The sequence below is a fragment of the Bradyrhizobium diazoefficiens genome, assembly GCF_016612535.1.
GTDB lineage: Bacteria > Pseudomonadota > Alphaproteobacteria > Rhizobiales > Xanthobacteraceae > Bradyrhizobium > Bradyrhizobium diazoefficiens_C.
This window is the reverse complement of record NZ_JAENXS010000002.1, coordinates 2,830,484-2,945,826: the sequence shown is the minus strand read 5'-3', so window position 1 is coordinate 2,945,826 and position 115,343 is coordinate 2,830,484. Positions and strand designations below refer to the sequence as shown.

General features: G+C 62.4%; 92 protein-coding genes, 1 tRNA gene and 4 pseudogenes. 61 read left to right on the top strand and 36 right to left on the bottom strand.

Annotation, left to right across the window (positions count from 1 at the left end; translation table 11 throughout):
• Positions 1–50: 50 nt before the first annotated feature.
• The 3 genes from JJE66_RS30575 to JJE66_RS30565 all read left to right on the top strand — a co-directional run bounded on the left by JJE66_RS30575 (position 51) and on the right by JJE66_RS30565 (position 2,953).
• Complete coding sequence (locus JJE66_RS30575) at positions 51–722, top strand: 4-carboxy-4-hydroxy-2-oxoadipate aldolase/oxaloacetate decarboxylase (RefSeq protein ID WP_200518275.1); 672 nt, start codon at positions 51–53, stop codon at positions 720–722.
• 664 nt (positions 723–1,386) lie between these two features.
• A complete protein-coding gene (locus JJE66_RS30570; RefSeq protein WP_200518274.1) occupies positions 1,387–1,977 on the top strand; it encodes a DUF6088 family protein in 591 nt (196 codons plus the stop codon).
• Positions 1,970–2,953: a nucleotidyl transferase AbiEii/AbiGii toxin family protein gene (locus tag JJE66_RS30565; protein WP_200518273.1), complete on the top strand. Its 984-nt coding sequence runs from the start codon at positions 1,970–1,972 to the stop codon at positions 2,951–2,953. The genes JJE66_RS30570 and JJE66_RS30565 overlap by 8 nt, the downstream gene beginning before the upstream one ends.
• 493 nt (positions 2,954–3,446) lie before the next feature.
• Here JJE66_RS30565 and JJE66_RS30560 read toward each other — a convergent pair whose 3' ends face one another.
• Positions 3,447–3,962 (bottom strand): IclR family transcriptional regulator, encoded by a 516-nt coding sequence (locus tag JJE66_RS30560; RefSeq protein ID WP_311979977.1) that lies wholly within the window; start codon positions 3,960–3,962, stop codon positions 3,447–3,449.
• Between the two features lie 419 nt (positions 3,963–4,381).
• On the opposite strand from JJE66_RS30560, the pseudogene JJE66_RS30555 reads away from it, so the two are divergent.
• The 7 genes and pseudogenes from JJE66_RS30555 to JJE66_RS30520 form a co-directional block, all read left to right on the top strand.
• Positions 4,382–4,798, top strand: a pseudogene (locus tag JJE66_RS30555) (transposase); the annotation flags it as partial.
• Between the two features lie 456 nt (positions 4,799–5,254).
• Positions 5,255–6,664: a group II intron reverse transcriptase/maturase gene (gene ltrA / locus JJE66_RS30550; protein ID WP_200518271.1), complete on the top strand. Its 1,410-nt coding sequence runs from the start codon at positions 5,255–5,257 to the stop codon at positions 6,662–6,664.
• Positions 6,665–7,211: 547 nt separating this feature from the next.
• A complete protein-coding gene (locus tag JJE66_RS30545) occupies positions 7,212–8,225 on the top strand; it encodes a hypothetical protein (RefSeq protein ID WP_200518270.1) in 1,014 nt (337 codons plus the stop codon).
• 103 nt (positions 8,226–8,328) lie between these two features.
• Entirely contained in the window at positions 8,329–8,904 is a 576-nt protein-coding gene (locus JJE66_RS30540) for a M12 family metallopeptidase (protein ID WP_246756594.1), read from the top strand.
• A 53-nt stretch (positions 8,905–8,957) separates the two neighbouring features.
• The gene (locus JJE66_RS38265; RefSeq protein ID WP_311977715.1) at positions 8,958–10,079 is read left to right on the top strand and encodes a serine protease; all 1,122 of its coding nucleotides are present in this window, start codon (positions 8,958–8,960) and stop codon (positions 10,077–10,079) included.
• 6 nt (positions 10,080–10,085) lie between these two features.
• Positions 10,086–11,423: an alpha/beta hydrolase gene (locus JJE66_RS30525; protein ID WP_246756593.1), complete on the top strand. Its 1,338-nt coding sequence runs from the start codon at positions 10,086–10,088 to the stop codon at positions 11,421–11,423.
• Between the two features lie 149 nt (positions 11,424–11,572).
• Complete coding sequence (locus JJE66_RS30520) at positions 11,573–15,115, top strand: metallophosphoesterase (protein ID WP_200518262.1); 3,543 nt, start codon at positions 11,573–11,575, stop codon at positions 15,113–15,115.
• A gap of 665 nt (positions 15,116–15,780) precedes the next feature.
• Here the strand turns inward: JJE66_RS30520 and JJE66_RS39015 are convergent.
• Both JJE66_RS39015 and JJE66_RS30510 read right to left on the bottom strand, forming a co-directional pair.
• Entirely contained in the window at positions 15,781–16,251 is a 471-nt protein-coding gene (locus JJE66_RS39015; RefSeq protein ID WP_409362854.1) for a Mov34/MPN/PAD-1 family protein, read from the bottom strand.
• A gap of 23 nt (positions 16,252–16,274) precedes the next feature.
• A complete protein-coding gene (locus JJE66_RS30510) occupies positions 16,275–17,942 on the bottom strand; it encodes a ThiF family adenylyltransferase (protein WP_200518254.1) in 1,668 nt (555 codons plus the stop codon).
• Between the two features lie 187 nt (positions 17,943–18,129).
• Here JJE66_RS30510 and JJE66_RS30505 point away from each other — a divergent pair, with 187 nt between their 5' ends.
• Positions 18,130–18,660: an ImmA/IrrE family metallo-endopeptidase gene (locus tag JJE66_RS30505; RefSeq protein WP_200518252.1), complete on the top strand. Its 531-nt coding sequence runs from the start codon at positions 18,130–18,132 to the stop codon at positions 18,658–18,660.
• 236 nt (positions 18,661–18,896) lie between these two features.
• On the opposite strand, the gene JJE66_RS39010 is transcribed toward JJE66_RS30505, so the two are convergent.
• On the bottom strand, positions 18,897–19,532 hold the full coding sequence (locus JJE66_RS39010; protein WP_246756714.1) for a hypothetical protein: 636 nt from the start codon (positions 19,530–19,532) through the stop codon (positions 18,897–18,899).
• Positions 19,533–19,596: 64 nt separating this feature from the next.
• Positions 19,597–19,905 (bottom strand): annotated as a pseudogene (locus JJE66_RS39005) (IS630 transposase-related protein); the annotation flags it as partial.
• Positions 19,906–20,549: 644 nt separating this feature from the next.
• Here JJE66_RS39005 and JJE66_RS30490 point away from each other — a divergent pair.
• Positions 20,550–21,518, top strand: a complete 969-nt coding sequence (locus tag JJE66_RS30490; RefSeq protein WP_200518250.1) for a hypothetical protein — start codon at positions 20,550–20,552, stop codon at positions 21,516–21,518.
• Positions 21,519–21,557: 39 nt separating this feature from the next.
• Here the strand turns inward: JJE66_RS30490 and JJE66_RS30485 are convergent, their stop codons facing one another.
• Positions 21,558–22,400: a hypothetical protein gene (locus JJE66_RS30485; RefSeq protein WP_200518249.1), complete on the bottom strand. Its 843-nt coding sequence runs from the start codon at positions 22,398–22,400 to the stop codon at positions 21,558–21,560.
• A gap of 12 nt (positions 22,401–22,412) precedes the next feature.
• Positions 22,413–23,762, bottom strand: a complete 1,350-nt coding sequence (locus JJE66_RS30480; RefSeq protein WP_200518248.1) for a hypothetical protein — start codon at positions 23,760–23,762, stop codon at positions 22,413–22,415.
• 779 nt (positions 23,763–24,541) lie between these two features.
• Between JJE66_RS30480 and rpmD the strand changes: the two are divergent.
• Both rpmD and JJE66_RS30470 read left to right on the top strand, forming a co-directional pair.
• Positions 24,542–24,718 (top strand): annotated as a pseudogene (rpmD, locus tag JJE66_RS38250) (50S ribosomal protein L30); the annotation flags it as partial.
• A gap of 984 nt (positions 24,719–25,702) precedes the next feature.
• Positions 25,703–26,035, top strand: coding sequence for a hypothetical protein (locus JJE66_RS30470; protein WP_200518246.1), 333 nt, complete (start codon positions 25,703–25,705; stop codon positions 26,033–26,035).
• A 90-nt stretch (positions 26,036–26,125) separates the two neighbouring features.
• Here the strand turns inward: JJE66_RS30470 and JJE66_RS30465 are convergent, their stop codons facing one another.
• Positions 26,126–26,899, bottom strand: a complete 774-nt coding sequence (locus JJE66_RS30465) for a GIY-YIG nuclease family protein (RefSeq protein WP_200518245.1) — start codon at positions 26,897–26,899, stop codon at positions 26,126–26,128.
• Between the two features lie 551 nt (positions 26,900–27,450).
• Here JJE66_RS30465 and JJE66_RS30460 point away from each other — a divergent pair.
• Positions 27,451–27,690 (top strand): hypothetical protein, encoded by a 240-nt coding sequence (locus tag JJE66_RS30460; RefSeq protein ID WP_200518243.1) that lies wholly within the window; start codon positions 27,451–27,453, stop codon positions 27,688–27,690.
• Here JJE66_RS30460 and JJE66_RS30455 read toward each other — a convergent pair.
• Together JJE66_RS30455 and JJE66_RS30450 are read right to left on the bottom strand one after the other, a co-directional pair.
• Positions 27,674–28,612, bottom strand: coding sequence for a hypothetical protein (locus JJE66_RS30455; protein ID WP_200518242.1), 939 nt, complete (start codon positions 28,610–28,612; stop codon positions 27,674–27,676). The genes JJE66_RS30460 and JJE66_RS30455 overlap by 17 nt on opposite strands.
• A 128-nt stretch (positions 28,613–28,740) precedes the next feature.
• Positions 28,741–28,980 (bottom strand): hypothetical protein, encoded by a 240-nt coding sequence (locus JJE66_RS30450; protein ID WP_200518241.1) that lies wholly within the window; start codon positions 28,978–28,980, stop codon positions 28,741–28,743.
• A gap of 290 nt (positions 28,981–29,270) precedes the next feature.
• Between JJE66_RS30450 and JJE66_RS30445 the strand changes: the two genes are divergently transcribed.
• The 3 genes from JJE66_RS30445 (at position 29,271) to JJE66_RS30435 (ending at position 34,064) form a co-directional block, all read left to right on the top strand.
• A complete protein-coding gene (locus JJE66_RS30445) occupies positions 29,271–30,173 on the top strand; it encodes a DUF4238 domain-containing protein (RefSeq protein ID WP_200518240.1) in 903 nt (300 codons plus the stop codon).
• A gap of 433 nt (positions 30,174–30,606) precedes the next feature.
• On the top strand, positions 30,607–31,590 hold the full coding sequence (locus tag JJE66_RS30440; protein ID WP_200518239.1) for an AAA family ATPase: 984 nt from the start codon (positions 30,607–30,609) through the stop codon (positions 31,588–31,590).
• Between the two features lie 14 nt (positions 31,591–31,604).
• Positions 31,605–34,064, top strand: coding sequence for a S8 family peptidase (locus JJE66_RS30435; RefSeq protein WP_200518238.1), 2,460 nt, complete (start codon positions 31,605–31,607; stop codon positions 34,062–34,064).
• 457 nt (positions 34,065–34,521) lie between these two features.
• On the opposite strand, the pseudogene JJE66_RS30430 reads toward JJE66_RS30435, so the two are convergent.
• A pseudogene (locus JJE66_RS30430) lies at positions 34,522–35,165 on the bottom strand (IS5 family transposase); the annotation flags it as partial.
• 198 nt (positions 35,166–35,363) lie between these two features.
• Here JJE66_RS30430 and JJE66_RS30425 point away from each other — a divergent pair.
• Positions 35,364–36,303, top strand: a protein-coding gene (locus tag JJE66_RS30425; protein WP_409362789.1) for an IS630 family transposase whose coding sequence is annotated in 2 segments (ribosomal slippage) — positions 35,364–35,699 and positions 35,701–36,303 — 939 coding nt in all. Because the reading frame shifts where the segments join, the coding sequence is not laid out codon by codon here.
• A gap of 152 nt (positions 36,304–36,455) precedes the next feature.
• On the opposite strand, the gene JJE66_RS30420 is transcribed toward JJE66_RS30425, so the two are convergent.
• From JJE66_RS30420 to JJE66_RS30410, 3 genes are all read right to left on the bottom strand, one after another.
• A tRNA-Val gene (locus tag JJE66_RS30420) sits at positions 36,456–36,530 on the bottom strand.
• Between the two features lie 160 nt (positions 36,531–36,690).
• Positions 36,691–37,989, bottom strand: a complete 1,299-nt coding sequence (locus JJE66_RS30415; protein ID WP_200518237.1) for a hypothetical protein — start codon at positions 37,987–37,989, stop codon at positions 36,691–36,693.
• Positions 37,990–38,106: 117 nt separating this feature from the next.
• A complete protein-coding gene (locus JJE66_RS30410) occupies positions 38,107–38,715 on the bottom strand; it encodes a DUF1134 domain-containing protein (protein ID WP_200518235.1) in 609 nt (202 codons plus the stop codon).
• Between the two features lie 141 nt (positions 38,716–38,856).
• Between JJE66_RS30410 and JJE66_RS30405 the strand changes: the two genes are divergently transcribed.
• A complete protein-coding gene (locus JJE66_RS30405; RefSeq protein ID WP_200518233.1) occupies positions 38,857–39,342 on the top strand; it encodes a YHS domain-containing (seleno)protein in 486 nt (161 codons plus the stop codon).
• On the opposite strand, the gene JJE66_RS30400 is transcribed toward JJE66_RS30405, so the two are convergent.
• Complete coding sequence (locus JJE66_RS30400) at positions 39,336–40,163, bottom strand: 3'(2'),5'-bisphosphate nucleotidase CysQ (protein WP_200518231.1); 828 nt, start codon at positions 40,161–40,163, stop codon at positions 39,336–39,338. The two genes, JJE66_RS30405 and JJE66_RS30400, sit on opposite strands and share 7 nt — an antisense overlap.
• Before the next feature lie 171 nt (positions 40,164–40,334).
• On the opposite strand from JJE66_RS30400, the gene chpT reads away from it, so the two are divergent.
• The 6 genes from chpT to JJE66_RS30370 all read left to right on the top strand — a co-directional run bounded on the left by chpT (position 40,335) and on the right by JJE66_RS30370 (position 47,082).
• Positions 40,335–40,988, top strand: a complete 654-nt coding sequence (gene chpT, locus JJE66_RS30395) for a histidine phosphotransferase ChpT (RefSeq protein ID WP_200518229.1) — start codon at positions 40,335–40,337, stop codon at positions 40,986–40,988.
• 198 nt (positions 40,989–41,186) lie between these two features.
• On the top strand, positions 41,187–44,006 hold the full coding sequence (locus JJE66_RS30390) for a hybrid sensor histidine kinase/response regulator (protein WP_200518228.1): 2,820 nt from the start codon (positions 41,187–41,189) through the stop codon (positions 44,004–44,006).
• 23 nt (positions 44,007–44,029) lie between these two features.
• The gene (locus JJE66_RS30385; protein ID WP_200518227.1) at positions 44,030–44,500 is read left to right on the top strand and encodes a chemotaxis protein CheW; all 471 of its coding nucleotides are present in this window, start codon (positions 44,030–44,032) and stop codon (positions 44,498–44,500) included.
• A 72-nt stretch (positions 44,501–44,572) separates the two neighbouring features.
• Positions 44,573–44,938 carry a PleD family two-component system response regulator gene (locus JJE66_RS30380; protein ID WP_007600538.1) on the top strand — a complete coding sequence of 122 codons (366 nt, stop codon included), beginning with the start codon at positions 44,573–44,575 and terminating at the stop codon, positions 44,936–44,938.
• Positions 44,939–45,013: 75 nt separating this feature from the next.
• A complete protein-coding gene (locus tag JJE66_RS30375; RefSeq protein ID WP_200518226.1) occupies positions 45,014–46,213 on the top strand; it encodes a chemotaxis response regulator protein-glutamate methylesterase in 1,200 nt (399 codons plus the stop codon).
• Positions 46,210–47,082 carry a protein-glutamate O-methyltransferase CheR gene (locus JJE66_RS30370; RefSeq protein ID WP_200518225.1) on the top strand — a complete coding sequence of 291 codons (873 nt, stop codon included), beginning with the start codon at positions 46,210–46,212 and terminating at the stop codon, positions 47,080–47,082. The genes JJE66_RS30375 and JJE66_RS30370 overlap by 4 nt, the downstream gene beginning before the upstream one ends.
• Positions 47,083–47,189: 107 nt before the next feature.
• On the opposite strand, the gene JJE66_RS30365 is transcribed toward JJE66_RS30370, so the two are convergent.
• From JJE66_RS30365 to JJE66_RS30355, 3 genes are read right to left on the bottom strand one after another with little or no spacing between them, the layout of a single operon-like run.
• Positions 47,190–48,347, bottom strand: coding sequence for a glutathionylspermidine synthase family protein (locus JJE66_RS30365; protein ID WP_200518224.1), 1,158 nt, complete (start codon positions 48,345–48,347; stop codon positions 47,190–47,192).
• Between the two features lie 3 nt (positions 48,348–48,350).
• The gene (locus tag JJE66_RS30360; protein WP_200518223.1) at positions 48,351–48,776 is read right to left on the bottom strand and encodes a hypothetical protein; all 426 of its coding nucleotides are present in this window, start codon (positions 48,774–48,776) and stop codon (positions 48,351–48,353) included.
• 1 nt (position 48,777) lies between these two features.
• Complete coding sequence (locus JJE66_RS30355) at positions 48,778–49,182, bottom strand: DUF350 domain-containing protein (RefSeq protein WP_200518221.1); 405 nt, start codon at positions 49,180–49,182, stop codon at positions 48,778–48,780.
• A gap of 274 nt (positions 49,183–49,456) precedes the next feature.
• On the opposite strand from JJE66_RS30355, the gene JJE66_RS30350 reads away from it, so the two are divergent.
• Positions 49,457–51,274, top strand: a complete 1,818-nt coding sequence (locus JJE66_RS30350) for a CHAT domain-containing protein (protein ID WP_200518219.1) — start codon at positions 49,457–49,459, stop codon at positions 51,272–51,274.
• Positions 51,275–51,348: 74 nt separating this feature from the next.
• A complete protein-coding gene (locus JJE66_RS30345) occupies positions 51,349–52,932 on the top strand; it encodes a hypothetical protein (RefSeq protein WP_200518218.1) in 1,584 nt (527 codons plus the stop codon).
• 88 nt (positions 52,933–53,020) lie between these two features.
• On the opposite strand, the gene ctrA is transcribed toward JJE66_RS30345, so the two are convergent.
• Positions 53,021–53,722 carry a response regulator transcription factor CtrA gene (ctrA, locus tag JJE66_RS30340; protein WP_007600544.1) on the bottom strand — a complete coding sequence of 234 codons (702 nt, stop codon included), beginning with the start codon at positions 53,720–53,722 and terminating at the stop codon, positions 53,021–53,023.
• Positions 53,723–54,163: 441 nt separating this feature from the next.
• Here ctrA and fliI point away from each other — a divergent pair, with 441 nt between their 5' ends.
• From fliI to JJE66_RS30315, 5 genes are all read left to right on the top strand, one after another.
• Positions 54,164–55,489: a flagellar protein export ATPase FliI gene (gene fliI, locus JJE66_RS30335; protein ID WP_200518217.1), complete on the top strand. Its 1,326-nt coding sequence runs from the start codon at positions 54,164–54,166 to the stop codon at positions 55,487–55,489.
• Positions 55,490–55,621: 132 nt separating this feature from the next.
• Complete coding sequence (fliJ, locus tag JJE66_RS30330; RefSeq protein ID WP_200518216.1) at positions 55,622–56,041, top strand: flagellar export protein FliJ; 420 nt, start codon at positions 55,622–55,624, stop codon at positions 56,039–56,041.
• Positions 56,042–56,361: 320 nt separating this feature from the next.
• Positions 56,362–56,907: a sigma-70 family RNA polymerase sigma factor gene (locus tag JJE66_RS30325; RefSeq protein WP_200518215.1), complete on the top strand. Its 546-nt coding sequence runs from the start codon at positions 56,362–56,364 to the stop codon at positions 56,905–56,907.
• Between the two features lie 182 nt (positions 56,908–57,089).
• Positions 57,090–58,142 carry an anti-sigma factor domain-containing protein gene (locus JJE66_RS30320; protein WP_200518214.1) on the top strand — a complete coding sequence of 351 codons (1,053 nt, stop codon included), beginning with the start codon at positions 57,090–57,092 and terminating at the stop codon, positions 58,140–58,142.
• 235 nt (positions 58,143–58,377) lie between these two features.
• Complete coding sequence (locus JJE66_RS30315; RefSeq protein WP_200518213.1) at positions 58,378–59,337, top strand: AraC family transcriptional regulator; 960 nt, start codon at positions 58,378–58,380, stop codon at positions 59,335–59,337.
• 1,020 nt (positions 59,338–60,357) lie between these two features.
• Here JJE66_RS30315 and JJE66_RS30310 read toward each other — a convergent pair.
• Entirely contained in the window at positions 60,358–60,558 is a 201-nt protein-coding gene (locus JJE66_RS30310; RefSeq protein ID WP_200518212.1) for a hypothetical protein, read from the bottom strand.
• Between the two features lie 294 nt (positions 60,559–60,852).
• Entirely contained in the window at positions 60,853–62,994 is a 2,142-nt protein-coding gene (gene flhA, locus JJE66_RS30305) for a flagellar biosynthesis protein FlhA (RefSeq protein ID WP_200518210.1), read from the bottom strand.
• Positions 62,995–63,356: 362 nt separating this feature from the next.
• Here flhA and JJE66_RS30300 point away from each other — a divergent pair, with 362 nt between their 5' ends.
• Entirely contained in the window at positions 63,357–64,544 is a 1,188-nt protein-coding gene (locus JJE66_RS30300; RefSeq protein WP_200518208.1) for an MFS transporter, read from the top strand.
• Positions 64,534–65,034, top strand: a complete 501-nt coding sequence (gene lspA / locus JJE66_RS30295) for a signal peptidase II (protein ID WP_283818529.1) — start codon at positions 64,534–64,536, stop codon at positions 65,032–65,034. The genes JJE66_RS30300 and lspA overlap by 11 nt, the downstream gene beginning before the upstream one ends.
• Here lspA and JJE66_RS30290 read toward each other — a convergent pair.
• Both JJE66_RS30290 and JJE66_RS30285 read right to left on the bottom strand, forming a co-directional pair.
• Positions 65,031–65,438, bottom strand: coding sequence for a DUF4864 domain-containing protein (locus JJE66_RS30290; RefSeq protein WP_200518205.1), 408 nt, complete (start codon positions 65,436–65,438; stop codon positions 65,031–65,033). The two genes, lspA and JJE66_RS30290, sit on opposite strands and share 4 nt — an antisense overlap.
• Before the next feature lie 67 nt (positions 65,439–65,505).
• A complete protein-coding gene (locus JJE66_RS30285) occupies positions 65,506–66,144 on the bottom strand; it encodes a TetR/AcrR family transcriptional regulator (RefSeq protein ID WP_200518931.1) in 639 nt (212 codons plus the stop codon).
• A 240-nt stretch (positions 66,145–66,384) separates the two neighbouring features.
• Here JJE66_RS30285 and JJE66_RS30280 point away from each other — a divergent pair, with 240 nt between their 5' ends.
• Genes JJE66_RS30280 through JJE66_RS30270 form a run of 3 tightly spaced genes read left to right on the top strand, consistent with a single transcriptional unit; the run spans position 66,385 to position 70,188 of the window.
• The gene (locus tag JJE66_RS30280) at positions 66,385–66,882 is read left to right on the top strand and encodes a (2Fe-2S)-binding protein (protein ID WP_200518204.1); all 498 of its coding nucleotides are present in this window, start codon (positions 66,385–66,387) and stop codon (positions 66,880–66,882) included.
• On the top strand, positions 66,879–67,934 hold the full coding sequence (locus JJE66_RS30275; RefSeq protein WP_200518203.1) for a xanthine dehydrogenase family protein subunit M: 1,056 nt from the start codon (positions 66,879–66,881) through the stop codon (positions 67,932–67,934). The genes JJE66_RS30280 and JJE66_RS30275 overlap by 4 nt, the downstream gene beginning before the upstream one ends.
• The gene (locus JJE66_RS30270; protein ID WP_200518202.1) at positions 67,927–70,188 is read left to right on the top strand and encodes a xanthine dehydrogenase family protein molybdopterin-binding subunit; all 2,262 of its coding nucleotides are present in this window, start codon (positions 67,927–67,929) and stop codon (positions 70,186–70,188) included. Before JJE66_RS30275 ends, JJE66_RS30270 begins: the two co-directional genes overlap by 8 nt.
• Before the next feature lie 28 nt (positions 70,189–70,216).
• On the opposite strand, the gene JJE66_RS30265 is transcribed toward JJE66_RS30270, so the two are convergent.
• Positions 70,217–70,765 carry a cupin domain-containing protein gene (locus tag JJE66_RS30265; protein WP_200518201.1) on the bottom strand — a complete coding sequence of 183 codons (549 nt, stop codon included), beginning with the start codon at positions 70,763–70,765 and terminating at the stop codon, positions 70,217–70,219.
• Positions 70,766–70,914: 149 nt separating this feature from the next.
• On the opposite strand from JJE66_RS30265, the gene JJE66_RS30260 reads away from it, so the two are divergent.
• Together JJE66_RS30260 and JJE66_RS30255 are read left to right on the top strand one after the other, a co-directional pair.
• On the top strand, positions 70,915–72,243 hold the full coding sequence (locus tag JJE66_RS30260; RefSeq protein ID WP_200518200.1) for an aspartate aminotransferase family protein: 1,329 nt from the start codon (positions 70,915–70,917) through the stop codon (positions 72,241–72,243).
• Between the two features lie 70 nt (positions 72,244–72,313).
• Positions 72,314–73,579 carry a D-amino acid dehydrogenase gene (locus tag JJE66_RS30255; RefSeq protein WP_200518198.1) on the top strand — a complete coding sequence of 422 codons (1,266 nt, stop codon included), beginning with the start codon at positions 72,314–72,316 and terminating at the stop codon, positions 73,577–73,579.
• 134 nt (positions 73,580–73,713) lie between these two features.
• On the opposite strand, the gene JJE66_RS30250 is transcribed toward JJE66_RS30255, so the two are convergent.
• Positions 73,714–74,346, bottom strand: a complete 633-nt coding sequence (locus JJE66_RS30250) for a helix-turn-helix domain-containing protein (RefSeq protein ID WP_200518197.1) — start codon at positions 74,344–74,346, stop codon at positions 73,714–73,716.
• 180 nt (positions 74,347–74,526) lie between these two features.
• Here JJE66_RS30250 and JJE66_RS30245 point away from each other — a divergent pair, with 180 nt between their 5' ends.
• From JJE66_RS30245 to JJE66_RS30230, 4 genes are read left to right on the top strand one after another with little or no spacing between them, the layout of a single operon-like run.
• Complete coding sequence (locus tag JJE66_RS30245) at positions 74,527–75,285, top strand: ABC transporter substrate-binding protein (RefSeq protein WP_200518195.1); 759 nt, start codon at positions 74,527–74,529, stop codon at positions 75,283–75,285.
• 28 nt (positions 75,286–75,313) lie between these two features.
• Entirely contained in the window at positions 75,314–75,967 is a 654-nt protein-coding gene (locus tag JJE66_RS30240; RefSeq protein WP_200518193.1) for an amino acid ABC transporter permease, read from the top strand.
• On the top strand, positions 75,964–76,695 hold the full coding sequence (locus tag JJE66_RS30235; protein WP_200518191.1) for an amino acid ABC transporter ATP-binding protein: 732 nt from the start codon (positions 75,964–75,966) through the stop codon (positions 76,693–76,695). The genes JJE66_RS30240 and JJE66_RS30235 overlap by 4 nt, the downstream gene beginning before the upstream one ends.
• Positions 76,696–76,707: 12 nt before the next feature.
• A complete protein-coding gene (locus JJE66_RS30230) occupies positions 76,708–77,994 on the top strand; it encodes an FAD-binding oxidoreductase (RefSeq protein WP_200518189.1) in 1,287 nt (428 codons plus the stop codon).
• A gap of 2 nt (positions 77,995–77,996) precedes the next feature.
• Here JJE66_RS30230 and JJE66_RS30225 read toward each other — a convergent pair whose 3' ends face one another.
• A complete protein-coding gene (locus JJE66_RS30225) occupies positions 77,997–79,586 on the bottom strand; it encodes a gamma-glutamyltransferase family protein (RefSeq protein ID WP_200518188.1) in 1,590 nt (529 codons plus the stop codon).
• 91 nt (positions 79,587–79,677) lie between these two features.
• Between JJE66_RS30225 and JJE66_RS30220 the strand changes: the two genes are divergently transcribed.
• The gene (locus JJE66_RS30220; protein WP_200518187.1) at positions 79,678–80,451 is read left to right on the top strand and encodes an enoyl-CoA hydratase-related protein; all 774 of its coding nucleotides are present in this window, start codon (positions 79,678–79,680) and stop codon (positions 80,449–80,451) included.
• A gap of 175 nt (positions 80,452–80,626) precedes the next feature.
• Here JJE66_RS30220 and JJE66_RS30215 read toward each other — a convergent pair whose 3' ends face one another.
• Positions 80,627–80,809, bottom strand: coding sequence for a hypothetical protein (locus JJE66_RS30215; RefSeq protein WP_200518186.1), 183 nt, complete (start codon positions 80,807–80,809; stop codon positions 80,627–80,629).
• Between the two features lie 9 nt (positions 80,810–80,818).
• On the bottom strand, positions 80,819–81,052 hold the full coding sequence (locus JJE66_RS30210; protein WP_200518185.1) for a DUF6894 family protein: 234 nt from the start codon (positions 81,050–81,052) through the stop codon (positions 80,819–80,821).
• Positions 81,053–81,258: 206 nt separating this feature from the next.
• Between JJE66_RS30210 and JJE66_RS30205 the strand changes: the two genes are divergently transcribed.
• From JJE66_RS30205 to JJE66_RS30195, 3 genes are all read left to right on the top strand, one after another.
• Positions 81,259–83,331: a PQQ-dependent sugar dehydrogenase gene (locus JJE66_RS30205; protein ID WP_311979976.1), complete on the top strand. Its 2,073-nt coding sequence runs from the start codon at positions 81,259–81,261 to the stop codon at positions 83,329–83,331.
• A complete protein-coding gene (locus tag JJE66_RS30200) occupies positions 83,288–84,229 on the top strand; it encodes an SMP-30/gluconolactonase/LRE family protein (RefSeq protein ID WP_200518183.1) in 942 nt (313 codons plus the stop codon). Before JJE66_RS30205 ends, JJE66_RS30200 begins: the two co-directional genes overlap by 44 nt.
• A gap of 126 nt (positions 84,230–84,355) precedes the next feature.
• Positions 84,356–85,381: a histone deacetylase family protein gene (locus JJE66_RS30195; RefSeq protein ID WP_200518182.1), complete on the top strand. Its 1,026-nt coding sequence runs from the start codon at positions 84,356–84,358 to the stop codon at positions 85,379–85,381.
• 75 nt (positions 85,382–85,456) lie between these two features.
• On the opposite strand, the gene JJE66_RS30190 is transcribed toward JJE66_RS30195, so the two are convergent.
• The 4 genes from JJE66_RS30190 to JJE66_RS30175 all read right to left on the bottom strand — a co-directional run bounded on the left by JJE66_RS30190 (position 85,457) and on the right by JJE66_RS30175 (position 94,135).
• Entirely contained in the window at positions 85,457–86,437 is a 981-nt protein-coding gene (locus JJE66_RS30190; protein WP_200518180.1) for an LLM class flavin-dependent oxidoreductase, read from the bottom strand.
• Complete coding sequence (locus JJE66_RS30185) at positions 86,434–87,165, bottom strand: 4'-phosphopantetheinyl transferase superfamily protein (RefSeq protein WP_200518178.1); 732 nt, start codon at positions 87,163–87,165, stop codon at positions 86,434–86,436. Before JJE66_RS30185 ends, JJE66_RS30190 begins: the two co-directional genes overlap by 4 nt.
• A gap of 231 nt (positions 87,166–87,396) precedes the next feature.
• Positions 87,397–87,561: a hypothetical protein gene (locus JJE66_RS30180; protein WP_200518174.1), complete on the bottom strand. Its 165-nt coding sequence runs from the start codon at positions 87,559–87,561 to the stop codon at positions 87,397–87,399.
• Positions 87,562–87,703: 142 nt separating this feature from the next.
• On the bottom strand, positions 87,704–94,135 hold the full coding sequence (locus tag JJE66_RS30175) for a non-ribosomal peptide synthetase (protein WP_200518167.1): 6,432 nt from the start codon (positions 94,133–94,135) through the stop codon (positions 87,704–87,706).
• 136 nt (positions 94,136–94,271) lie between these two features.
• On the opposite strand from JJE66_RS30175, the gene JJE66_RS30170 reads away from it, so the two are divergent.
• From JJE66_RS30170 to JJE66_RS30160, 3 genes are all read left to right on the top strand, one after another.
• On the top strand, positions 94,272–97,736 hold the full coding sequence (locus JJE66_RS30170) for an AAA family ATPase (protein ID WP_200518165.1): 3,465 nt from the start codon (positions 94,272–94,274) through the stop codon (positions 97,734–97,736).
• The gene (locus tag JJE66_RS30165; protein WP_200518163.1) at positions 97,733–98,527 is read left to right on the top strand and encodes a protein-L-isoaspartate O-methyltransferase; all 795 of its coding nucleotides are present in this window, start codon (positions 97,733–97,735) and stop codon (positions 98,525–98,527) included. Before JJE66_RS30170 ends, JJE66_RS30165 begins: the two co-directional genes overlap by 4 nt.
• A 95-nt stretch (positions 98,528–98,622) precedes the next feature.
• Positions 98,623–99,573 (top strand): DUF6492 family protein, encoded by a 951-nt coding sequence (locus tag JJE66_RS30160; RefSeq protein WP_200518161.1) that lies wholly within the window; start codon positions 98,623–98,625, stop codon positions 99,571–99,573.
• Positions 99,574–99,581: 8 nt separating this feature from the next.
• Here JJE66_RS30160 and JJE66_RS30155 read toward each other — a convergent pair whose 3' ends face one another.
• Together JJE66_RS30155 and JJE66_RS30150 are read right to left on the bottom strand one after the other, a co-directional pair.
• Positions 99,582–100,649 carry an endo-1,4-beta-xylanase gene (locus JJE66_RS30155; RefSeq protein ID WP_200518160.1) on the bottom strand — a complete coding sequence of 356 codons (1,068 nt, stop codon included), beginning with the start codon at positions 100,647–100,649 and terminating at the stop codon, positions 99,582–99,584.
• A gap of 105 nt (positions 100,650–100,754) precedes the next feature.
• Positions 100,755–101,840 (bottom strand): glycosyltransferase, encoded by a 1,086-nt coding sequence (locus tag JJE66_RS30150; protein WP_200518158.1) that lies wholly within the window; start codon positions 101,838–101,840, stop codon positions 100,755–100,757.
• A 272-nt stretch (positions 101,841–102,112) separates the two neighbouring features.
• Here JJE66_RS30150 and JJE66_RS30145 point away from each other — a divergent pair, with 272 nt between their 5' ends.
• On the top strand, positions 102,113–103,549 hold the full coding sequence (locus JJE66_RS30145; RefSeq protein WP_200518156.1) for a lipopolysaccharide biosynthesis protein: 1,437 nt from the start codon (positions 102,113–102,115) through the stop codon (positions 103,547–103,549).
• 9 nt (positions 103,550–103,558) lie between these two features.
• Here the strand turns inward: JJE66_RS30145 and JJE66_RS30140 are convergent, their stop codons facing one another.
• Positions 103,559–104,293, bottom strand: a complete 735-nt coding sequence (locus JJE66_RS30140) for an SDR family NAD(P)-dependent oxidoreductase (RefSeq protein ID WP_200518154.1) — start codon at positions 104,291–104,293, stop codon at positions 103,559–103,561.
• Positions 104,290–105,345 (bottom strand): LacI family DNA-binding transcriptional regulator, encoded by a 1,056-nt coding sequence (locus tag JJE66_RS30135; protein ID WP_200518152.1) that lies wholly within the window; start codon positions 105,343–105,345, stop codon positions 104,290–104,292. The genes JJE66_RS30140 and JJE66_RS30135 overlap by 4 nt, the downstream gene beginning before the upstream one ends.
• Before the next feature lie 192 nt (positions 105,346–105,537).
• Between JJE66_RS30135 and JJE66_RS30130 the strand changes: the two genes are divergently transcribed.
• From JJE66_RS30130 to JJE66_RS30090, 9 genes are all read left to right on the top strand, one after another.
• Positions 105,538–106,839, top strand: a complete 1,302-nt coding sequence (locus tag JJE66_RS30130) for a sugar ABC transporter substrate-binding protein (RefSeq protein WP_200518150.1) — start codon at positions 105,538–105,540, stop codon at positions 106,837–106,839.
• Positions 106,840–106,900: 61 nt separating this feature from the next.
• On the top strand, positions 106,901–107,788 hold the full coding sequence (locus JJE66_RS30125) for a carbohydrate ABC transporter permease (protein WP_200518148.1): 888 nt from the start codon (positions 106,901–106,903) through the stop codon (positions 107,786–107,788).
• A gap of 4 nt (positions 107,789–107,792) precedes the next feature.
• Positions 107,793–108,620: a carbohydrate ABC transporter permease gene (locus JJE66_RS30120; protein WP_200518146.1), complete on the top strand. Its 828-nt coding sequence runs from the start codon at positions 107,793–107,795 to the stop codon at positions 108,618–108,620.
• A 7-nt stretch (positions 108,621–108,627) separates the two neighbouring features.
• Positions 108,628–109,632: a zinc-binding dehydrogenase gene (locus tag JJE66_RS30115; protein ID WP_200518144.1), complete on the top strand. Its 1,005-nt coding sequence runs from the start codon at positions 108,628–108,630 to the stop codon at positions 109,630–109,632.
• A 6-nt stretch (positions 109,633–109,638) separates the two neighbouring features.
• On the top strand, positions 109,639–110,712 hold the full coding sequence (locus tag JJE66_RS30110; RefSeq protein WP_200518142.1) for an ABC transporter ATP-binding protein: 1,074 nt from the start codon (positions 109,639–109,641) through the stop codon (positions 110,710–110,712).
• A complete protein-coding gene (locus JJE66_RS30105; protein WP_200518140.1) occupies positions 110,709–111,668 on the top strand; it encodes a sugar kinase in 960 nt (319 codons plus the stop codon). Before JJE66_RS30110 ends, JJE66_RS30105 begins: the two co-directional genes overlap by 4 nt.
• On the top strand, positions 111,665–112,702 hold the full coding sequence (locus JJE66_RS30100) for a tagatose 1,6-diphosphate aldolase (protein WP_200518138.1): 1,038 nt from the start codon (positions 111,665–111,667) through the stop codon (positions 112,700–112,702). Before JJE66_RS30105 ends, JJE66_RS30100 begins: the two co-directional genes overlap by 4 nt.
• A 48-nt stretch (positions 112,703–112,750) precedes the next feature.
• Positions 112,751–113,875, top strand: coding sequence for a mandelate racemase/muconate lactonizing enzyme family protein (locus JJE66_RS30095; protein ID WP_200518136.1), 1,125 nt, complete (start codon positions 112,751–112,753; stop codon positions 113,873–113,875).
• A gap of 231 nt (positions 113,876–114,106) precedes the next feature.
• Positions 114,107–115,315, top strand: a complete 1,209-nt coding sequence (locus JJE66_RS30090; RefSeq protein WP_200518135.1) for an ABC transporter substrate-binding protein — start codon at positions 114,107–114,109, stop codon at positions 115,313–115,315.
• The last annotated feature ends 28 nt before the right edge of the window (positions 115,316–115,343 follow it).

Below are 115,343 nucleotides of genomic sequence, written 5' to 3'. Positions count from 1 at the left end.
GCAGTTGGTTATGGAGGTGTAACAGAGACCGCGACCGCAAGGAGGTTATCATGGTGCATGTGATCAGGACATTCGATCGGCCCGCCGCCGAGCTTGTCGAGCGCATCAAGAAGTTTCCTCCGTCCACCCTTCACGAGGCGCAGGGGCGATTGGGTGCGCTGATTTCCCGCATCAAGCCGATCTATTCCGGGATGCGCGCCTGCGGACCGGCGCTGACGGTGAGTTGCCATCCAGGGGACAACATGATGTTGATCACGGCGATTTCGCTGGCCAAGCCGGGCGACGTGCTCGTGGTGAGCGCGGGCGATCATCCCGAGCAGGGCGGCTTTGGCGAGGTGCTGGCGACGGCCTGCGTCGCCAAGGGCATCGTCGGGCTGGTCACTGATGCCGGCGTTCGCGATGGCCTTGCGGTGCGCGACACCGGCTTCAGCGTCTTCTCCTACGGCCTCTGCATGAAGGGCACTGTTAAAGAGACGCTTGGCACCATCAATCAGCCAATCGTCATCGGCGGGATTACGGTTCGTCCCGGCGATATCGTCAGTGCCGACGACGACGGTGTGGTGATCGTGCCCAAGGAGAACATTGCCGACGTTTGCGTCAAGTCGGCGGCGCGCGAGGAGAAGGAGGCCGGCATCATGAAGGCACTCAAGGCCGGCGGTAACATCCTCGAACTCTCCGGCATCGGCAAGGTGCTGGAGTCCAAGGGCTGCACCTTCGCCTGAGCGGTCACGCGCCGCAGGCGCGCAATGACGGGAAGACGAAGTGGCAGCCATTCTCGGCTCGGCCGAGCATCGGTACCGCGTCGTCGACAATTGGGCGAAGCTACGGATGGCTGGCAGCTCACCGACGTCGCCTCCGTCGCAGGCGGCAGCAAGGATTGCATCTACGTCTTCATGGGTTCGGTCGATGGTGGAATCGACGATAACAGAGGGATTCCATCGTCTCCCACAAAAAATACGTACGCGTCAAATGTCTTGGCCGTCAAATGGGGCGGGCAGATAAGCGACGGCGTCGACCGCGTTTGCTTGTTTTTGCGTTCTGAACTTGAAGTCGTCGCGGATCGAAAACGGGCAGTCTTCTTGAAGGGGCGATGACCGGCCATCCTGGATGCTTAAGGGGCTTGTCGGGCTCGGGCTTCCGCACGCGTACGACAAACGCTGAAAGGCTGTCAGCGAATGACCCTGGAAAGCGGGTCCGGCGTTGACCCCTCTAGCGGTATCCGAGGTGTGGGAGCAGCCTCGAAAGAGCCCCTTTTGGAAATCCTCAAAAGCACCGAATCGGACCTAATTCGGCAAGTGTTTGAAGCTGCTTTGGAACTTTTTTTAAACCTCACGCTTGTAGGGTGTCAGAAGTTCTCCTATGTTTCTGACAACTGGAGTGAGAGCCATGCCCCCCCTAGGCAACCGGATTTTGGAATTCACCAAAGAACTGCCCGAAGGCGCACCCATTGCTGCCAAGGCCTTTTTGCACCTTGGAAAGCGTGCTGCCGTCGATCAGGCCCTTTCGCGTCTTGCCGAGCGAGGAAAACTCCTGCGCGCGAGGCGAGGGGTATATCTGCGTCCGGTCGAAAGCCGTTTCGGGGTTAGAGCTCCGTCGGTGGAAAAGGTCGTTGAGGAGGCCAATGCACGTAGCGGTGAAACCATCGTCTCCAGCGGCGCGGCGGCGGCCAACCACCTTGGTTTGACAACGCAGGTACCTGTTCGTCAGGTTTATCTGACCTCCGGTCCTTCGCGCGAACTCCACCTCGGCAAGCAAGTTGTCCAGTTCAAGCATGCGCCACGTTGGCAGCTTACCCTGGCCAATCGTCGTGCAGGTGAGGTGGTGCGTGCGCTTGCATGGGTCGGTCCCCAGACGGCAGAACGTGCATTGCGGTCCGTCAGTCAGAAACTGACTCCAACCGAAGTGAGTGAACTTAAGTCCGTGGCTTCTTCGTTGCCGACTTGGCTTGCCAAACCGGTAAGCGAACTGCGTGTCTGACAAGTTCTTAAATCTATCTGACTCCAATTCAGGACGCCCCGCGCACCTTCTTGAGAAAGACGTCTGGGTTGTTTGGTGCTTGAACGCACTTTTTTCGTCTCCACTGGGAGAGCACCTCGTTTTCAAGGGCGGAACGTCCCTTTCCAAAGTGTATGGCGCAATTCGCCGCTTCTCAGAAGACGTCGACCTTACCTACGATATTCGGGCAATAGCCCCTGATCTCGTGAAAACAGGCGAGAGCAACCCCGTCCCCCAGACTCGCAGTCAGGGCAAAAAATGGAGCGACCAGGTCCGAGAGCGACTTCCAGTCTGGGTGAAACAAGAGGCGCTTGCCGTTATCAATCAGAATCTGGAAAACGACAACCTGACTGCAAAGGCGGAAGCCGACGGTGACAAAATCTTCGTCAGATACGCTCCGTTGGAGACAGGCAACGGCTATGTGAGCTCCGCCGTCATGCTTGAATTCGGCGCAAGATCCACAGGTGAGCCGAGCGCGCTTCATGACGTGGTTTGCGACGCCGCCCAGTATCTTGAAACTCTCGATTTTCCTACTGCCAGGCCGAAAACCATGAAAGCGGAGCGCACCTTCTGGGAGAAGGCGACCGCGATCCATGTTTTTTGCGTCCAGGGCAAATTGCGAGGCGAGCGTTTTGCTCGCCACTGGTACGATCTCGTGAGGCTCGATGATGCGGGGATCGCGGACGCTGCATTGAAAGACCGAAAGCTGGCTGAAACCGTGGCAGAGCATAAAACATGGTTCTTCTCCGAAAAGGACCGTGCCGGTACGACGATTGACTATCACAAGGTAGTCAATGGTGCGTTGAGGCTCGTCCCGAAAGGCGAAACGCGAGCCGTTCTGGAACGGGACTATCAACACATGGTCGAAGATGGGCTTTTGCTGGACGAACCACAGACCTTTGGAGCGCTCATGCAACGGTGTGCTGAGATCGAAAGCCGGGCGAACAAACCAGCCTGAATATCTAGAGATGGCCGGAGTTGATGCGCTGACCTCGATCAAATATCGCGCAGATCACCGAATTGGCTTCCACCGGGTGCGAATGCGATCGATGTCAATCAAATTTGCGCGCCCGATATCGCTTTGCATCAGCTGACGCGCGCAGACTCGGTCTATACACTCTAACTACGACGAGACAAACAACATCCGCCGCTTGCATACACGGGCCGCATGAGGCCTCCACGATGCTGCACGATGATAACGACGAAGCTCCCGACCGTCGTCGCTCCCAAAGCTTTGGTTTTAAAACGTGCCGGCCGCGGAGCGGTGTTTCTCCGCTTCCTTCCAAACAGAATGCGCTTGACACCTGCCTTTGGAGGGCGACCCTTGCTCGCGGTCTTCGGTTTCCGGGATTAGAATCCCACCTCGCTGAAGGGCAGATGGCGCAGGGGGTACTTCGGTCGTCATTCTGCGCTCGCAGGCAACAAGCCCACCAAGGCCTTCGCTTCTGACTTCAGAGCATCGACTGGGTCTTACGCGCGTCAGCATCGAATCGCGTTCTGATCGCTGACAGTGAGAGGGCTCCCCTCAGTTTGCCATGCACGTCGACCAAGGGCACGGCTGCAGCAGCAGCCTCTAGATCCCGCTCGCCGATCGAAACGTAAAAGCCGCGATCGCGGATCTTCTTCCCCGCCGGATCACATGACTCGCGGTAGGCGGTGAGAACCCGGCCGGCGGCGCCGCGATCGATAGGCAACCGCTGACCCTCTTCAAGGTGGTGTCGAACCGAACGTGGAGAATTGACGCGGTAAAGACAGATGCGTTCATCGCCATCCGCGACATAGAAGGACGCGGTTTCCCCGGTTGCTTCGACCAGTCGGCGGAGCGCCGGCCGGATCACTTCATCGAGGTCCAGGCCGCCTTTGATAGAGCGCGTCGAGCCGCCACAGCTCCGGTCCGGCCGAAACAACCGGTCCGGGCCCCGAACCAGGAAACCGCCGGCTTCCAGCGAAGCGGCCAGCCGCAGCACCGTGCTCTTATAGAGGTCGGTTGTACTATGCAATGTGCGAGTATCAAGCACGTGGACGGGGTAGCCCGGGCAGTATCCGGTGAAAGAGCGTGCCCCGCTTCGAGTAGGCTTGCCCTCGTCGGGCCGGACGCAAGGCGCTCACGCCCTGCCGCGGAATGAACCAGCATCCAAGCTGCTCGAGGTGCCAATCACTCGGCGCGATCGGCCACTGAGATCGTCTCTCAGCGAGCACCCGGTCGATTTCTCGTATAAGGCCGCCCATCCTTGCGGCCGCCAGTTCAGGTGTCTCGTCGGACAACGACCAGTAGACGCGGCCGTGTCCAATCGAATCGGAGAAGTGTCTCGTGCCTCTTCGATCCGCTTTTCTGTAAGATTTCGATAGGCCCTATGCACGCTTCCCGGAGCATTCCGAAACAGCGCGTCGATGTCGATCAGCCTTCCGGTTCATCTCGACTGGCATTCGCGAGGACGATGCCGAAGCTGCGAAGACGCAGTGGCGCAAGGTCGCCGACCAGATCCGCCTCAAGCTACCCAAGCTTGCCGGCTTCCTCGACGAGGCCGAGACCGATGTGCTGGCCTACATGACGTTCCCGCCGCAGCATCGCACCAAGCTGCACTCGACCAATCCGATCGAGCGTCTCAACGGCGAGATCAAGCGGCGCACTGAGGTGGTCGGCATCTTCCCCAACGAGGATGCCATCGTCCGCCTCATCGGCGCGATCCTGCTCGAGCAGAACGATGAATGGGCGGTACAGCGGGCCCACTACATGACGCTGGAAACCATCGCACCTTTGAGCGATGACCCAACCGTCAGCCTTCCGGCTATCGCCAGCTGACCGACCCGGCTCCTTCCGGTGAAGCAGGTGACACACCAGCTACACCACGCCCCGGGGAGTACGTCATGCCAAGCTGATGAGTGCTTGTGGGTGCAAGTCCCATCCGGCCAAAGCCGCAGCAGGCGAGCCGGGACCGAGTCTTGCGGGCGTCGCGGCAACGCGGGGTCTGAAGTGTAGACAGGAGTCATGCGGGATGCGGGAATGAGCCTCGAAAGGTGGATGTTCGCGGAGGCCGAGTGTGTTCCCTAGTCACGAAGGCAACACGAGCATCGTCGTTATGCGAGACGATGCCGCTCCGTCGGGGTCGATGGCCGGATCACGCATGGAAGGCAATCATCGGAACATGAGAGGCCCGACCGGGTCCGCTGGATTGGTCTCCAGTGGGGGACAGCGGCAAGGCACTGCCAGAGCCGCGGTCCGAGCTGAGGTCGGGAGTCGGACTGGTCCATACTACCTGTGAAGTCGTCGAAGGTAACGAGACGCATGGAGGGAAGGGACCAGCCCGGGGGGAGCCTGCGCGAGAAGGCCAGGGTCCGGACACAGAGCCGGGTCGCCTTGCCGCCGAACCTCAAGCGGGTGAACGCGGCGGCCAGCCAGGCCGCCCAAACCCGGTTCACGGCCCTGCTGCACCATGTCGACGAAGACGCTCTTCTTCGGGCGTTCCGACGACAAAAGCGGCAGGCCAGCGCGGGGGTCGATGGGGTGACAGTGGCGAAGTACGAAGAGGAGCTGACGGATAACCTCCGCGACCTCTGCGCACGGATCCACACTGGTCGCTACCGGCCACAGCCGGTGCGGCGGGTCTACATTCCCAAAGCCGATGGCGGTAAGCGACCTCTCGGTGTGCCGGCGCTAGAGGACAAGATCGTCCAAAGCGCGGTGGCCGAGGTGTTGAGCGCCGTCTACGAGGCCGACTTCCTCGGGTTCTCCTACGGCTTCCGGCCGGGGCGTAATCCGCACATGGCGCTTGATGCTTTGCATACAGCGATCATGAGTCAGCGCGTGAACTGGGTGCTCGATGCCGACATACGCAGCTTCTTCGACTCGGTCGACCACGAGTGGCTGTTGCGGATGCTGGCGCACAGGATCGCCGATCCTCGCATTCTGCGGCTCATCGGGCTGTGGATGCGAGCCGGCGTTCTTGAGAGCGGCGAGTTGCAAGAGACGGACAGAGGCACTCCGCAAGGGGCGGGCATCAGCCCGCTCCTCGCCAACATCTTCCTGCACTACATCCTCGATCTCTGGGTCCACCGATGGCGTCGTCGCCATGCACGCGGTCGCATTGTGATCGTGCGCTACGCCGATGACTTCGTCATGGGCTTTGAGAAGAAGGCGGAGGCAGACGAGATGCTCTTGGCCCTCAAAGCGCGACTGGCCGGCTTCGGCCTGACGCTTCATGAGGACAAGACGCGGCTGATCGAGTTTGGCCGGTTCGCGGCCCTCTCGTGTCAGCGGCGCGGCGAGCGGCGGCCCGAGACCTTCGCCTTCCTCGGCTTCACCCACTACTGTGGGCGGACCCGGGATGGCCGGTTCATCGTGAAGCACAAGACGGAAGGGAAGCGCCTGACGCGTAAGCTGACGGCGTTGCGCCAGGAGGTCTGGCGGTTCATGCACGCGCCACTGGCCATGCAACACGAATGGCTCACCGCCGTTCTGCGTGGACACTACGGCTACTATGGCAGACCGCACAACTACCCAGCGCTCAACGGCTTCTACCGGGAAGTGCGTCGGACCTGGCTGCGCTGTCTGAGACGGCGCAGTCAGAAAAGTCGGCGCATGGGTTGGTCGGAGTTCGAAACCCTGACGGCTCGCTTCCGTCTGCCCGTTCCACGCATCACTCGCACTTGGGCGCAGGCGCGGATATGACGCGGGTTACTCTCGGGAAGAGCCGGGTGCGGGAAAGCCGCATGCCCGGATCTGTGAGGGCGAAAGCCGAATGGCTGAGCTACTCGACCACGATCCATTCGCGATTGGCTCTTGTCGGCGCGCAAGCTCCCGAGCCTTCTCTTTCCATGTATCAAAGGCCGATCTCTCGGCTCGGCTGTCCACAGGCCCAGGCAAAATCTTCGTCCAAATCACTCGATCGATATGTTCCATCGATAGGCGTGTGCCGACATACTTGCAATCGGCTCCACTCATTGCTCACACTGCTTCGTCCATGCCGCACGACCGTGACCCAAGCGGCTTTTCGAGAAGCGCAAGACCGCACAGAAAATCTGCGCCAAACCCGTCCACAACAACGAAAAGCTGCATTGTGGTCAGGATGCTATTGACGAACCCGCGCGGACGCTTTTCAATCTGGGCGGGAGATCCGCGCGTGCTCAGCGACGCGGACGGGGGCGGACGTATGTGGAAATTCAGTCGAGCCACGGCTTGCGTTGGCATCTGCCTCGGTATGGGCGGATGCACCAGCTTGTACTACATTCATGATCCGCAGACAGGCGTAATCACGGCCGGCGAGCTGCCGTATTTCCTCAAGTCGATCCGATGTGAGGTCGTGACATTCTACCAGATCGAACGGGAGAGGCGGAAGGAATACCTCAAAATCTACAAGACCCGGCCTGAAGAGGCGTTCGACAGGTACGCTCATTTCGACATCGACCCGTTCCTGTACGGCACATTCTTCCTGGAGCTAAAGGTGACCGATACGGGCGGGCTCGGATCCGGTTCAGCATTCGATTACAAGCGAATCCTGAGCGCGACGAGCAATGATGTGACCCATGTGGGTCCCACTGCTTCAGCTCAAGATACCTATGACCTGATCTGGTCATTCCTCATGAAGCAGAATGCCCAGCTTGCGTCCGATACGACGGCGGCGGCGGCTGGTCCGGCCACGGATGAACGAGGCTGCTATCGTGGAACCCCTGCCGACCTGATCGAGCTCGAGAGCCTCGCCGAGAACAAGGACCCGGACCGAGCCGCCTATAAGCGCGTCATTGTTGATGCTTCCAAGCCACTGGCAGCCTGGTTGCGGGACAACGCTATTCTTATTGCCGCCAACAATCTTACGCCGGCCATGCCTTCGGAGAGCGCGGAGCCAGCGCAAATGACTTACACATTTTCAATCCAGGTTACCGGCGGCGTAGAGGCAAAGTACTCGCTCACGTCGTCGCGTTGGACGCCCGCTGCGGTCCAGGCTTCTGCCTCCGCTCAGCAGTTCAGTAATCTCGGAATCTACATCAATGGCCCGAATGCGGTCCTTGCCAACGGAGCCAAATCCGGCTCGGCGGGTTATGCGGCGAAGACGCCGCCGCTCGGATCAAAGGATAATCCCATCTACACGGCCCCCTCGCCGGGAGGCGAGAAGTCGCAGGAATTCCCTGGACGGGCCGGAGCGGCCGGCCGGCGTACCGGCGGGCCTCGGACAAATGGTTTCATTGTGGCGCCGGTGCCCGTCTTCCCACCGACCCCGACCCCGACGCAGTAGGAAAATGTCTCGCCTCTGGTTGCCCAGACTCGTCCTGCTGCTCGCGCTTCTGTTCTGCTGGGGTGCGAATGCTCAGCCTGCGCTTCCCTCGGGAGTGTCCGAAATGGAGCTGTTCGGCACGGTCATTCGCGGGTCCAAGTGGGACATCAAGGAAATCCCGGTCTGCTGGGAAAACCTGCGGCCGCAGGACCGCAAATATGCCGACCTCGTGCGAAAAGCCGTGGCGGAGACTTGGGAGACTGCGGCGCAAGGCGGCGTCTGGTTTGCGAAGGACTGGCCGTCCTGTACTGATGGCGCGCCCGGTTTGCACGTGCGGATCGCTGATGAGGGCGCTCACACCGAAGTCGTCGGGAAGTACCTGGACGGCAGGCCCTCTGGCATGATTCTCAATTTCAGTTTCAATCATTGGAGCAAAGGCTGTCGAGACAAACGCGAATTTTGCATTCGCGCAGTTGCAGTCCATGAATTCGGACATGCGCTTGGCTTCACGCACGAACAGAATCGCGATGATGCTCCGGAGCAGTGCCGGAATGAAAAAGCGTCAGGCTCGGTCGGCGACTACAAAGTCACCAAATACGACCCCAACTCCATCATGAACTATTGTAATCCAGCATGGAACGGAAACGGACAATTAAGCCCACTCGATATCGCCGCTGTCAGAACGTTCTATCCCTCCTGACATTCGGCCTGTTTGTACTCATGTGCGCGCCCGCGCGAGCAGACCGCGCGGCAGTGCAGATTGCCGCGCGGTATAACGTCAGGACGGTTCACGTCCAGTTTGTCGGCGTGATGTATAACGGCAAGCAGGAGGTCGGCGGCGGCTCAGGGCTATTGATCGGCGATAGCCTGGTGCTGACCAATAGCCATGTGATCGGACGTGAGGAGAACTACAAGAGCTTCGAGGTCGATGCCCGCCTCGGGTCGCGCAACGCAAACCCGATCAAGGTCACCGCGGTTCACCGCGATGATGCCAGGGACCTGGCACTCCTTGAATTGTCGCAGCCGGCCGGTAACAGTGGTGGCGCCTCACGTTGTCCGATGCCGGTGATCGACGATAACCAGCAAGCTCCAATGGGGACACAACTGTATCTGCTCGGTTATCCCCTCGATCTGGATCTGAGCATATCGAGCGGTCTGATAAGCAACCAGACTAGCCCGAACGGTCGCTGGCAGACCGACACGGTCATGAACGTCGGCAACAGCGGAGGGCCCGCATTCAACGAGTTCGGCGCACTCCTGGGGATCGCGGTCGGCGGCATCGTCAAGTGGAACGAGGCACAGGTTTCTGGCGTCAACTTCATCATTCCCGCCACCGTGATTACCGCAAGCCCTCTGTACAGCATGATTACGGCCATTCCCCAGCCGTCTGTTTGCTGGACGAAGTGGGTCGACACAACGATCTCGTTTGAGAATTGGAGCAAGCTGAATTCCACGCAGGTGCAGACGCAAGCCAATGCCGGCATGAAGATCCCCGAAATTCTCGCCGGAGCGATCCACACGATTCTGCCCGAAGACCGCCGCCTGATCGTGAACGTTCCGGTGTCCCAGCTCGTCGAACCGAAGCAGATCGAGCGCTCGTATACGGTGGACAAAACCAAGGACGATCATCCGGTCGTATTTGCCGAGCATTCGGCGGACTACGCCGAGACTTTCCCTGCTGAGCCCGGCTACCGCATCACAGGGTGCTCATGGCATGTCGAGACCGCCAATGGCGCCGGCAATATCGCTTGCGCGATCAACGATGGCGGAGCGCAGGCTCGCTTCACTTACAGCCTCACCAGCGGTCCTGCTGTCGACAGGTATCGCGGATGGCTGGGCGCTACGGTCAACGTTTCTCAGATCCTTGCGAAGTAGGTGCACATGCTTGCCTTGCCAATTCACGCTTCGAACCGGCTGCATCGGCTCGGCCACGCTTTCCAAAGGGTTCGGACAGTGCTCGTTGTCTTGTTCTGCGCGCTTGCGACCGGTTGTGCCCACCCGGGTCCGGCCCCACAGCCGGCCAAGCCGCCGCACGTACATAAAGCGCTCCAGAAACATGGGAGCGCGTTCAAGAAATACGGCTATCGCTATGGCCCAGGGTACTACCATCATGTCCGGCACTATCATGGCTATCGGCCATGGCGACCGACCACTGGCGAGGCGAGCCAGGAGGCGCCTCCCGACAAGAGCGCCACCGGAGCCGAGGTGGTGGTCAACAAGTCGGCCATAAAGGGTCTGGTGCCAGTCTACTTCGCAACGAATCGTGTGGTGATGGGCGGGCCTGGACTTGAATTAAGCCAAATCTCCTATGCTCGTTCTGCCACCAATACCTTTGGTTACGTGACGGTCAGTATTCCGATCGTTCACAAGATGGGCGAAGTGGAAACGCCCGAGAGTTGGTTCGGGATACCCCAGGCGGAGGACGACCGAAAGCACTTCCGAATTCAGAAGCTGAATCGGCTCTCACGCGAAGAGTTTGCCGCCGCTATAGCTAATCCGGCCGACAGCCTGATGCTTTTTGTGCATGGCTATAACGTTGCTTTTTCCGACGCAGCCTTCAAGGCGGCACAAATTGCCTTTGACGCCAACTATAAAGGCCGTGTCATGATGTACTCTTGGCCGTCCAAGGGCGGATGGAAGGACTACGACTACGACCGCGAAAGTGCTCTGTTCGCGCCGGATGGCCTGTTCGAGCTTCTCCAGCTGATGAAGAAGGAGGGAAAGGTCTCAAGGATCATCGTGGTTGCGCATAGCCTAGGCAGCCAAGTTGTCCTGGGCGCCTTGCAACAAGCCGCCCTGAGCCAGATGACGCTCGGAATTACCGAGTTGATTTTTGCTGCCCCGGACGTGGATCGCGATCTCTATCTGCAGCGGGCTAGCCAGATCAAGGCAGCCGCAGGGGCGGTGACTCTATATGCCTCCTCGACGGATCTGGCATTGCTAGCCTCCATGAAGAAAGCGCAGTCCAAGTCGCGAATGGGGTTCGTGACCAACAGCGGGCCAACCCTGGTCCCTGGTATTGAAACGATCGATGTATCTGCCGTGGGGAGCGAAATGTTTGCTCTAAATCACAGTACATACTCAACCAGCCGCGCGGTTCTCGATGACATAGGTCGGATCATCTCTTCCTCGACGCATATTAACCCCCCGCAGCGGACCCCGACCTTGCGATCGATGCCCGACGATTCCAACACAACTTATTGGATGTATCCATACTGAATGGCTCTCTGGCCGTTTGCGGACGTGTTTGTGGTGGCCAGTAAGAGTGCTAGCAGGTGCGGCCGCGTTCAGTGCGAACAAACGAGCGCGGCGAGCCCGAATATTTGGTTGCTGCGCACGCAGCAGATTTACAAGCGGAGAGCTGGACGATGTTCTCACCAATCAGGGTCTATCGGAGCATTTCGCTACGCCACACTGTCGTAAACTGCTGCGAGTGGTCTCGCTCTGGAGAACTTTTAGCCATCGGCACCCAAACCGGTTCGATTGAGATTTACGCCGCTTCGGGGAAACTTATCCGGAAGATCGAGGCGGGCGATTCGGTGCAGTCGCTCTCTTGGTCGAAAAATGACAGCCACATTGTCTACGCGGCAAGCCCCGAAGACATCGTCATTTCAGCAATAGATGATGAAAATGATGTTCGTCGATACTCGACCCACGCCGGCAGGTCTTGGAGCGTCGCCTATTCTGACAGTGGACGTCACATCGCATCGGCGGGAGAGGACGGCCGGCTCGTTGTCTGGCGTTCTGGGCTACCAGCGGAAGTGTTGGGAACGACAAAGTTCAGCGACCAAGTCAACGCGGTCGTGTGGCTCGACGAAGAGCTCTTGGGTGTGTGTTGTGCCGACGGAAATTTTAGTGTCGTCCCGGCTTTCCAGGAGACCTCAGTTGCCGGTGCGGGTGATGAGGGCAGAAATGCCCCATTGTGCGCAGCAGTCTCTTCCAGCGGGCGGCTGGCGACTGGTTGGAAGAATGGAAATGTGATCGTTGACCGGGGGCCCGAGCGCTTGGTCCTCGAGGGACATACCGGCTGGGTTTGGTCTGTACACTTTGCGGTGGGCGAGGAAGTCATCGTTTCAGACTCGCAGGACGGAACTATTCGATGGTGGTCGGTCCAAAGCGGGGCTTGTTTAGGTACAATTCCGAGCAGCAAGACCGTTTACGGCAATATCGCTGTTGATAGTGGGCGCAATCGCATTGCTATTCCCAATGACGAGCGGCGGTTGCTAGAGCTCGCTACAATCGACACGCAATCGCTGCTCGATCGCATCGCAAAGGAGCAGATCGTACAATATTGCAGTGCGAAGGTTGCGCTCGTCGGTGAGAGTAATGTGGGTAAATCCTGCTTGGCTTTCAGGCTCGCGGAAGGAAAATACGAAGAGACGGGTACGACCCACGGGATGAAATTCTGGCCAGTCGAACCGGCGCGACTCGATCCTACGGCTTCCGTGCCAGTTGACCAGAAGCGTGAGGTGGTCCTGTGGGATATGGGTGGGCAGGACGAGTACCGCCTCATTCATCAATTATTCCTGCACGATACAACACTGGCGCTTGTCTTGCTCGACCCCACGCGCGGACGCACTGCGCTCGAAGAGGCCGAAGGGTGGGCGAAACGACTTGACAAGCAACTTGTCGGCAAGAGCTCAGCGAAATTTCTAGTCGGCACGAAACTGGATGCGGACAATGACCTGGTGGACGTGCGGGGGATAGACAAGCTCGTCAACGAGCATGAGTTCACCGGATACTATCCGACCAGCTCAAAGACCGGTAGGGGAATCGCAGAACTGGCCAAAGCAGTCGCGGCTGAACTTGATTGGGGCAAGCTCGGTAGAACGACGCGACCGCGCCTGTTCCAAACTGTTCGAGACGAGATCGAGGCTGCACGTTCTCGGGGCGAAATAGTCCTTCTCCGAAAAGATCTGGAGCGAAGAGTAAGCAAGCTTGAAGGCGCTTCTTTTGAGTCTTCTGCTGTAGGGACGGTCGTCGCTCAACTCGCTCTTCAAGGGACCATCGCCGTGACCCGCCTGTCGTCCGACGAACAGGCTCTAGTCCTCAATGTGGCTCATATCGAAATCTACGCAGGTTCGATTGTCGTCGCAGCGAAGAACAATCTCCGCGGAGTGCCCGCCATACAAGAAAAAACTCTGATGTCAGATGAAATGAAATTTCCTGGCATCGCAACCGAAGACCGTGTCTCGAGACTTCAGGAGCGCGTCGTTCTCGAGTGCGTCGTGCAGCTCTTGATCGAGCACGGCATCTGTTTCGAACATGAGGGGCTCCTGGTATTTCCGTCTCTCTTCGTGTCTGGCCAGGGCGATGAAAGGGGAGAGCTATCTCACGCAGTTTCGCTCTACTACGACTTCTCTGGAGCCATTGACAACATCTACTCGTCTTTGGTCTCCGCGATCACGATCAGCGAGCAATTTGGTGCGGTGCGGCTATGGGATAATCGGGCCGAGTTTACAAAGTCTGGACAGGGCACGGTTGGTCTGAAGAAAGTGTCCAGGCAACGTGGCTTCGCCCACCTCGACGTTTACGCAAGTGAGGATGCGTCGGACGCTGCGCGCGATCTATTCATAAGTGTCGTCGAGTCGCATCTAGCCCGCCATGGCGTCGACATTTACGAGCACGTAGAGGTGACTTGCACATGTAATCACCAGTTTTCTGAAGAAACGATCCGGCAGCGTATTGCGGAAGGTCATGGAGACATCGGATGTCCGGTCTGCGATCGCCGCGTGAGGATTAGCGAAGGTGCGAAGCAGGCACGCCTTCGCGATCCGGCGATTGAAAAGAGCACATGGGCACTGCGGTCCGAGATCAGAAGGAAGAAGGACGATGCTGTAGCGCGTGCCAAGCGCAATATTTCAAAGAACGTAAAGGTCGATTCGGCTGCGCCACTTCGAATATTGCACCTGAGCGATTTGCATATCTCGGCCCATTCCAAGGTGGACGAACTGCTGGGGCCGCTTTGCGCAGATTTGCGGGACAAACGCGGTGGACTTGCAGTTGAGAAGCTCGATTACCTTGTCCTCTCCGGGGATATTTCAGACCGAGCCCATCAGAGCGAATATGAGACGGCTCGCAAGCTCGTTTCGGGCATCATTTCGGAATTCGGGCTGAATGCGGAGCGATGTATCGTTGTCCCCGGAAATCATGACATCAACTGGGACGTCGACGTCTATGAGTGGACGCCGAAGAGGAAGATGAGCGCCGAAGCGATGAAATCGGACAATTGTATCCAGCAAGGCAATGGTTACCTCATCAGAAACGACCGCTATCCCGACCGACTTCGTGCATTTTCCGAGGATTTTTATCACACGCTGCTACAGGTGCCGTATCCCCTACAGCCAGAACGTCAAGCGCTGAACTTTTACTTCCCCGAAGATCGTCTGCAGTTTATCACGTTGAATTCGAATTGGGAGCTCGACGAGCACTTCCCGGCGCGCTCCAGTATAAACGCCGGCGCCCTGGCGAACGGAATTTGGGAAGCTGATGCGCTGCTTCGAAAGGACCAATTTTCGGCAGCTGACGTATTGCGCATCGGCGTGTGGCACCATCCGGCGACCGGCTCAGAGAAGATCGAGCGAGATGCGTTCCTTGGGCAATTGCAACAAGCCGGCGTTCGACTTGGCTTGCACGGGCACGTTCACGAGGACAGAGCAGATCTAGTCGGATATCTCCATCCCGCCACCAGCATTCATATGGTCGGGGCGGGCTCGTTTGGGGCGGTTAGCCGGGGTCGACCGGAGTCAACGCCCCGCTTGTATAATGTTCTCGAAATCTCGCGCGATCTATCGAGCGTTCGAGTCAAGACGCGATGTCTGAGAAAAGACGGGGGCGCGTGGGAGCCTTGGCCGTTCTGGCCGAGTCAAGATCCCATGGAGAAGCGCGCCTACTATGATATCGCGTTTTAACCTCGATGGTCGGGCCGCACGGCCGCGCTCATGAAGATCACGCCAGCGGATCTTTTGGGATAGTGGCCGCTTGTGGAAATCCGATATAACTTCTCGGTCTGATATGGGAGAGGGATGAATGGCAGACCCTGCAGGGTGGCCCGCCATCATCGGCATGGTGGGCGGCGTCGTCGGGTTGCTGGGCGGCTTAGCGTCGTTCGGGGACCGCTTCTATAAGGGGGGACCGGTAGGCTCCCTAACGACTCAAAACTCGTTCGGGAACAACGTGGTTCTAGTACGCATCAAGAACACGACTAACTATGACGTGGTGATCACTTTCGCAACGGAACGCAAGGGCGTGTACTTCCTGGCGGACCGGAGATCGAGAGCATTGCGCGGGGCCAGCTCGGGAAGGCCGCATTCAGGGCGTTCATGCTCAAGCCCAACGATGAGAAAGAACTGCGGGTCCAAGCGCTTTACAAGGATGGGATAGCTCTCGAGGGTTTGGGCAAGAAGTACGTCGAATTCTGGATACATTGGCGGCGAGGAAACGCGCTCTCGCTGCCCCAGGTACCGTTACTGGTATGCGGAGACACACAGATGATACGCCGGATCGCCGGGGTCGAATGATGTACGAACCCTTCGAGATGTGTCCGGAGTTGAAGGCCAAAGAAATCTGCCTCGGTTCAGGTTATTATCGGGCCGGGCCATCGCGCAGGTGGATCGAAAACGGTAAGCTTCTGCGGTGTTGCGACCAGGCGTCGCCGAAGAAAAGAACGGGCAGTGTGCCCCTTCCAACATCGCGCTGACCAGTCCGTTCCGCTGCCTGCGACGATTAGCATGAGAGGTGCGCTCACTTTCCGAGCTATTCGGAGGAGCGTGGCCGAATCCAGCTTGCTCATTTCGGCTACGCTGTCTGGATGCGAATGCCAATCGCCGAGATAATCAAGATCGCCGCCGCTTGCCTCAAAGGCACGATTGATTTCTGCGTCCTGCCACGAGTGGTCTGGAATGAAACAATGCCGGGCATGGAGCGCTTGAGGTCCAGGGCCGCGTAAGTCCACGATGGTGACGTCCTCGCCTGAGCGCCAGCCGAGGAGGATTCCGCCGTTCTCGAGCGGCGACAAATCTAGGGCGTAACTGCTCATACACTGCATCACCCGCGAGGACAGCCAGACGCTCACCGAAACGCCTCGCCGCATCGTGGGCATTTGGGATGTGGTGGGCACTGGTATTCATCCCAGCGGGGCAGTATGCGCGCTCCTGCCTCGTCCTTGAGTGTTAGTATGGCGATCTCCCATTTCCCAGGATGGCAATCTCCCCCCGAAAGCAGCTCGACGGCGGCGCGCACGATTTCCAGTGAAATCTCCTGCAGATCGAAACCGCCGCCGGTAAACGTTGAGGCGTTGCAGCCGACCGGGATCACGACGCCTGCACTGTCTTCGCGAGGTTCAGGAATTGTGAGCTTATCCTTCCAGTGCTCCTGGAGGCACACATAGCAGCCGTCCGAATCTGGAAGGAAGCGCGCGACTACGCCGCCGGCTACCCCTAGAGTCGCGTAGCCCATAAGATATGGTACGCGAAACTGCCGGCAATAGTGAGATAATGCTAGCTGCACTTCGGTCGACGCCGAAGCGTCGACAACCACATCGGCTGCGCGCATGGCGTCGAATATCGGCGCGAGCACATTACCTTTCAGGTCGTGCGGGACGCGCTCCGGATTGGTTTCTGCCGAGCCCAGTCTGCCGCTGATGGCACTTGCCTTCGTCCATGGGTAGTTTGCGACGACGAAGTTTGCGAGAGCGATCGCCTTCGAGGTTCCCCAAACGGGTCGGCCCAAGGGCCAACGCAGGCTATTGCCAGGTTGAACAATGTCGAAGTCAAAAAAATCTATTTCGCCAACGCACGCGCGAGCAAGTTCGAGACCAGCGAAACTACCGATTGCGCCGCAGCCGACGACAAGAGCTTTCTTTCCGAGCAGAGACCTTGCCACGGGAAGCCTTGAGAAGAGGTCATCTTTGCCCGCGCGTTCTCCAAGGACCAGTTTTGTTTCCTGTTCGCCAGTTGGCCTTTGCCTGGTTGCGAGAAATAACCATCCAGCCCCATCTTTCTGCGAACTGTACTCGGCTTGGTCCGCGAACGCGATCCCAGTGATCGAAAAAGGCCCTTGCGCCGCCTCATTTAGCTTCTGGACACTGCGTGGTTGCAGCACCGCATGCCGCGCAAGTTCTTCCTCAGCTAAGCGCAGTAATTCTGACGGATCCGTGATAGGAGGCGGCGTCAATTTCACCCACCGAGCGGTAACAACCTGAGCGTCTTCCGGCTCATTTGGCAATCCGAACCGTTTACCCAGCGCGGCGCCCTGGAAGTCCTTCAGCTGTCGCAGGACGCCTTCGAAGGCACTGGGATTTCGCCAACTTCCACGAACGACATAGACGATCTCCATCAGACCATGCCGTGCGGAGGGTAGCGGGGCTTGTCCATCAATAAGAATAATCGAGTCATCTTCGGCCAAGCCTGCGAAGTATGGCATCAAAGGGTCGGCAAATTGCTCCTCGAGCTTAGCTGCATCTTCCCAACGACCTTCGTTTCTTGCGGCGAGAGTACGTAGAAGTTGGTCCAGGCGTTCCTGTATGAAGTCCGCCACAAGCTGGTTCGAATCCCATTGCCCGGCTTCTTGGGTGAGCAGGCACAACTCGCGGGTAAGGGGATTTTGGTGCCGCTCGAACTTTTCGCCCGGCGCAGCAACGGCAGGCCGGAAGAAGGGGTGAAGCGGGGAATAGCCGATCCTCAGCTGCATCGTTTCGGACTGGCCTTGGATCGGCCAGTCCGCTTCCAAGATCAGCACCCCATTCCGCTTGAGAATGGTGCGCGGAGCGACCCCGCGACGGGCCAAGAGTGCTCAGAGTTAGTCCAGGCTCCTTGCTACCGAGTACAACTCTGGCGGCAATAGCGCAGGAAGGCGAGCCCGTGCCGGATACAATAAAAGCCCTTCTGGATCGTTTGGAGGAGCCGTCCGCTCAGAGGCGACGACGATGACAGTTCAGCGCGCGCGCTACGCGAAGATTGAGAGGCTCGTCTCTGCGCTCTTGCTGGAGCACCACATCTCGAAACCCGCCGTCGCGATTCAAAAGCTGGTTAGAAAAACGGGGATAGAAATAAAGTATGGAGATCTAGGCGATGTTTCCGGATTGCTGGTGCGTTCGGGAGCTACTGCAACAATAGGCGTGAACATAAACCATCCTCTCGTGCGTCAAAGGTTCACGATAGCCCACGAGTTCGGGCACTATCTGCTGCATCTTGGCATTTCATCTCACTATGATCGCGACTACCGAGTCAATTACCGCTCTCATGAATCTTCGCAGGCGACTGATGTTGAGGAAATCGAAGCGAATTTTTTCGCAGCATCAATTCTGATGCCGAATGAATTCCTGGACGCGGATGACGCAATACAGGCCCTGGACAATGACGCAGCTGTAGAGCGCTTAGCGGCTAGATACAATGTTAGCAGGCATGCGATGAGCCTGCGCCTTGGTAACGTATACGGTCGATACCGACCTTTTTGATTAGTTCGCTCCCAAACCTCCCCAGTTCTCATGAAGTCAACCCGTATGCGATGACTCCGACGTGAGGGCTACCTGCGGTCCTCGCCATCCTTAAGAGCTTCCATGCGGGCAGGATGTTCGCAATTCTGTCTCCGAAGGGATATACATTTTGCCGCTCCGCCGTCGAAATTCTCTGGTGCACGTTGAGGAGGCTCCAACCTTTGAACTCGAGCTTACAGGCGGTTGCGGCCACCGCTTCAAAAAAATGATGCCTCTGAGGCGATGGCAAGCGTGCTTTCGAGGTCCTGGATTGAGCAGAACAGAATGGGCTTGCGATCCTCATCGATAATGTCCGGGTCAATCCGTCCGGCGAGCGCGTGCGCTTCTTGCATCAGTCGATCCAGGTGGTTGGATATCCGGAGCCAAGGATCGAGAGTCAAGACAATGCCCGCGGCGTCGTGCGCGATCACCTTGATCTCGCTTGATCGGCGACAATGCGAATGGAAGCGCCAGATTTGCACCACGCCTTTAATTATTTCGGAAAACGCCTCTCTTGCATCGTCGAGCGGTTTCTCGGAAAATTTCGCAATGATCGACCTCTTTTTGGCTTTGCACTCGATAGCGAGCTTCGCAGCGCCGCTCTCATCGCGAAGAAAGATATCGGGCGAATCGATTGCTCTTCGAAATTTGTACTTGAAGGAGCCGCTGGGCTGCGTTCCTGGTAGTGCTTTGCTTATTAGCTCGATACAGTAGCTTTCGAAACGCGAGCCTATTTCTCGCCAGATCTTTGAGTCGCCGCCGACATGATCGTAATAAAGCCCGGCTGTGACGCGCTGAATGATCAGTGCGGGTAGACGTATCTTCGGCTTCTCGCGATCGACGATGTCGACCACGAGCTTGAAACGGCTGGCGACGCCATGCGCGCCATTGGTATCGATCAGGTGACGCGGGAAGGGGCCATCGAGATCGAAGCCGGTGACATGTCACGCCGCGTCCGGCAAGCTCGGCAACGAGCCCCCGTATGGTGAAATCGCTGTCCTTGATCCGGTGCGACAGCCAGACCGCGTGGTCTCCCGAAACCGCCTTGGCTTGTGACCGCCCATCTGGCCCGGCAGCAACGCTGCCGGTCTCCTCGACCCGCTGCATCCAACCGATTGCCGTGCTGATCTCGACCCCAAACTGCTTGGCTGCCTGATTGCGGGACACGCCGCCCTCAATCGCCGCCACCACGCGCTTGCGAAGATCCAGAGAATAAGGCTTGCCCATCCATGCTGGCCTCCGTCCGGCCGGCATGGTGAATCAGAAACGGACTGATTTGGGAATCCCAAATCGATTCAACCCCAACCCCATCCCGTTGGCGCCAGGGCTTGGTGGGCACGTCATCGCCTTCGATAGCTTCGAAAGGACCAGCTGCTGGGCGCTCGATCCGCCGGTGCGGTGCAAATCCGCCAAGCATGGTCTACTGACTTAGCTGGGACGACGACGCATTGTCCATGGGAAGGAGAGAGGGTGCATGCGGCTGGTTAGGAGTGGGAAGAGTGTGACATTGACGAGCTGCACCGCGACCAGATGATGGAAAGTTTATCGCTCGAATATCAAGATTCCCGAGCTTTAGGAAACATCGACCACCAAGAGCGAGCGATTCAAGGATGTCTCTCCTTCTCTCGGTTATGCTCCGGCGGGTAACGAAATCAAGATGACCGCGCATTCTTATTGTCGGGCTTAGAATTGCGATCCAGAGAGCTGGGCCCGATTGTCTGAACAGAGTCTCTGCGTCGATAAGCGGAGCCTCTGCCGGGGTTCGCCGCGCACAAGAAACTCGTTAATGAGATCGTCGGCAAGATGCCTGAAGCTCACCGAAAACTCCTCGTGTCCTTCGAACGCGGCAACCGGATTGGGATCTCCTAGGAGTGCCTGGCGCCATCCAATCTGCCGGCCGTCAAATGGCGTCAGCAGAACTTGGACAAGCTTTAAGGAAAAAAGGGATCGGCCTGTCGCCGACCTCGAGAAGGCCTCAAATAGCGCGGCAGCGCGGGCCTTCTACCGCCGAAAGGGGACTACAACTGTTGCGGGAGCATGCTAAGCTGGCGCGTTTTTTGGTCTCTTCCTTTCCAGCTATCCAATTATGGACGATGATAACCAAAGTGACGCGCAAGCATCCGGTTTCCAGAAAGATCTACGACAAGCACATTCAACTCTTTCGCTATCTCAATGATGCTTGGATATTTACGCATCTCCTTCGGCCTGAATTAGACAAAAAGGCAGAGGAGCTGCGCGGCAGCAAGTCGAGTGTCAAGAAGGAATACTTGGTACCCAAACGAAACCAAGAGGTCGTGAGCAGACGGCGCGATAGGGATATCGGTGACGTTTTTAAAGCGCAATGCGACCGGGGGATATTCGAAACAAATATCGTCGCGATAGTCTCTCGCGTTGAGGCATTCATTCAAGATTGCCTTAGGATTGCGATCCTCGATAAACCCGAGAAGCTTGTGCTGATCGGCGACAAAAACATTCCTCTCAATCTCTTTCTCGAATTGGAGGACCGCGATGTCCTTCTCGAAGCTGTGATCGAGTCGCGCTGCCAGGAATTGCTATTCGCGAAACCAAAGGACTACTTGGAGAAATTCGCGAAGCTTCTGTCGATCGACATCAAGAGCGAGATCTTTGAAAGCTTCATCGAAATGAAGGCGTCCCGGGATGTGATTGTTCACAACCGGGGTGCGATCAACAAGATCTACGTCGAAAAAGCCGGAAGGAAAGGACGAGGGGCGGCCGGAGAGGAATTGGTCGTGGACGAGCCATATTTCACGGACGTCATTGAAAACGCTAAATTGCTCTCAGGTGCAATTCAGCGCGAAACGGAAAAGAAATACAAGTGAATCCATTTAGATGTGGTCGCGCGGCTGAGGGTGTTGCATTCAATCAGATTGCGGTTGCCGGATATACCAATAGAAGCTTGCCCCGTCGAAGGTGGCATGCCGTGAGCGGCATACGATTAGAAATATCGCGCATTCGACGCTGCCGGCATCCGGCATGAGATCGGCGGCCACATTGCGTCCCATCTCGTGCCACTCTTGCCGGTCGGGCAGTTTTTTTAGCAGATGGATTGCCAAGCCGAATACTTTGCTGCCAATCCGGAACGTGACGTAGGAGATGTCGTCCTCGGGCGAAGGAACTCCGCGCCTGAACCGTCGTATTCTGCGTTCGAGCTCCGCGAGCTGTGGCGGCATTTGATTGAGGATGACGTTGATGATGTCGAACCGGTGACGCTGCCCATCATCGCGATAGAGTTCGCGGACGATCGACTCCCACAACGGCGGCAATAAGATGCCATGAAGTTCGACCACAGTCCTGTCCGCCCGCGACTTTTTCGATCTACGCACCAGCGAGTCAGACGCGAAAAAGACGATGCGCTTACCATCCAGGGCGTCGTGGTTCACCCAAAGTCCGTTTGTTAGGTAGGCCGAGAGTATGTCCTGTTCATCGCCCTCGAAATCGAGAACCTGCTCGAGCGTAGCTCGACGCGTAAGGTAATGGATGAGCGACACCTCACTGTCCAGAAACCGAACGATCATCTGCAGGTCGCCAAGCGACAGTACGGGAGCCCAGGGCGTCTGCTCGGTGACCAAGCCAAGCTCTTTCAAATAGTGACGAGCGCTGGTAAGCGAGGCGAAGTGCTCAATGCAGATACTGAAGGTGAACACCACCTTAGGCTTGTCTAAATTGAGGTTGATCGGCTGTCCCGTAGTCTTGAGCCGCAAACGCGCCCTCTTCTAGCGGGTATCAAGGTAATTCTGCAGGCGGCCCGATTGCACGCCGGGCTGCACGAAGAGTTCACTGAAATTCTTTCGTAGGCTCAGCGAGCCGCCGCGCCGGGCGGCGTCCTTGATTCGGCCTGATTTCGCTTCAAAGACAAAGATGAAATTGCCGACCACCGCGACAACATCGTTCTCCCAAACCTGGCCGGTGTCCGGATCATCCCAGGCAACGCCGCGATAAACGGATGCGCTTGGCATGGCGGTCGTGACAAGATCTGTGATCGCCTCTTCAAGATAGTTTGCGCGCGCGCCTTCATAAGCAACTTCGAGCGTGCGGTGACCCTCCATTAGCGATTCAAGGATTACGAATGGGAAGGAGACTATGAGGTGAGGAAGCGGCGCAAAGAGGCTGCCGTCATTAACCAAAACGTAGGGACGCCGCCAGATAGGATTGTTCAGGTATATGTGCTCGGGATTGATCTCCGAAAGGCTGTTCGGTCTGATTGCTAGGCTGTAAAGCGCGTCGACGATTGGTGCGGGAAAGGCGGCGTCGAGATCTGCTCGAGAAAGTGTGTAGATCCAGGGGTGCGCGAACTCCGACATCTGAAATGCAGCCATCCGGAGATCCTCCAGATCGACCCACCGGTTTGTGCAATTTCCCCATACGCGGCTTGCGAGCGGATACGAGGAACAGAAGAAATCGATACATTCGACAAGCTCGGAGCGTCGCTTTGTATCGAGAAGGTTGTGCAAACGCTCCGTGAAGATCTTAAACCGTTCCTGGACTAAGTCTATGATGCGAATGGCGGCCCGAAACAAATCGGAGAGCCTGTAGCCGAGGGCCGCCTCAGAGGGGCTATCTACTTGCCTCAATATTCCGTTCAGCGCGCGCTCACAGTCTTCCCGTGAAAATATGTTTCGATAGTACCGAGTGAAAAGACGAGCACGGCGGCTCACGAACCTTTCAATGTCAGTCTCATTGCCTGTATTGGGCTGCTTGTTCATAAATCCGCGCAGATGCCGCCGAACAAGGCGCCAGTATCTTCCCAGATTGTTGGGCGAGACCGGATTAGTCGATGGTCGGTGGCGGTTGAGCAGCATCAATATCTGCGTGAGCTCAACTTCGACCTGCTTCGGCATTTCTGGACGCTCGACGCGTGGGTTGATGAGTATAAAGCGCGATGCGGTACGGGCGAGAATCGCAAGGGGATCGCGGATCCTTAAAAACAAGGTCAGTGCTTCGAGGCTGGCTTCAAAATCGGATTGCCACTGGCCAGCGTCCCAATCCTGCGTATCAGCGAGTTCGGGATCGGGCAGCAATTCTAGTCGCTCATAGCCCGGCAAGCCTTGTTCTAAGTCCGTCATTGTACCTCCCGAAACAAGGGAAGGCCAAGTGACGGCAGCGGTCAAGTGCAGCGGCCGCAACGCTTCAGGGCTGGTCCGGCTCTGGAAGGAGATCGGTTGCTCGGACGAAGCGCTGCCGGCGCGACATGCCTTTCAGCTCCGTCCGGCGCCCGCTACGAGGTGACGCGTTTCGGAGGTGTCGAACCCGGCCCGTTCAAGCTGGCGTATGGTCCCAGTCAGAGCGACGATCTGAGCCCGAAGGTGAAGCAGTCTGATCGGCTGCTTTTCTTGACCCTTGATAAACCCGGCCAGCACGGACTTGCGCGCGCAGAGAACGGACCCCAACCGAAAGACCGGAAGTTGCGACGTCTCAGCCAGAGAATACACTTTGCGCCGAAGCTCCCGTGATCCAAACAGGTATTCTGCGATCGCAACAGCGCCCTCAAGGATGTCGTCAGCGTGTAAGTTCAAGCTGGCCGTCTTCGGCTCCATGTGTCCTCCCAGTGTCTGTTGGTTGGTCCTCCGCGGCTACAAGGGACATTCCCGGCGCGACGGTGGGAGTGTTCGCGTGAACCTCGCTGTTTTGGCCTTTGTTCGGCCTGCCAAAATCAGGTAACCCCACTATCCTGGCACGCTCTGAGCTTCGACAAACGGGTCGAGGGAATAGTCTCATTGTCTTTTTATGGTAGGCCTGAAATGCTGCATCGAAAAAGGTTTACAACCATTACGATACTCACATACGCGTGTGTGAACGCGCTTCGCTTAAGCGAGAAATCACTTGGCGCGACCAGGAGCCAGTTATGCCGCCCGCTACAATTACTATAGAACAGACCGGTAGCCCCATTCGCCGACCGGCCTATCAGCACCAAATTCTTAAGGGCCTGCACCTCAATAGAATCGGCCGCATCGTCGAACTTCCTGACACGCCTGCAACGCGCGGACAGCTCACAAGGGTCAAGCACCTCATCCGTGTGCTCTACGCGACATGTGATCTCGACGCCTTCGTCGAAGAGGCTACCGCAGAATACAAGGCTATACTGGTTGGGGCCGGGAGCAGGATTATGCGCGGCACCGTTCTCTGGAGCCAATTCGAGAGCGCCGTTGAAATCTATCATACGAGCCATGGCAAGGACGACAGCCGGCTGATCGAGGTCGTGAACGAAATGGCGGTGGCCAAGGTCCTCGCCAATGATCCGGCGCTTCTCAACGCGCACATTAATTATGAACCCGATATGCTGCCCGACGGCCGCCGGATAGATTTTGTGGTCGATCGCGGAAAGGACAATCTTTATGTCGAGGTGAAGACCGTGCGGCCCCAGACGAAGGCGACCCGCGAGGCGTATCAAAAGTTCGAGCACCGTAAAAGGCATCACCCCAGTAACGTTGAATTCGTCGTCAACCCGCAGAAGCAGGGTGGAGCGATTTACGGCGACGCCTTCGCCTCGCGTTCTCACTTTCTGGAATATACGATGGCTTTCGAAGAGCGGCTTGCAGCGGCTAAGGAGATCCGGCCGGGTCCCGGTATTCTCGTCTTTTGCGGAAGCGGATATGCCTGGAGGAAATCAAGCCTCGAGAACTGGGCCGACTTCTATCATCTCGGCCGCCATCGTGCCGATGATCCGTTTGGACCCATGGAAAAGCACGCGGTCGAAAAAGAGGGCATTCAGCTCAAACGCAATGTCGATCATTTCGCGTGGCTTCAGCGACCCTTCGAACAGGCGCGGATGACCGGGCTCACCTTTCCCATTCGTGGCCCGGAGTTTGGTCGATAGGCTGCCACCTGCCATTGATCACCAAGGATTCCAACTCCTTCCAGTTCAATCCCCAACCCATTCTATCGAGGGAACGCGGCGAGCTCGCCAAACCGGAATCTCCTCAAGCAGGTCGCGTTCGTCGAGCCGTTTGATGCCACCGCCAATCCCGATTTCAAGCCCGAGAAGGACTACAAGGGCCGGATCGTCATGCTCAATCGGGATATCGTGCTCACCGAGCAGACGCCGCAGGAGTTTGCGGCCGACCATGAGCTTCATTTGTTCATCGAGGACAGTGTTGCCGGGCGATGGTGTTCAGGATCGAAAACCTTCGAGCCGACCGAGAGCTTCGAGCCAGCGAAGCCCTACAAGACACGGCTCAAATGGCGGGATCTCACTGGGGGAGAACAGAGCAAGCTTCTCTTGACCGAGGCCGTCATTGCCGAAATCCTCGCCGCCAAGACCGAGATGATCAAGACGGCCAAACGCCCGGGGAAGCGACCTTGTCGAGGATCGCGCCGCATGGAGGCCGCGCAGAGCTAGCTTTGCCTGGCCGCGATCAGCAAACTTTGGCCCCTGTCGGGACAAGCCCGGCAGGGGCTTTCTATTGAGATCAGGATGCCGACAGAATCGTCAGCCGGCTTTCTCCGTGGCGATGAATGCCTTGATCTCGTCCGTCAGCCGAAACCATTCGCGATTGGCTCGTGCTTTCTCGAACCGCGCGTGAAGTTCGCGTTCCAGTGATGGTGTGCCCGGAATCGTCAGGTGAATTGTGGGCTCCACATGCGAGGCCGTGCGCAACGACCTTAGTCTGCCGTCTAGGGAGGTCGTAAATCCAATCTTCACGAATTCCGAATTCTCCGTGCTGATCAGATAGACCACCGGCCCAAAGGCCTTCTCCGTGGCGCTGTAAATCTCATTGATAATGCGCCGGCATTGGCGACGCACATCTTCATCGAAGCAATCGGTGTGGTCCGGCCGTTCCCTTGGGTAACCGAACGCCACGCGAGCGGCTACCGTTTTCTCATGAGCCGCCGGTTGTCCAAAGTCGCTCGGAATATTTGCGTGCGCCTCGCGTGTCGATCTGACCGAGGACACGACATCATCAATCGAATTGACCGCGCGCTGCTTTAGCCGCCTATCGTCAAACTCATCCGTGCCGTCGCAGTTTTCGCAGTCTTCCCAGAGCTCGAGGTCCATTTCTCCAGGGGCAAAACGATTCCATAGCCAGCGACGCGCCGCTTCCTTTTTTGCTTTCGCGAGCAACCGCTTCGCCGTTGTCCGCGGCATGTGCCGTAGGTCGTCATTGTCACAGAGGATGATCCAATCCTCCGGCAATGAAAAAGGGGCGCCGAGGTGTTCCAGCGTGTTGGCCAGTGCCTGAACCGCTTCCTCTTCGTCGATCATTCCCAAGTCCATGTCTGCGAGGCTCGAAAGTGACAGCGAACATGTACAAATAGCCCAATTCGTGCCGCTCGACGACCGGCAATCCCCTGTTTGCTGGGGACAATATCAAGGCGCGTGTGGTGCATCTAGAAATGCAGGTCCCACCAAACCATAACGCGTCGGATATTCTCGAGGCTGGTCAGTGCGTTCAACCGGATGACCGTCCCGGGTTCATAGCCGGAGCGGGTGCCTTCGATGCCGCCCGCGAGATCGCACAGTTCATTCCGCGTCAGGTGGATCAGTTCAGAGATTGAGCTGCATCTTGTCCTCCATCGTTTTCGCCGCGCCAATTGCGGCGTTCGAGGGAGGCCGTTTCGCGCCGGAGGAGGCGGATGCATCGCGCAGCGACCGCAACGCAGTGGAGGAGCACGATCCGTGCTACACTCAGCCGACGAAGGTGCTAAATGGCCGGATGGAGACGCGGTTGGCGCTGCGATGACGATGTTGGACCGGCGGCTTTGAGCAATCGGCTCTGACGTGTTCGTGGGATCGGTGCTCAAATTGGGCTTGAGATGAAAGCCTGGGTGAAGCTAGTCTCGTGTCAGAACGCCGTCGCCAAAGCGATCATTTCACCCGGCAACGAAGGGATGCGCGAAGCGATCCTGTCGGCAGCCAAGAATCTGAAATTCTTCCGCAAGCCCGAAGGAAAGAAATGGTCGTCCTTCTATCCGAAGAAGACGAAGTTCGTCGCATCCGAGGTTTACAACGAGGATGAGGGAGAAATTAGACCCAAGGTCAAAAAGGGTGGTTGACGGCATAGAAGCCGATGCGAGCGAGATATTCGCGACGATCGCCAGGGCGTTTCCAGCGACCGCCTAGCGCGCTGTGAGACGCGTTCGGTCGATGGCGATTGTGGCTAGCCAGCACCCGGATCATCGAGCCCGAAGCGCAGTGGTCCGCCGTCAACACGATCGCGGGGCATCCGGCCACCGCATTCGGCATCCAGCCATGCGCTGACGGCTCTTCGACGAACTCGCGGGCCTCGAGCAGATTCATCAGTTCGTCCTGAGAGAGGTGGGCATTGCGTTTGGACATGCCGTGGCGACCAAATGCACGGTTGTTGGCCCCCATTGTGAGAGCCTTGAGCGCCTGCCGCTGCGCCAAACCAGTCTCCGGCAGCTTGTCGGGCGACGTTCCGTGATGTCCTGCAATGTCTTCGAGCAGTCGATAGTATTCGGACCAGGATGGCTGGCCCGCCAGCACCGAGGCCGCGTAAGCGGCCATCGGGTTTTCACTCATGAACGTGAAGAGCAGCTCTCTGAGAGAGACATGCCGGTTCGCGGTGATCGCGCGAGTGGGGCGATTTGGAATGGATGAGCCAAACACCGCTTCCCCGCCACCACCCTTTACCTGCCATGACGCAGAGACCGGCACGACGGGTTTGAAGTTGCTGTCCGCGAGCGTGGCGTAACCATTGAGAGGCGCGATGATCTCCCGCGCGATCCAGCCCCTTTCCAGAAATCCCGCTCCGATGATCGGCAAACATCCATGTCCGGTGACATATGTCTCCAGATGATCGGTGTTCTTGACGCGGTCAAGCACTCCGTCCTTGGTCCCATGGATCGCCGTGACGACGTGCAGATCGGGATATGCGCCTTCCGGGAAAAGCAGGCTGAGCGCATAGAGATCGTCGACGTGGCCATCGACGCGAATTTTGACGACCATATCCCTCATGCGTTTGTCCTTTTCGAAGTTGCTTGAGCGATCCAGCTTACTGAAATCTGCAAGTTGATGGCTTCTAATTTCTGATGCGTGAACACTTGCTCTGAAAGGAGAGAAGTCCGACTTTCGCCGGACTTCAGTCATTTCGAATTATGATCGGCGTAGACGATAAGGCGCCAGCGGATCGAGCCCTGCGCCGTCGTGTGCGTGTGGTGAGATTGCGGCGGCAGGATGTGACTCGCTGCGATCCCGATTTCGCGGTGACATCCCATGCACCGGTAGATGCCGGCATAGGGAGCTGCCGAGCCCGGTCCGTGGTCCTGATCAAACGCTTCGTGCGTGGATTGTGCGAGATAGGTTCCGTACTTGTAGCTAGCCAATCGACTTTCTTCCAACTGAAGAAAGCCGGACTTGACCTGTCGGGTGTGACCGAATGTAATGCGGATGCTGTCAACATCAGCAATTGGCCCGCAGTCCGGCTGGATTGCGCGGGCAATTCGGGGCCGCCAGTCGCAAGCTGGCGGTCCTCCCCGAATCGTCAATGGTAAGTTGACCATGCCTTGCCGCGGGCAAGGGTTAATGGACCCGTTTATCCCGGCTATTCACAGGCACAACCTGTGGAGAATTAAAGAATTCGGTTCTCCCTGGCGGACCCTCGACATGTGCGGTCATGAAGAAGCGGCGACAGCACCACGTCTGGCAGCGTTATCTGAAGCCGTGGACGGTTGACGACCAACTCTATTGCTTGAGGGACGGCGCGATATTTGTCACTGGCACGAACAGCGTCGGTGTCGATCGCGATTTTTACAAGTTGCATAAGCTGACCGACGACGACCTCGCCTTGATCAAGATGCTGGTGATTGATGCGGGGCATCCTCTCGCGAAGCGCCATCACGAGGATCTGCTGGTGCACCTTGTAGGGCCTGCTCGCTTTGTTGAGCAGAACCGGCATCAGTTGGGCAACCTCGAGAAGATCGAGGAATTGCTTGATATTCACCAGACGAATGCCTTGGAGGACTATCACGCAATGACCGAAAATCGGTTCTTGCCGATCCTCGACATGATACTCGCGGGCGACCTCTCGTTCTACGAACACGCTGAGCAATGCATCACGTTTCTTCATTTCGTCTGCATGCAGACCATGCGGACAAAAGGCGTGAAGGAAAGGACCATCGACCGAGTTAAATTTCACGATCAGAAGGATCTCACGCGGATATGGGGCATCATGAGCCTCATGTTTGCGTTCAATATCGCGATGAGCCTCTTTCGCGAGCGCAAGCAGCGAAAGTTGGTCCTGCTCGATAATAGTACGGACACGCAGTTTATCACGGGGGATCAGCCAATCATGAACTTGCGCGGCGATGGTCTGCGGCCTCCAACCGAACTCTGTTTCTACTACCCGGTTTCTCCTCGCTCAGCCCTTCTGTTAGCGGAAGCCAATAAGCAGCCCGCCTTCTCGTCCGCCAGCCTGACTGCGGCGCAGGTCGGAGAATTGAATCAGGAGATGCGTCGAGCCTGTCACAGTCAACTCTTTGGACAGACCAGGGACTCGTTGCTTCTTGTGACGGGCTGACGCGGTTATCGCGAACTGATCTGGTCTCGAATTGGATTCAAGACTGGGGTGCGTCTGCAAGCGCGGACCCGACTCTACCCATGGTTGTTTGCGTCGATCTTCCAAGAATCATTTAAGCCGCACCCGCGGTGGCATTTGGCCAGCCCAATCGCGGCTGGTGTTCTTGACCAAAGACGACCAATGAGTATATTGTTCCCGTTATGTTCTGTTATCATCGAAGGTGCGCAGGGATGGAACCGGAAACACTTTAACCACTCATCGGTAGATTGGTGACTAGGCTCAGAGCCTGCCGGGTCGACGAATTCTGTGAAATATCCTGTGAAATCAGGGCCGGGTCGAATAGATGTAAGCCCTTTTGTCCGATACAGCCCCACGCTTGATCGTTAGTGTCGGTCTTGGAGGAACTCCGGGCCGGAACCAGAAGTAGGGAAGAATGTCGACCGCTCGCCACATCGTCGCGTTGCTGCGGAGCCATATCGACGGAGATGACAACCGCTTCCTCTCCGTGGCGACGCAGCTTGCTGCGCACGAGGGGAGGCAAGGACACGGCAAACTCGCCCAGGAACTGCGCGAGCTGATCGACGCGGCAAAGGGCAAGACCGCGCATGTCGGCCGGCGCGGCGCCGGTCCCGTTCCTCTGGCGCAGCCAAAAGGCGAACTGAGCAGCCTGCTTTCAGCGCGATATTCAGATATTCGCCTCAACAGCATGGTGTTGGGGCCGGAACTGAAAGAGCGCTTGACGCGCGTTTTGACCGAACAGCGCCAACAGCAGCGCCTGCGCGCCCGCGGCCTGACGCCTCGACGGAAGTTGCTGTTAATTGGACCTCCGGGTTCAGGCAAGACTATGACGGCGTCCGCTCTTGCCGGCGAGTTGAAGCTACCGCTATTCACAGTTCTCTATGACGGCTTGATCGGCAAGCTCATGGGCGAAACGGCGACGCGCCTTCGCTTGGTGTTTGATGCTGTCGCGGTTCAGCGCGGCGTATACTTTTTTGACGAGTTCGATGCGATAGGCTCCCAACGATCGCACACGAACGATGTCGGCGAGATCCGGCGCGTGCTCAATTCATTTCTCCAGTTTTTGGAAAACGATGACGGCCCGAGCCTGGTCGTTGCTGGGACCAACCACCCGGAGCTGCTGGACAAAGCTGTTTTCCGGCGTTTCGATGACGTCATTGTTTATGGATTGCCGGACCGGGAGATCGCTCGCGGCATATTAGAATCGCATCTGACGGGATTTGACCTCTCGGACATCGATTGGTCATCGCTTTTAGAAGCCACTGTGGGTTTGAGCCAGGCGGAAGTATCACGGGCTGCCGACGAGGCGGCGAAGATCGCAGTACTCGAGGACAGAAGCGAGATCAGGACGCCAACGCTGCTCTCGACATTGGCGGAACGCAGAGCCGCCACGAGTTGAGGCGCAGACGATAGATGGCACGACCGCCGCGCAATCGGCCGCATCTTCACCTTGAGGGTGGCGGTGAAGCAGAGCCGTACACGTCGCCTCGCATCGTCATCGCGGGGCTGCCGCCTGCCAGGGTAAGAGCGCGGCACGCACGGAAACTCGGCCACGCGATCGGCGCCGCCGTGGAGCAGGCTCGGCTGAAGCTTGGAGCCCGCGACCAGACGGTCGCTGAAGGCGAGAAGGGGTTCTATCTCGAATTCGAAATCCCGGCGGCGGAGCGGGACGCTGTGGAAGGTCTTGAGAATAAGCCCGCCAAAATTGAGCTCGTTGCCGTTAAGCCTGCCGCCGACAATCAGGAAATGGTTTCGGCCACTGTGTTCGTACCTGAGCGCTCAGCCGATTTCTTTGCCAAAAAGGTTGAGGCCTATCGCGACGAGAACACGAAGTCGGGAAAGCCCAGGAACGAGCGCTTGGTCGCTCGAATCGAGGATGTTCGCCTTGGAGCTGTTCGTTCGCTCTTCACGGACGACAGGGCGCTTTTTCCGACGGCAGGTCGTCAGGCATGGTGGGAGGTATGGGTTCGCGACGGCCGCCTGGAGACCCTTCGGCATGTCGCACAACGCCTCAATGTAACCCTGAAGGAACATGCCATCAGCTTCCCCGAGCGCGACGTGGTCCTGGCGCTCGCCAACGAGGAAGCGATGGCAAGGCTCGTCGACAATAGCGACGCCGTAGCCGAACTGCGCATCGCCAAGGACACGCCGACGCTTTTTCTTGAAATGCGGCCGGTCGAACAAGCAGACTGGGCGGGCAATCTCGTCGATCGTGTTAACGCACCTGATGCGCTGGCGCCAGCCATCTGTCTTCTCGACAGCGGGGCGACCCGGATGCATCCGTTGATCGAGCCGGGCTTGGATGCCGTCGACCAGCACAGCTATGACAATGGCTGGGGCGTAGGCGATAGCTCTTACTGGAATGGTCATGGCACGTCGATGTCAGGCGTCGCGCTCTATGGCGATCTTGAAGCGGCGCTTAGCCATGGCGGTCAAGTTGACGTGCGCCATCGATTGGAGACGGTAAAAATCCTGCCACCAACTGGCCAGAACGATCCCGAACTTTATGGAGCAATCACAGAAGTCGGTATCAACAAGGTTGAGGCACAGGCTCCGCGTCGTCGGCGGGTCTTCTGCATGGCGGTGACGAGCGAAGTCGGTCTTGGTCGAGGTCGCCCTTCTTCGTGGTCGGCGGCCATCGACCAGCTTTGCTATGGCGGTGGCGACCGTCGACGCCTCATGGTGCTCGCTGCCGGGAATCTGCGAGGTGAGATTGCGGCTCCGGACTACCCGGACCGTAACGACCTTGAAGAGGTCGAGAGCCCCGCTCAGGCGTGGAATCCGCTAGTTGTCGGAGCATTCACCGACAAGATCGGCATCTTTCATCCCGACTTCAATGGCTGGCAGCCCGTGGCGCCCGCCGGTGAATTGTCTCCGGCGAGCCGAACGTCGGGCATTTGGGATCGTCAGTGGCCGATCCGACCGGACGTCGTGTTCGAAGGTGGCAACTTTGCCCATGACGGTGTCAATCCGGCGTCCGCAATCGATGATCTTCAGCTCATAACAACGCACTATCGTCCGCAAATGCGTCTCTTCGAGACGTTTGGCGATACCAGCGCGGCCGCAGCATTAGGCTCGCATCTTTGCGCCGGCGTTTTGGTTGCCCGGCCCCAGCTTTGGTCAGAAACCGTGCGAGCTCTCGCGGTGCATTCGGCCGAATGGACGCCGGCGATGCGTGCACGGATCGAGGGGGCTGCGCAGGCACAGAAAGCAGCCATGCTTCGCCGATACGGATGGGGCGTACCTGATATCGGTCGTGCAGTGATGAGCGCAACCGACGATGCCACCCTGATGGTCGAAGATGCGCTTCTTCCGTTCCGGAAGGATGGCTCGGCGATTAAGACCCGCAGCATGAACCTGCACCGCTTGCCATGGCCCCGAGACGAACTGCTCGCGTTGGGTGAGCAGGATGTGGAGTTGCGGGTAACCTTATCCTATTTCGTCGAGCCTAACCCCGGTGAGCGGGGGTGGACGAGACGGCACCGCTATTCGTCACATTCGCTCCGGTTTGCGGTAAAGCGGTCATTGGAGAGCCTCCGGCAATTTCGCCAACGTATCAACAAGGCTGCGGAGGCGGAAGAGGAAGGGCAGGCTGGAGCCGCGGCAGGTGGCGACAATTGGGTGCTCGGTACGACTCGCGATAAGGGGTCGATCCACTCGGATATTTGGCGCGGAAGTGCGGCAGAACTAGCTGAGCGTGATGCGATCGGGGTGTTTCCCGTCAGTGGCTGGTGGAAGGAAAAGCCTGCGCTTCAGCGTTGGGATCGCTCGGCGCGTTATGCGCTGGTCGTCTCCGTGAGAGCTCCGGGAGCAAACATCGACATCTACACGCCGATCGCCAACATGCTGGAGATTCCAATACCTGCTTCATAACAGTGGCGGCGCGGGATTGGCTGCCTAACGGTCGCGGGGCAGGACGTCGACTTTGGCCTTCGCGAAGCCTGCAACAAGATCATCCCTGCCCAGGAGATCCGAGCGGTCTACGATGATGCCATCGAATTTTCTGGGGATGACATGATTAGCAGGCGTTGGTTCTGTGATGGACAGGTGGAACTGAAAGGAGCCCAACAGAACAAGAAGACTTGGGAAGCTTCAGTCTACATTTTCGATTTCATAGAAACTGTGTTGGAGCGTGTTGAGTTTGCGCTTTAGGCTCCGTAGGTAGCCACTGACCCTGCTCCCCTAGCCGAAGAAGATGGGACCGCGCCAGCGATTTCAAGGCGCCGGGCTCCATAGCAACTGCACTAGGGTCTGTTGAGATTCATCTGGAATGGATTACAGCGGTGGCGAGGTAAATCATGGCCTCGAAGCTGCTGTCTGTCTTGTCGCAACGCATTGCTATGCGTTTGAATTCCTTGAGCTTGCCGAAGAAATTTTCGATCAAGTGACGCCATTTGTAAATGTCTTTGTCGATGTCGAGAGGCTGAGCGCGCCTTTGATGTTGCGAGATGACGATCTTGGCCTTGCGTTCGTTCAAGTCTTCGATGATCCAGTTGGAATCAAAAGCCTTGTCGGCGATCAAGCCACCGAACTCGATATCCTTGATCAGGGGCACGACGCCGACGGTGTCAAAGCGATGGCCGGGGAGCAGGATGAACCGCACCAGATTCCCGAGCGCGTCAGTCAGCGCGAGGATTTTGGTGGTCCAGCCGCCTTTTGACTTGCCGATGGCCTGATTTTTGGTCCCCCTTTTGCTCCCTGCCCGTGGCGGTGAACCTTGACGATGGTCGCGTCGACCATGGCGAACTCCATGTCCGGATCATCCGATACGGCATCGAAGATCCGCTTGAAAACACCGGCTTTCACCCAGTCGCGATAGCGTTTGAACACGGTATTCCAGTTGCCGAACGTCGGCGGCAGATCCCGCCATGGGCTGCCCGTGCGGGCGATCCACAGTACAGCTTCCAGAAACAGACGGTTATCGCTTCCACTGCGGCCGGGGTCCCTCGGCTTGCCCAAACAAACCGGCTCCATCTTCGCCCATTGAGCATCTGTCAGAACGAATCGGGGCATGCCAAACTCCTTTCGGAGCTTGAATCACGGACATTCCGTTCTGTGAATCCTGAATCTCAACAGACCCTAAAGCGGGATGGTGTTAGCTTGAATCGATTTGGGATTCCCAAATCAGCTTGTTTCTGATTCACCATGCTGGCTGGGCGGAGGCCAGCATGGATGGGCAAGCCTTATTCTCTGGATCTTCGCAAGCGTGTCGTGGCCGCTATTGAGGGCGGGATGTCCCGCAATCAAGCCGCCAAGCGGTTCGGAGTGGCAATCAGCACGGCAATTGGCTGGATGAAGCGGGTCGAGAAGACCGGCAGCGTCGAGCCTGGCCAGATGGGCGGTCACAAGCCGAAGGCGGTTTCGGGAGACCACGCCGTCTGGCTATCGCAACGGATCAAGGCCGGCGATTTCACCATACGCGGGCTCGTTGCCGAGCTTGCCGGACGCGGCCTGAAGGTCGATTACCACTCGGTGTGGGACTTCGTGCATGCCGAGAAGCTCAGCTTCAAAAAAAAGCGTGGCGGCTGGCGAACGCGATCGACCCGAGGTCGCGCGGCGGCGAGCCCAGTGGACAAAGTATCAAGATCGCGTCGAAGCTGAGCGCCTGGTCTTCATCGACGAGACCTGGACCAGGACCGATATGGCGCCCTTGCGGGGATGGGCGCCGCGCGGAGACAGACTTCACGCCAAAGTGCCCCACGGCCGCTGGAAGACCATGACCTTCCTGGCGGCTCTGCGGCATGATCGGATCGATGCGCCATGGTTCATCGAGGGGCCGATCGATGGCGCGAGCTTTCGTACCTATGTCGAAAAGGTTCTACTGCCCGTCCTTCGGCCCGGCGATATCGTCGTCTTGGACAACCTCGGCAGCCACAGGAGCAAAGCAGTTCGCCAGCTCATCCGTTCGGTCGGCGCCAAACTGTTCTTCCTGCCAAAATACTCGCCCGACTTGAACCCGATCGAACAGGTCTTTGCCAAGCTCAAGCACCTGCTTCGCAAAGCTGCCGCGCGAACTGTCGATGCGGTCTGCGCTGCAATCGGCCACGCACTCGATGCCTTCACACCCGTGGAATGCGCCAACTACCTCAAAAATTCAGGATATCGAACTTAATGCCATCACGCTTTAGTGGCATTCGCTCGCGCAGGGCGATGGCAGACAGCGCGCCACAAATCACATACGTCTGTGCCCTGGCTGTACCCCGAGATTTCCCGGGCACACCCGGCGGGAGATGGTCAAATAAGTTGTTGATTTTATGATGTGAATGGTGGGCGCACAAGGGATCGAACCTTGGACCTCTCCCGTGTGAAGGGAACGCTCTCCCGCTGAGCTATGCGCCCGGGACCATCATGCAGACGGCCGGACTTTTCGGCCGGCCGGCGCATCGGAGCCCGCGATTTAGAAGTGCGGGCCCAAGGTGTCAAGTTTTCAGGCGGCGTCAGGCCTGAAAACCTTGCGTTCGTCGCTTGAATTCGGCGGCGAGGCCGGATTTTGGGCTGCTTAGGCGCCCTGCTGGCGGGCGCGGGAGGCGTGGGCCTGGAGCGCGCGGATGCGTTCGGCGAGCGTTCCGCCGCCCTCGGGGAGAACGGCCGCGGCGGCACCGTTCGCAGCAGTGCCGTTGGCCGGGCGGGCGGCCTGCTTCGGCGGCTGGCCGGCCTCGGCCGCCAGCAGCGCCTCGATCGGCGAGTTCGGTCCTTCGAGCTGCATCGCGAGCTTGGCCACTTCGGCGGCGATGTCGTTGATGCGCTCGCGCAGCAGCGCGTTCTCCATCCGCTCGGTCGCCCAGGAGCTCTCCGCCTGCTGCTGGATCGCATTGATGTCGCGCTGGAGCTTGGCGCGCTCGTCGCGCGCAGTGCGCAGCTGCTCTTCCAGCGCGGCCTTCTCCGCGCGGAGCGACTCCAGCGCGGCCGACGACTTGCCGCCGCTCAAGCCGGCGATCTCGACGCGCAGCTCCTTGATGGTGCGCTCGGCGCTTTCACTGGTCTGGCGGAGCAGGTTGTTCTCGTAGTCGCGCTCGGCGAGCAGCTTGCCTTGCGTGGCGAGGCGGCCTTCGAGGTCGGCGACGCGGCCGGACAGCATCTCGGCCTCCTTCACCTGCACGATCAGCTGGCGATCGAGCTCGTTGACGCGCTGGCTCAGATTCTCGACGCGGCCGCGCGCATCGGAAAGCTCGCGCGAGGCGGTCTCGGAGTCCGAGCGCTCCTGCGTCAGACGGGCCTGGGTGGCGTTGAATTCCTTCTCGGCATCGCCGACGCGGTTCTTCAATTCCTCGATCTGCGCCCGCACCGCGATCAGCTCGACTTGGCGGCTCTCCGCCATCATCGAGCGGTCGGACAGTTCGGAATTGATTTTTGCGAGCTCGCCCTGCTTGTCGCTCAGCGCAATCTCGGCCTCGCGCAACGCTGCGGTCTTGGTGTTGAATTCCTCCTCGGTGGCGCGGAGCTGCTCCTTCACCGCCTTCTCGCGCGCCTCCAGCGCGAAGATCGTGGCGTTCTTCTCGCCGAGCTCGATCTTCATGCGGTTGATGGCGTCGCTCTTCTTGCCGAGTTCGGCGAGCTGGCTCGTGGTCTTGTTCTTGAGCTGGTCAACGCTCATTTCCAGCCGGCGCGCCGACATGGCGAATTCGGCGCGGAGCTGGTCCTTGTCGGCCTGGATCTCCGCCATCGACAATGGCGTGGCGGCCTCGAGCCGGCGCGTGGTCAGGCGGACCGCGCGGTTATGCACCAGCGGCACGATGGCAAGCCCGCACAGCATCGAAAGCAGGAAACCGATCGCCAGGTACATGATCGGTTCGACCATGGGCCAGAACTCCGAGAGCTAAGGAAAAATTTACCAAAGACAATGCATGCGGGGCTGGCAAAAAGCCAGCCCTCGCCTGCCGTTAAGGTTGATCCGTAGTCGTACGGGAGACGCAGCCTAGAATGGGTTCCAGGTCGCGCGCGGCGTGTATTTGAGGTAGCCGATATTGGCTCCCAGCCGCAGGCCGAGGCCGGAGCGGATCGGCACCAGCACGATGTTGTTGGACGTGAGCGCCGTCATGCCGAAGCCGCCGATGATGTAGGCCGAGCCGTCGATGCCGGCGAAGCGCTGGTAGATCGCATTGGTGGCGGGCAGGTTATAGACCAGCGTCATGGTGCGCGCGCCGTCGCCGCCCCAGTCGAAGCCGAGCGAAGGACCCTGCCAGTAGACGCGGAGGTCGCCGGCGTTCTTGGTGTAGAGCGTGCCTTCGCCATAGCGCAGGCCAGCAACGAAAGCGCCGGAACCTTCCTCGCCCAGGATATAGCCATTCGGCAGGCCCCATTGGCTGACGGCCTTCTCGATGATCGAGGCGAGCCCGCGCGAGACGTTGCCGAAGAAGCGGTGGCCAGCGCCCACGAGCTCGTCCGGCCCATAGGTGTTGGGCGACGGGGTCCGCTGTGGCGGCGGCAGGTCCGGCGGCGGCGCGGCCGTCTGGGCGGAGGCCGGCGCGATCCAGCCAGCCAGCGCCACAAGCGCCACTGCGGCAAGGCGTGATGCGAAAGTCATAAAAGAACCCCTGGTATCGATTCCGGTCCGCTTCCCTTAACCTGACGCCAACAGGCACGGCTCTAGGTTGCGCCGGATGTCCCCTCGACTCGGATGTTATCCGCAGCAACTATGACGGCACAACGGCAGGAAGATAGCCCTTTGCGCCCCGGAATTGCCTTGATCGGCCGCCGGGTCTGCCTGCTGGCGGGCATTTGGCTCGCGTGCTCTGGGTTGCCGGCACAGGCGGCCACCACCGAGCGGATCGTCGTCAATCGCTTTTCGGGCGTCGCCATTGAAGGCTTCGACCCCGTGGCCTATTTCGTCGATGGCGGCCCCATGCCGGGGACGGCGGAGTTCGAGGCCAACCTCTGGGGCGCAGTCTGGCGCTTCCGCAACGAGGGCAACCGGGCCTCCTTCCTGGCCCATCCCGAAATCTACGGTCCGCAATTCGGCGGCTACGACCCGGCCGATATCGCCCGCGGCGTCACCATCGCCGGCAATCCTCGTTTCTTCACGATCTCGGCACAGCGGCTCTACCTGTTCAGCCGGGAAACGAACCGCGACGCCTTCGCTGCCAATCCAGAGCGTTTCCTCTTTGAGGCGGGCAAGCGTTGGCCCGCGCTTGAGGAACAGCTCAGTCAGTAGCGGCCTGCCGCCTCTGGATCACCCCAGGCGAGGAACTCCGGGATAATGAAGCCCGTGTCGCGCCGCTCGCCGAAGCGGAGTTCGCCGCCCTGACCGTCGGTCACTCTGCCGCCGGCCGCGGTCACGACCGCGCAGCCCGCTCCGACGTCCCATTCGCAGGTCGGTCCGAAGCGGGGATAGATGTCGGCGCTGCCCTCGGCGATCCGACCAAACTTCACGGCGGAACCGCAGGTCTTCCTGATGGCGTTGGGCCGACCGTCGATGAATGCTTCGCTTTTGGGGTCGCCATGCGAGCGACTCACCGCCGCGATCCAGGATTCGCCGGGCCGGGGGAGCTTTCGGGTCCGAATTGGCTCGGCGGCGCCGATGGTCGTGCCGCCAAACGTCACACGTTCGGCGCCGCGTCCGACGATGCCGCGCCAGAGCAGCCCGAGCGCGGGCGCGCTGACAATGCCGAGCAGCGGCACACCCTGCGTCACCAGGGCGAGGTTGACGGTGAACTCGTCGCGGCCGGCGACGAACTCCTTGGTGCCGTCGAGCGGGTCGATCAGGAAGAAACTGTCGCGAAACGGCGGCGAGGCGAGCTCACAGCGCTCTTCCGAGAGTGACGGCACATCGCCTGCAAGCCGGGCGAGGCCGTTTGCGATGATTCGGTCGGCCGCGAGGTCGGCTTCGGTGACCGGCGATCCGTCTTGCTTGCCGTCGACCCGCATCGCCGCCCGGTTGACGGCAAGGATGGCCTCGCCCGCCTGCAGCACCAGCTCAGTCAGGGGCTCCATCAGCCGGGATGCGGCCTCGCCGTCGATGATCCTCACCTGCATGCCTCATTCATCGGCAATTCCATCCCCACTCGACCGATTCGCTCGCGGTTTATGGCCGCTTCGAACCGATCACAAGCTAGCTGCCACAGGCTTGCGAATGTTAGAACCTGTGGCATTCGTCAAGCATGCTTGATTCGCCGCGTTCGCGCCGTGCAATTCCAGGAACCCTTTATGTCTGACGCTCCGTCACCCGCTACCGCTACTGCTCCAGATGCGCTCGAACTCGCGGCGCTCCTGTGCTCGCGGGTCTGTCATGATCTCATCAGCCCTGTGGGCGCCATCGTCAATGGGCTCGAGGTGCTCGACGACGATCCCAAGCCCGATGATCGCGAGTTCGCGCTCGACCTCATTCGCAAGAGCGCCAAGACCGCCTCCGCCCGCCTCCAGTTCTGCCGTCTCGCCTTCGGCGCGGCCGGCTCCTCCGGCGCGCAGATCGATCTCGGCGACGCCCACACCATGGCGCGCGGCCACATCGAGGACGGCAAGTGCACGATCATTTGGAATCTGCCGCGGCTGCTACTGCCGAAGAATCGCGTCAAGCTGCTGCTCAACATGCTGGTCGTCTCCCAGCACACGATCCCGCGCGGCGGCACGCTGACGATCGATCCGATCGGCGAGGGCGAGACGATGAGCTTCCGCATCACCGCGACCGGACACAACGCACGCCTGCCGCAGAACATCTACGAGCTCCTGAGCGGCGAACGCGGGCCGGCAGCGGATGCGCACGCGATCCAGCCTTATTATACGCGGCTGTTGGCGCAGGCCTGCGGGCTCACCGTGACGCTCAAGCTAGAGGGCGAAGCCATCATCGTTACCGCTTCGTAAACGCGCACATCGCCTTCAGACGTTAATGGAATCTTTACGAGGCGCTTCGGCTTGTCCGGAGCGCCTTATGTCTTTGTTGGTTCCGTTCTTTTCCACATACTCAACCATTATTAAACGCTTTGCGGTGAAGCTGGCCCCATTCCGAATTGGCGCATCACAGTTCGTGCGCGCCCTCTCCCTGTATGAAGGCCTGTTTTCATGGATGATCTGTTGCGGGAGTTTCTGACGGAGACCAGCGAGAGCCTGGACACCGTCGACAATCAGCTGGTGAAGTTCGAGCAGGAGCCGAACAACGCCAAGATCCTGGATAACATCTTCCGCCTGGTTCACACCATCAAGGGTACGTGCGGCTTCCTCGGACTGCCGCGGCTTGAAGCGCTGGCGCATGCCGGCGAGACGCTGATGAGCAAGTTCCGCGACGGCATGCCGGTGACCGGACAGGCCGTGACGTTGATCCTGTCCTCGATCGACCGCATCAAGGAGATCCTGGCCGGCCTCGAGGCGACCGAAGCCGAGCCCGAAGGCACCGACCGCGACCTCATCGACAAGCTGGAAGCGATGGTCGAGCAGGGCATGGCGGCGATGGCGGCAGCTGCAGCCAGTGCTGCTCCCGCTCCCATTACCGAAGCGCCGCCGCTGGTGCCGGAGGCGCCGGCCGCCGCTGCGCCCGCTGCCGTCAAAGACATGACCACGGGCTCGCTGATCGATCAGACCCTGGAGCGCCCGCTGCGTCCGGGCGAAGTGTCGCTCGACGAGCTCGAACGCGCCTTCCGCGAGACCGCGATCGAAGCGCCGGCTCCCGCACCCGTTGCCAAGGTTGACGTCAAGGCCGAGCCGGCTGCTGAAACCTCGGCGCCTGTCGCCAAGGAAGCGAACAAGGAAGCCGCGAAGCCTGCCAAGGACAAGGCCGCGCCGAAGAAGGCGATGGCCGACGAGGCCGCAGGCGAAGGTGCCAGCATCGCCAACCAGTCGATCCGCGTCAACGTGGATACGCTGGAGCATCTGATGACCATGGTCTCCGAGCTGGTGCTGACCCGCAACCAGCTCCTGGAGATCTCCCGCCGCAACGAGGACACCGAGTTCAAGGTGCCGTTGCAGCGCCTCTCCAACGTCACCGCCGAGCTGCAGGAAGGCGTCATGAAGACGCGCATGCAGCCGATCGGCAATGCCTGGCAGAAGCTGCCCCGCATCGTCCGCGATCTCTCGGGCGAACTCGGCAAGCAGATCGATCTGGAGATGCACGGCGCCGACACCGAGCTCGACCGCCAGGTGCTCGACCTGATCAAGGACCCGCTCACCCACATGGTGCGCAACTCCGCCGACCATGGCCTCGAGACCCCCGCCGAGCGCCTCGCGAGCGGCAAGGGCGAGCAGGGCACCATCCGGCTCTCCGCCTATCACGAGGGCGGCCACATCATCATCTGCATCGCCGACAACGGCCGTGGGCTGAACACCGAGAAGATCAAGGCCAAGGCGATCTCCTCAGGTCTCGTCACCGAGGCTGAGCTCGACAAGATGTCGGAAGCCCAGATCCACAAGTTCATCTTCGCACCCGGTTTCTCGACCGCGGCCGCCATCACCTCGGTGTCGGGGCGCGGCGTCGGCATGGACGTGGTCCGCACCAATATCGACCAGATCGGCGGCACCATCGACATCAAGTCGGTGGCCGGCGAGGGGTCTTCCGTCACCATCAAGATCCCGCTGACCTTGGCGATCGTCTCCGCGCTGATCGTGGAGGCCGCCGGTGACCGTTTTGCGATCCCGCAGCTCGCGGTGGTCGAGCTGGTGCGTGCCCGCGCCAACTCGGAGCACCGCATCGAGCGCATCAAGGACACCGCGGTCCTCAGGTTGCGCAACAAGCTGTTGCCGCTGATCCACCTCAAGAAGCTCTTGAAGATCGACGACGGCGCGGCCTCCGATCCCGAGAACGGCTTTATCGTGGTGACCCAGGTCGGCAGCCAGACCTTTGGCATCGTCGTCGACGGCGTGTTCCACACCGAAGAGATCGTCGTCAAGCCGATGTCGACGAAACTGCGCCACATCGACATGTTCTCCGGCAATACCATTCTGGGCGATGGCGCGGTGATCATGATCATCGATCCCAACGGCATCGCCAAGGCCCTCGGCGCGTCCGGCTCCTCGGCCCATGACATGGCCGACGAGGCCTCCGGTCATCACGCCTCCTCGGGCGAGCAGACCACCTCGCTGCTGGTGTTCCGCGCCGGCTCCAGCCAGCCCAAGGCGGTCCCGCTCGGGCTCGTCACCCGCCTGGAAGAGCTTCCCTCCGACAAGATCGAGTTCTCCAACGGCCGCTATATGGTGCAGTACCGCGAGCAGCTGATGCCGCTCGTCGCCATGGAGAGCGTCACCATTGCCAGCCAGGGCGCCCAGCCGATCCTGGTGTTCTCCGATGACGGCCGCTCCATGGGCCTCGTCGTCGACGAGATCATCGACATCGTCGAGGAACGGCTCAACATCGAGGTCGGCGGCTCGGCAAGCGGCATCCTGGGCTCGGCCGTGATCAAGGGCCAGGCCACCGAGGTGATCGACGTCGGCCACTTCCTGCCGATGGCGTTCGCCGACTGGTTCACCCGCAAGGAGATGAAGCCGTCGATGCACTCGCAGTCGGTGCTGCTGGTCGACGACTCGGCGTTCTTCCGCAACATGCTGGCGCCGGTGCTCAAGGCCGCCGGCTATCGCGTCCGCACCGCGCCGACCGCGCAGGAGGGCCTGGCTGCGCTGCGGGCACAGAGCTTCGACGTGGTCCTGACCGACATCGAAATGCCCGACATGAACGGGTTCGAGTTTGCGGAAGTTATCCGCTCCGACAGCAATCTGGGCGCGATGCCGATCATCGGCCTCTCCGCACTGGTGTCGCCGGCGGCGATCGAGCGCGGCCGTCAGGCCGGCTTCCACGATTATGTCGCCAAGTTCGACCGTCCCGGTCTGATCGCGGCGCTGAAGGAGCAGACCGCGGGCGCCGCCGGCGCCTCCGAGCTGAACCGGGCGGCGGCGTGAGCGGCGCGAGAGGAGAGGCCAAGATGAGCAAGAAGGTGCAGACCGGCGAAGGCGCCATGGTCGAATACGTCACCGCGATGATCGGCGGCCAGCTGTTCGGCCTGCCGATCTCCCGCGTCCAGGACGTGTTCATGCCCGAACGCGTCACCCGCGTTCCGCTGTCCTCGCGCGAGATCGCGGGTGTCCTGAACCTGCGCGGCCGCATCGTCACCGTGGTCGACATGCGTGCCCGGCTCGGCCTGCCCAAGCCCGAGGACGGCAAGCCGCCGATGGCGGTCGGTGTCGACCTGCGCGGTGAATCCTATGGCCTCTTGATCGACCAGATCGGCGAAGTGCTGCGGCTGGCCGATGACGGCAAGGAAGACAACCCCGTCAACCTCGACCCCCGCATGGCCAAGCTCGCCGGCGGCGTCCACCGCCTCGACGGCCAGCTCATGGTCGTCCTCGACGTCGATCGCGTCCTCGAGCTCGCGCCCGAGATGATGGCGGCCTGATACGGCGGCATCGCTGCCGCCGTACCTGCAATTGGAAGTGCCCCGCAAAGGGGAAAAGAAGCAGAGGTTCACATGCGAACTTGTCTCGTCGTTGATGATTCCAGCGTCATCCGCAAGGTTGCGCGCCGGATCCTGGAAGGCCTCGACTTCCAGATTCTCGAAGCCGAGGACGGTGAGAAGGCGCTCGAAGCCTGCAAGCGCGGGCTTCCCGATGCCGTACTGCTCGACTGGAACATGCCGGTCATGGATGGTTACGAGTTCCTCGGCCATCTCCGTCGCATGCCCGGCGGCGACCAGCCCAAGGTGGTGTTCTGCACCACCGAGAACGATGTCGCTCATATCGCGCGTGCGCTGCACGCCGGTGCCAACGAGTACATCATGAAGCCCTTCGACAAGGATATCGTGACGGCGAAGTTCCAGGAAGTCGGACTGATCTAGGCGAACGGCCGGAGGCTGAACGGATCCTTCGGCGATTGTTTTCAACTGAACCGTTTCAGTCTGAGTTGGTGAGTAATGAGTGTTGCGTTCGCAGGGAATTCGGCCATGGGGTCGTCGCGCGAAGCCGGGCCGCTGCGGGTGATGATCGTCGACGATTCCGTCGTCATACGCGGTCTGATCTCGCGCTGGATCGGTGCCGAGCACGACATGGAAGTCGCGGCCTCGCTGCGCACCGGGCTCGAGGCCGTCAACCAGATCGAACGCATCAATCCCGACGTTGCCGTGCTCGACATCGAAATGCCCGAGCTCGACGGCATCTCGGCGTTGCCGCAATTGCTGGTGAAGAAGCGTGATCTCGTTATCATCATGGCTTCGACGCTCACCCGTCGGAACGCGGAGATCAGCTTCAAGGCGCTGTCGCTCGGCGCCGCCGACTACATTCCGAAGCCGGAGTCGACACGCGAAGCCTCTGCCGCGGATATTTTTCATCACGATTTGATCCAGAAAATTCGTCATCTCGGCGCACGGCTGCGCCGCAAACCCGCGGTTGCGAGCCCGCCGCTGGCGCCCCCGAGCCCGACCCCGGCCGCCCGTGGACCGGCTGTTGCGCGGCCTGCCGCGCCCGCACCGGCCCCCGCCGTGCATGCCGCTTCGTCGGGGGCATTGACCACGCGTCCGTTCTCGACCCAGGCGCCAAAGGTGCTGCTGATCGGCTCCTCGACCGGCGGTCCGCAGGCGCTGATGGCGCTCGTCACCGAGCTTGGCCCGGTGATCGACCGCGTTCCGGTGCTGATCACCCAGCACATGCCGCCCACCTTCACCACCATTCTCGCCGAGCACCTGGCGCGCTCGAGCCGCAAGCCGGCAGCCGAGGCGGTCGATGGCGAACCGGTGAAGCCGGGTCGCATCTACCTTGCGCCCGGTGGCAAACACATGCGCGTCGTGCGCAATGGCGCAGACGTTGCGATCGCGCTCGACGACGGCCCGGCCGTCAATTTCTGCAAGCCCGCGGTCGACCCGCTCTTCACCTCTGCCATCGACATCTGGCATGGCAGCATCCTCTCCGTGATCCTGACCGGGATGGGTTCGGACGGCATGCGCGGCGGCAAGGACATCGTCGCCGCTGGTGGCAGTGTCATCGCGCAGGACGAAGCCTCCAGCGTGGTGTGGGGCATGCCGGGTGCGGCCGCCAACGCCGGCATCTGCGCGGCGATCCTCCCGCTCAACCAGATCGGCGCCAAGGTCAATCGCTTGTTCGCGGGAGACCGCTCGTGACGCCCACGGACTATGAGTATCTGCGCAAATTCCTGAAAGAGCGCTCCGGTCTCGATCTCTCCCCCGACAAGCAGTATCTGGTCGAAAGCCGGCTGCTGCCGCTCGCCCGCAAGGCGAGCCTGCCCGGAATCCCTGATCTCGTTCTCAAGATCAGGAACGGCGATGGCCGGCTTGCGACCGACGTGGTCGAGGCGATGACCACCAACGAGACTTTCTTCTACCGCGACAAGATCCCATTCGACCATCTGCGCGAGACGATTCTGCCGGGCCTGATCCAGGCGCGCGCGGCGCGCAAGTCGCTTCGCATCTGGTCGGCGGCGTCGTCGACCGGGCAGGAGCCCTATTCGATCGCGATGTGCGTGAAGGAAATGGGTGCGGCCTTCGCCGGCTGGCGTATCGAGATCGTCGCCACCGATCTGTCGCAGGAGGTGCTGGAGAAATCCAGGGCCGGCGTCTACAGCCAGTTCGAGGTGCAGCGTGGTCTGCCGATCCAGCACCTGATGAAGTACTTCACGCAATCGGGCGAAGTCTGGCAGCTCAATGCCGACATTCGGGCGATGGTGCAGTTCCGCCAGCTGAATCTGTTGCAGGACTTCTCCCATCTCGGCACGTTCGACGTGATCTTCTGCCGCAACGTGCTGATCTATTTCGACCAGGACACCAAGGCGGTGATCTTCGAGCGCATGGCGAAGGGTCTGGAAGCGGACGGCACGCTGTTGCTCGGCGCCGCCGAATCCGTCGTCGGCATCACCGATGCGTTCCGCCCCATCAACGACCGCCGTGGCCTCTACCAGCTCAATCCCGCGCGCTCCGGCCGGCCGATGGGTGGATTGATGCCGCAGCCGCTGAAGGTCGCCGCAGCGAGGTAAGGTGCCTATTCACCTCGCCCCGTTTGCGGGGAGAGGTCGAATTCGAGCGCGGAAGCGGCCCCTCACCCCAACCCCCTCCGCGTAAGAACGGGGCGAGGGAGCAGACTTCACAAAATCGCATGCGGCAGAAACCGCGAACCGTTGCCCGTGATCGGGCTCTCGTCCTCGCGGATCGAAAGCCCGCATGGCTCGTGGTTGACCAGCCAGCTTCCCACCACCGGATAGACGCCTGAAAAGTTCGGCAGCGGCGACAGCGCCTGGCGCACGAAACCTTCGGCGCCGTAGGGGCCGGCCTGCTCGTCGAGCGGCGTTCCGCCGGACACCAGCGTGACATTGGCGCCTTCGCGCGACAGCAGCGGCTTGCGCACATAGGAGCTGCCGAGTTCGGCTGCGCGCGGGTCGTCCTCGAAGAAGGCCGGGAGCAGATTGGGATGCTTTGGAAACATCTCCCAGAGCAGCGGCAGGATGCCCTTGTTTGAGAGCACCGCCTTCCATGGCGGCTCGATCCAGCGCGTCGGTGCCTCCTTGAGCTTTGCGCCGAAGGCATCGTGGAACATCCATTCCCAGGGGTAGAGCTTGAACACGAGCTCCATGTTGCGGTCGTCGAGATCGACGAAACCTCCTAAATCGCGCCAGCCGATCTCCTCGATGTCGAGCAGCGTGGTCGACAGTCCCGCCTGGCGCGCAGTGTCTTCGAGATAAGCCAGCGTGCCGGCGTCTTCCTCGTTGCCGGTGGTGCCAGTGAGATGCAGATGACCGTCCACGCCGATCGCCTTCCACGCCTCGATCAGCCGCTCGTGAATGGAGTTGAACTGGTCGGCGTGCGCGGGAATGATGCGCCGCTCGATCGCCTGCTCGAGCCAGATCCATTGGAACACCGCGGCCTCGAAGATCGAGGTCGGCGTGTCCGCGTTGTATTCGAGCAGCTTTGCCGGACCGTTGCCGTCAAATTTGAGGTCGAGCCGGCCGTACAGGCTGCGGTCGTCGCGCTCCCAGCTCTCGGAGATGAGATTCCAGAACGCGTCGGAAATCTTCAAACGCCGCAAGTACTGCTCATCGCCGATGACGCGGCCGGCGAGCTCCAGGCACATCGCGTCAATCTCGCCGGTTGGCGTCTCGATGCCGCGCTCGATCTCGTCGAGCGTGAAGGCGTAATAGGCGCGCTCGTCCCAATAGCGCTCACCATCGATGGTATGAAACGCAAAACCGCATTGTTCTGCGGTCTGTTGCCAGTCGTTGCGCTCGGGACAGGTGATGCGCTGCATGTGTCAGCCGCCGCCGGAGAAACCGTGCGCAAACGAGCCGAAGCCGCCGCGCGTGACGCCGCCGGAGCCTGAGTCGGACGAGCCACCCGACGAGGAATGGCTCGAGGAATCGCTGCTGAAGAAGCTCGATCGCGACGACCAGTGCGAGCCGCTGCCGCTGGATGAGCTGTTACTACAGTTGGTGTTCGTCTGCGCAGGCGCCGTTGCACCGGGGACTGTCGCCCCGGGGACTGTTGCCCCGGGAGGCGTGGGATTGCAGTTTCGCCGCGGCATCACCATGAAGGCGGTGGTGCCGACCGCGATCGTGCCCATCACCAGCAGCGCGACATGGCCCGAGCGCTTCACCGGCTCCCGCGGCGGTAACGGCAGGTCCGCCGGCCGGCGCAGCCGGCGCTTGCCGAACTCCTTGCTGGGCGGGTTGTTCGGCATGTCAGTAGATCATGCAGGCGGCGTTCAGGAGGCCGGCGGCGAGCGAGGACAGGCCGAGCCAGATCGCCGGTGCCAGCTCACCGGCGGCGATCCGCCCCGACAGGTTCGGCACCGGAATCTTCACGATGTAGAACACGGCGACTTGCACGATCAGCGCGATTACAGCCCAGATCAGACAGTCCAGCACGTTGGCCGAATGCGCGATCGCGCTGAACAGCGGCGCCACGAAGCCGAGCAGGCTGAGGCCGAGCGCAATCGCGGCCGCTGGATCGTTGTCGTGGATCAGCTGGAACTCGTTGTGCGGCGTGATCCGCGTGTAGACGAAGAGATATGCCACTATCGCGACCAGCCCGGTGCAGAAATAGACCAGGAAAGCGGGCAGGCCGGCGAGCGATTGCAGGATCATGGGGGAGTCCGAGGTTTACAGCGCGAATTGTCGCACGATCGCTTAGTCACCGCACCGGGCGGATAGGTTCGATCCCCAGAAGCGAGGCTGCCTCCGCGAAGCGCCCGGGCGCCGCACAATTTTTCGGGCCGCTGAGACATGCTTCACAAATGCGTCTCGAGGTTGTGTGTGATAGTCTCACGTATTGTTCTTGCGGCCGTCGCGGTTGCGATTGGCCGCGCACATTCGAGGGCTTCTTCGTTCTGAACAAAATCTTGTTGAGTGAGGGCTCAAAATGCCTGTTGCCGAATACGAAGATTTCGAGCTCGAGATCGGCTCCGATCTACCCGTGGGTGGCGGCCCTCAGCAATATTACGGTCGTGTCGTCAGGTCGCCGGCCGGGGAGGCGCCGAAGAGCCAGGTGAAGTTCTGGTTCTCCGCGCCAGGCGAACTGGCCAAGCTGCGAGGAGAACTCGAAAACGCCGTCCTCGAGATCGACGAGAAGAATCGTCAGGGCCCGACCACGCGCGGCGAGCAGGTGCTGCGGGATTTCGGCCGCGGCGTATTCCGCAGCGTCTTCACCGACGTGCCTTCAATCCAGCGGATCTATGAACGCAGCAAGGGCGCGGCCCAGGATCTGAGGATCAAGCTGCGCATCGAGGCGGCCGACCTGGCCGGACTGCCCTGGGAATATCTCTACGACGAAGACGACATGCCCGGCTTCGTCAGCCTCACGCGTCCCATCGTGCGCTATCTCGAGACGGCGGGCGGCGTCAGCCGGATGGGCGTCAAGGGACCGCTGCGTATCCTCGGCATGATCGCCGATCCCTCGACCAGCGAATGGCCGAAGCTCAACGTCGTCAAGGAACGCGACCGCATCAACAAGGGCATCGATGCGCTCCAGCACGAAGGCAAGGTCGATTTCCAGTGGGTCCCGGGCGGCACTGGAAAAGATCTGATGAAGAAGCTTCTGGAAGGCGAGTGGCACATCTTCCACTTCATCGGGCATGGCGGGGTCGAGGAAGCCTTGCCCGGAGCCGGCGCCTCCGGCTTCGTCGTCATGGTCGACGAGGACGGCAAGCCGGTGAAGAAGTTTGCCTCCGACCTCGCGATGATGCTGACGGGGGCACGGCGCAGCATGCGCCTGATCGTGCTCAATTGCTGCGAGAGCGCCAGGATCAATGTCGGCGACCGCTTCGGCAATCCGGCGATCGGGCTGATGAAGACGGGATGGCTGCCCGCCGTGGTGGCGATGCAGTTTCCGATCACCGACAATGCCGCGATTTCGATGTCGGAGGGATTCTACGCGGCACTCGCCGGCAACCGTCCGATCGACGATGCGGTGACGCTCGCGCGCAAATTCATCCAGGAGAAGTCCCGGGTCGAGTGGGGAATTCCGGTCCTCTACATGCGCTCGCCCGACGGCCGGATCTTTGACGTCGAAGCATCGCCGCCGCCGGCGAGCCTGGCCGAGACGGCGCGCCTCTCGAAGGACATGCTCCGGCAGCGACGCGACGAATTCATGGCAGCGCTCGCCGCCGGCCCGGCCACGATCGAGGCGCTGGAGGAATTGACCCGGCGCGGACAGGAGCTGCACGGCCTGTTGGCCGACGACGCCGAACTCTCGGTCCGGCTCGCGAGGGTTTATTTCGATCTCGGCACGCTTCAGCACAAGCAGAAGCAGATTCCGAAGGCTGCCGCGAGCTTCGCCTACATGCTGAAGCTCGACCCGGCGAAGCCCGAATATTTCGTGCGCCGCGCCAATTTCAACGTGACGGTCGGTCTCTACGAAAATGCGCTCAGCGACATCACCGAAGCGATCAAGCTCAAGCCGAAGAGCGCGGAGTTCTACTGGATCAAGGGCATCGTTAGCATGACGGCCGCCGGCACCGATGACAAGCGCGGCTATGTCGAGGAGGCGATCAAGGCCTTTGGCACGGCGATTGCGACCAACGAGGACGAGCCGAAATATCTGGTGTCCCGGGCCAATGCCTATGCCCAGATCAAGGACGTGGCCAAGGCCCAGAACGATATGGACAGCGCGATTGCGCTTGCGCCCGACAACATCGATCTCCTGATCCAGAAGGCCAAGATGGTCGCCCAGGCTGCGTGATTCTCACGCGACCGCCGGATGCCGCGGTGTTCGGCGCACTTTTCAACAGCGAACCCTAGCAATAGGAGTTCATCGTGCCGCTTGCTCATGTCGTAGAACCCTTGAATGCGATCTTCGAGTCTTTCGGCGGACCGCTTCTGGTCGTGCTGTTCTATTGGTTCCGGTTTCACACACTGAAGGGGACCCGCTCGTTCACGACGCGGCCGCTGTTTTTATTCGGCCTCGCCGTCTTCGTCACGCCGTTCCTGGTGATTTACGCCGTTCTTCCCGACCAGCTGTCGCCGCTCGCCGCGGTCTGGGTCCTGATGTTCGTCTGGCTCATTCCCGTCGCGCCGAAGGCGTGGCGGAAATTCTGCCAGGAGCTGGCCGGCATTCCCGTCAGCGCGCTCGCGCTGCGCGACGCGCTGGCCGCAGCACCGTTCCAGGTCGGTCCGGATGACATGCCGAGCCTTCAGCGCAAGCTCTCCAGGATCGGCTATCAGGTCGACGACTTCCGTGCGACGCAATCGACCGCGATCCAGTCGCGCTTCCTCAAGATCTCGGCGCTCATGCTTCATCTCGAGCGCTGGGCCGCCGATCATGATGCCTTTGTGGAGCGCAATTCCGATCTCTATGCCGAGCTGCTCGCGGTCTACGACTCTCTCTGTTTCCGCACCGTCCGCGTGCTCAAGAGCAGCGCCGAGATCTACGGTGCGATCATGGAGGACACCCAGGTCGAGCCGGACGACTGGCAGGCGCTCGACCAGCTCTCGACCCGCCACAGCGCGGTCAGCCAGCTTCAGCTGGCGGCCCAGACCGCGGCGGGATGCATGCTGGAGGATTTGCGCAAGGACATGGATTCGCTGCTCAACAATCTCCTGCTGTTCGCCGCGCGCGCCGCGCTCGCCGGCGAATGGACACTCGGCCGCAGCCGGCGAAGGTTAGGGGCGATCGGCTTCACGCTCGATCCGTCCCCGCCCGGCATCGTGAAGTTCGTGGCGGTCGTAGCAAGCTTCGCCTTCGTCTGGTCGCTGGCGTGGCTGCTCGGGTCCGGCAAGATCGTCCACATGCCAGGAGATCAATATGTCGGCATGATGCGGACGCTGCTGGTGACGCCGCTGTACCTGATCGTGAACTTCTGGCTGGTCTATTACTTCAAGCGGCAATACGCGTTCGCGAACGAGACAATCTTCGGGCGGCTGCCGGTCGGATTCATTCTGACGATCGGTCTCTGGAGCGCGCTGATCTTTTTCCCGATTCAGGCGGCGTTCGACTTCTATCAGTTTCCGCACAGGCCCTATCTCGACGTGGTCCTGCGCGAACTGCCGCTCCTGATCTTCCCTTGGGGGATCGCGGCGATGGCGGCCCTGCTGGTGCAGGATTCGACCTGGGGCAAGCGGTCGCGGAAAACGAGGCGGATGCGCGATGGGCTCGTCTTTGGCGGCGGGATGACGGTGCTGCTGTGGGTGTTGCTGGCCGTCCACCAGGTCAGCCCGATGCCGGTGATGGAGGTCGTCGACGACGTCTCCGGCTGGACGTTCCTCTGGTCCTTCGTGCTCCCGACCTTCGCGTTCGGATTCATCATCGGCTACGCGTTGATCGCCTGGCTGCGCGAGGCGGCTGCACGCTGCCCGGTCAGGAGTCCTGTTCTCGCAAGTCCGGCGCTCGCCGGCGCCTGACGACACCCCAAAAAACAAAACCCCGCCATTTGCGGCGGGGTCCAGGCTGGGAGGAGCGAGCCCGCGGGCTCGCGGCTTGACCCAAAGATCAGGCGGGAATGCGCTCTTCGACCTCGTGCGGCTCGCGCAACACGTAGCCGCGGCCCCAGACGGTCTCGATGAAGTTGCGGCCTTCCGAGGCGTTGGCGAGCTTCTTGCGGAGCTTGCAGATGAAGACGTCGATGATCTTCAGCTCGGGCTCGTCCATGCCGCCATAGAGGTGGTTGAGGAACATTTCCTTGGTGAGCGTCGTACCCTTGCGGAGCGAGAGCAGCTCCAGCATCTGGTATTCCTTGCCGGTCAGATGCACGCGCTGGCCACCGACTTCGACCGTCTTGGTGTCGAGGTTGACGACGAGGTCGCCGGTCTGGATGACCGACTGGGCGTGCCCCTTGGAGCGGCGCACGATCGCGTGGATGCGGGCAACCAGCTCGTCTTTATGGAAGGGTTTGGTCATGTAGTCGTCGGCGCCGACGCCGAGACCCTTGACCTTGTCCTCGATGCCGGCGAGGCCGGAGAGGATCAGAATCGGTGTCTTGATCTTGGAGACCCGGAGCTGCTTGAGCACGTCGTAGCCGGACATGTCGGGCAGGTTGAGGTCGAGAAGAATAATGTCGTAATCGTATAATTTTCCAAGATCGACGCCTTCTTCCCCCAAATCGGTCGTGTAGACGTTGAAGCTCTCAGACTTCAGCATCAGCTCGATCGACTGCGCGACGGCGCTGTCATCTTCAATCAGCAAAACGCGCATGCCAGTTCCCCATAGTCGCCGCTCCTGGGCGTCAGGTCGGCCGCTTCGCGGCACTCAACAAACGCCTTTGAACAACTGATTCGGATCCTGACAACAGATGGTTAACAAATCCTGATTCTGGAACGCAAGTCCCCCCGGTGCAATTTTTGTCGAATCGCCCTAAGGTCTTGCGTGCGAAGCAGCTTTCGTTATCCGGTTCCGTTCAAGTTCCACTTTAAGAGACGGGTCTAACCGACTCCCGCGACTCAGCCTTCTTCTGAAGGGGAGTCGCGCTCAGTCACAAAGACAGTGACGCAATGATTAACGATGCGGGTAAACACCAGGTTAAGCGCCGTTCAGAAATATGGCGAAACTTAAGAGTTTCACCGTGAAAGCCCGGATCATGACGGCGCGAACCCTATGAAGGCCCCTCTATGAAGGCGCTCGTATGAAAGCTCTCTTGTGAAAGCTCTTGCCGAACAGATCGGCGATATCGACGGCGTCAACATCTATGGCCGCGTGGTCGGCGTTCGCGGCCTGATGGTCGAGGTGGCCGGTCCGATCCACGCGATGTCGGTCGGCGCGCGGCTCGTGATCGAGACCGGTGCCAACCGGTCCATCCCGTGCGAGGTGATCGGCTTCTCCGGCAACAATGCGGTCGTGATGCCGTTTGCCGGTCTCGACGGCGTGCGCCGCGGCTGCAAGGCCATCATCGCCAATGCCGCCAACCAGGTGCGTCCGTCATCGGCCTGGCTCGGCCGCGTTGTCAACGCGCTGGGCGAGCCGATCGACGGCAAGGGACCGTTGCCGCAGGGCGCCTCGCCAATGCCGTTCCGCAATTCGCCGCCGCCGGCGCATTCGCGCAAGCGCGTGGGCGCCCCGCTCGATCTCGGCGTGCGCGCGATGAACACCTTCCTCACCTGCTGCCGCGGCCAGCGCATGGGCATCTTCGCGGGCTCCGGCGTCGGCAAATCGGTGCTGCTCTCCATGCTCGCGCGCAACGTTGATGCCGATGTCAGCGTCATCGGCCTGATCGGCGAACGTGGCCGCGAGGTGCAGGAATTCTTGCAGGACGATCTCGGCGAGGAGGGCCTGGCGCGCTCCGTCGTGGTGGTCGCAACTTCCGATGAGCCGGCCCTGATGCGGCGGCAGGCGGCGTATCTGACGCTGGCGGTCGCCGAATATTTTCGCGACGAGGGCCAGGATGTTCTCTGCCTGATGGACTCGGTGACGCGTTTCGCCATGGCGCAACGCGAGATCGGCCTGTCCGCCGGCGAGCCGCCGACCGCCAAGGGCTACACCCCGACCGTCTTCACCGAGCTGCCGAAGCTTCTGGAGCGCGCCGGGCCAGGCCTGGGGGACGGCGCCATTACCGCGATCTTCACGGTGCTGGTCGACGGGGATGATCACAACGAGCCGATCGCGGATGCCGTCCGAGGCATCCTCGACGGCCACATCGTGATGCAGCGCTCGATCGCCGAGCGCGGCCGCTACCCCGCCATCAACATCCTCAAATCCGTTTCCCGCACCATGCCGAAATCGGCCGATCCGCAATTCTGGCCGACCATCCAGAAGGCACGCGCGGTGATGGCGACCTATGCCGACATGGAGGAATTGATCCGATTGGGCGCCTACCGGGCCGGCTCCAGCCCGGAGGTTGACGAGGCGATCCGCCTGCACGAGCCGCTTGAGGCCTTCCTGCGCCAGCGCAAGGACGAAAATGCGTCGCTTGCCGACGGCTACCGCCAGTTGGCGCAAATCCTCGGTAATTTGGAAACGGAACGCTAACTTTGTCCCGTCATCATCCGACCCCACAGAGTAGCAGAGCCGGTCTTGGCCCAATTGGGCCAGTGGGGAGACCGGTGTCGTCCCAATGTGTGTATGTCTTGCAGCCAAGGGACTTCTGGGGAGTACGAGTCGATGAAGTCACGTGATACCCTCATCCGCCTGAAGAAGTTTCAGGTCGACGAGAAGCGCCGCCGGGTCGCCCAGATCGAGTCCATGATCGCCGACTTCCAGCGGATGTCGGTCGACCTTGATCGCGAGATCCAGACCGAGCAGGACCGCGCCGGGATCAACGATCCCGCGCATTTCGCCTATCCGACCTATGCCAAGGCCGCCATCCAGCGCCGCGAGAACCTGACCCGCTCGGCCGACGAACTGAGGGGCCAGCTCGAGGACGCCAAGGCCGCGCTCGGCGAGGCCTTCGAAGAGCTGAAAAAGGTGGAGCTCCTGGACGAGCGCGACCAGGCCCGCGAGCGCGCCGAGGAAAATGCCCGCGAGCAGGCCGATCTCGACAGCATCGGCCTGATGCGCTCCCGCATCGGCGCCGTCGCTTAAACGGCAGCCGGCGCTGAAAATCGCCTGAGAGTTTGCGAGCCCGGACCCGCAAGGTCCGGGTTTTTGCGTGTGCTGTCCACAGCATGGCGCGCCGCCCCTTGGTGACGGGCTTGGCCGCGCGCTATGGTAGTGGGGATGAAAGCGGTGCTAGCGGCGGAGGTGTCCACCTCTCCCTTGGGAGAGGTCGGCGTGGAGCGCCGGGTGAGGGGTTACGGTCTCCCGTTAGCTCCGCGCCCCCTCACCCGATTTGCTGCGCAAATCGACCTCTCCCCGTCGGGGAGAGGTGAAGAGAAGCGACGTGCCGCACGTTGGGGGGCTGAATGCTGACGCCAGCAGAGCTGGTCGGGCTGATTGAGGCGGTTGCGAAGCGCGATCAGGCCGCGTTCGAGCGCCTCTACGGCGCCACGCGCGCGAAACTCTATGGCGTCGTCCTCCGTATCTTGCGCCGGCAGGATCTCGCAGAGGAGGTCATTCAGGAGACCTACGTCAAGATCTGGAACAGCGCCGGCCAGTTCAATCCGACGCTGTCATCGCCGATCACGTGGATGGCGTCGATCGCGCGCAATCGCGCCATCGACATCGTGCGCAAGAAGACGGAAGCCTCCATCGAGGAGGAGCCGCAGGCGATGGAGGTCGCGGCCGATAGTCCCGATCCCCTTGCGCGCCGGGAGATGTCCGAGGAGTTGAAGCGGCTGCTGGAATGTGTTGGCCGGCTCGAGCCGGACCGTCAGCGGCTCGTGCTTCTCGCCTATTACAACGGCTGGAGCCGCGAGCAATTGGCGGAGAAATTTGCAGCCCCCGTCAACACGGTGAAGACGTGGCTCCGGCGCAGCATGTTGGATATCCGGGAGTGCCTCGGACTTTAGAGGATGATGAGAGTGGCACGAACCAGAGCGGCAGCGATTGTCCACCTCTCCCCGTCGGGGAGAGGTCGGCGCGTAGCGCCGGGTGAGGGGCCGCGGGTTTCACGAGAGATCGTATCCCCTCACCCGGACCGCATCGTGCGATGCGATCCGACCTCTCCCTTCGGGAGAGGTGGGAGAAAATGATGGCCTACAGCGAAGACCATATCGCGCTCGCCGCGGAATATGCGCTCGGCACACTCGATGCCGACGAGCGCGCGCAGGTCGCGACTATGATGGCGGTGGACCAGGAGTTCGCCGCGATCGTGCAGGCCTGGGAATTCCGGCTCGGCTCCCTCAACCAGATGGTCGGCACCATCGAGCCGCGGCCGGTCGTGTGGGAGAACATCAGGCGCGAGATCGCGCGGACGGCATCATCGCACGATTCGACGCATGAGCCGCCGGCCATGCAAGAACCGCCGGTGCTGTCGGACGTGCCGCCACTGCCGGCATCTTCCTCATCGGAGTCTTCAGCGCCAGAGCCGCCGTCTTTGGATGGACAGCAGCCCGAGCCGCTGCAATCCGACTCCGATGCCATTCCGGACATTGCCCCGCAGTTCATTCCGCAGACGCATGCGCCCGATCCGAGTGTCGTGCCCGTCACGCAGGTGCCGATCGTCGACGACGCCAACGTGATTGATCTCGAGAGTCGCGTGAAGCGCTGGCGCACGATCGCCTCCGCCGTGGGTGCGCTCGCGGCCGCGCTGCTGGTGACGCTGTCGCTTCAGATATTCCTGCCCGATGCGTTGCCGGGCGCGCTGCGGCCCGCGGCGCGCATCCGGACGGTCGAGGTCAAGGCGCCGGCCGCGCCGCTGTCTGCGCCCGCGCAATATGTCGCGCTGTTGCAGGGCCCGAGCGGCGGGCCCGCCTTCATCCTCACCATCGATGGCGCGACCAGGAACTTCACGGTGCGCAAGGTCGGCGCGACGCCGGAGCCGGGCAAGAGCTTCGAGCTCTGGCTGATCTCCGACAAACTGCCGCGCCCGCGTTCGCTGGGCGTGATCGGCAGCGGCGACTTCACGGCGCGTCCGGTGCTCTCAGGCTTCGATGCCGATGTCGTCAACGGCGCGACCTATGCCGTCACCGTCGAGCAGTCGGGCGGCTCGCCCAACGGCCAGCCGACCTCGGCGCCGGTGTTTACCGGCAAGCTGATCGAGACCGTGCCGCCGTCCCAGCCGCAGCCGCCCGCGAAGAAGTAGCTCGCAGCCCGGATGGAGCGAAAGCGTAATCCGGACCACCGTCTCGCATTCCGCTTTGCTCCATCCGGGCTACGAAGGCGCATTCCTGTCGCCGCGGTCCATTTCGTCGTCGCAATCCGACAAGTCCTGCTGAATCCGCCTCTGATTTGAACCTCAATCCATTCCGCGGCGTCAAATCCCCGGAATTTGCAGTCGATGCCGCCGATCATGGCGCCGGAGAGGGGTTCGAAATCAGATGGACGCAGCCAGGCCGCCGGGCATCTTCGTTCACCAATATGCGGGCCTGCCGCAGGGCCCGGCGTTCGAACATTGGCGCAACAGGGCCTTGGGATCCTGTGGCCTCGAGATCGGACCGAGCCATGGCGACAGCATCGATTGCCGGCTGCAGGTCAGCGTGGTCGACAACATCGCGCTGGCGATTCCCGAAGGTGCCTCCGCGCGATATTCGCGCACGCAGGGCAGCCTTGCGGACGGCAGCGACGATCTCGTGCTGATCGCTGCGCATGCCGGTCTCGTCAGCGTCCGGCAGAACGGCCATACGGTCGAGCTCGCGCCGGCGCAGATGGTGCTTGCCGACATGAGCATCACCGGCAGCGCCGGTCACACCGACGAGGACCGCTTCACCACCATCCGCATGCCGCGCCGTGCGCTGCTCGAGATCAATCCGCGCGCCGAGGACAAGCTGTCGCAGGTGCTTTCGGATAATGCGGTCGGCGAGACCGTCTTCCGCTATCACGCGCTTGCCGCCCATCACGCGCCGCATCTCGATGCCGTCGGGCAGCGCCTGACCGCGCAGCACATGGTCGATCTCGTCGGCCTGCTGCTCGGCACCGACGCCGAACACGCAGCGCTCGCGCGCGGCCGGGGCCATGCGGCGGCCCGTCTCGATCTCATGCGCGCCGACGTGATGGCAGCACTCGGCCGCAACGATCTCTGCCTGTCCGAGGTCGCCACCCGCACAGGGCTGAGCCCGCGCCAGGCGCAGCGGCTGTTCGAGCAGGCCGGCACCACCTTCACCGAATTCGTGCTCGAGCAGCGCCTGCTGCTGGCGCGAAAACTGCTCGGCGATCCCCGCGCGCGATCGCGCAAGATCAGCGACATCGCGCACACGTCGGGCTTTTCCGATCTGTCCTATTTCAACCGCGCCTTCCGCAAGCGCTTTGGCGCGACGCCGTCGGAACTGCGCGAGGCCTGAGCCGCGCCGCTTGTCCGGCAGCTTGGTAGCCCGGATGGAGCGCAGCGCAATCCGGGGCAGCTGCGTCGGCATGGATGGTTTCCCGGATTACGCTTCGCTCCATCCGGCCTACAATAGCTGGCGCTGTCTGTCGGGCAAAACACCCCAATTGCGGGTCAATGGGTGAATGCAAAAATATTCCACTTTACCGAAATTCGGAAACGGCGTATGTGTCGACTACTCCGGTCCAAGGAAGAGGGGCGATCGCGATCGTCACGAACGCGGGCCGGATGGCGGTGGGCGCAAGTCGCATCGGCGCGAAGGGTTTTGCAGGGCGGGCAACCGTGAGCGAAGCCGTCGCGCGCACGACCGGTGTGATCGGCGTACGGCAAAATCGTGTGGTCCTGGCGCCCGGAGCCTGTGCGCCAAGTCTTGCGGTGATGCGTGCCGTCCAACCGGACATGCGCATCAGTGATCGGCGAGGCGACGGGGGCAATAGTGCATCGCTCCCCGGGGAGATCACGACATAAGCCGTCAAACCACTGCGCAGGGAAGGCCGGATGTTTTGGCTTCACCTGTATGCCGCTGTGCAGATTTCTCACTGCAATTTCGCACAGTGGACCGTGGGTGCCAGCCGGCACCCGGTCTTCCCTGCACCCTCTTTCAATTGAGGGTGAAGCGACAAGCAAAGCTCGGGCGAGATGAGCCGCGAGGATGAACAGCCATGTGTATCGCTAAACAACGGTCTCGTGCACCGGACGCAGCGCAGCGCTCCTTCAGCGGTGCGCTGCAGAGCCGGGGCCCATGCATCAGCGAGTGCGTAGCCTCCTGGGTCCCGGCTCTGCGCAGCAACGCTAAGAGGCGTTGCAGCGCGTCCGGGAGACGAGAAGAGAGAATAACGTGACCTACCCCAGACATGAGAAAGCGCCCGTGGGGGGCGGGCGCTTTCTGTAGTCGACTTGGGGTTGGGGTCGTCTACATATCCACGTGGCGACTTTGGGGGGCTGGTAAAGAGCCGCGTGAATTCCTGAAACTCATGTCTCAGCGAACGAGGGACGCGTCCGAACTGGTGATAACGACCGGCTTGCCGGCCTTGATGACGCGGGCAGTCTGGGTCAGGCCGTCATCCGAACCCGTACGTGCCGTGATGCCGAAGCCAGCCACCGCGATCCCTGCGACGAGGGCCACGACCACGATCTTCAGGTGGGTCGAGCGATCTGCGCTGTAAATCGAGTGGTTCATGGAAGGCTCCTGCCGCCATCTACCCGAAGTAGTCGCCTGCGTGTTTGGGCAGGTTCATGCTTCCGGTGCCCAACAACCTAGTATTGGGGGGATTCGTTCCCAAGGGGCGATCACAAGAGCGTGACAGGACGTGAAAGATCGCGATCAGAAACGATCTCTGATCGTGCAATTTTGCAATTATTTCAAAGCTGTAATGTAGCTGTAAGGCGCCCTTTCAGCATTTGGTCGACAAGGCGCCAGGAACTCAAAAAACATTTGCCTGTGGCCGAAAAACACACGGCTTCTTAAGGCAAATCAGATGCTTCCGACCGTTTTCAGCCTCGCTCTCGGGTGGATTTCGGCCTGCGACAGCACGGTCGTCTGGGCGCGGAAGCGCTCGACCAGGGAGCGGACGAAGGGTCGAATTGCCGCAGAGGTCACCAGCACCGGCGCTTCGCCTTCACGGGCGGCGCGCTCGAAGGCCTCGCGCACGCCGGTCATGAACTCCGACAGTTTCGAGGGCTGCATGGCGAGGCTGCGTTCCTCGCCCTGGCCGACGATGGATTCGGCGAAGGCCTGCTCCCACCGCGCCGACAGCGCGATCAGTGGCAGATAGCCGTTGTAGGAGGTGTTTTGCGCGCAGATCTGGCGAGCCAGGCGGGCGCGGACATGCTCGACCATGGTCGCGGGGTTGCGCGAGAAGGCGAGTGAATCCGCAATGCCTTCGAGGATGGTCGAGAGGTCGCGGATCGAGATGCGCTCGGCGAGCAGCAATTGGAGCACGCGCTGGATGCCGGAGACCGTGACCTGACCAGGCACGATGTCCTTGACCAGTTCGCTCTGCTCCTTCGGCAGCTCCTTGAGCAGCTTCTGCACCTCACCATAGGAGAGCAGGTCCGACATGTTGGCCTTGAGCAGCTCGGTGAGGTGGGTCGAGAGCACGGTCGCGGCGTCGACGACCGTGTAGCCCTTGAGCGATGCTTCCTCCTTGAGGCTGGCATCGACCCAGGTCGCGGGCAGGCCGAAGGTCGGCTCGGTGGTGTGGATGCCGGGCACCTGCACCTGGCTGCCGCCGGGATCCATGACCATGAACTGGTTCGGCCAGATTTTGCCGGTGCCGGCGTCGACCTCCTTGATCTTGATGATGTAGGTGTTGGCCTCGAGCTGGACGTTGTCGAGGATGCGCACCGCCGGCATGACGAAGCCCATCTCGATCGCCAGCGAACGACGCAGCGCCTTGATCTGCTCGGTGAGGCGGTCGGTGCCGTCCGGGCCGTTGACGAGCGGCAGCAGCGCATAGCCGAGCTCGATCTTGAGGTCGTCGATCTTCAGCGCCGCCGAGATCGGCTCCTCCGCGGCGGCAGTGCCCGGTGCACCCGGCGTTCCCGGTGCTGGCGCAGCCTTGGCGGCTGCGTCAGCCCTGGCGGTCGCGCGGTTGCGGTTACGCGCCGACCAGGCCAGCGCGCCGGCGCCGGCCCCGAGCAGGAAGAAGGGGATGGTCGGAATGCCCGGCAGCGCCGCCAGCACCAGCATCACCGCCGAGGACATCGCCAGCGCCTGCGGATAGCCGGAGAACTGCCTCATCAGCGCCTTGTCGGCGGCGCCGGAGACGCCGGCCTTGGAGACGAGCAGGCCGGCCGCGGTCGAGACGATCAGCGCCGGCACTTGCGTAACGAGGCCGTCACCGACGGTCAGCAGCGTGTAGCTGCGTCCGGCGTCGGCAAAGGACAGGCCCTGCTGGGCGACGCCGATGATCATGCCGCCGACGACGTTAATGAAGACGATCAGCAGGCCGGCGATGGCGTCGCCGCGAACGAATTTGGAGGCACCGTCCATGGCGCCGAAGAAGCCGCTCTCGTCCTCCAGCGCCTTGCGGCGCTCCTTGGCGACCTTCTCGTCGATCAGGCCGGCGGAGAGGTCGGCGTCGATCGCCATCTGCTTGCCGGGCATGGCGTCGAGGTGGAAGCGGGCGGCGACTTCGGCGATACGGCCCGAACCCTTGGTGATGACGACGAAATTGACGATGATCAGGATGGCGAAGACGATGATGCCGATGACGAAATTGCCGCCCATCACGAAGCTGCCGAAGGCTTCGATGACGTGACCGGCCGCATCCGTGCCCTCGTGGCCGTGCGACAGGATCAGGCGGGTCGAGGCCATGTTGAGCGACAGCCGCAGCATGGTCGAGATCAGCAGCACGGTCGGGAAGGCGGAGAATTCCAGCGGCGCCTGGATGAACAGCGACGTCATCAGGATCAGGATCGAGAGCGTGATCGAGATCGCCAGGAACAGGTCCAGCACGATCGCGGGCAGCGGCAGGATCAGCACCACCAGGATGGTGAGAACGCCGAGCGCCAGCGCGATGTCGCCGCGCTTGAGGATGTTGACGATTTCTGAGAGGGAGGGGATGCCGGGCTTCGCGTTGCCTACGCCTTGTCCCGCGGTGACGTCGACCATGGTAGCTGTCTCCCCGCGCGACTGACGTCCACGCGCCCCAAATGTCTGCGCGGCGGCCGATGGGCCGCCGTTTCGAAAGTGAGGCACCGCACTGGCGTCCACGGGAGCTCCCGTTCTACGCGGCTGACGACACTCGACTCCACTGGGCAATTTTTGCCCGGTGTATGGTTAGCAAAGGGTTAACAAGTGGCGCCGGGAGAGTGCCGGGAGGGACTTTCTATTGCAGTGCACCGCGCATGCCTATTATCGCGCCATGTTGCTTGACCGCGGGCCTCGCAGCAGAGAGGTTCCGGCCCGTGCACGCGTCAAATCACCCCGGACAAACACCCGCCTCCTTCACCCCTGACTCGCGTCAGGCGTGGGTGCGACTCCTGCTCGCGCTGCTAATCGGCTCGATCGGCAGTGTCGGCATGTGGGCGGTCGTCGTGGTGATTCCCGTCGTGCAGGCCGAATTCGCGGCCACGCGCGGCGCGGTGTCGCTGGCCTTCACGCTGATGATGTTCGGCTTCGGGCTCGGTGGCGTCATCGCCGGCAGGATTACCGACAGGTTCGGAATCGTGTCGGCCATGGCGATCAGCATCGCCTTCCTTGGTGTTGCCAACACGCTGGCAGGGCTCTCGACCCAGCTCTGGCAGTTCGTAGCGGCCTATTTCCTGATCGGGCTCGGCACGTCTGCGACCTTCGCGCCGCTGATGGCGGAGGCTTCGCACTGGTTCGAGCGCTATCGTGGATTGGCCGTGACCATCGTCGCGAGCGGCAACTACGTCGCCGGCACGATCTGGCCGCCGCTCATCAGCGCGGGCATCGAGAGGGTCGGCTGGCGCACCACCCACACCGGCATTGCGCTCGTCTGCGTCGGCCTGATGACGATCCTGGTGCTGGTCCTGCGCGCTCAAATGGGAGACGACAAGGTCCGAAATCACGCCAATGCACCGCCGCCTCGGGTCGATCTCAAGCTTTCGACCAACACCCTGACGGTACTGCTGTCGATCGCCAGCATATCCTGCTGTGTCGCCATGGCGATGCCGCAAGTGCATATCGTCGCCTATTGCGGCGATCTCGGTTTTGGTGTGGCGCGCGGCGCCGAGATGCTGTCGCTGATGATGGCCTGCGGCATCGTCAGCCGGATCGGCTCGGGTTATCTCGCCGATAAGATCGGTGGCATCCCGACGCTGCTGATCGGAGCGGTGGCGCAAGGCTTTGCGCTGGTGTTCTACCTGTTCTTCGATAGCCTCACCTCGCTCTATCTGATCTCCGCGATGTTCGGCCTGTTCCAGGGCGGCATCGTGCCGAGCTACGCCATCATCGTGCGCGAAGCGATGCCGGCGCGCGAGGCCGCAACCCGCGTCGGCATCGTGATCTTCGCCTCCGTGTTCGGCATGTCCTTCGGCGGCTGGGTGTCCGGCATCATCTTCGATGCCACCGGGTCCTACGCCGCAGCGTTCGCCAACGGCGTGGCTTGGAATGCTCTCAATGTCGGCATCGTATTGATGCTGCTGATCCGGTCGCGGATGAATTCGGTCAAGGCGGGACCGGGTTTTGCGACCTAGCACGACCTCACGTGTCAGTTTTCGCTGGATCTGTTTGATCCTCGCCGTCGTGCTGCTGGATCAGGGCACGAAGCAGCTTGCCGTCGGCTTGCTAGAGCCCGATCGTCCGATGATCATTTTTTCGTCCGTGGCATTGCCATCCATCGACTTCGTGCTGTCCTACAACAAGGGCGTCTCCTTCAGCGTCCTGCGGTTCGCGGACGATGCGCAGCGTTGGCCGCTGGTTGGTCTGTCCTTACTAGCCTGCGGATTGTTGGGCTGGTGGCTCCGCCGCGTGCCGCCGGGCCAACCGATCCTGGCGACCGGACTCGCCTTGATCATTGGTGGCGCGCTTGGCAATGTGTTGGACCGCGCGCGGATCGGGGCGGTGATCGACTTCGTCTACGTATCCTACCAGGCTTGGTCGTTCGCCATTTTCAACGTCGCCGACACGGCCATCACCTTGGGCGCCATTGCGACCGTGCTGTCCCTGTGTCTGGAGTCGGCCTAAGCCGCCTGTCCCGCTTTCAGCAGTGAGCAGCCGGTGATCTTGTAGCTGCCGTCTGCCTGCTGCTCGAGCGTGTAGAGCGCTTCCCAGGCTTCGCCATTGCCATCGATGATGTGAACGCGCTGGGCGATCACGCTGCCTTCGGTCGTGCTGTCGCCGAACTCGAAGCTCTTGTGGCGGTAGACCGGCGCGTAGCCGTGCTGCAGCATCGACATGAAGATGTCGGGTGCCGGGAAGATCTGCTTGATCGCCGGTGCGGCATAGGAATAGGCGGCCGTTGCATCGTCTCGGACGAAGGCCTGCTCCTGGGCGCGGATCACGCCTTGCGCCGCCGAGACATCGTCAGCGCGTGCGGCGAGAGGGCTGAAGGCAACGCTGAGGACGACGACCAAAGCTGCGATGCGCATGACAGGCTCCGCGTTGACATGCCGGCGGCAGCAATCCTAGCATAAGACTGGAACAATGCGGGACGCGCTATCGCTTCCGCTTTGGCGCCGTCTTCGCCGGTTTGGCCGCGCGTGCCCTCGATTTTGCGGCGGGCTGAACCCGCAAACCGTCGACAAAGACGTCGAGCAAGCGCAGCACCGACGCCTGCCAGTGCGGCTGATCGTGCATGTAGCACATCGCGAAAAATGCGCGCAGCAGATCCTCCGGACTGACGTCGCCACGCATCTCGCCGGTGGCGACGGCGCGGTCGAGCAGCGAGCCGATCGCCTTGGTCAGCCGGTCCATCGAGAACGCCGCGAGTTCCGAGGAACTCTGGAACGTCAGCGCAAGCGCTGCCGACATGCCCTTTTTTGTGGCAACGAATTCGACATTGGAGCGCAGCCAGCGCCGTAGCGCATCGACCGGATCCTTGGCGTTCTTCAATTGCTCGGCAAGCTCGCTAAGCTGCTCGACCTCGCGCCGGTAGACCGCCTCGAACAAATCCTCGCGCGCCGGAAAATGCCGATAGAGCGTGCCGATGCCGACGCCGGCGCGCTTGGCCACGGCCTCGAGGCTCGCCTCCGGACCGCCCGCGTTGAACACGATTTTCGCAGCCTCGAGCACGCGCTCGCGATTGCGCACGGCATCGGCGCGGGGCTTGCGGGTCTGGTCGGTGTGGTCGTCCATACCGGCAATGTAGATCACGAATTGGTTAGATTGAACCCTTAGCTAGCTGCATCGCGTTGTCTGCGCACGGGCTTTTGACGAATTCCAATTATTTCTCCGCGGCCCTTGTTAAGCGGAGGCAGCCTCCGTATCTTCGCTGAGCGCCGGCCCGGAACATGTCCGGGCGGCGCGAAATCGACGGCGGCCACGGCGGTGGCGCGCTGAGCGATGAGCTATGTCCATATCTGATCGGAGCTTTATATGAACCACTCCATCAGCCTCACCGTGAACGGTGCGCGGCGCGACTTCGTCCTCGACGATCCGCGCGTCACGCTGCTCGATCTCCTGCGTGAGCGCCTCCATCTCACCGGAACCAAGAAGGGATGCGACCGCGGCCAGTGCGGCGCCTGCACCATTCTCGTCGACGGCAAGCGCATCAATTCCTGCCTCGCGCTTGCCATCAGCCATGACGGCGCCGACATCCTCACCATCGAGGGTATCGCGCGCGGCGACCAGCTTCATCCCGTCCAGGCCGCCTTCATCGCCCATGACGGATTTCAGTGCGGCTTCTGCACGCCCGGCCAGATCATGAGCGCGATCGGCATGATGCAGGAAGCCCAGGCCGGCAGCGATCCCGAACGCATCCGCGAATGCATGAGCGGCAATCTCTGCCGCTGCGGCGCCTATGCCGGCATCGTCGATGCCGTGCTCGAGGCGCAGGCCGGTGCCGACGAATCCAACCAGAGGCGCTCGGCATGAAACGGTTCGATTATGTCAGGCCCGCCACGGTCGCCGAGGCCATTGCCGCCGCCGCCCAGCCGGGCGCGGCCTATCTCGCCGCCGGCACCAATCTGCTCGACCTGATGAAAGGCAATATCAGCCGTCCGGATCGGCTGGTCGACGTTTCGCATCTCGACGGACTCGACCGGATCGAGCATCTCGCCGATGGCGCGTCGCGTATCGGCGCGCTCGTGAGCAACGCCGATCTTGCGCATGATTCAGAGTTCGCGAAGGCCTATCCAGCCGTCGCCGAGGCGCTTCTCTCCGGCGCATCGGCGCAATTGCGCAATGCTGCGACGGTGGGCGGCAATCTCCTGCAACGGACGCGCTGTGCGTATTTCTACGACACCGCTAGCCGCTGCAACAAGCGTGAGGCTGGCAGCGGCTGCGATGCGCGCGACGGCGAGAACCGGACGCATGCCGTGCTCGGCTGGAGCGAGAGCTGCATCGCGACCAATCCGTCCGACTTCTGCGTGCCGCTGGCCGCGCTCGACGCGATCGTCGAGATCGAGGGCAAAGGCGGCCGCCGCGAAATTGCGCTCGAGGAATTGCATCGCCTGCCTGGCAATTCGCCCGAGCGTGAATCCGGGCTCGAGCCCGGTGATCTGATCGTCGCGGTGCGCCTGCCGCCTGTTGCGCGCGGATTTGCCGCCCATGCGCGCTATCTCAAGGTCCGCGAGCGTACGTCTTATGCGTTCGCGATCGTCTCGGCCGCGGCGGCGCTGCGGATCGAGAACGGCAAGATCGCGGAAGCGCGGCTCGCGCTCGGCGGCGTCGCCGCAAAGCCCTGGCGTGCCCGGGCCGCGGAGGATGTGCTCAGGGACGTCGCACCGACGGCAGATGCCTTCCAGGAAGCCGCCTGGCGCGCGCTCGCCGACGCCACGCCGTCCGGCGACAACGGCTACAAGATCGAGCTGGCGCGCCGCATCGTCGTGCGCGCGTTGACCCTTGCCACTGCCGGTACGCCCGCGCGTATCCCGGCGCTGCCGGCCTCTCCCTTTGCCTCGACCTCCGGAGCCATCCATGCCTGAGCTCAATCTTACCAGCGCTCCCGCCCATCTCCGACACGGCTCGAGCATCGGCCAGCCGCTGACCCGCCGCGACGGCGTGCTCAAGGTCAAGGGGCAGGCGACTTATGCCGCCGACAATCACCCGCCCGGCATGCTGTTTGCGGTGATGGCCGTGTCCAGCATCGCGCATGGCCGCGTGACCTCGCTCGATGTCGCTGCGGCCAAGCGTCATCCCGACGTCGTCGACGTCATGACGCCGGACCACAAGCCGCAACTCGCGATTGATCCCGAAATCAAGACCAATCCCTTCGTATTCCGGATGGAGGTGTTGCAGAGCAACGAGGTCCGCTACGCCAACCAGCCGATCGCGGTCGTGATCGCCGAGACGCTCGAGGCAGCGACGGAAGGCGCGGTGCTGCTGGCGCCGCGCTATGAGGTGCTGCCTGCGCTCATCGGGCTCGATGCCGGCGAAAGTTACGTGCCGCCGGTCGTCGGTGTCGGCAATCCCACGGAAAATCATCGCGGAGATGTCGAGGCGGGCCTCGCGGCCGCGGACAAGCGGATCGAGGCGATCTACGAGACGCCGCCGCAATATCACAACGCCATGGAGCCGCACGCGATCGTCGCCCATTGGGACGGCGACAATCTGTCGGTCGACATGCCGACCCAGGGCTTGATGCTATCGCTGGGACGCATCGCCGAGCTGTTCGGGATCGCACCGGACAAGATCCATATTCGCAGTCCGTTCCTCGGCGGCGGTTTTGGCTCCAAGGGGCTGATGGCTGGTCCTCCCGTGCTCGGCGTGATGGCCGCAAAGCTGGTTGGCAAGCCGGTCAAGCTCGTGCTGCGCCGTGAGCAGATGTATGGACCGGTTGGCCACCGCGCGCCGACGCGCCAGCGCTTGCGGATCGGCGCCGATGGTGAGGGGCGCCTGACCGCGCTCGATCACCACGCCAGAACCGTGTCGAGCACGTTCGACGATTTCTATGAGCCGGCCGCCGACGCGTCGCACACGCTCTATGCGGCGCCCGCCATCCGCACCTCGCACGATGCCGTGCGCGTCAACACCGGCACGCCGCTGTTCATGCGCGCGCCTGGCGAGGCGACGGGCTCGATTGCGCTGGAAAGTGCGATCGACGAGATGGCGTGGGCCTGCGGGATCGATCCGCTCGCGTTCCGGCTGAAGAACTATGCCGAGGTCGAGCCGATCACGGGCAAACCGTTTTCCTCGAAAGCACTGCGTGCCTGCTACGAGCAGGGTGCGGCGCGCTTCGGCTGGTCGAAGCGTTCGCTTCAGCCGCGGCAGATGCGCGACGATGCCGGCCTCCTGGTCGGCTGGGGCATGGGTACCGCGACGTTCCCCGCGCTGATGTTCCAGGCGCAAGCGCGCGCGGTGATCCGCCGCGACGGCTCCGGCGCCATGGAGATCGGCGCGCATGACATGGGGCAGGGCGCCTGGACCGCGCTCGCGCAGATCGCGGCCGATGAACTTGGTCTCGACATCGACCGCGTCGAATTCAAGGCCGGTACGTCCGATCTGCCCGATGCCGGTATCGCCGGTGGCTCGGCGCACACCGCGACCGCGGGTGCGGCGATCCACAACGCCGGCGCGGCTGTCACCGCCAAGCTTGCCGACCTCGCCACTAACGACGAGCGCTCGCCGCTGTTCGGCGCCGGCAACGCCGGTGTCATTGCGCGCGATGGCAAGTTGGTCCGGCGCGACGACGACAGCCGGAGCGAGAGCTACGCCGAAATCCTCGCCCGCGCCGGCGTCGCCGAGGTCGAAGCGAGCGGCACCGGCGCGCCGAACCCCGCGGCGATGGAGGAATACGCGATGCACGCCCATGGCGTGGTGTTCGCGGAGGTGAAGGTCGATCCCGAACTCGGCCAGATCCGGGCCACCCGCATGGTCGGCGCCTTCGCTGCGGGGCGCATCGTCAACCCGCATCTGGTGAAGAGCCAGCTGTTCGGCGGCATGATCTGGGGCATGTCGTTCGCGCTGCATGAGGAAGCGATCACCGACCGCCGCACCGGCAGAATCATGAACGCCAATCTCGCCGAGTACCATGTCCCGGTAAATGCCGACGTGCCGCCGCTCGACGTGATCACCGTCGAGGAGCACGATCCGCATGTGAATGCGCTCGGCATCAAGGGTGTCGGCGAGATCGGCATTACGGGGAGCGCCGGCGCGGTCGCCAATGCCGTCTGGCACGCGACCGGCGTGCGGGTGCGTCGTTTCCCGATCCGGATCGAGGAGCTGCTGACGCAGCTCTGAGGGAGGCCGCGGGCGACTTCCGCCCGCCTCAAAACGTCGGCGGCGTGCAGGCAGAAATTACTTCGCACGGCTTGCCGCCGACGCAACGGAAGCGATGCGGGCGGCGGCTCTCGAAATAATAGGCGTCGCCGGGATTGAGGATGCGGCGCTCGTCCTCGACGGTGACTTCGAGCTTTCCGGAGATCACGATGCCGCCCTCTTCGCCGTCATGGACGAGATGCACGCGCCCGGTGTCGCTGCCGGGCTCGTAGCGCTCCTTCAAAATCTGCAGGCTGCGGCCGAACAGATTGTCGCCAATCTGACGATAGGAGATCGGCTTCTTGCCGACCTCGGTCAGCTCTTCCGAGCGGTAGAAGATCTTCCGCCGTGTCTCGGGCTCCAGCGCGAAGAACTCGGCGAGCCCCATCGGGATGCCGTCGAGGATGCGCTTGAGCGCGCCGACCGACGGGTTCATCTGGTTGGATTCGATCAGCGAGATCGTCGAATTGGTGACGCCGGCGCGCTTGGCGAGTTCCCGCTGTGACAGCTTGTGGTGGGCCCGGATGAAGCGCAGCCGTCCACCGATGTCGACGCTCATGCCGCTGGTCCCTGTTGCATGTGTTGCGGATTGCGCAAATATGGACCAGCGGGCCTAGTCAAATCAATGGGTTGCGGAAGCGCAGAAAAGGACTTGTTGGGCTTTCGAAGCCGTGGCTCTGCTAGGTCGTCAGCAAAGGAGCGTGGCCCGTGACCCTTCATCAGATTCCGAACACTATCAAGACCGACTCGTTCTGGATGCCGTTCACGGCCAATCGTCAGTTCAAGAAGGCGCCGCGCCTGTTCTCCTCGGCCGAGGGCATGCATTACACCACCGTCGACGGCCGCAAGGTGATCGACGGCTCGGCTGGCCTGTGGTGCGTCAACGCCGGCCACGGTCGCAAGCAGATCGCGGCCGCGGTCGAGCGGCAGCTGATGACGCTGGACTTCGCGCCGTCGTTCCAGATGGGCCATCCGCTCGCGTTCGACTTCGCCGAGCGCCTCGCCGAGATCGCGCCGAAGGGCCTTGATCGCATCTTCTTCACCAATTCCGGCTCTGAATCGGTCGATACCGCGCTGAAGATCGCGCTCGCCTATCACCGCGCCAATGGCCAGGCGAGCCGCACCCGCTTGATTGGCCGCGAACGCGGCTATCACGGCGTCGGCTTCGGCGGCACGTCGGTCGGCGGCATGGTCGCCAACCGCCGCGCCTTCGCGACCCTTCTGCCGGGCGTCGACCACATCCGCCATACCCATGATCTCGCGCGCAACGCCTTCGCCAAGGATCAGCCCGAGCATGGCGCGGAGCTCGCCGATGATCTCGAGCGCCTGGTGGCCCTGCACGGCGCCGAGACGATTGCGGCCGTCATCGTCGAGCCGGTGCCGGGCTCGACCGCAGTGCTGCCGCCGCCGAAGGGCTATCTGCAGCGCCTGCGCGAGATCTGCGACAAGCACGGCATCCTCCTGATTTTCGATGAGGTCATTACCGGCTTCGGTCGCCTCGGTACGCCATTCGCCGCCGATTTCTTCGGCGTCACGCCTGATATGATGACGACGGCCAAGGGCATCACCAACGGCACCGTTCCCTGCGGCGCGGTGTTCGCCCATCGCAAGGTGCACGACGCCATGATGGTCGGCCCGGAAAACATGATGGAGCTGTTCCACGGCTACACCTATTCGGCCCATCCGGTCGCCTGTGCGGCGGGCATCGCGACGCTCGACATCTACAAGGACGAAGGCCTGCTCACGCGCGGCGCCTCGATCGCGGAGTACTGGCGCGATGCGCTGCATTCGCTGAAGGGCCTGCCCAATGTCATCGATATCCGCAATTGCGGCCTGATGGGCGCGGTCGAGCTGTCGCCGCGCGAGGGCGCGGTCGGTGGGCGCGGCTACGACGTCATGGTGGACTGCTTCAATCGCGGGCTGTATTTCCGCATGAGCGGCGATAGCTTCGCGTTGTCGCCGCCTCTCATCGTCGAGAAGAGCCACATCGACGACATCGTGTCGATCCTCGGCGACGCCATCAAGCGGGTGGCCTGATAATTGCTCTCGCCGTTGCGAGTAGTTTCCTTGCAGCGGCGAGCGTGATGCCGCGGGAGTTTGACCAAGCGTGAAAGTTCTGATCCTCGGCAGCGGTGTCATCGGCGTCACCTCTGCCTACTACCTCGCACGTGCCGGCCATGAGGTGACGGTCGTCGACCGTCAACCCGAACCGGCGCTGGAGACGTCTTTTGCCAATGCCGGCGAAGTGTCGCCCGGCTATTCGTCGCCATGGGCCGGTCCCGGCGTGCCGGTGAAGGCGGTCAAGTGGCTCTTGATGAAGCACGGTCCGCTGGTGATCCGGCCGAAGCTCGATCCGGTGATGTGGGTCTGGCTGCTCAAGATGCTGCGCAACTGCACCAGCGCGCGCTATGCGGTCAACAAGAGCCGGATGATCCCGATCGCGGAGTACAGCCGCGACTGCCTGCGCGATCTGCGCCGCGACATCGGCATTCAATATGACGAGCGTTCGCAGGGCACGCTGCAGCTGTTCCGCTACCAGGCCCAGCTCGACGGGACGGCTGAGGACATCGCCGTGCTCAAGCAGTATGGCGTGCCCTTCGAGGTGCTGAACCGCGAGGGCTGCATCGCGGTCGAGCCGGCGCTTGCCGGCGTGAAGGAGAAGTTCGCCGGCGGACTTCGGCTGCCGCAGGACGAGACCGGCGACTGCCACATGTTCACGCAGGCGCTGGCCAAGCATGCCGAGGCGCTCGGCGTCCGCTTCATGTTCGACACCGGCATCGACCGCATCGTCACCAACGGCACGCGCGTTAGCGGCGTTGCGACGAGCGCCGGGATGTTGCAGGCGGACGCTTACGTCCTTGCGCTCGGAAGCTATTCGTCGCGGTTGGTCGCGCCGCTCGGCATCTCGCTGCCGGTCTATCCGGTGAAGGGCTATTCGATCACGGTGCCGATCAAGGATGCTTCCGGCGCGCCGGAATCGACCGTGATGGACGAAAGCTACAAGGTCGCGATCACGCGCTTAGGGGATCGCATCCGCGTCGGCGGCACCGCCGAGATATCCGGCTTTTCGACCAAACTCTACGATGCGCGTCGCGCCACGCTTGATCACTCGCTGACCGATCTGTTCCCGCGCGGCGGCGATCTCTCCAAGGCGGCGTTCTGGAGCGGCCTGCGCCCGATGACGCCGGACGGTCCGCCCGTGATCGGCCCGACGCAATATGCCAATCTCCACCTCAACACCGGCCACGGCACGCTCGGCTGGACCATGTCCTGCGGCTCCGGTCGCGTGCTCGCGGACATGCTGTCGGGCAAGAAACCGGAGGTCGATGTGGGTGCGCTGACGGTGGATCGATATAATCATCGATTTGGCTAAGACTCCATCCACTCGTCATTGCGAGGAGCTAAGCGACGAAGCAATCCAGACGGCGTCCGCCGCGAGACTCTGGATTGCTTCGCTTCGCTCGCAATGACGGGGTTGGTGTTGTGCTCGTGGCGTGAGGCGGAAAGCTACCCCGTCCCCGTCACACAATTCACCCACAGCACCACGGCCTTTGCATCCTGCGCCGGATTCGAAAACCGATGTGGCCTTCGGCTCGCAAACCGAAAGCTGTCGCCGGTCCTCAGCGACCATGTCTCGCTGTCCACCGTCAACATCATCTCGCCTTCGAGCACGAGGCCGGCTTCCTCGCCGTCATGGGTGTAGAGCTCGTCGCCGGTTGAGCCGCCGGGCTCCAGATGCACCAGAAACAGATTGAGCTTGTTGTCGGCACTCGCAGGGCTGAGCAATTGCTTGGAGACGCCGGTGCGCCAGAGCTTCAGCTCGGGTCGCTGGGGCCCGCGCGTGACGACTTGATCGGATGTGCCATCGGCGCTCGGGCTCGCGCCGAACAATGCGGCGATGCCGACGCCGAGCACGTCGGCAAGCGTGGCCAGCACGCGCAATGACGGTGACGACAGGCCGCGCTCGATCTGGCTGAGAAAGCCGATCGACAGATCCGTGCGCGAAGCGACCGTTTCGAGCGAGAATTGCCTGATACGCCGGAGATCGCGGATGCGGCGGCCGACTGCGACGTCCATCGCAGGCTCGGCCGCTTTGGCTTTCACCTTCCTGGCCGCCTTTGCCACGGCCGGTTTGCGCATTCTTTTGCCGCCGCTCACGTCAAACCGCTTCCTTCATGTGCATGAAAACTGCTTGCATCGTTCGTGAAAGTGTGACCAAATTTTCATATTGGTGAAAATAGGCCGAAACGGCTCGGCCCGCAATGTCTGCGATGACGACATTTGCGAGCGCCGCATCGGCCGGACCCAAAGGGGGATGCGATGAAGCGTTTTGGTCTGGCCGCGGTCGCGGCATTCGCAATTGCAGCGGCGGTGCCGGCGTCGGCGCAGCAAGTGCTCAAGGTCGGCTCGACGCCGACGGGAATTCCCTTCACCTTCCTCGACACCAAGACCAACACGATCCAGGGCATCATGGTCGATCTCGTCACCGAGATCGGCAAGGATGCCGGGCTCAACGTGCAGATCGAGCCGATGGCGTTCTCGGCGCTGATCCCGTCGCTGACCTCCGGCAAGATCGACATCATTGCCGCTGCGATGTTCATCACCGCGCCGCGCAAGGAAGTCGTCGACTTCTCGGACCTGATCTACACCTATGGCGAAGGTCTCGTCGTGCCGAAGACCGACACCAAGGCCTATGCCACGCAGGAGGAGCTGAAGGGCGAGACGGTCGGCGCCCAGGTCGGCACCGCCTTTGTCGACGCGTTGAAGAAGTCCGGTCTGTTCGCCGACGTCAAGGCCTACGACACCATTCCCGACATCATGCGCGACGTGAACACCGGCCGTCTCAAGGCCGGCTTCGCCGACTACCCGATCCTCGCCTACAATCTGAAGCAGGGCGGCTTTCCCGATGTGCGGCTCGTCGACAGCTACAAGCCCGTCACCGTCGGCTCGGTCGGCATTGGCGTGCGCAAGGGCGAAGCCGCGCTGCTCGGCAAGATCAATGCGTCCCTTGCGAAGCTGAAGGCCAACGGCACCATCGACAAGATTCTCGAAAAGTGGGGCCAGAAGGCGCAAGGCTGATCGTGAGAGGCTGATCGAAGGCTGGCCGATGAAAGGCTTCTGGCACGACGCCGCCGAGTTCTTCCCGATCCTGATGAGCGGCGTCGTGCTGACGATCGTCGTCACCATCGGATCGCTGCTGCTCTCGACGGTGCTCGGCCTGATCTGGGCGATGATGCGGGTCTCCGGCATCACGGTGCTGTCGATGCTCAGCGCCAGCCTGATCAACGTGATCCGCGGCATCCCGATCATCGTGCTGTTGTTCTACCTCTACTTCGTGATGCCCGATCTCGGCGTCACGCTATCGGCCTTGCAGGCCGCGATCCTCGGGCTCGGCATCGCCTACTCGGCCTATCAGGCAGAAAATTTCCGCGCCGGGATCGAGGCGATCGACAAGGGCCAGATCGAGGCGGCGCAATCGATCGGCATGGGCTGGTGGCTGACCATGCGCCGCGTGGTGCTGCCGCAGGCCGTCCGCATCGTGCTGCCGCCCTACGGCAACGTCATGATCATGATGTTGAAGGACTCCTCGCAAGCCTCGACCATCACGGTCGCGGAACTCGCGCTTCAGGGCAAGCTGATCGCGTCCTCGACGTTCAAGAACACCAATGTGTTCACGATGGTGGCGCTGATGTATCTCACCATGAGCATTCCGCTGATCCTGCTGGTCCGCCACTTCGAGAAGCGGGCCGGCAAGAAATGATCGTGCTCAAGGACGTCCACAAGAGCTTTGGCCAGAACGAGGTGCTCAAGGGCATCACGGCGAAAGTCGAGAAGGGTGAGGTGGTCTGCATTGTCGGACCTTCGGGCTCCGGCAAGTCGACGATCTTGCGCTGTATCAACGGGCTCGAAGGCTACGATCGTGGCGAGATCAGCATCGAAGGCCTGAAGGTCGACCGCGACGCGCCGTCGATCGTGAAGGTCCGGACCCAGGTCTCGATGGTGTTCCAGCGCTTCAACCTGTTCCCGCACAGGACAGTGCTGGAGAACGTGGTCGAAGGGCCGCTGTTCGTGAAGAAGGAGCCGCGAGCCGTGGCGCTCGAGCGCGGCCGCGCACTGCTTGCGCAGGTCGGCCTCGCCGAGAAGGCCGACGCGCATCCGCCGCAGCTTTCCGGCGGCCAGCAGCAGCGCGTCGCCATCGCGCGTGCGCTTGCCATGCAGCCCAAGGCGATCCTGTTCGACGAGCCGACCTCGGCGCTCGATCCCGAACTCGTCGGCGACGTCCTCGGCGTGATGCGCAAGCTCGCCGACGACGGCATGACCATGGTCGTCGTCACCCACGAGATGGGCTTTGCCCGCGACGTCGCCGATCGCGTGCTGTTCATCGATGGCGGAATCATCGTCGAGCAGGGGCCGGCGAAGTCGGTCCTCAACCAACCGCAGCATGCACGGACACAGGACTTTTTGCGCCGCGTGCTTCATCCGCTCTGACCGGACTTTTCCATGAACGCGCGCCTGCCACTGCCGCCCTCGCTTTATGCCGACACTGCCGTTGCGCCGATTGCCACACCGCCGCTCGACGTCGACAAGACCGTTTCCGTCGCGATCGTCGGTGGCGGCTATACCGGCCTGTCGACCGCGCTGCATCTCGCCGAGCAGGGCGTCGAGGCGCTGGTGCTAGAGGCGCAGGAGCCAGGCTGGGGCGCGTCAGGCAACAATGGGGGCCACACCAATCCCGGTTTGAAGCACGATCCCGATCAGATCGAGGCTGATTTCGGCGCTGAGCTGGGCCGCCGCATGATCGATTTCTCCTACGGCACCACGAACTTCACGCACGATCTGATCCGCCGTTACCAGATTCCGTGCGAGGCGCGGCAGAACGGCACGTTGCGCGCGGCTTATCACGAGGCCAGCGCTACGGCGATCGAGAGCACGGCGCAGCAATGCATCCGCCGCGGCATGCCGGTGTCGTATCTGAGCCGCGAACAGCTGCGCGAGATGACCGGCACCGGCCGCTATCTCGGTGCGATGCTGGACACCCGCGGTGGCGACCTCCATCCTCTCAGCTACGCCCGTGGCCTCGCACGCGCGGCCATTTCGGCAGGCGCGAAAGTCCATGGCGAGACGCCCGCGCTATCGCTCCGCCGCGACGGCAGCCGCTGGCGCATCGAGACTCCGCGCGCGGTCGTGCACGCCGACAAGGTCCTGCTCGCGACCAACGGTTTCACCGATGATCTCTGGCCGGCGCTTCGCCGCACCATCGTGCCGGTGTTTTCGTCGATCGCCGCCACTGCGCCGCTCTCCGACGACGTCGCCCGCTCGATCATGCCGACGCGCCCGGTGCTCTACGAGAGTGGCCACATCACCGTATACTACCGCATCGATCAGCAGAACCGCCTGCTGATGGGCGGACGCGGCCCGATGCGCTGGATCAAGTCGCCGTCGGACGTGGCGTATCTCATGCGCTATGCCGAACGGCTGTGGCCGCAGCTCAATGGCGTCGCCTGGACCCACGGCTGGAACAGCCGGCTCGCCATCACCAAGGATCATTATCCGCACGTGCATGAGCCGGCGGACAACATCCTGATCTCGCTCGGCTACAATGGCCGCGGCGTCGCGCTTTCGACCGCGATGGGCGCCCAGCTCGCCCGCCGTCTGATCGGCGGCGCCAAGGCCGAGATCGACATGCCCGTGACCGGCATCAAGCCGATCCCGATGCACGCGTTCTGGCCGGTCGGCGTGACGACCGCGGTGATGACGGGGCGCGTGCGGGATCGGCTGGGGATCTAGCCTCAGCTCTCCGCCACTGCGTCGGCCCAGGGCTGGAAGATCTCGACCGCGCCGGAATTCGTATCGCCGTCGCGCATCACAACGCTCGGGCAGGCGAACTTCATCGGCAGGGTCTGCACCGGCGCTTCCTTGTAGTCGAAGCGCGCGGCGAGCGCCTTGCGCGTATCCGCCGGCAGGCGCGTGTCGCCGAGCACGAGCGCGCCTTCGCTGGCGTCGATGCGCGGCTGGTGGATGGCGGCATCGAGGTCCATGCCGAAATCCATCGCAAACGAAACAAGCTGCATCACCGACGGCAGGATGCGGCGGCCGCCGGAGGCGCCGACCGCGAGGCGCTTGCCGTCCTGGGTCTCGGCGATAACAGGCGTGTAGTTGGTGAGGCAGCGCTTGCCGGGAGCGAGCGAGTTGGTGGTGCCCGGCACCGGATCGAACCACATGATGCCGTTGTTCATGGGAATGCCGGTGTGCGGCGTCACATATTTCGAGCCGAAGGATGACAGCAATGTCTGCGTCACCGCGGCGATGTTGCCGTGGCGGTCGACGACGGAGAAATGCGTGGTGCAGGCCGGCGCCAGATATTCTGCGCCGAGCGAACGCTTGCCGTCGGCGTCGCCCATGTCCTTGAGCCGCTCGCGATAGGCTTCCTGCAAGGCGAGCGCATATTCGGCATAGGCGACCGCATCCGGCGAGCTGGCCGGCTTCAAATTCTGCTGCAACAGGCGCAGCGCATGCGCCAGCGTCGGTCCGGCGGTGAGCTCGGGGGTCGCGAGCACCTTGCCGCCGCGATAGGGGATCGCCAGCGGCTCCCGCAGATGTGCGCGGAAGGCGGCGAGATCCTCGACCGACAGCGAGCCGCCATCGGCCTTGATATCGGAGGCGATGCTTTTGGCGAGATCGCCCTGATAGAAATCGCGTGGCCCGGCTTCGGCGAGGTGCAGCAGCGTCGCTTTCAACGCATCCTGCGGCAGCCGCGTCTCGGCCGTGATGCTCCAGGGCGAGCTCGGCGGCAGGCCGTCCTTCAAAAATGCCGCTGCGCTCGCGGGATAGCGCCGAAGATCCACCGCCGCGCCCGCGATCGTCAGCGAGGTCCACCAATCCACCAGCAGGCCTTCGCCGGCGATCTTCGCAGCCGGCTCGACCAGGTCTTTCCACGGCATCCTGGCGTGGCGACGGTGCGCCTCCTCCATGCCGGCGACGACACCGGGCACCGCGATCGCGGCCGGACCGTGAACGTTGCGATCGTCCTTTACCCGCGGCCACGGAAACAGGTCGGAAGCGATGCGGTCTCCGGTGATGGGGTAATCGGCGGCGCGAACGCTTTGTGGGGCGCTCATGCCATAGTCGATCACTTGGTAACGATTTTCCCTGGCGCGGTAGAGCACCATTGCGCCGCCACCGCCGATGCCGCTGTTCCAGGGCTCCAGAACGTTCAACGCAAAAGTGGTCGCCACGATCGCGTCGACGCAGTCGCCGCCCGCCGCCAGCACCTGCGCTCCGACCTCGGCCGCCCGACGCGATTGCGAGGCGACAATGCCGCCCTTGGATGTGACGGCGGGTTTGCGGACGATTTGGTTGAGGCTGAACTGGTGAGGCATGATGTCGTTCTGTGTCTTCGCTGATCGTTGCTTCGTGCGCGCGGACAATGGCACATTGGCTTCAACGAGAACATCCACGGGGAGGAACGACATGGCAGGTGTGAAACAGGCGCGGGATGGCGCGGTCGGAATCCTGACGCTCGACGAACCGGCAAGCCTGAACGCAATGACGCCTGACCTGCTCGGCGCGCTCGCCTCAGGGGTCGCCGAAATGACGGCGGACGAGGATGTCCGCGCCCTGGTCCTGACCGGTGCGGGACGCGGTTTCTGCTCGGGCCAGAATTTGAAGGCGTCGGGGGCGCTCGGCGAGGATCTCGCGGCCGGCGTGATGCGTTTCTACTGGCCGGCGTTCAAGGCACTGCGCGAATGCCGCGTGCCCGTTGTCGTCGCCGTGAATGGCGTCGCTGCGGGCGGCGGATTCAGTCTCGCCATGGCCGGCGACATGATTGTCGCAGCGCGTTCGGCAAATTTTATTCAAGTCTTCAGCCGCATCGCCCTGGTGCCCGATCTCGGCTCGACCTGGCTGTTGCCACGGCTGATTGGCCGGCAGCGCGCACTCGAGCTGATGTTGCTGAACGAACCGCTCACGGCCGAACGCGCCCAGGAGATCGGCCTGGTGCGGCAGGTCGTCGACGATGAGCAGCTGATGGAAGCGGCGTTGACACTGGCGCGCCGCCTGGCCGACGGCCCGACCCGCGCTCTGGTTGCGACCCGTGCTCTGGTCGAAGAGAGCGAGCACACGAGCTACGAGGCGCAGTTTCGCCGCGAGATCGAGCTTCAGGCCACGATCCGCACAAGCGCCGATGCGATCGAAGGCCGCAAAGCCTTCGTCGAGAAGCGCAAGGCGAAGTTTACCGGGCGGTGACCCAGTCTCCGCGCCGTCATGGCCGGGCATAGGCGTCCTAAGGACGGCGTCGCTTCCGCTCGCCTACGTCCCGGCCATCCACGTTCTTCTGCGCTGGAGGCAAAGACGTGGATGCCCGGGACAAGCCCGGGCATGACGAGTTGAGAGACCGATCAGTTGGAAAGCAGCGGAGGCGCTATGCTCGGAGCCCGCGGTTGAGCCGGCTGGCCTGATATTTGGCGTGCCATTTCGGGCCCGGGCCGCGCATGTAGTGCAGCTCGGGGCGGTAGGGATTGCCCGCGATCCGCACCAGCTTCTGCCATTTGGTGGCGACGAAGGTGAGGGGATGGCGGAGCAGGCTCAATGAAGCGAACAGCATGGCATCACCTCAATGCGGCTTGCCGAGCATGGCGGTGAAGGGGAGATCGAAGATCTCCTCGCCGTCGTCGTCGCTGATATGGATCACCCAATCACGCCAATCCTCGGCGCCGGGCGTCTCGATCATCGAACGCATGATCTGGGCGGCGCGGTCGCGCGCTTCGGTCAGGTTGGCGACTGCCGTGCCGCAGCGATCGATCAGCGTGCCTTCGGCATTCGAGCAGTGGAAATACATCTGAACCATACACGCCTCCTCTGGAAAGCGATTTGGACGGCATATCGATACCATCCGAAATGAGCGGAAAATATTCGGGCCAAGCCCGGTAAGGGAATCTACGGAGATTGGTCGGCACCACGAGCCCTGCGGGTTTGATCACAGGCGGGTGATGTTCAACTGGACGGCGCCTGCACGGCATGGAACAACCTTCGACCGAAAGTCGGGGGGCCGCTGTGAATCATCTTACATTCCAGGATGGACGCCGAAGCTTGTGCGTGGGTGTTGTCGTCTTCGCGGCGGTCCTGCTCGGCTTTGGCTCACTGGCTGCGTCCGATCCCGTGAGGAAAAGCGGCTACACGCTGGGAACGGAGACCTGCGGCAGCGGCGATCTCGCCTTTCCCAAGGTCCAGATCGACATGAAGGGCGGCTTTTGCGCCGGCCTCGTCGCCAGCGAAGAGGACCGTTTGAAATTTCCGCGGTCGATCATCCAGATCCCCGGTCATGACCTCTTCGTGGTCGCCGACATGGGCGGCTGGGGCCACACCGATGGCCGGCTGCTGCTGCTCGATCCCCACGCCAGCGGCCAGCGATTCAAGGAACTCCTGACCGGGGTCGAATATCCCTTCGGCCTCGCCATCGGTCCGGACAAGAAGCTCTACGCTTCGACCGCCGAGACCATCTTCCGGTTCGATCCGCTCGCGGACAATTCGCGCAGCACGGTCGAGACCATCATCCGTCACATGCCGGGCCGCCGCATCACGCTGCCCGATGGAACGAAACTCGACGAGAGCGCGCATCCGCTCAAGCAGTTCGTATTCGACAGGAATGGGCGGCTGTTCGTGAATGTCGGCGCCCACAGCGACGATTGCATCACGCCGGCGCCGATCACGAAACCTTGCGCGGCGGCTGAGGGCCCCTCCGCCATGGCCGCGATCTGGCTGTTTACGCCGCCCTCGGGCGGCGTCTTCCCGGCATTGAAGCCTGGCGATACCGACCCGCCGCACATTGTCTATGCGCGTGGCTTGCGCAATTCGATGGCGCTGGCGCTGCATCCGAACTTTCCCGATGCCGGCTATGCGTTCCTGCAAAGCGAGAACGGCCGTGACCTGCCCGACATCTTCAAGCCGAACGAGGAGATCAACGCCATCGAGCAGGGCAGGCATTATGGCTGGCCCTATTGTTTTGACGTGTCGACGCCGAGTCCCGAGTTCAAACGCGTGCTGCAATCGGGCACCTACAAGTCGCTCTGCACGGCGAACGCTCTCTACAAGCAACCGTTCTCGTTGATGCCGCCCCACGGTGCGCCGCTCGCGATGTTGTATTATCACGGGACCAAGTTTCCGGAGCTCGAAGGCAAGCTCCTGGTCAGCCTGCACGGTTATCGCCCGACCGGGAGTCGAGTCCTCGTCTACGACGTCGACGACCATGGTTTCCCAAAGCCGAGCCCGGCACCGGTGCGCTACCACGTCAGTTGCGCGGCCGATCCGACGCGCAGTTTTCAGACCGATTCCGGCGAGGTTGCGGCGGCGCCGTTCGAGGAGCTGATTGCCGGCTGGCATCGCGTCAACGGTGCGCGGCCGCAAGGCGCGCCGGTCGGCATGACGGTCGCGGAGGATGGCGCGATCTGGCTGGTCGAGGACAAGAACCAGACGATCATCCGCATCGATCGCGCCGCGGGCGATCCACCGGCGCCGCTGCCCTGCGACACCCGCAGCCAAGCTCTGATCGACCAACTCGCCGCCTTCGTCGCCAAGGACGCGCAGAACAAGATCCGGCTCACCACGGTGCGCAAGGGCCTGGTCGAAAAGCACTGCGTCGGCTGCCATGCCGATTTTGGCCTGAAGGCAGGTCAGACAGATGCAGACAAGGACGCGACCGTGCTCCGCTTCATGCTGTCGCAGGACGGCTGGATCTATCCGGGTGATCCCGACTCCGGCAAGCTGCGCACGCGGCTGCGCGGCATCGGCGCGGAGAAGCTGATGCCGCCCGGCGGCGAGGGCCTGCCGAAGACCGAGCCCGGCTATGCGGCTCTGCTCAATATCGCGGACCTGCTCGTTGCAAAGATGGTTCCGGGCACACCGATGCGCGTCAAGCTGGGCCTGCCGCAGCGCAAATTCCTTGGCAAGGCGAACAAGGAATGCGGCGAAACACCGGCCGCCAAGGTCGTCGTCGTGACACAAAGGAACGCTGTAGACAAACCGGGCTTCAGCCGATTTTTCCGGCCGGCCGATCCTTATTTGAATGGCGAGTGCAGCGACGACGATGGCTATTACATCCGGCAGGAATTTCTGGTGCCTGTGCAGTAGCATTTTGCTTATCGTCGCGACGCCTCCGGCCGCAGCCGAAACGAAGCTGTTCGAAAGCGTGCAGGTCACGCCCGCCGATGAATATACACACGGTATCGAAGGGCCTGCCGCCGATCTCGACGGCAATCTCTTCGTCGTTAATTTCGGCAAGCCCGGCACCATCGGCAGATTACCCGCGGGCGGTACGGCCTCGGAAGCCTTCACGGCGCTCCCCGAAGGCAGCGTCGGCAACGCCATTCGTTTCGATCGCAACGGCACCATGTTCATCGCCGATTACAAAAAGCACAATATCTTCGCGATTCCGAAAGGCGGCACCGAGCTCGCGATCTGGTTTCACTCCGACGAGATGAGCCAGCCCAACGACATCACCGTCGCCCGCGACGGCACGATCTATGCGAGCGATCCGAACTGGAAGGGGCGGGAAGGCCATATCTGGCGCATGGCGAAAGCCGCCGACGGTGTGGTGCAGGGACAGGTCATGTCGTCGCCGCGCGCGATGGGGACCACCAACGGCATCGATCTCAGCCCGGACGGCAAGACGCTCTATGTCGGCGAATCCAGCAGCGGTCAGGTCTGGTCCTACACCATCGCTGGCAACGCGCTCACGGACCCAAAACTCGTCAAGGCATTTCAGCCCGACACCATCGACGGCTTGCGTACCGATGTCAGCGGCCGCCTCTACATTGCCCGCATTCTCAAGGGCTCGATCGCGCTGATGAAGCCCAATGGCGCGGTCGAGCGCGAGATCGTGCTGAACGGCAAGGAGCCGACCAATCTCGCCTTCGGCGGCAGCGACGGCAAGACCGTTTTCGTCACGCAGCGCCAGGGCGGCTTCATCGAATCCTTCCGGACCGACCAGCAGGGTCGCGAGCACTGTCTCCAGCGCGGCCGCTGCTGAACTTCACGGGCGATCTGCTTCCGGCGCAGGGCGGCTCGGCATTGGCGGCACTCTTCTTGCTTGCATCTGGCCGCCGCGGAGATCAAGACATCTGTGGCACCGTTAAAAGCGACCACGGAGTGTTGAGTGAAAGCCGTCCATACCGAACTGCACCGCAGCCATGATCCGCAATTCTTCCTGGTTCGCGGTGTCGTCAAGCGCACCACCGAGCAGCCCGAGCGCGCCGATCGGTTGCTCAAGGGATTGAAGGACGGCAAGCATCAACTGGTCGAGCCGAGCAAATTCGGCCAGGGCCCGCGGGCGCGCATTCACAGCCCGGAATATCTGTCGTTCCTGAGCGAAGCCTGGGACGCCTGGACAGCGCTCGGCGATTCCGGCCCGGAGATGATCGGCAACATTCATCCCGTGCGGCACGCCGCAACCTATCCAACCCACATCGTCGGCAAGCTTGGCTGGCACACCGCCGATACCGCGGCACCGATCGGCCCGGGCACCTGGGCCGCGGCGTGTGCCGCCACCGACGTTGCGGTCACGGCGGCGCAGATGGTGATGGACGGCGAGGATGCGACCTACGCGCTCTGCCGTCCGCCCGGCCATCACGCCTATCGCGATATGGCCGGCGGCTTCTGCTTTCTCAACAACAGCGCGATCGCGGCAGCCCATCTGCGGCTCAAGCACGAGCGCGTGGTGATCCTCGACGTCGACGTCCATCACGGCAACGGCACGCAAGGCATCTTTTACGCGCAGCCGGATGTCTACACGATCTCGATCCACGCCGATCCGATCGCCTATTATCCGTATGTGTGGGGCTATGCGCATGAGCGCGGCGAAGGTCCCGGCCTCGGCGCCAATCTCAACATCCCGCTGCCGATCGGCACCGGCGATGACGGTTACATCCAGGCGATGGGTGTCGCGCGCCAAGCGATCGAATCCTTTGCGCCCGGCGCGCTCGTGATCGCGCTCGGCCTCGATGCGTCCGAGCACGATCCGCTGAAGGGCCTCGCCGTCACCACGCCCGGCTTCCGCCGCATCGGCCAGGCCATCGCGAGGATGGGCCTGCCGACCGTGTTCGTGCAGGAGGGTGGCTATCTCTCGGATATTCTCGGCGCGAATCTGACCTCGGTGCTGGCGGGATTTGAAGAGGCAAGGTGAGACCTCTCTTCACCTCTCCCCGCGCTTGTCCCGGCGAAGCCATAGCGAAAGCGGATGCGCGGGAGGGAGAAAAACTCAAAACATCCCGCTGGCCTTGAGCGCCTTGCAGACGTGCTGCATCTCAGTCTCGTCGGCGACCATGTCGAGCATGATCGTGGTGAGGCCCTTCGCGGCAAAATCCTTCAACTTCGCACCGATCTCGGCGTAGCTGCCGACGAGATAGGGGCAGTCGGCCTGGAAGGTGAGGTACGGCAGCAGCCAGTAGCCATTGTCGGCGAGCTCGCCGCTTTGGCCCTCAAAGAGCCGCCGCTTCCAGACGGAATCTGAGTTCTCCACCGTGAGCGCAAGCAGTTCTCGGTCATCAGGGTTGTCGCGGAAGCGGGCCTTCGCAGCCTGTCGCGCCTCGCAGCTGCTCTCGCGCGCGAAGATGCCAAAATTCATTCCGGGCGCGTTGAGACCGCGATCGAGATCGGGCGGCAGCATCTGCATCTTGACGCAGCCGGTCTCCTCTGCGACGCGTTGTGCCGCGTGCGATTGCCCCGCGATCAGGAATTCCGGCATCAACTCCGCCGGCAGGTGCGGCCGCAGTTGCAGATTGCTGGCGCGGTAGAACCGGCCCTCGACATTGACCGGGCGCGGGCTCGAAAGCAATTGGCGCATGATCGCGACGAACTCGCCGAGGCGGACATAGCGGTCGGCATGCGGGTGCTCGTCGCCGAGCCCCTGCAGATCACTGACCGCAGTCCCCGTGATCATGTTGAGATAGACCTTGCGGCTGTAGAGCTGGGCAAAGGACGAAACGAACTTCGCTGCCGTGAACGGATGCATGTAGACCGGATTGACGGCGATCAGCGGCGAGGATCGCGTCGTCGCAGCGACGATGTGCTGCGCCATGGCCCAGGGCTCGACGAACACGTCGTTGCCTTCGAACAGCAGGATGCCTTCGAAGCCATTGCGATCGGCGAACTCTGCCACCCGCATCAGCTCGCCGACATATGTCTTGGGATCGCGGTTGCGCGAGATTGCCGGAAAGACGCGCAGCCGCGCGGGAATCATTCCGCCGCTTCCTGGAGCGGCCAGGCGTTGCGGGTGATGCGAAGGCCGCCAGCCGCGCGGGAGCCGTCGGCGATCGCCAGGCGATGCGAGGGCGAGGGCGAACACAGCGAGAAGCGCCAGCCCGCTGGATCGTTGGCAATATCGGGCTTGAAGCTGATCTCGATCGCCTCCCGCGACACCTGCATGGCGAACGCGTCGAGCGGCAGATTGAGCCCAAAGCCCCTGGCCTTCAGATAGGCCTCCTTCAGCGTCCAATAGTCGAAGAAGCGCTCGATCGCGGCTGGCTCCGGCAGACCGCGCAGCGTCTCGACCTCTTCCGGCGCAAAGAAGCGGAGCGCGGTCGATAGCGGTGCGACGCGCCGCGACACAGTCTCGACGTCGACGCCGACGGTCTCGTGCCTCGACACCACGCAAGCGACGCACCCATCGGCGTGGGACAGGCTGAAATGCAACGCTGTCGCGCTCGCAGGCGCTGCGACAAAGGGCCGCCCGTAGTGGCCGGTCGAAAACGACCAGTCGGTGGGGGCGACATCGGGATCTGCGTGCGAGAGCGCCAGGCGCAACATCGCGTGTGCGAAGATATATTGCCGCCGATGCCGCTCGAACATGAAGCGATCGGCGCGTTTCCGCTCGTCGACCGAGAGCAGCCGCCGGCACGCGTCGGCCGCGCCTGGCGTGTCAATGCTCCCGATCAACCCGACAAACAGTTCAATTCCGTCGTCTGCCATCAAATGGGCCCATAACGTCAGGCGGAGGCCAAATCCGGCCCTGACCGAAAGAATCAACCGAACAGGAAACAACTGAGCGGACTGCTTCTAGCGGTCCACCCGGGCAAATTCTTGTCGATTGCTGGCCGGTTTACAGGCGCAAGCTTGTGCGAGACCCCAACTCGACAGGCGAGCGGCCCAAATTCGAAAAGCGAAGCCTGAAGACTCGTGCGACGTCCCGGCTGACGAGTCTTACTTTTTCTTCTTGGCTTTCTTGCCGCCCAGCGTCGAGAGGCTGGCATCGACGTCCTTCAGTGCGGACTGAAGCTTCTTCTTCTCACTCGTGAGCAGCTTTTGCAGGGCCTTGCGGTCCTTGTCGCTCAGCGAGGTACCCTTGGTAAATTTGATGAAACCCATAACAAACTCCCCCGGTTCGAAAAATAATAGTCCAAATCGAAACGTGATAATCTTGCGCGGCAGCGCCCAAATAATCAAGATGCAACTTGATCATTCACAGCTTTGGCGAGTGAACTCCTATTCGCCGGGCTTGTACAGCCGGTCATGCCGCCTTGCGAGCGAGCAATCGGTCGAGCGGCGTGTTGGGTTGGGCGACTGCAGCCACCAGCAGCGAGACGAGATCTTCCATCCACGTGCCAGCTGTGTCGCCGTCGAGCAGTTCCTCCTTGTAATTGCACGAACCCGTGATCCCGGTCGGGCGCTCCTTGAGCATCAACGACAGCCAGGTCGGGTCGACCGGCAGCACCGGCTGGCCCTCGCGCGCGACGTTTCCGGTCGACTGCACCGTGACATTGGGCAGATCGAGCGGCTGGCGCAGTGGATTTTGCAGCGTGAAATAGACCTGGAGCAGCGAGGCCGGATCGATGCCCTCCTGCTCCAGATGGTCGGCCAGGATGTTGAACGGCAGCTCCTGCCGCGCATGCGCATCGAGCACGCTTTGGCGCACCCGGCCCAGGGCCTGCGCGAACGAGAGATCCGGCGTGATTCGGCTGCGGATGATCACGGTGTTCTCGAATGGGCCGACGATCCGGTCGGTGTCGGGCTGGGCGCGGTTGGCCATGGCGGTAGCGACCGAAATGTCCGTGCGCCCGGTCCGCGCCAGCAGCAGGGCCTTCAGGCCGGTGAGCAGACACATGAACAGCGTGGCGTTGTGCTGGCGCGCATAGGCCGTGAGCCGGGCGACCAGGTCGCGCTCCAGGCTGAGCGGATGATGCCCCGTGGATGCGCTCGGGCGGGCTTCGCCGTCGAACAGGGGGGCTGAACCGCGCAAATTCTCGGTCCAGTCGGCGGCCTGCCTGCGGGCCGCCTCGGTGCCACACCACCAGCGTTGCCACCGTGCGACATCGGAGAAAGCGAGCGGTAGCTTCGGCAAGGGCACCGACGGATGGCCTGCGAGTGCGGCGTAGCGGTTGGACATTTCCTCGAACAGCACGCCGACCGACCAGCCATCGGCGATGGCGTGGTGCAGCGTCAGCAGCAGGATGTGGTCCTCGGCGTGAAGCCGCAGCAGCCGCGCCCGCAGCAGCGGCGCCCGCGCGGCGTCGACCGGGGTATAGGTCTCCTGTGCGATCAGGAGCTCGATCTTCCTGAGTTCGAGGGCCTTGCGCCGCTTGTTGTTGTGGGGCCGCCCGTCGCCGATGGTCTCGACGGTCAGGACCGGGCCGAGCGTGGCAGGCGCGATGATGCGGCTGACCGGCTGCCCGCCATTCCAGCCGAATGCCGTCCGCAACGATTCGTGGCGGCGCACCATGTCGTCGATCGCCTGCGCCAGCATGCGCGGATCGATCGGGCCTTCGAGGTGGAAGGCGAAGGGCAGGTTGAACAGCGGCAGATCCGGCAGGTTCTGCTCGATCCGCATCATCTGGTCCTGCGCGATCGAGAGTGTGGGAGGCCCGTTGTCGGCCAGCCGTGGCGCACTTGTCGGAGGCTTGCGCGGTTGCGCCACCACGGCCTCGTCGACCCGCCGGGCGAGCTCTTCGATCGTCGGTGCCTCGAAGATGGTCTTGATCGGCAGCGAGACTCCAAACGCACGGGCCACGCGCGCCATCGCCTGGCCCGCCAGCAGCGAATGGCCGCCAAGGTCGAAGAAATTGTCGGTGACACCGAGGCTGTCGACCTTCAGCAGATCGATCCAGATGTCGGACAGGACCTTTTCGGTGAAACGGCGGGCCGGCACGACGGTTTCCGTCCCGGCGGCCTCCTGTTGTGCGGGGGCCAGCAGGGCGGAGCGATCCACCTTGCCGTGGGCATTGAGCGGAACCTGATCCAGGAACAGGAATGCCGACGGGATCGCATGGCCCGGCAGCCGGCTTTTGAGGAAGTCGCGCAGTTCGCTGGCGCTGATCTGGCTGCCGGCCCTGGCAACGACATGGGCGATCAGCCTGACATCGCCGTTGGCGTCGCGGCGCGGCTCGACGATGCCGGCGCGCACGCTGTCGTGGTCGGCAAGCGCAGCCTCGATCTCCTTGAGCTCGATGCGGTAGCCGCGGACCTTGACCTGAAGGTCGGCGCGGCCGAGGCCTTCGATCGTTCCGTCGGCGCGGCGGCGGGCGAGGTCGCCGGTGCGGTATAGCCGCGCGCCTTCGCGGCGCGCGAATGGATCGGGGATGAAGCGCTCTCGGTTTTGCGCGGGGTCGTTGATATAGCCGCGGCCAATTCCGGCGCCGCCGATGCAGAGCTCGCCAACGACGCCGATCGGCTGCGGCTCCAGATTCGGATCGAGCACGTAGAGCTGGGTGTTCGGCAAAGGGGCGCCGATGGGAACATTGACCGTCGCCGCATCCGGCGCCTTGGTCAGCCGGTGCAGGGAGACGTCGTCGGAACATTCCGAGGCGCCATAGGCGTTGATGAGCGGCACCTTCGGGCAGCGGGCGAACCAGCCGCGGCAGAGGTCGACCGGCAGTGGCTCGCCAGTCGAGATCAGGAGCCGCAGCTTCGCGAATGCGCGCAGAATCTCCGCCTCGTCGAGGCGTTCGAGGATCACCCGGAGCAGCGAGGGGACGATCTCGAGCACCGTGATGCCCTCGCGTTCGATCTCCTGCGCCAGCAGCATGGGGTCCTGCACGACCGCATTGCCGCAGATATGGACGCGCGCGCCGACCATGGGACCGGCGAGGAACTGCCAGACCGAGATGACAAAACTCTGCGGTGCGGTCTGCGCGATCACATCCTTGGCTGTGAGGCCGAGCTCGGCGATGAGTGACGCCAGATGGTTCGACAGCCCGCGCTGCTCGATCATGACGCCCTTCGGCGCGCCGGAGGAGCCGGACGTATAGATGAGATAGGCAAGGCTCGCGCCGGCGCGTGGCGCCGCGCGGGCCGGCTTGGTCGCTTTGAGCGCGATTGCATCCTCAATCTCGGCAACCTGGATACGCGCAACCAGCGGTTCGAGCAGCGCCTCGACCATGGCGGATCGTGCCCGCCCCGTCAGCAATACCGTCGCGCAGCTCGATCCGAGGATGGTCGCGAGCCTCGCCGGTGGTTGCTCGGGATCGAGGTTCAGAAAGGCCGCGCCTGCGCGCTGCACCGCGATCATCGCGGCGAGCAGGTCGGGCCCGCGGTCCGCAAGCAAGGCGACCACGGTCTCCGCACCGACGCCTTCGCGCGTGAGCCAGCGTGCGATCGCCTGGCTGCGGCGTGCCAGCTCGCGATAACTCAGGGACAGGGGTCCATCGGATATGGCCACGGCATTCGGCGTCTTCTTCGCCTGCCGCTCGAAGCGTTCGCAGAGATTGCCGCGCGTCGTGAAATCGGCGGGCTTGCCTTTCGCTGGCAGCCGCCGGCGTTCCGCGGCGGTCAGCAGCGGCAGGCGCGAGATGCGCTGCTCGGGATTGGTGATGACCGCCTTGAGCAGGGTCTTGAACTGATCCGCCATGCCCTCGATCGTCCCCGCGTCGAACAGATCGGTGGCGTATTCGACGAAGCCGGTGAAGCGGCCGTCGGCCTCGACCAGTTCGAGCGTGATGTCGAAGCGCGCAACCTTCGGGTCGACCTCCAGCCGGCGCGTCGCCAGGCCCGGGAAGCGCGCGGCCTCGATCGATGCGTTCTGAAGGATGAACATGATCCGGAACAGCGGATTGCCGTCGGTCCGTCGCGCGATCTGCAACGCGCGTAGGACCTCCTCGATCGGAAGGTCCTGGTTGCGGTAGGCATCGAGCGTGACCCGGCGCACCCGCCGTAGCATTTCGCCGAAAGTCGGATCGCCGCCAAAATCATTGCGCAAGATCAGCGTGTTGGCAAACAGCCCAATCAGCCGCTCGCTTTCGATCTGGTTGCGGTTTGCAATCAGCGAGCCGGTCGCCACGTCCGCATGCCCGGTGTGGCGGAACAGCAAGCACTGGAAGACCGCGAGCAGCGTCATGAAGGGCGTCATGCCCTGGTTCTGGCTCAGTGCGCGAATGTCGGCGGAAAGGGTCTTGGAGAATTCGAAATAGTGACGGGCGCCGTGACCGCTCCAGACTTCAGGCCTCGGCCGGTCGGTGCGCAGCGGCAGCGTGGTGACGCCGTCGAGCTGCGTCCGCCAGTAATCGAGCTGCTCCTTTGCCGCCGGCATTTGTGCCCAGCTCTGCTGCCAGCGGGCAAAATCGCGATACTGGAAGCTAGGCGAAGGTCGTGCCGGCGCGTTTCCCTTGCGCGCGGCGGAATATTCGACGGCGAGCGCTTCCCAGAACAGCCGCTGTGACCAGCCATCGGTGACCAGGTGATGGACATTGACCACCAGCGCATGGCTGGATTTGTCAAACGAGAGCAGGGTGACCTTCAGCGGCGGTTCGCTGGCAAGATCGAACGGATATTGCGCGAGCTTGAGCGCCTCGCGCCGAACGACTGCGGCCAGCTTGTCCGCGGGGCAGGGCTTGAGTTTGATCCGCTCGAACCGCGGCGGCGTCTGCAGCACAAGCTGCACAGGCTCCCCCTCACGTTCGACGAAGACCGAACGCAGCGCCTCGTGACACGCGCAGATCGCCGCGAGGCCCGCCTGAAGCGCGGCGAGGTCGACCTCGCCCTCGAGCAGCGCGACCTCGGCCACGTTATAATTATAGCGCGTCGGATCGAGCCGCGAGAGCACATACATCCGCTGCTGCTGGAACGACAGCGGCGCGTCTCCTTCAGAGGCGTCCTGCCTCCAATCCGGCAGCGTTGGATCACGATGGGTTGTGGTCTCGAGCCGGGCGGCAAGAGCGCCGACGGTCGCGCAATCAAAGATGTCCTCGAACGAGAAGTCGACGTTGAAGCGCTCACGCAAGCGCGAGCGCATTTGCGTGATTGCGAGCGAATCCGCGCCGAGCGCAAAGACATCCTGATCGACGCCGACCTGCGGAAGCTCGAGCAGATTGGCCCAGATGTCCGCGAGCTGTGCCTCCAGTGCGGTGCGCGGCAGATGAGTCTCGTCGTCATCATGTGGCACCGAAATCAGCTCGGCCAGCGCGTTGCGCTTGACCTTGCCGCTGGCGCCCTTCGGCAGCGCCGCTACGCAGCGGATCAGGCTCGGCACCTTGTAGGCCGCGAGACGTTTACGCGCGAACTGGCGCAACTGGTTGGAGGTCGCCTCGGAATCGGTTCGCAGCACCACGACCGCGGCGACGTTCTCGCCGAGCTTTGCGTGGGGAATTGCGAATACCCCGGCCTCCAGCACCGCCGGGTGGGCCAGCAGCACCTCTTCCACCTCCAGCGGCGAGACCTTCTGGCCGCCGCGGTTGATGACGTCCTTGATGCGGCCGACGATGAAGAGATAGCCGTCGGCGTCGAGATAGCCGAGATCCCCGGTCCGGAACCAGCCGTTGCGAAACGCGGCCTGCGTCGCCGCTTCGTCATTATAATAGCCACGGCTCATGTTCGCGCCGCGCAGCATGATCTCGCCACGCGTGCCGTGCGCAAGCTCGCGGCCTGTCTCGTCCATGATTGTGATGTCCGGGCCTGCGGCGCGGCCGACCGATCCGATCTTGCGCAATTCGAACGGATTGGCGGCAATCTGCGAGGCCGCTTCGGTCATGCCGTAGGTTTCCAGCACGGGCACGCCGAACATCGCCTCCAGCCCGTTCAGGATCGCGGGCGCAAGCGAGGACGAGGCCGAGCGGATCACGCGCAGCGATGATTCGCGGGCACGGTCCGGGTTGGCTTCCGCGGCCGTTAGCAGCGCCCGATGAATGGTCGGCACCGCCGTGTACCAGGTCGGTTGCAGGTCCCGCATCCAGCCGAAGAAGGACGGCGCGTCGAAACCGGCCGTCGCGATCACGCTGGAGCCCGCGGCCAGTGCCGTCAGCAGGCCGGAGATCAGGCCGTGGGCGTGAAACAACGGCAGGACGTTGAGCAAGCGATCGTGCGGGGCGAGCGACAGCACGCGGCCGGCATTGGTAGCGGACAAGCACACATTGCGATGTGTCAGCGGCACCATTTTCGGCCGCGCCGCCGTGCCCGATGTCAGGAGGATGAACGCGTCGTCCTCAGTGCTGGCGGCGCCGCTCGAATTCGCCGGACCGACCGTCGGGCCGCTGAATTCACAGCCGCCGAGATCCGTCTCCGGTCCCGGCACGAAGTCGATCACCGCGATACCGAGCGCCCTCGCAACGTCGCGACTCGCTGAGTTCATGTCGGCCCGGGTGAGGAGTGCCGTCAGCTTCAATTCGCTGAAATAGCGCTGCAGTTCGTCCGCCGTCAGGTCGGAATTGACGGGGACGCAGGCACAGGCCGATGCGACTGCGATCAGAGCGAGCGCGCTGTCGGCCCCGCGCGGCAGTGCAACGGCAATCCGGTCGGCAGGCGCAATGCCGAGCCCTCGGAGCGTGTGGACCAGATGCCCGATCCTGGCGCCGAGCGCGCCATAAGTCAGGGGCGCTCGTCCCGGCGCGAGCAGGGCGGGTGCCGCGGGCGCCGTTCGCGCATGGAAGGCGAGAAGGCCGCCGATATCGGCAAAGGTCTCGGTTTCGGCACTGATGCCGTCCGATCTCTCTCCGGGTGCAAACTCGGACAATGCCATTCCCTTTTGATCTGATTGGGCTATTCTTCCCAAGAGTTAGGGAACGCGTCCAGTCTGAGGTGAAGTTTGGGCCCCAAAATCTGTGGTTGAGGGACCTTTAGCCCTTCGGCGGAGGGATTGTCGGGCGGGGATCACCATGCTGGAGAAAGAACCGGAGACGGAACTCGGGTTGAAGCGCTGGCTCGAGGGGGTCGGTCTCGGGCATTACACCGATCTGTTCGCGCAGCACCGCCTCGATCTCGACGTCATAGGGGATCTGACCGAGGCTGACCTTGCCGAGCTCGGACTTCCGCTGGGCGATCGCAAGCGGCTACGGCGGGCGACAGCCGCGCTGTTCCAGGCCGAGACGGCGGAGACGCCGATCGCGCCCGTGCGTCCGCAGGCCCGCGCCGAGGTCGGCGCCGAGCGACGCCAGCTCACCACCATGTTCTGCGACATGGTGGATTCCACCGCGCTCTCGGCCCAATTCGATCCGGAAGACGTTCGCGACATGATCGCGAGCTTCCGCGAGACCTGTGTGCGCGTGGTCAAGCATTACGAAGGCTTTGCCGCCCGCTTCGTCGGAGACGGCATTCTGGTCTATTTCGGCTACCCGACCGCGCATGAGGACGACGCCGAGCGTTCGGTACGCGCCGGGCTCGAGATCGTGCGGGTGCTGTCGACCGCGCGCGCGATCGAGCCGCGCGGCGCGCTCAGTCACGCGCCGGCCGTCCGCATCGGCATCGCGACCGGCCTTGTCGTGGTCGGCGACCTCGTCGGCCAGGGCACCGAAGAGCGCGATTCCGCGGTCGGCGAGACCGTCAATCTGGCCGCGCGCCTACAGGCGCTGGCGCCGCCCAACGGCGTCGTGATCTCCTCTTCGACGCAGTCATTGCTGAAGGGGAAGTTCGATTACCGCAATCTCGGCGCTCATGCGCTGAAGGGGATCTCGGAGAAGACCCAGGCCTGGCACGTCGTGCGCGCCACGCGGGTGGAGACCCGCTTTGCGGCCGCCATGGGCACGCGGCTGACCCCGCTCGTCAACCGCGAGGAGGAAATCGCGCTGCTGATGGGCCGCTGGCAGCAGGTCAAGGAGGGCGACGGCCAAGTCGTCGTCAAGTTCGGCGAGCCCGGCATCGGTAAGTCGCGCATCATCCAGGAGATCTTTGAGCGGATCGCAGGCGACCGCCACGGACAGGTCTCGTTCCAGTGCTCGCCTTATTACACCTCCACCGCTTTCTATCCGTTCGTCGAGCAGCTCAAATTCTCCCTCGGCCTCGATCGCGAGGATGCGTCCGCGCTGTCGCTGGCGAGCCTGGAGAATGCGATTGCCACCGCCCATGGCGACATCGAGCAGGTCGCACCGCTGTTTGCCGCGCTGCTGTCGATCCCGACCTGCGAGCGCTATCCACCGCTCGATTTGTCGCCGCAGCAGCAGAAGGACGCGACCGTCGCGGCGCTGGTCAACCACCTCCTGGGCCTCGCGCACGAGATGCCGCTGGTGATGGCTTTCGAGGATCTGCACTGGATCGACCCAACCTCCCGCGAGGTGATCGACCTCCTGGTCGACCGGGCGCAGAACCGGCCGATCCTGGCCATCATCACCGCGCGCTCCGAATTCCAGCCGAGCTGGAACGCGCATTCGCACATCACGACGCTGGTGCTGAACCGGCTCAGCCGGCCGTTGCGCGCGACGCTGGTCGAGCGCGTCGCGGGGCGTGAGCTTCCCAAGGAGATCGTCGAGGAGATCATCGTCAAGACCGACGGCGTGCCGCTGTTCCTGGAAGAGCTGACCAAGACGGTTCTCGAATCCAACCTCCTGACCGAACGGCACGGGCGCTACGTGCTGTCGGGCCCGTGGCGGCAGCTGGCGATCCCGGCGACGTTGACGGACTCGCTGATGGCGCGTCTGGACCGGATGGGGCCGTTCAAGCGGATCGCCCAGATCGGCGCCACGATCGGCCGCGAGTTCTCCTACGAGACGCTGCAAGCGGTCGCCAACACGCCGGCGGAGCAGATCGAGGCGGCGCTCACGCATCTCGAGGAGGCCGGGCTGATTATGCGCCGTGGTCATCCGCCCGATGCGCTCTACTCCTTCAAGCACGTGATGATCCAGAACGCGGCTCATGCGAGCCTGTTGCACAGCGAGCGGCGCAAGCTGCACGCCAGCATCGCCCAGGTGCTGGCCGAGATGTATCCGGAGAAGACCGAGCGCGAGCCGGAGCTGCTCGCCCACCATCTGACCGAGTCCGGCCAGAGCGAGGGCGCGGCGAGCTTCTGGCTCAAGGCCGGCAAGCAGGCGGCCAAGAGCGGCGCCAATCTCGAGGCGATCGGTCATCTGCGCCGCGGCTTGAGCGTCGTGCAGGCCAATGCGCGCATGCAGGGCGCCGACGAAATGGAGCTCGAGCTGCGAATTGCGCTCGGCATTGCGCTGATCGCCGCCAAGGGCTACGCGGTGCAGGAGGTCGAGGAGAACTACATCCGTGCGCTCGAGCTCGGCCAGCAGCTCGACGACGACGAAAAGGCCTTTGCCGCCACACGCGGGCTCTGGGTGTGCCATTTCATCCGCGCCGATCTCACCCGCGCACACGACCTCAGCGTCGAGTTGCTGAAATTCGCCAAGCGCGAGCGGCTGAATGAGGGGACGCAGCCGGCGCAGCAGACCGGCTATCTGATCGAGGCGCACCGCTCGATCGCGATGACCATGCTCTATCGCGGGCGCTTCGCCGCCGCGCAGCATCATCTGCACCGCTGCATCAATCTCTACAGCCCGGACCTGCACTCCGACCTGATGGAGCGTCACGGCACCGATCCCGGTGTCGTCTCGCTGTCCTATCTCGGCTATCTCCTGTGGTTCCTCGGCCAGCCCGACGCCGCGCGCCAGCACAGCGAGCAGGCGATCCTGCTGGCGGAGAAGATCCGTCATCCTTTCTCGCTCGCCTTCGCACTGGTGTTCGGCGCCTATCTCTGCCAGCATTTGCGCGATATCGAGGGTACGCGCGATCACGCCAACCGCGCCATGATCATCGCCACCGAGCACAATTTCCTGCACTGGAAGCAGCAGGCCGCGATCCTGCGTGGCTGGGCGCTGGCCCAGCTCGGCGAGGCCGACGAAGGCATCAGCCAGATGCGGTTCGGCCTCGACGAATACGAGGCGATGGATTCCTGGCTCGCTGGCTGCTGGTTCCGCTGCCTGCTCGCGGAGGCCTATGCCAAGGTCGGTATGCGCGATGCCGCCTTGCGCGCGCTGGACGGCGCGCTTGCGACCGCAAGACGGACCGGCGATCACTCCTATCTCGCCGAGGTCTATCGCCTGCAAGGCGAGATCACGTTGTCGGACGGCAATCCAGCCTCGTTGCAGGAGGCGGAGGATCTGTTCGATCTGTCGCTCGAGACCGCGCGCAAGCAGGGCGCGCTGTCCTGGGAGCTCAGAACCGCCGTCAGCCTCGCGCGGCTCTCGCATGAAGCCGGCAAGCGCGAACATGCAAGCCTTCTGCTCCTGCCGATCGTTGGCAAATTCAACGAGGGTTTCCTGACGCCGGACCTGAAGCAAGCCATGCAGCTGGTGCGCGAACTCGGTGGCGACGCACCCGTTCGTCTGCAGGGCGATCCGGCGAAATGAGCGATCTGTCCGGCGCGCGTGCGCGCTACGTCGAGCTGATTGCCAAGCGCGAACGGATTGCCTCGCAGCGCCTGCTCACAGCCCTGGCGGCGGTTCCGCGCGAAGGTTTTCTGGCGAAAGGGCCCTGGCGGATCAAGAGCGAGGCGGCGCGCAGCTACCGGCTGACACCCGACGCCGACCCGGTGCATCTCTACGACGATGTGCTGGTCGCCATCGACGCACGCCGCAAGCTCGACACTGGACTGCCGAGCCTGTGGGCGCATTTCATCGATGTGCTCGACGTCGAGGAGAAGGACCGCGTGGTCCAGATCGGTTGCGGGCTCGGCTATTTCTCGGCGATCCTGTCAGAGATCGTCGGCCCGAAGGGTCGGGTGCACGCCATCGAATGCGACGAACGGCTCGCGGCGCGCGCCGCGGCCTATCTTCGCGCCTATCGGAATGTCGAGGTCATCAACGGCGACGGATGCGCGGAGGTCGGTGGCCCGGCCGATGTCATCATCGTGCACGCCGGCTTCTCTCATCCGCATCCGATGTGGCTTCAGTCGCTCCGCCCGCGCGGCCGCCTCCTGGTGCCGCTGACGCAGCGGGATCGCGAAGGTGCCGTCCTCAGGATCACGCGCAAGGGCAAGGGATTCGAGGCCGAAGCGGTGCAGCAGATCCGGATATTCCCCGGCCAGGGCCGCGGAGTGACTGCGCTCGATGATCGCGTCGCTGATTGGTGGCAGCGAGCATCGTCGCTGGCGCCGCTACGCTTTCGCGGCATCGCGCAGGGCCTGCCGTCGGATGGCTAACGATTCGTTTCATTTTACCTTGATTGCGATTCGAAGTTTCCAAGGCCTCCCGTCGCTTGTATGAGTGGGATTCGATGGCCATTTGAGCACGCATCATGCATTCCGTTGCCCTGCTGACCGCCAGCTATGCCAAGGATATCGAGCGCTTCTCGCTGCTCAGCGAGAGCATCGACACTTGGTTGACGGGTTACACGCGGCATTATGTTCTCGTTAATGACGAGGACGTGCCGCTGTTCGAGCGGTTCGCGTCCGACAAGCGCGTCATCGTTCCGGCCTCGCGTGACCTGCCGAAATGGCTATGGGCGCTGCCGCCGGCGCTCCAGTTCATCAGCAGCCGGCGTGTCTGGCTGTCGTTGCTGTCGTCGCCTGTCCATGGCTGGCACGTTCAGCAGATCCTCAAGATCGCCGGCGTCCTCAACGCACCGGAGCAGCGCGTCTGCATTCTGGATTCGGACAATCTGTTCTTCCGCGAATTCGACATCGGCCAATATGCCGGTGCCGAGAAGACGCCGATGTTCGTCACGCGCAAGGGCATCGACGCCGACCATCCCCTGCATGTGCTGTGGCTCCGCACCATCGATCAGCTTCTCGGCATCAAGGAACGCTCGTTCCCGGCGGACGACTATGTCGGCAACGCACTGGTTTGGGACAAGGACACCGCGCGTGCGATGACCGACGCCATCAAGTCGGCGACGGGCCTGAGCTGGGCCCTGGCGCTTTGCCGGAAGAAGAAGTTCTCCGAGTATCTGCTTTACGGAAACTTCGTCGCGAACTCGCCGGAACATCTGGCGCGACATCGGGTCACCGAGGACAGCATCGCCGTCTCGCACTGGGACGATACCCGTCTCGATCGCGAGGCGATTGAAGCGCTGATGTCTACCGCATCGCCCGACCAGGTCGCGCTCTGCATCCAGTCTTATTCGTCGACTTCGATCGACGACATCCGCGACGTCTTCCGCCTGAATTCGCGCCACCGGCGCGGTCCGAGCCTGTCTCCCGACCACATGGGTGACACGACCGCATTCGAGACGCCCAAAACGCGTTAGAAGATGCGCTAGACGTTCTTGGTGAACTTGCTGATCACGTCCATGAACGCCTTGGGCTTGAACTCGCCGTCGAGCGGCAGGGGACGGTTCGGCTGCTTGTCCTTGCGGGCAAAGGTGCCGTTGATCCAGCTGTATCGATCGGAGATGCCCCAGGTCAGGATCGAGCGCACCGGCCCGCTGGTCGCAATCGCCGTCAGGAGGTCGTCGACACGCTTGGCGACGATGGCATCGCGTTCCGAAGGACTTCCGGTCAGCTTCTGATCGTCGACGTCGAGCTCGGTAACGTAGACCTCGAGGCCCCACGACCGCAGCTCGGTGACGAACTCGGCGACCCCATGGGTGTCGATCTCGAGCTCGGCATGCAGATGCGATTGCAGTCCGACCGCGTGCAGAGGTACGCCCTGGTCGAGCAGATTCATGATGAGGTTGCGGTAGGCGGCGCGCTTGGCGATGAACGAGTCCTTGGCCGACTCGATGTCGTATTCGTTGATCGCGAGCTTGACGTAGGGATCGGCTGCCGCCGCCGTGCGGTAGGCGAGCGGAATCCAGCGATCACCCAGATGCTGCGTCCAGAACGTGTCGCGCCGGTCTCTAACGCTCTTCGGATTGTCCGGGATGGGTTCGTTGACGACGTCCCACGAGGTCAGCTTGTCCTTGTAATAGGAGACGACGGTGCCGATGTGATCGACATAGGCGCGCTCGACGCCCTTCGAATCCTTGATCTGCTTGGTCCAGTCCGGAATGTCGTGATACCAGGCGAGGGCGTGGCCGCGCATGGACAGATCGTTCTGTTGGGCGAAATCGTAGATGGCGTCGGCGCGCTCGAAGGCAAAGGTGTGCGCGTCCGGTCGCAGCATCGGCCATTTCAGCTCGAGCACCGGCACGACCTGGGTGCAATAGGTGCTAATGGCCTCGCCGAGTCGCGGGTCGGCTTGCAGGTCCCAGAGTGTGGCGGCGGCGCCATAGCCTGGACGGCGCTGCGCAAGTTTCGACACCGGAAGTGCTGACGCCGACGCGCCCGCCGCGAGCGTTGCGGCGCTGCCGAGGAGGAATTCACGTCTGTCGAGCTTGGTCACGTGGCGGTAGTCCTTCCGGAACCAACGCGCCAATCTACCAAGCGGAGCCTCGCGACGCCTGGGATTCCCTTTGTTGGGTTAACTTTTGCCCGGACGGGCCGCGCGTCAACACGCGTGACGCTGCATCACCGCTTCAGCGATCCCGTAATAGCGAAGCGCGCCCTTTTCGAGCGTCAGGTTCTCCATCACATAATCGCGAGGTGCGAAGTCGCCGGCGCTGACGTGCGACCAGAAGTCGCTCCAGCCGGCAATGAAGCCGGTCGCATCGATGAACCTGCTGCCGCAGCGTGCGTCGAAATAGGGCACCGAGGACACGCCGCCCTCGTACCTGACCTTGTGCGGAAAGTACTCGGGATCCTGCCACGGCCCGCCGCGATCCCAGGCGAATATGGGAACCCCGCTCGACAGCGCCTGCAGACACGCGATGCCCTGGCTTTCGTGCTCGCTGAGGAACACCATGCTGCGACAACGCGCCAGCGCGGCCTTGTAGTCGTCTTCCCTGTAATGGCCGTAGCGGATCAGCTCAACCGTGCGGCCGCTTGCCTCGATATGCCTTCGGATCGGCTCGATCAGGTCCGCATCAAAGCGCTCACGCTCCCAATGGACCTTGTCGTAGAGCAGCACGTCGACGCTTTTCTGCTCGGCAGGCGCTGGCGTCCACAGATCGGTTTCGATGCCGACCGGCCAGACTTCGACATGCGGCCAGTACGGCCGGCACATCTCCGCATACCAGTTGCAGGGCACCAGGATGGTCTTGCGGTGCAGGTCTTTCAGATGCAAAGGCGCATCCACCGGATGATTGTACATGGCGACCCCCAGCAGCAGCGGGTTTTGCCAAGCGAACCAGTCCAGCAGGAAGGGACGACCGATGATGCAGGCGAGCTCGTCGGGGTGCTTGCGGATATGGCCGTAATCGTTGACGCGATAGCGGATCCCGACCCGGTCGAGGCCGGCGCAGAGATTGAGGAACACGCGCCGCTGGCCGCTGATCCAGGACTTGCCGAGCAGCATGCGCCGCAGCAGCGGCCGGACGTGGCGGTCGCCCGGAAGCCAGCGGTCGTCCCGCTCCTCGAAGAACAGGTTGAGCGTCATCCGCTCGCCGCCCCCGGGGGCCGCAGGAACCAGCGCCGCATCGCCGCCGCCATCGGGCAGGGAGGCCGGGTTCGCCCGCATACGCTCGGCAACGTCCATGTCAGTCACGTCCACGCATTGGAGGACGTCGGGCGACGTCCTGAAAACATGGTTTCTTTTCGGTGATCGCGCCGTCCGGTTCAAGGACAGGGCAAATTTAACGCTAACGCGCGAAACCGGCGGAGCCGCCCCATTCGGCGGCCGATTTGCAGACTTAAATGACTATCTTGGGAGATGCTGCGGCGCAGTCCGATCGCCAGCCTTCGATTGTCACGCCAAAGTCCAACTGATTAACGGCCGCTCGATTTTAGGGCTCCCGGTCCCGTGCACGCATGCTGAATCGCCATTTCTCCATTTATCTCGTCGCCTACATCCTGCCTGCGGCGGTGGGCTTTTTCGCGGTCACCGCCTACACGCGGCTGCTGACGCCTGCGGAATATGGCGTCTATGTCGTCGGCATCAGCATTGCCGGCATTTTGGGGGCGATCTTCTTCGCCTGGATCAAGCTGTCGGTGTCGCGTTATCAGGCGATGTCGGCGGAGGTTGATTTTCGTGGCACGGCGATGGTCGCCTTTGTGCTGACCGTCCTCGCCATGTGCGCGGCAACGCCGTTGGTCTTCCTGTTCCGCAGCGACGTCAGTGTCGGGCTGGTGCTCGCCAGCATGTTCGTCGCAATCATGTCGAATGCCGTCGACGTCGGCCAGGAGTTCGAGCGCGCCAAGCTGCGCCCTTACCGGTTCGCGGCGATCTCGATCGTGCGCAGCGTGTCGAGCGTCGGCTTCGGGCTGCTTGGGATCTGGCTCGGCTGGGGCGGCATGGGCCTGCTCGCGGCGTTCGGCCTGGGATCGCTGACCGGCATTGTCCTCAACCTCGTCGGCGATCGTACGAAGATCGCGCACTTCCAGCGCAGTCAGTTCATGCAGCTGGCGCGCTATGGCCTGCCGCTGACGCTGGCCGGACTTTCGGTCGCGCTCTACTCGACCAGCGACCGCCTCATCGTCGCCTGGCTGCTCGGCAAGGACGCCGCCGGCATTTTCGGCGTTGCCGCCGACCTGCCGCGCCAGTTCATGGTCATGATCGCCTCCAGCGTGGCCGCCGCCACCGTGCCGCTCGTGTTCCGCTCGCTGTCGGAGAAGAATAGCGAGGCGACGCGGGAGCGACTGACCGAGAGCCTCGAACTGCTGCTCGTCGTCGTCGCGCCCGTCGCGATTTGGCTTGCGCTCGCAGCCGACCAGGTCGCTGGCACGCTCGTCGGCATCGATTTCCGCGCCGGCGTGTCGGCGCTGTTGCCGACACTCGTGCTCGCTCGCTGCTTCGGTATTGCCAACCAATTCTACGTGCAGATCAGCTTCCAGCTCGCCGAGCGGCCCTTCATGCTGGCGGCGCAGTCGTTCCTCACGCTGGTCGTCGGCGTGGCGCTGATGTTCGTGCTGGTCGCGGGCTACGGCATCTACGGCGCGGCGCTGGCGACGCTCGCGACCGAGGCGATCGGCTTCGTCGTCGCATTCGTGCTGATGCACCGTGCTCATCCCGTGCCGTTTGATGTCAACCGGCTCGCCGGCGTTGCGGCGTCGGCTGCGGCAATGGCGGCTGCGATCCTCGTCGCCCGGTCACAGGTCAACGGCACCGGCCTCGTGGCGCTCATCGTGGTGAGCCTTGCCGGTGGCTTGGCTTACACCGCAGCAGCTTGGCTGCTGAACGTCGCGAATTTGCGAACGCTGTCACTGCGTTTTTTTCGAACGTTCAATCGAAAAGCCTTGGGCGTATAGGCCCGCCCGCTACCCCGCCAGGAAGCCGCCATCCACCGCAACAACGGTGCCGGTCGCATAGCGCGAGGCCGGCATGCAGAGGAAGGCAACGGCGCCGGCAATGTCCTCCGGCTGGCCCCAGCGCTTGAACGCGGTGCGGTCAGCGATGCGCTGATAATGCGCGAGATCGCTGCGGCCGGCGGCGTTGATCGCGGTTTCGACGTAGCCGGGCGCAACCGCATTGACGCGGATGCCGTCTTCGGCCCACTTCAAGGCGAGCGCCTTGGTCAACATCACGACGCCACCCTTGCTGGCGCAATAGGCTGGAATTCGCGGCAGCGCCAACGTCGCGTTCATCGAGGCGATGTTGACGATCGAACCCTTCGCCTCCGCGAGCGGCGGGTGGAATGCCATGCAGGTCCGGAACGTGCCGGTGAGATTGACGTCGAGCACCTTCATGAAGGTCTCGATCTCGAATTCCTTGTCACGCGCCAGGATCCCGGCGCAGTTGACCAGGGCGTCGACGCGCTGGTGCTTCCGGGCGAAGGACGTGACGGCCTCGTCATTGGTGACATCGAGCGTCGCGAGCGAAAGGCTCGTGCGCGGCTTGAGCAGCGTGCGTGCGAGATCGGCATCATTGGCCCCTGTTGCCGTCACCGCCGCGTCGAGATCGCAGAACTGGTTGCTGATCGCGGCGCCGATGTCGCCGGCGCCGCCGATCACGACGGCATGAAAGTCGGGCGCGAGAGAAAAACTGGAATTCATCGGGAGGGTCTCACTTCTGGGGATTTCGGGGGCGGAGCCGTCGACTCGCGGACCACCAGCGAGAAGTCGATCTCGCGATGCATGATGGTCTGCTCGCCGGCGAGGCTGCGCACCAGATATTCGCCCGCGCGCTGCCAGGTCTCTCCGGTCGGAACGTGGATCGTGGTCAGGCTCGGCCGCAAATGGCGGCTCCAGTCGAGGTCGTCGAAGCCGACGACTGACAGGTCGCTCGGCACGGAGAAGCCATCGCGCTCCGCCTCGAGCAACACGCCATAGGCGATGACGTCATTGCCGCACACGACGGCTGTCGGACGATCTTTCAGGCTGAGGAGATAGCGCGCGGCTTCGCGGGCGTCGTCCAGCGTATAAGGTACCTCGACATGCCATTGCGGAGGAAGTTCGATGCCGTTCTCGGTGAGCGCGCGGCGAAATCCGGCGACGCGGGCGCTGGCGCGGTCGTTGTTGCGCTGGAGCGCCGAGACGATCCCGATGCGTCGGTGACCGAGCTCGATGACATGCGCGGCCGCGCGATGGGCGGCGGCCTCGTTGTCCGTTCCGACGCACGGGTAAGGGCGGCCGGGCTGGTAGATGCCGACATTGATGAAGGGCACTGCGTTGTCGGCGAGCAGCTTGCGCAATCCATCGTGATGGCAGTCACCGCGCAGCACGAGGCCGTCGACACCGCGACTGATGAGGTTGCGCGCCTGCTGCAATTCGACGTCGAGGTCGTATCCGCTGGTTGTGAGGAACAGCATGTATCCGACCGAGGAGAGATACTGCTGGAGCGAGGCGATGCCGCGCGCGAACATCGTGTTGTCGATCGTTGGCACGATGGCGCCGAGAGTTCGCGAGCGCCGTGACGACAGGATGCGCGCCGGCGCATGGGGGATATAGCCGAGCGCCTCGATGGCCTGCTCGATGCGGACGCGCAAGGATGGGCTCACCGCGTCGGGATTGTTGAGGGCGCGCGAGACGGACGCGGTTGAAACGCCGGCCCGGGCCGCAACGGCGCGAATGCCCTGCTTTGCAGTTTTGGCGTTTGTCAGCCTCATGAATGTAACGTTACATGCTGTTCGGCAGGTTGCATAGTCGTGATATTGCCGCGAAACTGCTGCAGAACGCATCGCTTGTCCATCGCTTGACAGGGGCGGCACGATGCTTAGGATGTAACCGTTTTCAAGTATCTTACAAAACGTGTTCAAAAAGGCCGCCAGCATAAGGTGGCCAGCCGGGAGGAGAGCTCGATGAAGGCCAGGATGCTCGCGACACGCGTCGCGTTGCCGGTTCTCGCAATTGCCGCCGTCAGTGCGCAGGCGCGCGCGGCCGATTTCGACTGGATGAAGTTCAAGGGCAAGACCGTCACCTTTCTCGCCAACAACAATCCGGTGTCGCAGGCGCTGCTGACCTACAAGGCTGATTTCGAAAAGCTGACCGGCATGACCCTGAAGGTCGACGGTTATCAGGAACAGCAGATGCGCCAGCGTCTGGTCACGGTCATGAACGCGAATAGCGACGAGGTGGACGTGTTCATGACGCTGCCTTCGCGCGAGGGCGAGCAGTTCGCCGCTGCCGGCTGGTATGGCGATCTCACCGCCATGGCCAGGAACGAGGTGGCCAAGGACTATGACCCCAACGGGTTGAGCCAGGCCTTGCTGAAGGCTGCGACGTTCGGTGGCAAGCTGACCAGCATGCCGATGAACATCGAAGGTCCCATCTTCTATTACCGCACCGACATCTTCAAGAAGTGCGGCATCGAAGCGCCGAAAACCATCAAGGAGGTCGAGGCTGCCGCGGAAAAGATCAAGACCTGCGACAGCTCGGTGACGCCATTCGTCTCACGTGGCCTCAAGCCCGCGGTCGCCTACACCTTCAGCAACATGCTGCACAATATCGGTGGCAGCTACATCGCCAACGGCAAGTCGAACCTGTGCTCGGCCAAGGGCAAGGAGGCGCTCGACACCTATAGCCGGCTGCTGCGCGATTTCGGGCCGCCCGGCGTCGTCAACTACAGTTTCCAGCAGATTTCCGCGCTCTACCGCAGCGGCCGTGCCGCAATGGCTTTCGAATCGTCCAATGAGCTGCGCACCGTGATGGACGGCGGCGCGCGTCTGAAGGACACCGGTCTGTTGCCGTTCCCGGCGGGCGACGCCGGCCAGGTGCCGACCACGATCGGCTGGGGTATGGCGGTGTCCTCACACAGCAAGCAGCCGGATGCGGCCTGGTATTTCGTGCAGTGGGCCACCAGCCCCGAGGTGCAGAAGAAGATGGCGCTGCAGGGCATCGCCCCGCCGCGTCCGTCCGTCGCCAATGATCCTGAATATCGCAAGTGGATCGATGAGGAGCCGGTTCGGAAAGAGTGGCAGGCCGCGCTCGACGTGCTCGCAACCAAGGGCTCCTCCGAGGTCGGCTATCCCATCGTCGCTAATCCACAATCGCGCGAATTCATCGGCCAGGCGGTGCAGGATCTGATTCTGAAGCAGAAGAGCGTCGATCAGGCTTGCGCCGATGCGGACAAGGCGCTCGACGCGCTGATCGCACAGAAGTGACCGCCCCGTGCCGGCTGGCCTCGCGCCGGCCGGCACCTCATTTTCTCTAGGAAGCGGACGCATGTCGGATACGGCTGCGACACTGACGCGGGACCGGCAGAAGCTGGAGATGGCGGCGCTCTCGGCGCCGGCCGTGATCTTCACGGTCGCAATGATCGCGTTTCCGGTGGTCTATACGATCTGGCTCGGCTTCCAGACGTTTTCCTCGACCGGCAAGCAGTCCTTTGCGGGTCTCGCCAATTATTCGAAGCTGATCTCCGACTACGAGTTCTGGCACGGGCTGTGGGTCACGATTGCGCTGTTCGTGCTGTCGCTGGTGCTGCAGCTCGTCTTCGGCGTCTGGCTTGCGCTGGTGCTGTTTCACGCCAAGCGCCTGCCGGGGATCGTGCGCTCGCTGTTCATCTCGCCTTTCATGATGCCGCCGGTGGTGGCGGGCATGATGTGGCTCGTGATCCTCGATCCGTCGCTCGGCGCGGCCAACTATATTCTGCAGGCGTTCGGCCTGCCGCCGTCGGACTGGCTGGCTTCGCCGACCTGGGTCATTCCGACCATTGCGCTGATCGATAGCTGGCAGTGGACGCCCTATGTCGCCCTGATCGTGCTGGGTGGATTGCAGTCGTTGCCGCCGAGTGTCTACGAGGCCGCGCAGATCGACGGCGCGTCCGCGTTCAAGACGTTCCAGCGCATCACGCTGCCGTTGCTGTTGCCGACCATCGTGACCGCCGCCATCCTGCGCAGTGTCGATCTGCTGCGCTTCTTCGATATCATCTACATCACCACCCAGGGCGGCCCGGGCAACGCCTCGAACACGCTCAACATCTACGGCTTCCGGGTCGGCTTCGAGTTCTTCAACATCGGCTATGCCAGCGCCCTGATGCTGACGCTGACGGCGATCGTGTTCGGTGCCGTGCTCGCCTTCAACCGCCTGCGCGGCACGGTGGCCTGGTGATGTCATGAACGATGCCGCCAACACCGCGCGCTGGATCCGCTGGCTCAACACGGTGCAGCTCGTGCTTGCCGGCGTACTCATCATGGCGCCGACCGTCTGGATGGTGCTGTCCTCGTTCAAGCCGTCCTTCGAGGTTACCGCCTATCCGCCCACGCTGATCTTTTCGCCGACGCTCGACAACTATGTCGAGCTGACGAAGACCACGCCGTTCCTGAGCTACGCCCTCAACAGCCTCATCGTCACCATCGGTTCGACCGCACTCGGGCTGCTGTTCGGAATTCCCGCGGCGTTCGCCGTATCCTGGACCCGGATCACGTGGCCGGCGATCCTGACGCTCGCCGCGCGCATGGCGCCCGGCACGCTGTTCCTGCTGCCGTGGTACGTCATGTTCCGGCAGATCGGCATGATCGGCTCCTATACTGCACTGATCCTCAGTCATGCGGTGATCACCTTGCCGATCGTGATCTGGGTCCTGCTGCCGTCCTTCGATGGCATCCCGCGTAGCATCTTCGAGGCGGCACAGGTTGATGGTTGCAGCGTCACGCGAATCCTCTGGCGCATCGCGCTGCCACTGGTGGCGTCCGGCGTTGCGGTGTCGGCGATCCTCGCCTTTGTATTCTCATGGAACTACTTCCTGTTTGCGCTGGTGCTCTCCAACGGCGACACCAAGACGCTGATCGCGGCGGCTTTCAACTTCATCGGCGAAGGCTCGACGCAATGGGGCGCCCTCATGGCCGCCGCGACGCTGATCGCGTTGCCGCCGCTGGTGCTGGCCGCCCTGGTTCAGCGCTGGCTGGTGTCGGGGCTGACGCTCGGCGCGGTGAAAGGCTAGGTATCTGATGAACGCATCACCCCGTCCGAATTCGATCATGCAGGCCGCGGTCTTCCACGGCGACGACCTCATCACCATCGAGCCTGTGGCGATGCCCGAAATTGCTGCGGGCGAGGTGCTGGTGCGCGTCTCGCGCACCGCGCTGTGCGGCTCGGATTTCAAGCTGTGGCACAAGGGCGCCGAGTTCACCGCCGGCCATGAGATTTTTGGCGTGGTCGAACAACCCGGCCATCGCCTGCATGGCCGTCGCTGCGCCGTTTATATTCCGCTTCATTGCGATCACTGTGCCGCCTGCAAGCGAGGCGACACGCAGATGTGCCTCGAGGTCTCCAGCCTGATCGGCTGGAACCGGCCCGGTGGTTACGCCGAATATGTGCCGGTGCCGGAAAACTGCCTGCTGCCGGTGCCCGACGACATCGAGGACAGTCTCGCACCGCTCCTGCTCGACACCATCGGCACGTCGGGCCACGCGGTGCGCTTCGTCAGCCGCGTGGTGCCGCCGGGCGAGGCCGGGCCGGTGCTCGTGATGGGCGCGGGGCCCGTCGGCCTCGGCGTCGTGCTGGCGCTTCGCGCGCTCGGCTATGACGACATCTACGTCGCCGACCCGAACACTGCGCGCCTCAAAATCGCGCAATCCTTCGGCGCGAAGGCGCATCCGGTCGGCGATACCTCGAAACGCTTCGCGCTCATCATGGAATGCTCCGGCGCCCATGCGGCGCGCAATCTCGGCATCGAGCTCGTCCTGCCGCGCGGTGCGCTGGTGCTGGTCGGCGAGAACGCCGCGCCCTGGACCATCGAGGAAGGCAAGGTGTTCCGCCGCAAGGACTTCTACATGATCCGGACGTTCTACTTCCCGGTCTCGGATTTCGAGCCGAATGTCGAGCTGTTGCGCCGGTACAAGGACGAGTATCGTGTGCTCGTCGATGGCGAGTTCGGCCTGTCGGCCCTGCCGGAGAATTTCGCCCGCTTCGCCAAGGGCGAGCTGATCAAGCCCGTGCTGGCGCTGGACTGAGCGAACATGGCCTCGATCTCGATCCGCAACCTCGTCAAGCGCTACGGCAATTTCACCGTGATCCCCGATCTCAATCTGGAGATCGCGGACCACGAATTCGTTGTCTTTGTCGGCCCGTCCGGCTGCGGCAAGTCGACCTTGCTGCGGATCATAGCGGGCCTCGAGCCGATTTCGTCGGGAGACCTCTACATCGGCGACAAGCGCGTCAACGGCGTGCAGGCCGCGCAGCGCGACATCGCGATGGTGTTCCAGGACTATGCGCTCTATCCGCATATGCGGGTCTACGACAACATGTCGTTTGCGCTGGAATTGCGCGGGACGCCGAAGGCCGAGATCGACGCCCGCGTGAAGCGCGCGGCCGCGCTTCTGCACATCGAGCCCTATCTCGATCGCAAGCCGAAGGAGCTGTCCGGCGGCCAGCGCCAGCGGGTTGCCATGGGCCGCGCCATCGTCCGCAATCCCAAGGCGTTCCTGTTCGACGAGCCGCTCTCCAACCTCGATGCGAAACTGCGCGGGCAGGTGCGCGCCGAGATCAAGGCGCTGTCGCAAGAGCTGAAGACCACCATGGTCTTCGTGACCCATGACCAGATCGAGGCCATGACCATGGCCGATCGGATCGTGGTGCTCCAGAGCGGCACGATCCAGCAATACGACACGCCGGAGACGGTCTACGAGCGGCCGGCCAACCAGTTCGTGGCCGGCTTCATCGGCTCGCCCGCCATGAACTTCTTCCCCGTCGAATGGCGTGACGAGCGTGCGGTCCTTTCTCAAGGCGCGACACCGGTGCCGCTGGATGGTCAGACCGCGGACCGCCTGCGTCAGGCCGGCAACGCCGTGCTCGGCATTCGCCCGGAGCATTTTGCTGTCGTCTCGGATATCGCCGATGGCATTGCCGTCAACGTCAAGCTGGTCGAGCCGCTCGGCTCGGATACGCTGATCCATTTCGATCTCGCCGGCGTGTCGTCCATCGCGCGGGTCGATCCGTCGCTGCGGCCGAAGGTCGGTGATCGCATCGCGCTGCGTCCGCAGCCGGGCAAAACCCATCTGTTCGATGCAACCAATGGACAGGTTTTGCGGTGAGCGTGTCGGCAAACATTGGAGATCTCTCCGCGCTGGCCGACGTCGCGTCCGGCGCGAAGCCTGTGCACGTGATCTGCCTTGGCCTGTCGGCGCTCGATCAGGTCTGGCGCGTCGACCGGCCCTTCGCGGGTGGAAGTGAGAAGATCAAGGCCACCGGCTACGGCACGCTTGGTGGGGGCATGGCCGCCAATGCCGCGGTCGCGGTGGCAAAGCTCGGCGCATCCGTCGCGTTCTGGGGGCGGGCAGGGAACGATGCCGCCGGCCATGAGATGAAATCGGACTTCATCGCCGAAGGCGTCGATGTCGAGAATTTCCGGCTGTTTCCCGATGGACGTTCCTCGGTCTCCGGAATCATCGTCGACAGTTCCGGCGAGCGGCAGATCGTCAATTTCCGCGGCCTATTTCCGGAAGCCGCGGGCTGGCTTCCGCTCGAAGCCGTCGCACGCGCGTCTTCCGTGCTGGCCGATCCGCGCTGGGTCGAGGGCGCCGCGACCTTGTTTCGCCAAGCGCGAGCGCGCGGCATTCCGACCGTGCTCGACGGCGACGTGGCCGATGCCGAAGTGTTCAAGCGGTTGCTGCCCTTGACCGATCACGCAATTTTCTCAGAGCCTGCGCTCACGTCCTTTGCCGGCTCGGCCAAGGACGAATCCCTCGCGGCGCTTGCGCGCTTTGGCTGCCGCGTCATCGCCGTCACGCGCGGCGAGGGCGGAGTCAGCTGGTACGAGAACGGCCAGTTGCACCGGCAAGCCGCCTACGCCGTCGATGTTGTCGACACCACCGGTGCGGGCGACGTCTTCCATGGCGCCTATGCGCTCGCGATTGGCGTCGGCCTCGGCGTGCGCGATGCCATGGCGTTTTCGGCAGCCACAGCCGCGATGAAATGCCGGCATGCCGGTGGTCGCAACGGAATCCCCGATATCAACGAGTGTCTTGCATTCATGAGGACGAAGCCATGAGAACGATTGGAAAGAACCGCGGCCTGGCACGGCTCGCTGACGCGGACGGCCACTTTCGCATGGTCGCCCTGGATCAGCGGCCGCCATTGTTCGAAGCCATCGCGAAAGCAAAAGGCATCGCGCGCGATCAGGTCGAATATTCCGACGTCACGGCAGCGAAGCGTCTCCTCGTCGAAAACCTCGCACCGCATTGCAGCTCGATGCTGTTCGACCCGAATTTCGCGGTGCCCGCCGCAATCGACCTGCTGCCGCCGCGCTGCGGTCTCATCATGACGCTGGAAGAGCACCGCGTCGAGGAAACCACGGGTGGCCGCAAGTCGCGCGCGATCACCAATTGGAGCGTGGAGAAGATCCGTGCGATGGGCGGCGACGCCGTCAAGGTGCTGGCCTGGTACCGGCCCGACGCCGATGCCGCCGTGAATGAACACCAGAAGCGCTTTGTGCGCGAGATCGGCGAAGACTGCGCACGCCACGATATTCCCTATGTCCTGGAGCTGCTGGTGTATCCGTTCCTCGGCAGCGCCAATCACACCGCCGATTATGTGGAATCGCCCGGAAAACTTCCCGGACTCGTCATCGACAGCGTGCGCGAATTTGCCAAGTCGGAATACGGCGTCGATCTCCTCAAGCTGGAGAGCCCGCTCGCGGCCAACGGCCTGCCGGCCCGCGACGGCAGCGCGGAAGCGAAGGCCGCGCAGAAGGAGTTTGATGCGATCGGCGATATCTGCCGCGAGCGGAGCATCCCCTGGGTGCTGTTGTCGGGTGGTGCCGCGCCGGAGAAATTCGAGCGTGTGCTCGACTACGCTTATGCCGCGGGTGCGGGCGGCTTCCTGGCCGGACGCACGATCTGGCTCGATGCCGTCCTGAAGAATTTCCCCGACCGCGCTGCGGTTTCGGCAAGCCTGCGCAAGGACGGCCTGGGCGTGCTGGAACGGCTCAACGAGCTGACCATGGCCAAGGGGACGCCGTGGAAGGCGCGCTTTCCGGTGTTCACTGATATCAAGCAGGAAGGTGACTTCGCCCGCGCCTACTGAGATGATGGCGGCTCCGCGTCGTCCGATCTCGATCGCAGGATCCGCAATATGACTGACAGCTTCACCGTCCGTTCGATCGAGGCGTTCTGCTATCGCTATCCTCTGGCGACGCCAGTGGTGACGTCGTTCGGCCGGATGCTGAATCGCCCGGCCGTATTCGTTCGCGTCGTCGATGAAGACGGTGTCGAGGGATGGGGTGAGGCCTGGTCCAACTTTCCCGCACCGGGCGCGGAGCATCGGGCCCGGCTTCTCAATGAAGTGCTCGCTCCGGGCCTTGTCGGACAGAAATTTGACGGTCCCGTCCAAGCCTTCGAGATATTGACCAAAGGCACGGAGGTGCTCGCGCTTCAATGCGGCGAGCCCGGGCCGTTCGCGCAGGCGATTTCGGGCATCGATCTCGCGCTATGGGACCTCTCCGCGCGTCGACAGCGCTTGCCGCTGTGGCGGCTGCTCGGCGGCCATTCGAGCAGGATCAAGGTCTACGCCAGCGGCATCAATCCCGGCGGAGCCGCGCAAACGGCAGAAGCTGCACTCAAGCGCGGCCATCGCGCGCTGAAGCTGAAAGTCGGGTTCGGTGCGGAGACCGACCTCGCAAATCTGACCGCGCTACGCGAGATCGTTGGTGAGGGAATGCTTGCCACGGATGCCAATCAGGGCTGGTCGGTCGATCAGGCCCTGACGATGCTGCCGCGCCTTGCAGAGTTCGATCTGCGCTGGCTGGAGGAGCCGATCCGCGCCGATCGGCCGCGCGAGGAATGGCGCAGGCTGCATATGGGCGCAAAGATGCCGATTGCTGCGGGCGAAAACATTTCGAGCATCGAGGGATTCAACGAAGCCCTCTCCGAGAACGTGCTCGGCGTGGTTCAGCCCGACATCGCCAAATGGGGCGGGCTCAGCGTTTGTGCCGGGTTGGCCCGTGATATCCTCGAGGCGGGCAAGACGTTTTGTCCGCATTACCTCGGCGGCGGAATCGGACTGCTTGCCTCGGCGCATCTGCTGGCGGGCGTCGGAGGGGACGGCTGGCTCGAGATCGACGCCAACGACAATCCGCTGCGCGATCTCTTCTGCGGTGCTGCTGCCAACGTGGCGGACGGTACGATCGCCCTCGGCGAGGAACCAGGGCTTGGGTTCACGCCTGACCTCTCAGCGATCGCCAACTATCGCAGCGGTTAAGGACGCGATGGTCGGCCCGCGTGTTCGCGCGCATGGATTGGTAAACCCGAACGGCTGCAAGATGCGCATACGCATCTGAATTCTTAGCTACATCTCACGCCTCATAATCAAGGTATCGTTGCGACCGTCGCCATCGTGCGGCCGACGATAACCAAGAACAGAAGTGGAGGACGTTGACGGCGGCCTGTGGGCCCGCGTCGATGCGCTCTGCCAGGGAAGGAGATGCCGAGCATGCCGGGAAAACAACACAGGTTCGTGCGTGGAGCTTTCGCTCTACTTGCAGTCTTCGCCGCTCCGGCCGCGTTTGCCGGAAATTACGACACCGGCGCAACCGACACCTCGATCAAGCTCGGCCAGACCATGCCCTATTCGGGGCCGGCGTCGGCCTATTCGGCAATCGGCCGTGCCGAAATCGCCTATTTCAAGATGCTCAACGAAAAGGGCGGCATCAACGGCCGCAAGATCGAGCTTCTCAGCATGGACGATGCCTATTCGCCGGCGAAGACGGTCGAGCAGGTGCGGCGCTTGGCCGAGAGCGACGAGGTCTTCGCGATGTTCTCGATGCTCGGCACCGGCCCGAACATCGCAGCGCAAAAATACCTCAATGCCAAGAAGATCCCGCAGCTGTTCCCGTCGAGTGGCGCCAGCCGCTGGAACGATCCGCAGCATTTCCCCTGGACCACCGGCTCGCAGCCGACCTACAGGACCGAAGGACGACTCTACGCCAAGTGGATTCTGGCCAACAAACCCGACGCCAAGATCGCCGTCATCACGCCGGACGAAGACCCGGGGCGCGACTATCTCGCAGGCTTCAAGGAAGGGCTCGGCGAGCGCGTTGGCCAGATCGTGTCCGAGGCCGTCTACGAGACGACCGATCCAACCGTCGACTCCCAGATCGTCAAGTTCAAGGCCGCTGGCGCCGATGTTCTCTTCGACGAGTGCACGCCGAAATTCGCGGCGCAGGCGATCAAGAAGGCCGCCGAGCTCGGCTGGAAACCGCAGATCATTCTTCCGGCCGTCTCGAATTCCGTCGGCTCCGTGCTGACGCCTGCCGGGCTCGACAATTCCGTCGGCATCGTCACCGGCGCGTTCCAGAAGGATCCCGGCGATCCGCGCTGGGCCGATGATCCCGGCATGAAGGCCTGGCGCGAATGGATGAAGACCTACAATTCCGGAGCTGATCCGGCCGACATCTTCAACGTCACCGGCTATACTATGGCGCAGATGATGGAGCTGGTGCTGCAACGCGCCGGCAACGACCTCACGCGCGCCAACCTGATGAAGCAGGCGCAGTCGTTCAAGGATGTCGAGCTGCCGATGCTGTTGCCGGGCATCAAGCTCAACACCTCGGCCGAGCAGGTGACGCCGATCCGCCAATTGCAGATGGCGCGGTTCAACGGCAAATCCTGGGAGCTGTTCGGCGATGTGCTCGGCGAATAGCATCGATGCATTGCGATGGGCGGGCAGG

Coding starts and splice junctions, on each gene's coding strand:
- JJE66_RS30575 (WP_200518275.1), top strand. CDS start 51: ATGGTGCATGTGATCAGGACATTCGATCGGCCCGCCGCCGAGCTTGTC.
- JJE66_RS30570 (WP_200518274.1), top strand. CDS start 1,387: ATGCCCCCCCTAGGCAACCGGATTTTGGAATTCACCAAAGAACTGCCC.
- JJE66_RS30540 (WP_246756594.1), top strand. CDS start 8,329: ATGGAGCTGTTCGGCACGGTCATTCGCGGGTCCAAGTGGGACATCAAG.
- JJE66_RS30525 (WP_246756593.1), top strand. CDS start 10,086: ATGCTTGCCTTGCCAATTCACGCTTCGAACCGGCTGCATCGGCTCGGC.
- JJE66_RS30520 (WP_200518262.1), top strand. CDS start 11,573: ATGTTCTCACCAATCAGGGTCTATCGGAGCATTTCGCTACGCCACACT.
- JJE66_RS39015 (WP_409362854.1), bottom strand. CDS start 16,251: ATGCAGTGTATGAGCAGTTACGCCCTAGATTTGTCGCCGCTCGAGAAC.
- JJE66_RS30505 (WP_200518252.1), top strand. CDS start 18,130: ATGACAGTTCAGCGCGCGCGCTACGCGAAGATTGAGAGGCTCGTCTCT.
- JJE66_RS30480 (WP_200518248.1), bottom strand. CDS start 23,762: ATGACGGACTTAGAACAAGGCTTGCCGGGCTATGAGCGACTAGAATTG.
- JJE66_RS30470 (WP_200518246.1), top strand. CDS start 25,703: ATGCTCAATCGGGATATCGTGCTCACCGAGCAGACGCCGCAGGAGTTT.
- JJE66_RS30465 (WP_200518245.1), bottom strand. CDS start 26,899: ATGATCGACGAAGAGGAAGCGGTTCAGGCACTGGCCAACACGCTGGAA.
- JJE66_RS30460 (WP_200518243.1), top strand. CDS start 27,451: ATGAAAGCCTGGGTGAAGCTAGTCTCGTGTCAGAACGCCGTCGCCAAA.
- JJE66_RS30455 (WP_200518242.1), bottom strand. CDS start 28,612: ATGAGGGATATGGTCGTCAAAATTCGCGTCGATGGCCACGTCGACGAT.
- JJE66_RS30445 (WP_200518240.1), top strand. CDS start 29,271: ATGAAGAAGCGGCGACAGCACCACGTCTGGCAGCGTTATCTGAAGCCG.
- JJE66_RS30440 (WP_200518239.1), top strand. CDS start 30,607: ATGTCGACCGCTCGCCACATCGTCGCGTTGCTGCGGAGCCATATCGAC.
- JJE66_RS30435 (WP_200518238.1), top strand. CDS start 31,605: ATGGCACGACCGCCGCGCAATCGGCCGCATCTTCACCTTGAGGGTGGC.
- JJE66_RS30415 (WP_200518237.1), bottom strand. CDS start 37,989: ATGGTCGAACCGATCATGTACCTGGCGATCGGTTTCCTGCTTTCGATG.
- JJE66_RS30410 (WP_200518235.1), bottom strand. CDS start 38,715: ATGACTTTCGCATCACGCCTTGCCGCAGTGGCGCTTGTGGCGCTGGCT.
- JJE66_RS30400 (WP_200518231.1), bottom strand. CDS start 40,163: ATGCAGGTGAGGATCATCGACGGCGAGGCCGCATCCCGGCTGATGGAG.
- chpT (WP_200518229.1), top strand. CDS start 40,335: ATGTCTGACGCTCCGTCACCCGCTACCGCTACTGCTCCAGATGCGCTC.
- JJE66_RS30390 (WP_200518228.1), top strand. CDS start 41,187: ATGGATGATCTGTTGCGGGAGTTTCTGACGGAGACCAGCGAGAGCCTG.
- JJE66_RS30385 (WP_200518227.1), top strand. CDS start 44,030: ATGAGCAAGAAGGTGCAGACCGGCGAAGGCGCCATGGTCGAATACGTC.
- JJE66_RS30380 (WP_007600538.1), top strand. CDS start 44,573: ATGCGAACTTGTCTCGTCGTTGATGATTCCAGCGTCATCCGCAAGGTT.
- JJE66_RS30375 (WP_200518226.1), top strand. CDS start 45,014: ATGAGTGTTGCGTTCGCAGGGAATTCGGCCATGGGGTCGTCGCGCGAA.
- JJE66_RS30365 (WP_200518224.1), bottom strand. CDS start 48,347: ATGCAGCGCATCACCTGTCCCGAGCGCAACGACTGGCAACAGACCGCA.
- JJE66_RS30360 (WP_200518223.1), bottom strand. CDS start 48,776: ATGCCGAACAACCCGCCCAGCAAGGAGTTCGGCAAGCGCCGGCTGCGC.
- JJE66_RS30355 (WP_200518221.1), bottom strand. CDS start 49,182: ATGATCCTGCAATCGCTCGCCGGCCTGCCCGCTTTCCTGGTCTATTTC.
- JJE66_RS30350 (WP_200518219.1), top strand. CDS start 49,457: ATGCCTGTTGCCGAATACGAAGATTTCGAGCTCGAGATCGGCTCCGAT.
- ctrA (WP_007600544.1), bottom strand. CDS start 53,722: ATGCGCGTTTTGCTGATTGAAGATGACAGCGCCGTCGCGCAGTCGATC.
- fliJ (WP_200518216.1), top strand. CDS start 55,622: ATGAAGTCACGTGATACCCTCATCCGCCTGAAGAAGTTTCAGGTCGAC.
- JJE66_RS30325 (WP_200518215.1), top strand. CDS start 56,362: ATGCTGACGCCAGCAGAGCTGGTCGGGCTGATTGAGGCGGTTGCGAAG.
- JJE66_RS30320 (WP_200518214.1), top strand. CDS start 57,090: ATGGCCTACAGCGAAGACCATATCGCGCTCGCCGCGGAATATGCGCTC.
- JJE66_RS30315 (WP_200518213.1), top strand. CDS start 58,378: ATGGACGCAGCCAGGCCGCCGGGCATCTTCGTTCACCAATATGCGGGC.
- JJE66_RS30310 (WP_200518212.1), bottom strand. CDS start 60,558: ATGAACCACTCGATTTACAGCGCAGATCGCTCGACCCACCTGAAGATC.
- flhA (WP_200518210.1), bottom strand. CDS start 62,994: ATGGTCGACGTCACCGCGGGACAAGGCGTAGGCAACGCGAAGCCCGGC.
- JJE66_RS30290 (WP_200518205.1), bottom strand. CDS start 65,438: ATGCGCATCGCAGCTTTGGTCGTCGTCCTCAGCGTTGCCTTCAGCCCT.
- JJE66_RS30285 (WP_200518931.1), bottom strand. CDS start 66,144: ATGGACGACCACACCGACCAGACCCGCAAGCCCCGCGCCGATGCCGTG.
- JJE66_RS30280 (WP_200518204.1), top strand. CDS start 66,385: ATGAACCACTCCATCAGCCTCACCGTGAACGGTGCGCGGCGCGACTTC.
- JJE66_RS30275 (WP_200518203.1), top strand. CDS start 66,879: ATGAAACGGTTCGATTATGTCAGGCCCGCCACGGTCGCCGAGGCCATT.
- JJE66_RS30270 (WP_200518202.1), top strand. CDS start 67,927: ATGCCTGAGCTCAATCTTACCAGCGCTCCCGCCCATCTCCGACACGGC.
- JJE66_RS30265 (WP_200518201.1), bottom strand. CDS start 70,765: ATGAGCGTCGACATCGGTGGACGGCTGCGCTTCATCCGGGCCCACCAC.
- JJE66_RS30250 (WP_200518197.1), bottom strand. CDS start 74,346: ATGCGCAAACCGGCCGTGGCAAAGGCGGCCAGGAAGGTGAAAGCCAAA.
- JJE66_RS30245 (WP_200518195.1), top strand. CDS start 74,527: ATGAAGCGTTTTGGTCTGGCCGCGGTCGCGGCATTCGCAATTGCAGCG.
- JJE66_RS30240 (WP_200518193.1), top strand. CDS start 75,314: ATGAAAGGCTTCTGGCACGACGCCGCCGAGTTCTTCCCGATCCTGATG.
- JJE66_RS30235 (WP_200518191.1), top strand. CDS start 75,964: ATGATCGTGCTCAAGGACGTCCACAAGAGCTTTGGCCAGAACGAGGTG.
- JJE66_RS30230 (WP_200518189.1), top strand. CDS start 76,708: ATGAACGCGCGCCTGCCACTGCCGCCCTCGCTTTATGCCGACACTGCC.
- JJE66_RS30225 (WP_200518188.1), bottom strand. CDS start 79,586: ATGCCTCACCAGTTCAGCCTCAACCAAATCGTCCGCAAACCCGCCGTC.
- JJE66_RS30220 (WP_200518187.1), top strand. CDS start 79,678: ATGGCAGGTGTGAAACAGGCGCGGGATGGCGCGGTCGGAATCCTGACG.
- JJE66_RS30215 (WP_200518186.1), bottom strand. CDS start 80,809: ATGCTGTTCGCTTCATTGAGCCTGCTCCGCCATCCCCTCACCTTCGTC.
- JJE66_RS30210 (WP_200518185.1), bottom strand. CDS start 81,052: ATGGTTCAGATGTATTTCCACTGCTCGAATGCCGAAGGCACGCTGATC.
- JJE66_RS30200 (WP_200518183.1), top strand. CDS start 83,288: ATGGCTATTACATCCGGCAGGAATTTCTGGTGCCTGTGCAGTAGCATT.
- JJE66_RS30190 (WP_200518180.1), bottom strand. CDS start 86,437: ATGATTCCCGCGCGGCTGCGCGTCTTTCCGGCAATCTCGCGCAACCGC.
- JJE66_RS30185 (WP_200518178.1), bottom strand. CDS start 87,165: ATGGCAGACGACGGAATTGAACTGTTTGTCGGGTTGATCGGGAGCATT.
- JJE66_RS30180 (WP_200518174.1), bottom strand. CDS start 87,561: ATGGGTTTCATCAAATTTACCAAGGGTACCTCGCTGAGCGACAAGGAC.
- JJE66_RS30175 (WP_200518167.1), bottom strand. CDS start 94,135: ATGGCATTGTCCGAGTTTGCACCCGGAGAGAGATCGGACGGCATCAGT.
- JJE66_RS30170 (WP_200518165.1), top strand. CDS start 94,272: ATGCTGGAGAAAGAACCGGAGACGGAACTCGGGTTGAAGCGCTGGCTC.
- JJE66_RS30165 (WP_200518163.1), top strand. CDS start 97,733: ATGAGCGATCTGTCCGGCGCGCGTGCGCGCTACGTCGAGCTGATTGCC.
- JJE66_RS30160 (WP_200518161.1), top strand. CDS start 98,623: ATGCATTCCGTTGCCCTGCTGACCGCCAGCTATGCCAAGGATATCGAG.
- JJE66_RS30150 (WP_200518158.1), bottom strand. CDS start 101,840: ATGGACGTTGCCGAGCGTATGCGGGCGAACCCGGCCTCCCTGCCCGAT.
- JJE66_RS30145 (WP_200518156.1), top strand. CDS start 102,113: ATGCTGAATCGCCATTTCTCCATTTATCTCGTCGCCTACATCCTGCCT.
- JJE66_RS30140 (WP_200518154.1), bottom strand. CDS start 104,293: ATGAATTCCAGTTTTTCTCTCGCGCCCGACTTTCATGCCGTCGTGATC.
- JJE66_RS30135 (WP_200518152.1), bottom strand. CDS start 105,345: ATGAGGCTGACAAACGCCAAAACTGCAAAGCAGGGCATTCGCGCCGTT.
- JJE66_RS30130 (WP_200518150.1), top strand. CDS start 105,538: ATGAAGGCCAGGATGCTCGCGACACGCGTCGCGTTGCCGGTTCTCGCA.
- JJE66_RS30125 (WP_200518148.1), top strand. CDS start 106,901: ATGTCGGATACGGCTGCGACACTGACGCGGGACCGGCAGAAGCTGGAG.
- JJE66_RS30120 (WP_200518146.1), top strand. CDS start 107,793: ATGAACGATGCCGCCAACACCGCGCGCTGGATCCGCTGGCTCAACACG.
- JJE66_RS30115 (WP_200518144.1), top strand. CDS start 108,628: ATGAACGCATCACCCCGTCCGAATTCGATCATGCAGGCCGCGGTCTTC.
- JJE66_RS30110 (WP_200518142.1), top strand. CDS start 109,639: ATGGCCTCGATCTCGATCCGCAACCTCGTCAAGCGCTACGGCAATTTC.
- JJE66_RS30100 (WP_200518138.1), top strand. CDS start 111,665: ATGAGAACGATTGGAAAGAACCGCGGCCTGGCACGGCTCGCTGACGCG.
- JJE66_RS30095 (WP_200518136.1), top strand. CDS start 112,751: ATGACTGACAGCTTCACCGTCCGTTCGATCGAGGCGTTCTGCTATCGC.
- JJE66_RS30090 (WP_200518135.1), top strand. CDS start 114,107: ATGCCGGGAAAACAACACAGGTTCGTGCGTGGAGCTTTCGCTCTACTT.